This is a genomic window from Streptomyces sp. CA-106110, from assembly GCF_050936285.1.
GTDB lineage: Bacteria > Actinomycetota > Actinomycetes > Streptomycetales > Streptomycetaceae > Streptomyces.
This window is the reverse complement of the sequence record NZ_JBNJNB010000001.1, coordinates 2,509,531-2,623,453: the sequence shown is the minus strand read 5'-3', so window position 1 is coordinate 2,623,453 and position 113,923 is coordinate 2,509,531. Positions and strand designations below refer to the sequence as shown.

Annotated in this window: 96 protein-coding genes and 20 pseudogenes (2 of these 116 running past the window's edge); 57 read left to right on the top strand and 59 right to left on the bottom strand. The window is 68.1% G+C overall.

The window, feature by feature from the left end; all coding sequences use genetic code 11:
* Positions 1-114, bottom strand: the start of a protein-coding gene (locus ACQEXA_RS12120; protein ID WP_432934920.1) for a cytochrome P450. 1,059 nt of this gene lie to the left of the window's left edge; the window shows 114 of its 1,173 coding nt (coding positions 1-114); its start codon is at positions 112-114; its stop codon lies off the left edge, out of view.
* Between the two features lie 243 nt (positions 115-357).
* Here ACQEXA_RS12120 and ACQEXA_RS12115 point away from each other — a divergent pair, with 243 nt between their 5' ends.
* From ACQEXA_RS12115 to ACQEXA_RS12090, 6 genes are read left to right on the top strand one after another with little or no spacing between them, the layout of a single operon-like run.
* Positions 358-1,332: a phosphotriesterase gene (locus ACQEXA_RS12115; RefSeq protein ID WP_432934921.1), complete on the top strand. Its 975-nt coding sequence runs from the start codon at positions 358-360 to the stop codon at positions 1,330-1,332.
* 50 nt (positions 1,333-1,382) lie between these two features.
* A complete protein-coding gene (locus ACQEXA_RS12110) occupies positions 1,383-2,336 on the top strand; it encodes a phosphotriesterase family protein (RefSeq protein ID WP_432934922.1) in 954 nt (317 codons plus the stop codon).
* 12 nt (positions 2,337-2,348) lie between these two features.
* Positions 2,349-3,467 (top strand): FAD-dependent oxidoreductase, encoded by a 1,119-nt coding sequence (locus ACQEXA_RS12105; RefSeq protein ID WP_433129761.1) that lies wholly within the window; start codon positions 2,349-2,351, stop codon positions 3,465-3,467.
* Between the two features lie 4 nt (positions 3,468-3,471).
* A complete protein-coding gene (locus tag ACQEXA_RS12100) occupies positions 3,472-4,395 on the top strand; it encodes an alpha/beta hydrolase (protein WP_432934924.1) in 924 nt (307 codons plus the stop codon).
* 36 nt (positions 4,396-4,431) lie between these two features.
* Positions 4,432-5,373 (top strand): MBL fold metallo-hydrolase, encoded by a 942-nt coding sequence (locus ACQEXA_RS12095; RefSeq protein ID WP_432934925.1) that lies wholly within the window; start codon positions 4,432-4,434, stop codon positions 5,371-5,373.
* A 17-nt stretch (positions 5,374-5,390) separates the two neighbouring features.
* Entirely contained in the window at positions 5,391-7,172 is a 1,782-nt protein-coding gene (locus tag ACQEXA_RS12090; protein WP_432934926.1) for a CocE/NonD family hydrolase, read from the top strand.
* A gap of 336 nt (positions 7,173-7,508) precedes the next feature.
* Here ACQEXA_RS12090 and ACQEXA_RS12085 read toward each other — a convergent pair whose 3' ends face one another.
* The 4 genes from ACQEXA_RS12085 to ACQEXA_RS12070 form a co-directional block, all read right to left on the bottom strand.
* A complete protein-coding gene (locus tag ACQEXA_RS12085; protein WP_433134527.1) occupies positions 7,509-7,880 on the bottom strand; it encodes a hypothetical protein in 372 nt (123 codons plus the stop codon).
* A 697-nt stretch (positions 7,881-8,577) separates the two neighbouring features.
* Positions 8,578-9,873 (bottom strand): ISAs1 family transposase, encoded by a 1,296-nt coding sequence (locus ACQEXA_RS12080; protein ID WP_433129759.1) that lies wholly within the window; start codon positions 9,871-9,873, stop codon positions 8,578-8,580.
* Positions 9,803-10,195, bottom strand: coding sequence for a DUF932 domain-containing protein (locus ACQEXA_RS12075; protein WP_433129757.1), 393 nt, complete (start codon positions 10,193-10,195; stop codon positions 9,803-9,805). Before ACQEXA_RS12075 ends, ACQEXA_RS12080 begins: the two co-directional genes overlap by 71 nt.
* Before the next feature lie 6 nt (positions 10,196-10,201).
* On the bottom strand, positions 10,202-10,393 hold the full coding sequence (locus ACQEXA_RS12070; RefSeq protein WP_433129755.1) for a hypothetical protein: 192 nt from the start codon (positions 10,391-10,393) through the stop codon (positions 10,202-10,204).
* A 553-nt stretch (positions 10,394-10,946) separates the two neighbouring features.
* On the opposite strand from ACQEXA_RS12070, the gene ACQEXA_RS12065 reads away from it, so the two are divergent.
* Complete coding sequence (locus ACQEXA_RS12065) at positions 10,947-11,966, top strand: 1-phosphofructokinase family hexose kinase (protein ID WP_433129753.1); 1,020 nt, start codon at positions 10,947-10,949, stop codon at positions 11,964-11,966.
* A 205-nt stretch (positions 11,967-12,171) separates the two neighbouring features.
* Here the strand turns inward: ACQEXA_RS12065 and ACQEXA_RS12060 are convergent, their stop codons facing one another.
* Positions 12,172-13,668: an AAA family ATPase gene (locus ACQEXA_RS12060; RefSeq protein ID WP_433129751.1), complete on the bottom strand. Its 1,497-nt coding sequence runs from the start codon at positions 13,666-13,668 to the stop codon at positions 12,172-12,174.
* A 380-nt stretch (positions 13,669-14,048) separates the two neighbouring features.
* On the opposite strand from ACQEXA_RS12060, the gene ACQEXA_RS12055 reads away from it, so the two are divergent.
* The gene (locus ACQEXA_RS12055) at positions 14,049-14,441 is read left to right on the top strand and encodes a site-2 protease family protein (RefSeq protein ID WP_433129749.1); all 393 of its coding nucleotides are present in this window, start codon (positions 14,049-14,051) and stop codon (positions 14,439-14,441) included.
* Between the two features lie 2 nt (positions 14,442-14,443).
* On the top strand, positions 14,444-14,908 hold the full coding sequence (locus ACQEXA_RS12050) for a site-2 protease family protein (RefSeq protein ID WP_433129747.1): 465 nt from the start codon (positions 14,444-14,446) through the stop codon (positions 14,906-14,908).
* Positions 14,909-14,920: 12 nt separating this feature from the next.
* On the opposite strand, the gene ACQEXA_RS12045 is transcribed toward ACQEXA_RS12050, so the two are convergent.
* The gene (locus ACQEXA_RS12045) at positions 14,921-15,418 is read right to left on the bottom strand and encodes a hypothetical protein (protein WP_433129745.1); all 498 of its coding nucleotides are present in this window, start codon (positions 15,416-15,418) and stop codon (positions 14,921-14,923) included.
* Between the two features lie 399 nt (positions 15,419-15,817).
* Between ACQEXA_RS12045 and ACQEXA_RS12040 the strand changes: the two are divergent.
* The 4 genes and pseudogenes from ACQEXA_RS12040 to ACQEXA_RS12025 form a co-directional block, all read left to right on the top strand.
* Positions 15,818-17,170 (top strand): annotated as a pseudogene (locus tag ACQEXA_RS12040) (ISL3 family transposase); the annotation flags it as partial.
* 159 nt (positions 17,171-17,329) lie between these two features.
* A complete protein-coding gene (locus tag ACQEXA_RS12035) occupies positions 17,330-18,646 on the top strand; it encodes an IS701 family transposase (RefSeq protein ID WP_433131300.1) in 1,317 nt (438 codons plus the stop codon).
* Between the two features lie 116 nt (positions 18,647-18,762).
* A complete protein-coding gene (locus tag ACQEXA_RS12030) occupies positions 18,763-20,028 on the top strand; it encodes an ISL3 family transposase (protein ID WP_432920435.1) in 1,266 nt (421 codons plus the stop codon).
* A gap of 9 nt (positions 20,029-20,037) precedes the next feature.
* Positions 20,038-20,241: pseudogene (locus ACQEXA_RS12025) on the top strand (transposase); the annotation flags it as partial.
* Positions 20,242-20,397: 156 nt separating this feature from the next.
* On the opposite strand, the gene ACQEXA_RS12020 reads toward ACQEXA_RS12025, so the two are convergent.
* From ACQEXA_RS12020 to ACQEXA_RS12010, 3 genes and pseudogenes are all read right to left on the bottom strand, one after another.
* Entirely contained in the window at positions 20,398-20,604 is a 207-nt protein-coding gene (locus tag ACQEXA_RS12020; RefSeq protein ID WP_433129743.1) for a hypothetical protein, read from the bottom strand.
* A gap of 16 nt (positions 20,605-20,620) precedes the next feature.
* Positions 20,621-21,422 (bottom strand): annotated as a pseudogene (locus tag ACQEXA_RS12015) (HARBI1 family protein).
* A gap of 134 nt (positions 21,423-21,556) precedes the next feature.
* Positions 21,557-22,495: an ISAs1 family transposase gene (locus ACQEXA_RS12010; RefSeq protein ID WP_433129741.1), complete on the bottom strand. Its 939-nt coding sequence runs from the start codon at positions 22,493-22,495 to the stop codon at positions 21,557-21,559.
* Positions 22,496-22,666: 171 nt separating this feature from the next.
* On the opposite strand from ACQEXA_RS12010, the gene ACQEXA_RS12005 reads away from it, so the two are divergent.
* Positions 22,667-22,996 carry a transposase gene (locus ACQEXA_RS12005; RefSeq protein ID WP_433129739.1) on the top strand — a complete coding sequence of 110 codons (330 nt, stop codon included), beginning with the start codon at positions 22,667-22,669 and terminating at the stop codon, positions 22,994-22,996.
* A 35-nt stretch (positions 22,997-23,031) separates the two neighbouring features.
* Positions 23,032-23,247: pseudogene (locus ACQEXA_RS12000) on the top strand (zinc ribbon domain-containing protein); the annotation flags it as partial.
* Here the strand turns inward: ACQEXA_RS12000 and ACQEXA_RS11995 are convergent.
* Entirely contained in the window at positions 23,147-24,112 is a 966-nt protein-coding gene (locus ACQEXA_RS11995) for a helix-turn-helix transcriptional regulator (protein WP_433129737.1), read from the bottom strand. The pseudogene ACQEXA_RS12000 and the gene ACQEXA_RS11995 sit on opposite strands and share 101 nt — an antisense overlap.
* A 612-nt stretch (positions 24,113-24,724) precedes the next feature.
* On the opposite strand from ACQEXA_RS11995, the gene ACQEXA_RS11990 reads away from it, so the two are divergent.
* A complete protein-coding gene (locus ACQEXA_RS11990) occupies positions 24,725-25,411 on the top strand; it encodes an IS30 family transposase (protein ID WP_433129735.1) in 687 nt (228 codons plus the stop codon).
* Positions 25,412-25,605: 194 nt separating this feature from the next.
* Here the strand turns inward: ACQEXA_RS11990 and ACQEXA_RS11985 are convergent, their stop codons facing one another.
* The 4 genes from ACQEXA_RS11985 to ACQEXA_RS11970 all read right to left on the bottom strand — a co-directional run bounded on the left by ACQEXA_RS11985 (position 25,606) and on the right by ACQEXA_RS11970 (position 29,923).
* Positions 25,606-25,902 (bottom strand): transposase, encoded by a 297-nt coding sequence (locus ACQEXA_RS11985; protein WP_433129733.1) that lies wholly within the window; start codon positions 25,900-25,902, stop codon positions 25,606-25,608.
* Between the two features lie 207 nt (positions 25,903-26,109).
* A complete protein-coding gene (locus tag ACQEXA_RS11980) occupies positions 26,110-27,597 on the bottom strand; it encodes an MFS transporter (RefSeq protein WP_433134525.1) in 1,488 nt (495 codons plus the stop codon).
* 480 nt (positions 27,598-28,077) lie between these two features.
* Entirely contained in the window at positions 28,078-28,569 is a 492-nt protein-coding gene (locus ACQEXA_RS11975) for a nuclear transport factor 2 family protein (protein WP_433129732.1), read from the bottom strand.
* A 19-nt stretch (positions 28,570-28,588) separates the two neighbouring features.
* The gene (locus ACQEXA_RS11970; protein WP_433129730.1) at positions 28,589-29,923 is read right to left on the bottom strand and encodes a homogentisate 1,2-dioxygenase; all 1,335 of its coding nucleotides are present in this window, start codon (positions 29,921-29,923) and stop codon (positions 28,589-28,591) included.
* 376 nt (positions 29,924-30,299) lie between these two features.
* Here ACQEXA_RS11970 and ACQEXA_RS11965 point away from each other — a divergent pair, with 376 nt between their 5' ends.
* Positions 30,300-30,884 (top strand): TetR/AcrR family transcriptional regulator, encoded by a 585-nt coding sequence (locus tag ACQEXA_RS11965; protein WP_433129728.1) that lies wholly within the window; start codon positions 30,300-30,302, stop codon positions 30,882-30,884.
* A gap of 122 nt (positions 30,885-31,006) precedes the next feature.
* Here the strand turns inward: ACQEXA_RS11965 and ACQEXA_RS11960 are convergent, their stop codons facing one another.
* Positions 31,007-31,204, bottom strand: coding sequence for a hypothetical protein (locus ACQEXA_RS11960; RefSeq protein WP_433134831.1), 198 nt, complete (start codon positions 31,202-31,204; stop codon positions 31,007-31,009).
* A gap of 340 nt (positions 31,205-31,544) precedes the next feature.
* Positions 31,545-31,695 (bottom strand): annotated as a pseudogene (locus ACQEXA_RS11955) (transposase); the annotation flags it as partial.
* A 141-nt stretch (positions 31,696-31,836) separates the two neighbouring features.
* Between ACQEXA_RS11955 and ACQEXA_RS11950 the strand changes: the two are divergent.
* Together ACQEXA_RS11950 and ACQEXA_RS11945 are read left to right on the top strand one after the other, a co-directional pair.
* Entirely contained in the window at positions 31,837-33,177 is a 1,341-nt protein-coding gene (locus ACQEXA_RS11950; protein WP_433129726.1) for an IS701 family transposase, read from the top strand.
* A 114-nt stretch (positions 33,178-33,291) separates the two neighbouring features.
* Positions 33,292-34,566: an IS701 family transposase gene (locus tag ACQEXA_RS11945; RefSeq protein WP_432921162.1), complete on the top strand. Its 1,275-nt coding sequence runs from the start codon at positions 33,292-33,294 to the stop codon at positions 34,564-34,566.
* Positions 34,567-34,839: 273 nt separating this feature from the next.
* Here ACQEXA_RS11945 and ACQEXA_RS11940 read toward each other — a convergent pair whose 3' ends face one another.
* Positions 34,840-34,992: a DUF5372 family protein gene (locus tag ACQEXA_RS11940; protein ID WP_433129724.1), complete on the bottom strand. Its 153-nt coding sequence runs from the start codon at positions 34,990-34,992 to the stop codon at positions 34,840-34,842.
* On the opposite strand from ACQEXA_RS11940, the pseudogene ACQEXA_RS11935 reads away from it, so the two are divergent.
* Positions 34,986-35,195 (top strand): annotated as a pseudogene (locus ACQEXA_RS11935) (integrase core domain-containing protein); the annotation flags it as partial. The gene ACQEXA_RS11940 and the pseudogene ACQEXA_RS11935 overlap by 7 nt on opposite strands.
* A 372-nt stretch (positions 35,196-35,567) precedes the next feature.
* Here ACQEXA_RS11935 and ACQEXA_RS11930 read toward each other — a convergent pair.
* The 4 genes from ACQEXA_RS11930 to ACQEXA_RS11915 all read right to left on the bottom strand — a co-directional run bounded on the left by ACQEXA_RS11930 (position 35,568) and on the right by ACQEXA_RS11915 (position 40,190).
* A complete protein-coding gene (locus tag ACQEXA_RS11930) occupies positions 35,568-37,484 on the bottom strand; it encodes a multicopper oxidase family protein (RefSeq protein WP_433129722.1) in 1,917 nt (638 codons plus the stop codon).
* A gap of 1,318 nt (positions 37,485-38,802) precedes the next feature.
* A complete protein-coding gene (locus tag ACQEXA_RS11925) occupies positions 38,803-39,300 on the bottom strand; it encodes a transposase (RefSeq protein WP_433129720.1) in 498 nt (165 codons plus the stop codon).
* A 2-nt stretch (positions 39,301-39,302) separates the two neighbouring features.
* On the bottom strand, positions 39,303-39,833 hold the full coding sequence (locus tag ACQEXA_RS11920) for a transposase (RefSeq protein ID WP_433129718.1): 531 nt from the start codon (positions 39,831-39,833) through the stop codon (positions 39,303-39,305).
* A 3-nt stretch (positions 39,834-39,836) separates the two neighbouring features.
* Positions 39,837-40,190 carry a hypothetical protein gene (locus tag ACQEXA_RS11915; protein WP_433129716.1) on the bottom strand — a complete coding sequence of 118 codons (354 nt, stop codon included), beginning with the start codon at positions 40,188-40,190 and terminating at the stop codon, positions 39,837-39,839.
* Between the two features lie 94 nt (positions 40,191-40,284).
* Between ACQEXA_RS11915 and ACQEXA_RS11910 the strand changes: the two genes are divergently transcribed.
* Both ACQEXA_RS11910 and ACQEXA_RS11905 read left to right on the top strand, forming a co-directional pair.
* Positions 40,285-40,983 (top strand): transposase family protein, encoded by a 699-nt coding sequence (locus ACQEXA_RS11910; protein WP_433129714.1) that lies wholly within the window; start codon positions 40,285-40,287, stop codon positions 40,981-40,983.
* A 35-nt stretch (positions 40,984-41,018) separates the two neighbouring features.
* A complete protein-coding gene (locus ACQEXA_RS11905; protein WP_433129712.1) occupies positions 41,019-42,335 on the top strand; it encodes an IS701 family transposase in 1,317 nt (438 codons plus the stop codon).
* Positions 42,336-42,369: 34 nt separating this feature from the next.
* Here ACQEXA_RS11905 and ACQEXA_RS11900 read toward each other — a convergent pair.
* Together ACQEXA_RS11900 and ACQEXA_RS11895 are read right to left on the bottom strand one after the other, a co-directional pair.
* Positions 42,370-43,640 (bottom strand): annotated as a pseudogene (locus tag ACQEXA_RS11900) (ISL3 family transposase).
* An 82-nt stretch (positions 43,641-43,722) separates the two neighbouring features.
* Positions 43,723-44,928: an IS4 family transposase gene (locus tag ACQEXA_RS11895; RefSeq protein WP_433129710.1), complete on the bottom strand. Its 1,206-nt coding sequence runs from the start codon at positions 44,926-44,928 to the stop codon at positions 43,723-43,725.
* Positions 44,929-45,149: 221 nt separating this feature from the next.
* Between ACQEXA_RS11895 and ACQEXA_RS11890 the strand changes: the two genes are divergently transcribed.
* The gene (locus ACQEXA_RS11890) at positions 45,150-45,344 is read left to right on the top strand and encodes a hypothetical protein (protein WP_433129709.1); all 195 of its coding nucleotides are present in this window, start codon (positions 45,150-45,152) and stop codon (positions 45,342-45,344) included.
* Between the two features lie 181 nt (positions 45,345-45,525).
* Complete coding sequence (locus tag ACQEXA_RS11885; protein ID WP_433129707.1) at positions 45,526-46,017, top strand: nuclear transport factor 2 family protein; 492 nt, start codon at positions 45,526-45,528, stop codon at positions 46,015-46,017.
* A 217-nt stretch (positions 46,018-46,234) separates the two neighbouring features.
* On the opposite strand, the pseudogene ACQEXA_RS11880 reads toward ACQEXA_RS11885, so the two are convergent.
* A pseudogene (locus ACQEXA_RS11880) lies at positions 46,235-46,525 on the bottom strand (relaxase/mobilization nuclease domain-containing protein); the annotation flags it as partial.
* A 394-nt stretch (positions 46,526-46,919) separates the two neighbouring features.
* Between ACQEXA_RS11880 and ACQEXA_RS11875 the strand changes: the two are divergent.
* Together ACQEXA_RS11875 and ACQEXA_RS11870 are read left to right on the top strand one after the other, a co-directional pair.
* Positions 46,920-47,957, top strand: coding sequence for an IS630 family transposase (locus ACQEXA_RS11875; protein WP_433129705.1), 1,038 nt, complete (start codon positions 46,920-46,922; stop codon positions 47,955-47,957).
* Positions 47,958-48,083: 126 nt separating this feature from the next.
* On the top strand, positions 48,084-48,542 hold the full coding sequence (locus ACQEXA_RS11870) for a hypothetical protein (RefSeq protein WP_433129703.1): 459 nt from the start codon (positions 48,084-48,086) through the stop codon (positions 48,540-48,542).
* On the opposite strand, the pseudogene ACQEXA_RS11865 reads toward ACQEXA_RS11870, so the two are convergent.
* Positions 48,482-48,958: pseudogene (locus ACQEXA_RS11865) on the bottom strand (transposase); the annotation flags it as partial. The gene ACQEXA_RS11870 and the pseudogene ACQEXA_RS11865 overlap by 61 nt on opposite strands.
* 47 nt (positions 48,959-49,005) lie before the next feature.
* Here ACQEXA_RS11865 and ACQEXA_RS11860 point away from each other — a divergent pair.
* A pseudogene (locus ACQEXA_RS11860) lies at positions 49,006-49,653 on the top strand (ISAzo13 family transposase); the annotation flags it as partial.
* Here the strand turns inward: ACQEXA_RS11860 and ACQEXA_RS11855 are convergent.
* Complete coding sequence (locus tag ACQEXA_RS11855) at positions 49,565-49,921, bottom strand: helix-turn-helix domain-containing protein (RefSeq protein WP_433134523.1); 357 nt, start codon at positions 49,919-49,921, stop codon at positions 49,565-49,567. The pseudogene ACQEXA_RS11860 and the gene ACQEXA_RS11855 sit on opposite strands and share 89 nt — an antisense overlap.
* Positions 49,922-50,168: 247 nt before the next feature.
* On the opposite strand from ACQEXA_RS11855, the gene ACQEXA_RS11850 reads away from it, so the two are divergent.
* A complete protein-coding gene (locus ACQEXA_RS11850) occupies positions 50,169-51,482 on the top strand; it encodes an IS701 family transposase (RefSeq protein ID WP_433129701.1) in 1,314 nt (437 codons plus the stop codon).
* Positions 51,483-51,547: 65 nt separating this feature from the next.
* Here the strand turns inward: ACQEXA_RS11850 and ACQEXA_RS11845 are convergent, their stop codons facing one another.
* From ACQEXA_RS11845 to ACQEXA_RS11825, 5 genes are all read right to left on the bottom strand, one after another.
* Positions 51,548-52,099: an IS630 family transposase gene (locus ACQEXA_RS11845; protein WP_433134521.1), complete on the bottom strand. Its 552-nt coding sequence runs from the start codon at positions 52,097-52,099 to the stop codon at positions 51,548-51,550.
* Positions 52,072-52,680 carry a helix-turn-helix domain-containing protein gene (locus ACQEXA_RS11840; protein ID WP_432924880.1) on the bottom strand — a complete coding sequence of 203 codons (609 nt, stop codon included), beginning with the start codon at positions 52,678-52,680 and terminating at the stop codon, positions 52,072-52,074. Before ACQEXA_RS11840 ends, ACQEXA_RS11845 begins: the two co-directional genes overlap by 28 nt.
* Before the next feature lie 90 nt (positions 52,681-52,770).
* Entirely contained in the window at positions 52,771-53,553 is a 783-nt protein-coding gene (locus ACQEXA_RS11835; protein ID WP_433129699.1) for an IS630 family transposase, read from the bottom strand.
* On the bottom strand, positions 53,442-53,912 hold the full coding sequence (locus ACQEXA_RS11830; protein WP_433128436.1) for a helix-turn-helix domain-containing protein: 471 nt from the start codon (positions 53,910-53,912) through the stop codon (positions 53,442-53,444). Before ACQEXA_RS11830 ends, ACQEXA_RS11835 begins: the two co-directional genes overlap by 112 nt.
* A 254-nt stretch (positions 53,913-54,166) precedes the next feature.
* Positions 54,167-55,366, bottom strand: coding sequence for an IS701 family transposase (locus ACQEXA_RS11825; RefSeq protein WP_433129697.1), 1,200 nt, complete (start codon positions 55,364-55,366; stop codon positions 54,167-54,169).
* Positions 55,367-55,714: 348 nt separating this feature from the next.
* Between ACQEXA_RS11825 and ACQEXA_RS11820 the strand changes: the two genes are divergently transcribed.
* The 4 genes from ACQEXA_RS11820 to ACQEXA_RS11805 all read left to right on the top strand — a co-directional run bounded on the left by ACQEXA_RS11820 (position 55,715) and on the right by ACQEXA_RS11805 (position 59,009).
* Positions 55,715-55,906, top strand: a complete 192-nt coding sequence (locus tag ACQEXA_RS11820; protein WP_433129695.1) for a hypothetical protein — start codon at positions 55,715-55,717, stop codon at positions 55,904-55,906.
* Between the two features lie 61 nt (positions 55,907-55,967).
* Positions 55,968-57,164 carry an MFS transporter gene (locus tag ACQEXA_RS11815; protein ID WP_433129694.1) on the top strand — a complete coding sequence of 399 codons (1,197 nt, stop codon included), beginning with the start codon at positions 55,968-55,970 and terminating at the stop codon, positions 57,162-57,164.
* 287 nt (positions 57,165-57,451) lie between these two features.
* Positions 57,452-57,919, top strand: coding sequence for a hypothetical protein (locus ACQEXA_RS11810; protein WP_433129692.1), 468 nt, complete (start codon positions 57,452-57,454; stop codon positions 57,917-57,919).
* Between the two features lie 85 nt (positions 57,920-58,004).
* The gene (locus tag ACQEXA_RS11805; RefSeq protein WP_433129690.1) at positions 58,005-59,009 is read left to right on the top strand and encodes an IS110 family transposase; all 1,005 of its coding nucleotides are present in this window, start codon (positions 58,005-58,007) and stop codon (positions 59,007-59,009) included.
* Between the two features lie 804 nt (positions 59,010-59,813).
* Here the strand turns inward: ACQEXA_RS11805 and ACQEXA_RS11800 are convergent.
* Both ACQEXA_RS11800 and ACQEXA_RS11795 read right to left on the bottom strand, forming a co-directional pair.
* Positions 59,814-60,284, bottom strand: a complete 471-nt coding sequence (locus ACQEXA_RS11800; protein WP_432934532.1) for a VOC family protein — start codon at positions 60,282-60,284, stop codon at positions 59,814-59,816.
* A 156-nt stretch (positions 60,285-60,440) separates the two neighbouring features.
* A complete protein-coding gene (locus ACQEXA_RS11795) occupies positions 60,441-61,151 on the bottom strand; it encodes an SDR family NAD(P)-dependent oxidoreductase (protein WP_432934530.1) in 711 nt (236 codons plus the stop codon).
* A 627-nt stretch (positions 61,152-61,778) separates the two neighbouring features.
* On the opposite strand from ACQEXA_RS11795, the pseudogene ACQEXA_RS11790 reads away from it, so the two are divergent.
* Positions 61,779-61,976 (top strand): annotated as a pseudogene (locus ACQEXA_RS11790) (transposase); the annotation flags it as partial.
* A gap of 37 nt (positions 61,977-62,013) precedes the next feature.
* Here ACQEXA_RS11790 and ACQEXA_RS11785 read toward each other — a convergent pair.
* From ACQEXA_RS11785 to ACQEXA_RS11765, 5 genes and pseudogenes are all read right to left on the bottom strand, one after another.
* On the bottom strand, positions 62,014-62,850 hold the full coding sequence (locus ACQEXA_RS11785; protein ID WP_432934528.1) for an alpha/beta fold hydrolase: 837 nt from the start codon (positions 62,848-62,850) through the stop codon (positions 62,014-62,016).
* 8 nt (positions 62,851-62,858) lie between these two features.
* Positions 62,859-62,948: pseudogene (locus ACQEXA_RS11780) on the bottom strand (twin-arginine translocase subunit TatC); the annotation flags it as partial.
* Positions 62,921-63,211, bottom strand: coding sequence for a Sec-independent protein translocase subunit TatA (gene tatA, locus ACQEXA_RS11775; protein WP_432934527.1), 291 nt, complete (start codon positions 63,209-63,211; stop codon positions 62,921-62,923). The pseudogene ACQEXA_RS11780 and the gene tatA, both read right to left, overlap by 28 nt.
* 224 nt (positions 63,212-63,435) lie before the next feature.
* Positions 63,436-64,929, bottom strand: coding sequence for a PepSY-associated TM helix domain-containing protein (locus tag ACQEXA_RS11770; protein ID WP_433129688.1), 1,494 nt, complete (start codon positions 64,927-64,929; stop codon positions 63,436-63,438).
* A 551-nt stretch (positions 64,930-65,480) separates the two neighbouring features.
* Positions 65,481-67,418, bottom strand: a complete 1,938-nt coding sequence (locus ACQEXA_RS11765) for a multicopper oxidase family protein (RefSeq protein WP_433129686.1) — start codon at positions 67,416-67,418, stop codon at positions 65,481-65,483.
* Positions 67,419-68,595: 1,177 nt separating this feature from the next.
* On the opposite strand from ACQEXA_RS11765, the gene ACQEXA_RS11760 reads away from it, so the two are divergent.
* The 4 genes and pseudogenes from ACQEXA_RS11760 to ACQEXA_RS11745 form a co-directional block, all read left to right on the top strand.
* Positions 68,596-69,456 (top strand): helix-turn-helix transcriptional regulator, encoded by an 861-nt coding sequence (locus ACQEXA_RS11760; protein ID WP_433129684.1) that lies wholly within the window; start codon positions 68,596-68,598, stop codon positions 69,454-69,456.
* Between the two features lie 84 nt (positions 69,457-69,540).
* Positions 69,541-70,836 (top strand): ISAs1 family transposase, encoded by a 1,296-nt coding sequence (locus ACQEXA_RS11755; RefSeq protein WP_433129682.1) that lies wholly within the window; start codon positions 69,541-69,543, stop codon positions 70,834-70,836.
* Positions 70,837-71,082: 246 nt separating this feature from the next.
* Entirely contained in the window at positions 71,083-73,509 is a 2,427-nt protein-coding gene (locus ACQEXA_RS11750) for a hypothetical protein (protein WP_433129680.1), read from the top strand.
* Between the two features lie 336 nt (positions 73,510-73,845).
* Positions 73,846-73,938: pseudogene (locus ACQEXA_RS11745) on the top strand (IS5/IS1182 family transposase); the annotation flags it as partial.
* Positions 73,939-73,948: 10 nt separating this feature from the next.
* On the opposite strand, the gene ACQEXA_RS11740 reads toward ACQEXA_RS11745, so the two are convergent.
* The 7 genes and pseudogenes from ACQEXA_RS11740 to ACQEXA_RS11710 all read right to left on the bottom strand — a co-directional run bounded on the left by ACQEXA_RS11740 (position 73,949) and on the right by ACQEXA_RS11710 (position 81,224).
* A complete protein-coding gene (locus tag ACQEXA_RS11740) occupies positions 73,949-74,755 on the bottom strand; it encodes an alpha/beta hydrolase family protein (protein WP_433129678.1) in 807 nt (268 codons plus the stop codon).
* A gap of 120 nt (positions 74,756-74,875) precedes the next feature.
* Positions 74,876-76,420, bottom strand: a complete 1,545-nt coding sequence (locus ACQEXA_RS11735; protein ID WP_432934930.1) for an FMN-binding glutamate synthase family protein — start codon at positions 76,418-76,420, stop codon at positions 74,876-74,878.
* Between the two features lie 181 nt (positions 76,421-76,601).
* Positions 76,602-77,029, bottom strand: a pseudogene (locus ACQEXA_RS11730) (pyridoxamine 5'-phosphate oxidase family protein).
* A gap of 147 nt (positions 77,030-77,176) precedes the next feature.
* Positions 77,177-77,447: pseudogene (locus ACQEXA_RS11725) on the bottom strand (integrase); the annotation flags it as partial.
* Positions 77,448-77,795: 348 nt separating this feature from the next.
* The gene (locus ACQEXA_RS11720) at positions 77,796-79,124 is read right to left on the bottom strand and encodes an MFS transporter (protein ID WP_432934931.1); all 1,329 of its coding nucleotides are present in this window, start codon (positions 79,122-79,124) and stop codon (positions 77,796-77,798) included.
* Positions 79,125-79,194: 70 nt separating this feature from the next.
* On the bottom strand, positions 79,195-79,962 hold the full coding sequence (locus ACQEXA_RS11715) for an enoyl-CoA hydratase/isomerase family protein (protein ID WP_432934932.1): 768 nt from the start codon (positions 79,960-79,962) through the stop codon (positions 79,195-79,197).
* Complete coding sequence (locus tag ACQEXA_RS11710; protein WP_433129676.1) at positions 79,959-81,224, bottom strand: CaiB/BaiF CoA transferase family protein; 1,266 nt, start codon at positions 81,222-81,224, stop codon at positions 79,959-79,961. The genes ACQEXA_RS11715 and ACQEXA_RS11710 overlap by 4 nt, the downstream gene beginning before the upstream one ends.
* Before the next feature lie 164 nt (positions 81,225-81,388).
* On the opposite strand from ACQEXA_RS11710, the gene ACQEXA_RS11705 reads away from it, so the two are divergent.
* The 3 genes and pseudogenes from ACQEXA_RS11705 to ACQEXA_RS11695 all read left to right on the top strand — a co-directional run.
* Positions 81,389-82,096, top strand: a complete 708-nt coding sequence (locus tag ACQEXA_RS11705; RefSeq protein ID WP_359393059.1) for a FadR/GntR family transcriptional regulator — start codon at positions 81,389-81,391, stop codon at positions 82,094-82,096.
* Between the two features lie 656 nt (positions 82,097-82,752).
* Complete coding sequence (locus ACQEXA_RS11700; RefSeq protein ID WP_432934934.1) at positions 82,753-84,108, top strand: MFS transporter; 1,356 nt, start codon at positions 82,753-82,755, stop codon at positions 84,106-84,108.
* Between the two features lie 69 nt (positions 84,109-84,177).
* Positions 84,178-84,366, top strand: a pseudogene (locus ACQEXA_RS11695) (DNA-directed RNA polymerase subunit alpha); the annotation flags it as partial.
* A gap of 353 nt (positions 84,367-84,719) precedes the next feature.
* Here ACQEXA_RS11695 and ACQEXA_RS11690 read toward each other — a convergent pair.
* Positions 84,720-85,472, bottom strand: a complete 753-nt coding sequence (locus ACQEXA_RS11690; RefSeq protein ID WP_432934935.1) for a helix-turn-helix transcriptional regulator — start codon at positions 85,470-85,472, stop codon at positions 84,720-84,722.
* 120 nt (positions 85,473-85,592) lie between these two features.
* Between ACQEXA_RS11690 and ACQEXA_RS11685 the strand changes: the two genes are divergently transcribed.
* From ACQEXA_RS11685 to ACQEXA_RS11670, 4 genes are all read left to right on the top strand, one after another.
* Complete coding sequence (locus ACQEXA_RS11685) at positions 85,593-86,138, top strand: DUF2231 domain-containing protein (protein WP_432934936.1); 546 nt, start codon at positions 85,593-85,595, stop codon at positions 86,136-86,138.
* 75 nt (positions 86,139-86,213) lie between these two features.
* Entirely contained in the window at positions 86,214-86,663 is a 450-nt protein-coding gene (locus tag ACQEXA_RS11680) for a hypothetical protein (RefSeq protein ID WP_432934937.1), read from the top strand.
* A gap of 1 nt (position 86,664) precedes the next feature.
* Positions 86,665-87,321, top strand: coding sequence for a GTP cyclohydrolase I FolE (gene folE / locus ACQEXA_RS11675; protein WP_432934938.1), 657 nt, complete (start codon positions 86,665-86,667; stop codon positions 87,319-87,321).
* Between the two features lie 48 nt (positions 87,322-87,369).
* The gene (locus ACQEXA_RS11670) at positions 87,370-87,726 is read left to right on the top strand and encodes an ArsC/Spx/MgsR family protein (RefSeq protein ID WP_432934939.1); all 357 of its coding nucleotides are present in this window, start codon (positions 87,370-87,372) and stop codon (positions 87,724-87,726) included.
* A gap of 298 nt (positions 87,727-88,024) precedes the next feature.
* On the opposite strand, the pseudogene ACQEXA_RS11665 reads toward ACQEXA_RS11670, so the two are convergent.
* A pseudogene (locus ACQEXA_RS11665) lies at positions 88,025-88,352 on the bottom strand (transposase); the annotation flags it as partial.
* Positions 88,353-88,689: 337 nt separating this feature from the next.
* On the opposite strand from ACQEXA_RS11665, the gene tnpC reads away from it, so the two are divergent.
* Both tnpC and ACQEXA_RS11655 read left to right on the top strand, forming a co-directional pair.
* Positions 88,690-90,138 carry an IS66 family transposase gene (tnpC, locus tag ACQEXA_RS11660; RefSeq protein WP_432920114.1) on the top strand — a complete coding sequence of 483 codons (1,449 nt, stop codon included), beginning with the start codon at positions 88,690-88,692 and terminating at the stop codon, positions 90,136-90,138.
* 56 nt (positions 90,139-90,194) lie between these two features.
* Positions 90,195-91,415 (top strand): RNA-guided endonuclease InsQ/TnpB family protein, encoded by a 1,221-nt coding sequence (locus tag ACQEXA_RS11655; protein WP_433129674.1) that lies wholly within the window; start codon positions 90,195-90,197, stop codon positions 91,413-91,415.
* 81 nt (positions 91,416-91,496) lie between these two features.
* On the opposite strand, the gene ACQEXA_RS11650 is transcribed toward ACQEXA_RS11655, so the two are convergent.
* A complete protein-coding gene (locus ACQEXA_RS11650; protein WP_432934941.1) occupies positions 91,497-92,633 on the bottom strand; it encodes a hypothetical protein in 1,137 nt (378 codons plus the stop codon).
* Positions 92,634-93,544: 911 nt separating this feature from the next.
* Between ACQEXA_RS11650 and ACQEXA_RS11645 the strand changes: the two genes are divergently transcribed.
* From ACQEXA_RS11645 to ACQEXA_RS11635, 3 genes are all read left to right on the top strand, one after another.
* On the top strand, positions 93,545-93,703 hold the full coding sequence (locus ACQEXA_RS11645) for a hypothetical protein (protein WP_432934942.1): 159 nt from the start codon (positions 93,545-93,547) through the stop codon (positions 93,701-93,703).
* Between the two features lie 390 nt (positions 93,704-94,093).
* Positions 94,094-94,813, top strand: coding sequence for a CBS domain-containing protein (locus ACQEXA_RS11640; RefSeq protein WP_433129672.1), 720 nt, complete (start codon positions 94,094-94,096; stop codon positions 94,811-94,813).
* 204 nt (positions 94,814-95,017) lie between these two features.
* Positions 95,018-95,203 carry a hypothetical protein gene (locus ACQEXA_RS11635; protein ID WP_433129670.1) on the top strand — a complete coding sequence of 62 codons (186 nt, stop codon included), beginning with the start codon at positions 95,018-95,020 and terminating at the stop codon, positions 95,201-95,203.
* A gap of 46 nt (positions 95,204-95,249) precedes the next feature.
* Here the strand turns inward: ACQEXA_RS11635 and ACQEXA_RS11630 are convergent, their stop codons facing one another.
* Positions 95,250-95,489 carry a GntR family transcriptional regulator gene (locus ACQEXA_RS11630; protein ID WP_433129669.1) on the bottom strand — a complete coding sequence of 80 codons (240 nt, stop codon included), beginning with the start codon at positions 95,487-95,489 and terminating at the stop codon, positions 95,250-95,252.
* 423 nt (positions 95,490-95,912) lie between these two features.
* Here ACQEXA_RS11630 and ACQEXA_RS11625 point away from each other — a divergent pair, with 423 nt between their 5' ends.
* Positions 95,913-96,260 (top strand): hypothetical protein, encoded by a 348-nt coding sequence (locus tag ACQEXA_RS11625; RefSeq protein ID WP_433129667.1) that lies wholly within the window; start codon positions 95,913-95,915, stop codon positions 96,258-96,260.
* Positions 96,261-98,372: 2,112 nt separating this feature from the next.
* Here the strand turns inward: ACQEXA_RS11625 and ACQEXA_RS11620 are convergent.
* Positions 98,373-100,079, bottom strand: a complete 1,707-nt coding sequence (locus ACQEXA_RS11620) for an MFS transporter (protein WP_433129665.1) — start codon at positions 100,077-100,079, stop codon at positions 98,373-98,375.
* Between the two features lie 434 nt (positions 100,080-100,513).
* Between ACQEXA_RS11620 and ACQEXA_RS11615 the strand changes: the two genes are divergently transcribed.
* Positions 100,514-101,752: a ThuA domain-containing protein gene (locus ACQEXA_RS11615; protein WP_433129663.1), complete on the top strand. Its 1,239-nt coding sequence runs from the start codon at positions 100,514-100,516 to the stop codon at positions 101,750-101,752.
* Between the two features lie 272 nt (positions 101,753-102,024).
* Here the strand turns inward: ACQEXA_RS11615 and ACQEXA_RS11610 are convergent, their stop codons facing one another.
* Together ACQEXA_RS11610 and ACQEXA_RS11605 are read right to left on the bottom strand one after the other, a co-directional pair.
* Positions 102,025-102,714, bottom strand: coding sequence for a CPBP family intramembrane glutamic endopeptidase (locus ACQEXA_RS11610; protein ID WP_432934947.1), 690 nt, complete (start codon positions 102,712-102,714; stop codon positions 102,025-102,027).
* A 169-nt stretch (positions 102,715-102,883) separates the two neighbouring features.
* Positions 102,884-103,011, bottom strand: a pseudogene (locus tag ACQEXA_RS11605) (integrase); the annotation flags it as partial.
* A gap of 133 nt (positions 103,012-103,144) precedes the next feature.
* Between ACQEXA_RS11605 and ACQEXA_RS11600 the strand changes: the two are divergent.
* Complete coding sequence (locus ACQEXA_RS11600; protein ID WP_433129661.1) at positions 103,145-103,861, top strand: hypothetical protein; 717 nt, start codon at positions 103,145-103,147, stop codon at positions 103,859-103,861.
* Between the two features lie 92 nt (positions 103,862-103,953).
* On the opposite strand, the gene ACQEXA_RS11595 is transcribed toward ACQEXA_RS11600, so the two are convergent.
* Positions 103,954-105,441, bottom strand: a complete 1,488-nt coding sequence (locus ACQEXA_RS11595; RefSeq protein WP_432934949.1) for a long-chain-fatty-acid--CoA ligase — start codon at positions 105,439-105,441, stop codon at positions 103,954-103,956.
* A 213-nt stretch (positions 105,442-105,654) separates the two neighbouring features.
* Between ACQEXA_RS11595 and ACQEXA_RS11590 the strand changes: the two genes are divergently transcribed.
* From ACQEXA_RS11590 to ACQEXA_RS11580, 3 genes and pseudogenes are all read left to right on the top strand, one after another.
* Positions 105,655-106,857: an IS110 family transposase gene (locus ACQEXA_RS11590; RefSeq protein ID WP_433129659.1), complete on the top strand. Its 1,203-nt coding sequence runs from the start codon at positions 105,655-105,657 to the stop codon at positions 106,855-106,857.
* Positions 106,858-107,062: 205 nt separating this feature from the next.
* Complete coding sequence (locus ACQEXA_RS11585; protein WP_432934951.1) at positions 107,063-108,274, top strand: PucR family transcriptional regulator; 1,212 nt, start codon at positions 107,063-107,065, stop codon at positions 108,272-108,274.
* A gap of 348 nt (positions 108,275-108,622) precedes the next feature.
* Positions 108,623-109,027: pseudogene (locus ACQEXA_RS11580) on the top strand (ricin-type beta-trefoil lectin domain protein); the annotation flags it as partial.
* A 210-nt stretch (positions 109,028-109,237) separates the two neighbouring features.
* Here ACQEXA_RS11580 and ACQEXA_RS11575 read toward each other — a convergent pair.
* Positions 109,238-110,260, bottom strand: a complete 1,023-nt coding sequence (locus ACQEXA_RS11575; protein ID WP_360998604.1) for an LLM class flavin-dependent oxidoreductase — start codon at positions 110,258-110,260, stop codon at positions 109,238-109,240.
* A gap of 204 nt (positions 110,261-110,464) precedes the next feature.
* Between ACQEXA_RS11575 and ACQEXA_RS11570 the strand changes: the two genes are divergently transcribed.
* Positions 110,465-110,644: a hypothetical protein gene (locus tag ACQEXA_RS11570; RefSeq protein WP_432934952.1), complete on the top strand. Its 180-nt coding sequence runs from the start codon at positions 110,465-110,467 to the stop codon at positions 110,642-110,644.
* Positions 110,645-110,805: 161 nt separating this feature from the next.
* On the opposite strand, the gene ACQEXA_RS11565 is transcribed toward ACQEXA_RS11570, so the two are convergent.
* From ACQEXA_RS11565 to ACQEXA_RS11550, 4 genes and pseudogenes are all read right to left on the bottom strand, one after another.
* Positions 110,806-112,005 (bottom strand): acyl-CoA dehydrogenase family protein, encoded by a 1,200-nt coding sequence (locus ACQEXA_RS11565; RefSeq protein WP_433129657.1) that lies wholly within the window; start codon positions 112,003-112,005, stop codon positions 110,806-110,808.
* Positions 112,006-112,085: 80 nt separating this feature from the next.
* Positions 112,086-112,334 carry a hypothetical protein gene (locus ACQEXA_RS11560; RefSeq protein ID WP_432934954.1) on the bottom strand — a complete coding sequence of 83 codons (249 nt, stop codon included), beginning with the start codon at positions 112,332-112,334 and terminating at the stop codon, positions 112,086-112,088.
* A gap of 132 nt (positions 112,335-112,466) precedes the next feature.
* Positions 112,467-112,840 (bottom strand): annotated as a pseudogene (locus ACQEXA_RS11555) (cupin domain-containing protein).
* 274 nt (positions 112,841-113,114) lie between these two features.
* Complete coding sequence (locus ACQEXA_RS11550; protein ID WP_432934955.1) at positions 113,115-113,684, bottom strand: TetR/AcrR family transcriptional regulator; 570 nt, start codon at positions 113,682-113,684, stop codon at positions 113,115-113,117.
* A gap of 94 nt (positions 113,685-113,778) precedes the next feature.
* Between ACQEXA_RS11550 and ACQEXA_RS11545 the strand changes: the two genes are divergently transcribed.
* Positions 113,779-113,923: the start of an extracellular solute-binding protein gene (locus ACQEXA_RS11545; RefSeq protein WP_433129655.1), read on the top strand. 1,226 nt of this gene lie beyond the right edge of the window; 145 of the gene's 1,371 nt are visible here — the first part of the coding sequence; it begins with the start codon at positions 113,779-113,781; its stop codon lies beyond the right edge, outside the window.

The following is a 113,923-nucleotide window of genomic DNA, read 5'->3' as shown; positions in this document are numbered from 1 at the left end:
CTTCGGCAGGTGGACGACGGGGCCCTGTTCCCGCAGCTCGGCGTGGACAGGGCAGGGGTCCAGGACGACCTCGTCGGCGAAGAGGTCGACTTCGGAGGTGGGCGGAGTGCTCATGTCCTCAGTGAAAGTGGTCGACCTTACATCCATCAAGTGAATGATTTACATGGCGTTACATGCACGACATTCATGTGTCACGGGCAGCATGCGCCCGTGCTCTGATTTTCCGACCTGGCGCAACCCTCCGTGCGTTTCTTTTTCGTGGTGTTCGTTTCATTGACGTCATGTAAAGCGAATGGTTAACGTGACGGCAGCCACAGGGTGCACGGTCGCACCCCACACCGGACACGTGAGGCAGTCATGAGCGTGAACAGCAACACCGTGAACACCGTCCTGGGCCCGGTGCCGGCTGAGGAATTGGGTGTCGTCTCGGTCCACGAGGCCCTGCTGTCGGTGCTCCCCGGTGCGGAGCACGCCTTCGACATCACCCTCGACCGGGCCGAGATCTTCGAGACGCTGGCCGCGAAGCTGAGGGACTTCCGCGCTCATGGCGGCGGCACGATCGTCGACAGCACCGGCATGTTCCACGGACGGGACGTCCGGCTGTACGAAAGCCTGTCCCGGACGACCGGTGTGCACATCGTCGCCTCGACCGGCCAGGGCCCCGAGGAACTCCTCGGCGGGTACTTCCTCACGCCGCAGACCAACCCGCCGACGCCGTGGCCGGCTGACAAGTTCGCCGACCTCTTCACCAAGGAGATCGCCGAGGGCATGGTGGTCCCGCGCGTGGAGCGCCGCGGCCCCGCCGGTCTGGTGGCCACCGCCGCGACGCGGACCGGCATGACCGCGACCGATGAGAGCCTGTTCCGCGGCGCGGCGCGCACCGCCCTCGCCACCGGCGTCGCGGTCTCCGTCCGGTACGGCGCCGACGCCGTACACGACCTCGACACCGTTCTCGACGAGAAGCTGCCGGCCGACCGGGTCGTCGTAGGCGGGCTGGACCGCAAGGACGCCGTCGCCGCCGGCGCGCCCGCGAAGGTCGCAGGCCGCGGCGCGCACGTCGCGCTCGACCACGTCGGCACCGAGGACGCCGAGCACCTCACGGACGCCGAGCGCGCCGCTCTGGTCGCCGACCTCGTGAGGGCCGGTCTCACCGACCGGATCCTGCTCTCCGCCGGCGCGACCGGGGTGGCCATGGGGCACCCCGCCAACGACCTGCCGTACAGCCACGTCCTGACCGCCTTCGTGCCGCTGCTGAAGGCGCAGGGCCTCAGCGACGACGACGTGCGGCGGATGCTCGTGGCCAACCCGCGCGACCTGCTCGCCGTGCGCTGAGCGCGCCGGCCCGAACGACCGTCAAGTCCTCTTCTCAAAAGGTGAGTGTTGTGTCGAGAGTGAACACAGTCCTGGGGCCGGTCCCCGCCGAGGAGCTGGGTCTCGTGGCGATCCACGAGCACATCGGGTACGGCATGCCCGGCTCCGAGCTGGACACGAAGTGGTGGAAGACGCCCGAGCAGCGCTACGAGGAGACCGTCCCGAAGCTGCGGAGGTTCCACGCGCTCGGCGGCGGCACCTTCGTCGACGCGACCGGCATCTGCAACGGCCGTGACGTCGACTACTACAAGTCCCTGTCCGCGAAGACCGGCGTCCACATCGTCGCCTGCACCGGCTTCGTTGGCGGCGACACCGCTCTGCCGCACTTCGCCCGCGCCGACGTCGACTACCTCACCCGGCAGTTCGTCCACGAGATCACCGTCGGCATCGGCACCACCGGCAGTCCGGCCGGCGTCATCAAGGTCGGCGTGAGCCGCGGCGGCCGTATGACGGACCTGGACAAGCGCATCTACCGAGCCGCGGCCCGCGCCTCGCTCACCACCGGCGTGCCGATCCTCACCCACCTCGCGATCGACGCCGAGAACGCGATAGCGATCTTCAACGAGGAAAGCCTTCCCCTCGACCGCGTGCTGTTCGGGCATGTCGACGACGGCGTGAACGCCGACAGGACGCGCGACGTCTGGATCGCGGAGCAGGGCGGCCGCATCGGTTTCGACACCTTCGGCTATGAGACCGAGCTGCCGGACCCGCCGTTCTGGGCCCGCCCCCGCAAGGAGCGGCTGGACCACTTCCTGCGGTTCATCGGCGACGGCCGGCTGGGGCAGGTCCTCGCCTCCGCCGACGCCAACTGCAGCCCGCTGGGCTGGCCGGGAGTCAAGGGACACACCGTCAACTACATCTTCGACGACCTCATCCCGGACCTCCGTGCCGTCGGCCTGGACGAGGCCGCCATCACGACGATCTTCGTCGACAACCCTGCCGACTTCCTGACCATCCAGAAGTAAGAGAGAACCACCATGCAGTCCTCGAACCTGAAGAACCTGAAGATCGCGGTCGTCGGAGCGGGATACGGCGGCGCGGCGGCGGCCAAGGCCCTGAGCCTGCTCGGCGCGGACGTGAACGTCTACGAGCAGGCGAACCAGATCCGCGAGGTCGGCGCCGGCATCGGTCTGCGCCCCGCCACCATCGACCGGTTCCGCCAGTGGGGCATCTTCGACGCGATCGCCGAGGTCAGCTCGCCCAGCGAGTACTTCGAGATCCTCACCGCCACCGGTGAACCGATCATGAAGGAGGCGTGGCCGGCCGCCGGGGACCAGACCCACACGCATCTGATCCACCGCGGCGACTTCATCGACGCCCTGCTCGGCGTGCTGCCCGAGGGCATGGTGCACCTCGGTCACAAACTGCAGACCGTCGAGGACAAGGGCGACAGCGCGGTCCTCACCTTCGCGGACGGCAAGACGGTCGAGGCGGACCTCGTCGTCGGCGCCGACGGCATCAAGTCGGTCGTGCGCCACCAGCTGTTCAGTGACAAGAGCCCGGTGTTCTCCGGCGAGCACGCCTACCGCGCCGTGATTTCGGTGGACGACGCCCACGGCATGGTCGTCGACGACAACCTCCGGATGTACATCGGCAAGGGCACGAAGATCTACCTGCTGCCGCTGAGGCACCGGGGCCAGGTGTCGTTCGACATCACCGCCCTGTGCCCGGACAGCACCTGGACACCCCAGGTCACCAAGGACGACCTGCTGAGGACGGTCGAAGGCTTCGACGAACGCCTTGTGAAGATCACGCGCGACCTCGACATGGACACCGTGAACATCCGCGCCGTCTACGACATCGACCCGGTCGACACCTGGCACTCCGGCTCCGTCGTCCTCGTCGGCGACGCCGCCCACTCGATGCTGCACCACCAGGGCCAGGGCGCGAACTCGGCCATCGAGGACGCCGGGGGACTCGCCGATGCCCTGCGCGAGGCCGACTCCCTGAAGGAGGCACTGGCGCTGTACCAGGCCACCCGCAAGCCCATGACCGACAAACTGCAGGCCATCTCGCGCCAGGGCTGGACCGAAGACGAGATCAACGACGTCTTCCCCGGCCAGAAGCCCGCGGCGGCCGCCGCGCCGAAGGAGTGACGTCATGCCGCTGCATCCCGAGATCGCCAAGTTCGTCTCCGGCCTGCCCACCCCGCCCGAGGGCCCGCTCGACCCGGTCGCACTGCGCGCCGCCGACGAGGCGCGTGTCGCTCCCGTGGAGGAACGCCTGCCGCTGCACTCGGTCGAGGACGTGACGGCACGGACCGCCTCCGGCGAGGTGCCGGTGCGGATCTACACGCCGGCGGAGGCCGACCGTCACGGTCTGCTGGTGTACTTCCACGGCGGCGCCTTCTTCCTCGGCAGTCTGGAGACGCACGACCACGTCGCGCGCTCGCTGGCCAAGGAGACCGGGCTCAAGGTCGTCTCCGTCGGCTACCGCCTGGCGCCCGAGGCTGCCTTCCCCGCCGGACTCGACGACTGCCACGCGGTCGTACGGTGGGTTGCCGAGGAGGGGGAGAACCTGGGCTGGGACGGTACGACCCTCGCCGTCGCCGGCGACAGCTCTGGCGGCAACTTCGCCGCTGCGGTCGCGGCCAGGGCACACGACGAGGGCTTCGACCGGATCACCCACCAGATCCTCTACTACCCCTCGCTCGACCTGGACTTCGACGTCGACCGCTACCCCTCGCTGCGGAAGAACGCCGTCGGCTACGGCCTGGAGACGGCGGGCCTGAAACCCTTCAACGCCTTCTACCTCGACAGCGGCGCCGACCCGGCGGACCCGCTCGTCTCGCCGATCAGGCGGACCGTCCTCGGCGGGCTGCCGCCCGCTCTCGTCGTCACCGCCGAGTTCGACCCGATGCGCGACGAGGGGGAGCTCTACGGCCGAAGGCTGCAGGAGGCCGGGGTCGGGGCGACGGTGCGCCGCTACGAGGGCGCGAACCACGGATTCGTCCAGCACTTCTCCTGGATCCCCGAGTACCACGAGGTCTTCGCCGCGACCCGCGACTTCCTCAGCCGCCACTGACCGGGCGGCCTAAGCACGAGTTCAGAAAAGAGGACCATGACGCACGCAGTCACCGTCCATCCCTTGGTCTCGCCGTGGGGCCGCTTCGGTCTGTACAGCTTCTTCATCGACGCACCCGAACCGGCGATCGTCGACACCGGGATAGCGTCCTCGCCCGCCGAGGGGATGGCTTCGGCACTGGAGGCGATCGGGCGCCGCATCGAGGACGTGCGCTGGATCCTGCTGACGCATGGTCACATCGACCACGTAGGCGGGGCGTACGCCCTGTGGGAGCTCACCGGCCGACGTGCACAGGTGGTCATCCACGAGGCCGACGCACCGATGCTCCGCTCGCGGCGGGCCCATGTGGAGGAGTACCGCGCGGGACGCGGCCGGTACCTGGGTGATCCGGACGGGGAGGCGAAGGTGGCGGCGGCCGCGGACGCCGTCATTTCCGGCGAGATGGAACCCACCTTGCTCGTCGAGGGAGGCGAGACCCTGTCCCTGGGCGGTGACGTCACGGTGTCGGTGCACGCGATCCCGGGCCACACGCCCGGATCGGTCGCCTATGTCGTCGACGGTCAGCGGTCGGTGTTCACCGGCGACGCCGTGCAGGTCCACGGTGCCGCCAACGGCTTCCCCGGCTACACCGACCCGGCCGCCTACCGCGCCGGCCTGGAACACCTGCGCGACGAGGTCCGTCCGCGGCACCTGTACCTCGGGCACCCGTACCGCCGCGCCGATGGCACGCCGTACGGCGTCGAGCTCGACGAGGCGCAGGCCCGGGAGGCCATCACCCAGAGCCTCGTCGCCGAGCGTCGCGTCGCCGCGGCCGCCTGCGCCTGCCTGGAGGCCGGGCTGCGGGAGACGGACTCGCCGTACTCCCCCTTCACCCCCGTCGCCGACGCACTCGGCTACAGCGGCGACCCGACGCTCGAGCCGTCGCCGTTCTTCACCTCGCTGCACGGCTACCGCGCGCAGCACCACCAGACCGTGTAGTACAGGAGCTTCTCACCATGACCGACCTTCATACGATCCAGGCGGGCGGGCAGACCATCGCCGTCCGCAAGGACCTGCGGGTGCCGACGCGGGACGGCGTCCAACTCGCCGTGGACGCCTACCACGGCGTGGACGACACGCCGCGGCCGGCCCTGATCGCGATGAGCGCCTACGGCAAGGAGCTGCAGGCCCTCGCCCTCACCACACCGCCGCAGCGTCGGCCCAGCCCGATGTGGGACGGCTGCATCGAGGCCGGTGACATCGCCCGTGTCGTCCGCGGGGGCTACGTCCACGTCATCGGTGACATGCGCGGCACCGGCGACTCCGGCGGCGTCATGATCGGCAACTACAACTTCGGCGGGGTGTCGCAGGGGCAGGACCTCTACGACCTGATCGAGTGGGTCGCCGCGCAGCCGTGGTGCGACGGCAACGTCGGCATGATCGGCATCTCGTACTTCGGCTCGATGCAGGTGCTCGCCGCCGCCGAGCGTCCGCCGCACCTGAAGGCGATCTTCGTCAGTGGGGGGCACTACGACTTCTACGAGACGACATACCACGGCGGGATCATGTGGTTCATGCCGCGTGCCGCCCGCGAGGGCCGAGGCGGTGACTCTGGCATCGCGCACACCAACGTCAAGTCCCGCATGCAGGAGGTCCACAGTCCCGAGGAGCTGAGGAAGCTCGTCGACGAGCGGCTGAACGACCCGGACGTGGCGGCCTGGCCGAACCTGGTCCACGTGCTCAAATACTCCAAGAACCGCGAGTTCTGGTTCGACATCGTGATGAACCCCCTCGACGGCGACTGGTACGAGGAACGCAACCCGATCAACCTGGCCCGGAACATCGACATCCCGGTCTACCTCCAGATCGACCAGGGCCGCGGCTGGACCCTGGACGGCCACATCGAGCTCTTCGACGTGCTCAAGGGTCCCAAGAAGCTGGACATCGGCGCCTACCCGCCGATGCAGTCGCGCCCCTGGGTCGAAGAACACGACAAGATGTTCCGCTGGTACGAGTACTGGCTCAAGGGAATCGACAACGGGATCATGGACGAGCCGGCCGTGAGCGTCTTCGTGGAGGGTTCCCGCGAGGTGGTCACCGCGGCGCAGTGGCCGCCGAAGGAGACCGAGTACAAGTCGCTCTACCTGCGCCCGCGGCACAAGCTCTCCTTCGAGCCCGAGCTCATGGGCCCCGAGTACGCCTCGCCCGACGGCTTTTACCAGGCGCCGCTCACCGTCACCGACAAGGTGCAGTTGCTGAACTGGCGCACCGAGCGGTTCGAGGAGCCCACCGAACTGATCGGCAGCGGTGCGGCGCACCTGTTCGCGGAGATCGACCAGGACGACACCAACTTCATCCTGCGGCTGTGGGACGAGGCCCCCGGCGGCGCTCGGCAGCTGATCACCACCGGCTACCTCAAGGCGTCCCACCGAGAGCTCGACGAGAAGCGCACCACCGAGGGCAACCCGTACCACCCGCACACCCGGGCGGTGCCGGTGGAGCCCGGGAAGATCGAGGAGTACGTGCTGCGGCTGTACCCGTTCGCGGCCACCTTCCAGCCGGGGCACCGCCTGGTGGTGGAACTGTCGAACGACGAGCCGCTGGCCGACGCGCACAACGCGCTGCTGCCGCCGGACGCCTTCCACCTGCCGGTGGGCCGCCCCGTCACCCACAAGATCTACCGCGACGCCGCGCACCCCTCCCGGCTGGTGCTGCCGTTCACGACGACCCCGGCGCCCGACACGACGCGATCGGGCTCCGCGCGCACCGAAGACGGAGACCGGCGCAGCGGCTCCTGACGAGGCCGACGCCGCCCGGGGGACCGCCGTACCCCGGGCGGCCTCACCTCTACGTCCGCGTAGCGTCCGGATCCTCGCGCTGCGCGTCGTCCCGGCCGCCGACCGGGCAGCGGTCGCCCCTGCCGGATTCCGGCGGGCGGCCGATCTGGTCCGTGGGGACCGGCCGTAGTGTTCGTCGCGGCAGCCGAATCATCGCCGCTCGTCTGTCACTACGTGATCAGCCGGCGGTATTCCGTTCGGCCGGCCCTGGGCCCGACCACCGAGCGTCGGCGCCGCGTTCGCCGAGTACGGCCGCATCGACAAGACCGTGCACCTCTGGTTGCCCTTGACGATCGGTCAGGCCGCCGCTGTGGTCGAGGGCGGCGAGCAGGTGGATCTTGCGGCCTGCGGTCCTGGCGGCGTCGTGCAGGCTCTTCCCGTCGACCGCCAGGCCGCGCCGCTTGCACTCGCAGCGGCTGCGGCGGTCCGCGAGCCGGCGGCCGACCGCTCGGTCCAGGGCGTCGCCGTCGATCCGGCCGGCAGCCTGCGAACCGTTGTCTCCGCAGGGAAGAACCGTTTCGGGAATAGCGGATCGGGGTGCACGCCGACGTGCTCCAAGATGTGCAGCGGAGCGTCGGCGATCCATACGCCGATCGCCAGCAGCGAGGTCGCCCCCGCCAGCACCGCGCAGGCGGCCAGAGTCAGCCCGCCGACAAGACCGTGACGCACTCCGCGCGGATTGCGGGGGTCGGGCACCTCGGCAAGCTGCTCAAGCAGGTCCGGACTTTCCCCGGTACTACCTCGGGAGGCTCACGAAGTCGGCCGAGGGCAGGCGGGATCGGCGATGCTGCTTCAGCAGGCACGGTCTTCCAGGCAGGTCACGGGGGCGTCGAGAACTCAATGATCCTGGAAGCCCGTGTCTGTCACCTTCCCAGAGCTTCGTCAGCCGGCATGACGTCACGAACCGGACACCACTCGACTTCGTCGAAGCCCTGCCCGGCCGGCCAGCGGGGACAGCGCGAAACGGAAGCGAGTAAACCGTTTTCATCCTGCGCTGTAGAGGTGAAAAGAGGTTCAGTGACTGCTCTTCTCCATCAGGAAGTCTTTACCGCTTGGTGGAACTTCACGCCTTCCACGTGATCGTTGGGCCGGGCTACTCTCTCTTGGTTTTTCATTGCATCGGGGTGACCAGGAGTCAAAAAGCAGGCGCTTCTTGCCTTTTCCGTCCCCGGGTGTCGCTCTGCAACGCTTGTTCACTCTGTACTGGAGGACACGGGTGGCTCAGCGCCCGCTCATACGTGGCTCGATCGCCGTGGCTGCCGCATGCGCCATGGCCTCGGGGTTCGCTTGCTTCGCGGCGCCCGCGGCTCTCGCGGGCACGGTGACAGAGGCAGGGCCCCGGCGTTTGCCTCGGATGTCTGGTTGATCATGTGATGCCGTAGAGGGCGAGGACGCGGTGGCGTTCGGTGTGGGCTCGGCGTCCGGCGGCGGTGTTGACGTACCCGGCGAGTTTGAGTGCACTGCGGATCAGGTCGCGGACGGCGGCGAGCACGGCTGGCGTATTGCGGGTCCTGACCTGGGACTTGTCCTCACTGAAGACGACATCACGCACCCAGTGGACGGTGTTCTCCACGGTCCAGTGCCCGCGAGCCCAGGCGGCGATCTCGGCGGCAGATGCCTGCTCGGCGGGCAGATCGGTGATGGCGTAGACGGTCTCGCTGGACCACTTCTTCGCTCCGTAGAGGCGGCGTCTGCGCTGGATGCGCAGGACTTGACGGGCGTTGGGGAAGAGCAGGCCGTCGACGGTGACGACCTGTACGTGGCGCTGCTCGTGGCGGCCGTGGCCGCGGGTGTCGTCACGGTGGATCACGGGGACCTCTTTCCAGGGCAGCCGGTGGAGTTGGCGGGCCTGACCGCGCTGGTTGTTCTTGATCGTGAGGAGGTAGTGGGCGCCGCGTTCGTGCAGGTAGGCGGCGTGGGCGTGCTGGGCGTGGAGAGCGTCGGCGGTGATGACCGCGCCGGCGAGGTCCACGTCGTCGATCTGGTCGAGCAGGGGTGCGAACTCGGGGATTTCGTTCGTCTTCGCGCCGATCTCGCGGGAGGCCAGGGTGATGCCGTCGCCGTGGCGGACCGCGGAGAGCACGAAGACCCGGCTGCCGTCAGGGCGCCTGGCACCGCGCAGGCATTTGCCGTCCACCGCGATCGCCCGGCGCCTTTGACGCACCGGATCGGTCTGGGCGGCAGCCTGGTGGGCCCGGCGCTGTTCGCGTTCCGGGCCGCCGTCCGGCATCAGCAGCGCGGGATGCGCGCGCTCGTCGGAGAGCAGGGACGTCAGGTAGGCGAACCCGGCCGCGCTGAGCTCGGCCGGATCAAGGCGCCCCAGCACGCTGCGCAGGGTCTTCTCGCTCGGCACCCGGTAACGGCCCAGGAGCGGGTGGTAGGGCAGGCCGAAGGCGGCCAGTTCCTCGGGGGCCGCACGCCGGCACCACTCCGCTGCCGCAGTGATCGAGTCGTGGCCCGCGGGCGTCATCGCGCAGACCGCCAGGGCCAGCAGGGAGGAGAGTCGGTAACGCACACCGCTGGCTCCGCGCGGATCGGTGAGTGACTCGAACTCCGCGACCAGGCTGCCGACTTGATCCCGGGCGGCACCCTCACGCAGATCTTGCAGGCGGGGTGCGGGGCAGACAGGAGCAGGGATGGGGGATGATGGTGGGACGAACACGGCACCTTCGTGGATCTTGAAGCATAGAGAACTCCATGATCCACAGGGGCCGTGTTCGCCTGCTTCCGGGGCCCGCCGTCGACGTCAACCGACCCAAGGTCGGACGAGCCGGGCAAACGCCGGGGCCCTGCCTGCCGTCGTGGCCGTTGGACGCCGCGATATACAGGTCCACCCGGTCCATTCCCCCGATCGCGAGAGACTCCGGCATTTTCATCGTGAGGAACACCTGACGGCCGTTCTTGAGCGATCCGGCCGTCTCGAAGTGCGCCCCGCTGTCGTCGGCCAATAGGTTCAGGAACTCGGCGTGTTCCTCGTTCTGCACCGGGTGTTAGTCGCTGCCCACCACCCCGAGCGTCTCCGTCGCGCCGGTCTTCGGGTGGGTGCGCACGCTCGCGAAGTGCCTGCGCGGGACCTCCACCCGTGTGGCGCCGTCCTCGGTGAGCTCGGTGGCGGCCAGAGGTGGCAGACGCACCTTCCAGTCGGCCAGGGACGCGATGCGCATGGCATCCTCGGCGGTCATCGCTCCTTCGGTGACGGTCCCCAGACCGTGCCAGGCGCTCTCCTGAGCGGATGCGAAAGCGGCGGTGTGTGAGGTGCCGTGTAGAGGCCAGTAGCTTCATGTCATTCCTGTGCCACCACCAGGGAACGGTGGATTTCCCCTGCCCCGATCGCGTCCGCTGTGCTCGCGCAGCAGGATGAGAGAAACAGCCCGGCCCCGCGAGGAGGGTGGAGATGGCTGGCGGACGTCTCCGCAAGCGCGCACTGGTGGCCTTCGTTTCCGGACCTGTTCAAGGGCTTCCCCCTCGATTTCCACCTCTCTCCGTGATCCGGGGCGAGACGTTCACCGGGGACGGGGCGCTGATTGTTCACGCCGAGCGAACCGAGGAGAAGGAGGACAAGCAGTGCTCCGAACTCCGCGGCGGCTCCTTGGCCCCAGCGTCCAGCCGCCCGCTGAGGCCAAGGAAGCGCCACCACCGCCGCCTACGAGTGGGGCGTCCTGATCCTGAAGGCCCGCTGGCCGAGGTCGAGAAGCAGGCGCGGAAGATCACCATCACGGCAGCCCGGTCACAGCAATGAGCGCCGCTGAAGTGTGGGGTGCGTCTGCGACGGAGAGCGGCGGTAGGACTTCGCAGCCGCAGACCACTCCGTTGATCCTCACGCTGACGCTGAACCCCACCGTCGACATCTGCTGCGAGGTCGACCATCTGGAGGACATCGGCAAGACCCGCGCCCAGGTCCGGTTCGTGGCCGCCGGCGGCGGCGGGATCAACGTTGCCCGGGGCGTGGGGCGGCTCGGCGGACGGGCGACCGCCCTCCACACCGCCGGCCGCGAAACCGGCCAGCGCCTGAACCGGCTACTGGACGAGGAAGGCATTGAGCACCTGGCCCTGGGTATCGCGGGTGAGACGCGCGAAGCGTTCGTGCTGTTCGAGACTGAGTCACGCCGTAGCTATCACATCGTGCCGCCCGGCCCGCGGATCGAGGACCACGAGGCAGGGCGCTGCCTGGACGCGCTGGACCGGGCACTCGGGACTCACCAGTACGTCGTGGCCAGCGGCAGTCTGCCCGGCGGCGTGCCTGACGACTTCTACGCGGCTGTCGCCCGCCAGGTCAGGGCGGCCGGGTCCCGACTGGTCCTGGACACTTCGGGGCCTGCGTTGCGTGAGTCGCTGCAGGAGGGCGTCTTCCTGTTGAGGTGCAACCGCAGCGAGGCCGCCTGGCTAGTCGGCAGACCCGTGCGGGGCTTTGACGACGCCCGCGCTGTCAACGCGCACCTGCTCGCGGCAGGAGTCGAAGTCGCCATCACGACCCTCGGCGAACTCGGCGCTCTGTGCTCGACTGGTCGCAGCCACACCGAACTGCGGGCGCCTGTGCTGCCCGGGGAGCCGCTCAGCGACGCTGGGGCCGGGGACAGTATGGTGGCCGCACTCGCCGTGCGATTGGTTGCAGGCGACGATCCGGTCGACGCCTGTGCGCTCGGGGTGGCTGTGGCTGCCGCGTCGGTGCTCACCCCGGGCACTGAGCCGTTCGATCGGGACCTGGCGGAGTCCCTCTACGCTGCGGTGCGGATCAAACGTCAGGCCGACTCATAACCGCTGTCGTCGATTCTGACCGCGACGTCCTGTTCTCCGTCTGACGATAGTCGTCGATGTCTACCTATCCATGTGTGCCGCTGGCGCGCGAGCGCGTCGGCGACTTACTGCGTGAGGCGCTGGACGCCGACGGAGCGCCTGCCACTACGATGCCGAGTTTCACCCTCAGCAGTCATCGCGGCCACTGAGCCGTCGCGCCGAAGGACTACTGACCCCGGTACAGCTGGTCGAGACCGATGAGCTCCACATCGCCGTCGGCCTCGGCCGAGCGGAGCCCGGGAGTGAAGCCGACGCCGCTGTAGCAGGCCGGCCGGGTGTGGGCGACGTCCTCGCCACGGGCGGCGAGGAGGGCGAGGAGGCGACGGAGGTGTTCCAGATGGTGCAGGTCCATGACCTCGTCCCAACGTGCCACTCCCACCGACAGCAATGTCTTGGTACGGTCGTCGGACCGGCCGCGTACGACCACTTCCGCGTCCAGGTCGGCATGGCGCGCCGGGTCGGGAAGTGAGCCGTGGGCGGCCGTCTCGGGGCGCGCACCGAAGATGGCCGGCTCGGCGAAGTTCATGACCCAGTCACGGCAGACCTGTGCGAAATGGGGGCGTGCCACGGCGGAGTCGAAGACGGGACGCACGCGCCGCCAGATCTCGACGGCGTCCTGTTGCTCCAGCGTCGATCGGTAGGGCCAGACCACCGCGTGTTCGAAGGCCAGTAGCGGCTCCGTCATATGCAGCCGGATCACGTTCGGCCGGAAGGCATCGGGCCCGCTGCACAACAGATCGTTTGCCTGCAGCAGCGCGAGACAATGTGAGGCGTCGGTGAGCGAAGTACCGAGACATTCGGCGATCTCGCCCTGTGTCGAGCAGCCCGAGGCGACGGCGGCGAGCACGGAGTGGCACAGCGCACGGTCCCAGTGGTCCGTCTCCTCCTGCAGCAGGTGATGGGCCTCCAGGAACAGGGGGGTGAGAGGGCTGAGGACGGTCCTGCAAACCCAGGCGTCGAAGTCGTCCATGCTGCTGGGGGCGTCGTCTCCGGCATAGCGTCGGTAGGCGAGGGTCCCGCCCACGACGGCGTGAACCAGCAGGGCGAGGGCGGGATCGTCGATGCCCCAGTACCGTGCGGTTTGCCGGAAGTCCAGCGGGCGAAGGGTCAGTTCCAGATCGGCCAGCTCGTGCAGCGGTGAGGCCGCGCAGAACAGCCGGTGCATGACCGGCAGAGCACTGCCGCTCAGCAGCAGGCGCGCACGGTTGTCCCGCCCCGGTTCGCGCAGACGTCGGTAAGCGCTGTGGATGATGGAGGGCAGTGCTGGACTCTGCGGTACGAGGTCGGGGAACTCATCGACGACGATGGGAACTGGCCGTTCGTCGCCCAGTGCGAGCAGGGCGTCGACAGCGTCCTCCCAGCTCAGCCAGTGGTTTGGTGGCGATGCTCCCGTGTGCCTGGTCAGCTCGTCGCGGAGTCGACGCAGGGACTCGCCCTGAGTCGCCGGCTGCGCCCCGAAGTAGAAGCCGCCCAGGGAGTCGGTGAGTGCCTTCAGGAGGTACGTCTTGCCCTGCCGTAGCCGCCCTGACACGACAGCGAGGCTGGCTCCGGCACGGGTGTCGCAGGCGAAGGCGTGGAGCGCGTCCCATTCGGCGGCGCGGTCGAAGACCGTCTCCGGACTCGCGGTGCGATGGGCGTCGGACGGCCACACGGCTACTCCCATCGCCAGGCAGTGTTCCTGCCACCAGTACAACGTCGAATGCCTCGCGCCGCGACCAGGCGGCCACGCGCGGCCCCGAGCCCCGCAAGTGCTCGGCTCGCCGCAACCTGGCCACGGACGCGCGGCGCGGTGTTGTCAGGACTCGGATGAGGACCGACTGCGGCTGACCGGTGTGAGCGGGCCTGTTGCGCTGCTCTCGGTCGGTCATCCGAGGCGGCGTACAACGGTTGCCTCGTTTCGTGTGGGCGTAGGCGTCCGATGCCGGGCTCCTCGTATGTTCGGCCGGACGCGATGTATTGCCTGACTTGTAGCGCTGCGAGCGATTCATCACGCTCCAGCAATGGGAATACTTCGCCGTTGGGGCATGTCTGCTAGGAGGCGCTGTGCGGGCGACGCTCGTCCTGGGGAGGATTGCCGGGGTCCGGGTGGGTGTGCACTGGAGCGTTCTGCTCATCTTCGGCGTCATCGCCTTCGGGCTCTCGGAGGGCCGCCTTTCCAAGGCGTATCCAGGCCATCCATGGATCGTTTACTGGGCGGTCGGGGTGTCCACCGCCGTGGTCTTCTTCGCCTCTCTCCTCGTGCATGAACTGGCGCACGCCGTCGTGGCGCGGCGGAATGGGATCGACGTGGACGACATCGTCCTCTGGCTGCTGGGCGGTGCGGCCAGACTCAAGTCGGAGGCACCGAACCCGGCGGCCGAGTTGCGGATCGCGGGTGTCGGACCGCTGGTCAGCCTCGCCCTGGGGGAGTGTTTGCGCTGGCCGCGTGGATTCTGAGCGTGGTGTCCGTCCCAGGACTGGCCCTGGAGGCCGTGGCGTGGCTGTCGGCGATCAACATCCTGCTGGCCGTCTTCAACGCCATTCCCGCAGCTCCGCTTGACGGCGGTGGGCTGCTGCGCGCCTTTCTGTGGTGGCGTACGGGGAACCGGCTGCGCGCGACTGCGGGTGCGAGCGCTACGGGCCGGATCTTCGGCTGGTTCCTGGTGGTACTGGGCCTGGTGCTGGTCCTGCGGGGTGCCGCCTTCAGCGGTTTGTGGCTGACCGTGATCGGCTGGTTCCTCGTCGCGGCCGCCACGGCTGAAGCACGGCAGGCGCAGCTGCGTGAGCTACTTGCAGGGGTTCCGGTGCGGCACGCGATGACTCCGGATCCCGTCACGGCCCCCGTCGGCTTGACGGTCGTGGACCTCCTGACCCGTCCGCCCTACCGCTTCCGGCATTCGGCGTTGGGTGCAGCTCTTTCGTAGTGACCTGCTCGGTCAAGCGGTGAGGGCGTATCCGTCCTGGTGGCGGGCCTGCCGAGTGCGGAGATGTTCTTGTTCGATGTGGTGCAGCCAGTATTCCTCGAAGTCTCCGTTGATGATCACGGCGCGGAGCAGGAGGAGGGCTTCGGCACCCTCGACGCTCCACCGGGATCCGGTGATGTCGAAGCGGTCCGCGATCAAGCGGCGGCACGCGCCCTCCACCACCCCGGTCGCGATCGGCCAGCCCTGCTCCAGGGCCTGCGCGTAGCCCAGGTAGGGCTCCTTGTTCGCGAGGTAGCGCACGCACTCCTCGACGCCCCCGCGCCGCTCGGTCGTCAGCCCCAGGTCGTCGGCCTGCCGCGCGATGCGGGCGGCCGCCTCGGCGGAACGGCCGTGCAGGCTGGCAGTACCCAGGCAGGTTGTTGCGCTGGCTGGCGTGCTGGTTATGCCAGTGAGCCCACCAGCCGCCAGAGCAGCGGCCGCCAGGGTTGCGAGGATCCGACGTGCTGACATACGCGTTCCCCTCTCGATTCGTCTCCGGCGCTCCCGTTCCCCGCCGGCACTTCGAAGAACAGGCGGCATTATGTCGTGGACACGATCGATTGGATAGGAGTCCAGATTCAGCCGCTGTCGACGGGTCGGCTCTCGGAAGTCGGCGCGACCTCCGGCGCTGCGCTTGCCGCAGGTGCAAGGCGCTGACCATGGGTTTCTCGTCCCTCCAGCTCGACCTTCGACGTTTTCGCTGATCGTCGTGTGGGTCGCTCGGGCGGGTGATGCAGCACCGACCTCGGGCCTCCCTGACCCGCTACTTGTGATTCCGGGGTTCGTAGTTGATGCGAGGGGTCTGTACGGTCAACGGCCCTGTCTCACATTCGGTGGTGACGGAGAGTCGTGAGGGTCGTTGACCTTCGCGTGAAGGATGTCAACAAGCTTGTGCAGACGGTGTTTTCGGGTCTGTCCCCGCTGGTCATCGAGGATGTGGTCGACGAGGGTGGGCGGATCGTGGTGCGGGCGCGGACTCCGCAGGAGGCCGCGGTCTGTCCGGTGTGTGGGGCATCGTCGGGGCGGGTGCACGGCTATCAGCTGCGGACGGTGGCCGACGTGCCGGTCGATGACCGCCGGGTGGTGGTCCGGGTGCGGGTGCGGCGTCTAGTGTGTCCCACGCGGGGCTGCTGCCACACCTTCCGCGAGCAGGTGCCCGGGGTGCTGGAGCGTTACCAGCGACGCACCGCTCGTCTGACGAGGCAGGTCAAGGCCGTGGTCAAAGAGTTAGCGGGCCGGGCGGGATCGCGCTTGCTGGCGCTACTCGCGGTGTGCCTGTCGCGTCACACGGCCCTGCGCACCCTGCTGCGCATCCCGTTGTCCACCGGGCGGGTGCCCCGCGTGATCGGTGTCGATGACTTCGCTCTGCGCCGGCGGCACCGCTATGCCACCGTGGTGATCGACGCCGAGACACATGAGCGGATCGATGTGCTGCCGGACCGCACCGCCGACACCCTGGAAGCGTGGCTGCGCGAGCATCCGGGCGTCGAGGTCGTGTGCCGCGACGGCTCGGCGACCTATGCCGAGGCCATCCGTCGCGCCCTGCCCGACGCGGTCCAGGTCACGGACCGGTGGCATCTGTGGCACAACCTGTGTGAAGCCGCCCTCAGCGAGGTGAAGGCGCACAGCAGCTGCTGGGCCACCGTGCTGGACGCGCCTCTCTACGACGGGCCGCGTGCCCAGACCACCCTCGAGCGCTGGCACCAGGTCCACGGCCTGCTCGACCAGGGCGTGGGCCTGCTCGAGTGCGCCCGCCGCCTGCAACTGGCCCTGAACACCGTCAAACGCTATGCCCGAGCCGACCGGCCTGAGCGGATGCTCCGCGTCCCCAAGTACCGCGCCGGCCTCGTCGACCCCTACCGCGAGCACCTGCGCAAACGCCGGGCCGAAGACCCGGCCGTCCCCGTCAAGCACCTCTTCGAAGAGATCAAAGCCCTCGGTTTCACGGGCTGCCTCAACCTCCTGCACAAGTACATCAACCAGGGCCGCGCGGACGCCGACCGCAGCCACATCTCCCCGCGCAGGCTCGCCCGGATGCTTCTCACCAGGCCCGACAACCTCAAGGCCGAGCATCACGACCTCCTGGCCGAGCTCACCGCCGCCTGCTCCGAGATGACGCAACTGGCCGCTGGCATCAGGAACTTCGCCCGGCTCCTGACGCCTTGTGCAGGAAATACCGACGGGCTCTCGCGCTGGATCACCCAGGTCCGCGCAGCCGATTTACGGCTCTCCTGCCGCATCTCGACTTTCGCAGTTTGCTTGGTCGGTAGTGACGACTGGGGCGGCGATCGGTTCTCTTGCGGCGGGTGTCGCCGTCGGCCGGGACGCGAGGAAGCATCGACGGTAGAAGAAGTTCCGCTCCCGGAGAGGAGGGATTCGTCGATGCTTCCGCCTTCGACTGTACTGCCGTCCCTGGCCGGGCTACTGGAGGTCTTCCGGCCCTGCTTCCGGGCGCCGACTTACCGGGTGTTCGCCGCCCTGGTCGTGGGGATGATCGCGCAGACCGGCCGCCGCACCGTGTGCGGCATGCTCCTGGGCGCCGGGCTGGGCGGGGTGTGGCACCACGCCCGCGCCCACCGCTTCTTCTCCACCGCCCGCTGGTCGGCCGACCGGGTCGGCCTCGCGCTGGCCCAGCTGATCGTCGACCTGCTCGTGCCACCTGCCGCGGCCCTGGAAGTGGCGGTGGACGAGACGTTCTTCCGCCGCCGCGGCAAGAAGATCTTCGGCGTGCTGTGGGGACACGACGGCTCGGTCAACGCCCCCCAACCCCTACAGGTGGGCTGGGGACACTGCTGGGTGATCGCCGGCCTGGTGGCGCACCTGCCCGGCTTCCCGCGCCCAATCTGCCTGCCGGTGCTCTTGCGCCTGTGGGGCGGCAAGGGCACCGCCAGCCGGGTCCAGCTCGCCCGCACCCTGGTAGAACTGCTGGCCCGCGCCTTTCCCGACCGCGACCTCCACGTCGTCGCCGACGGCGCCTATGCCACCCACGTGCTGCGCGGCCTGCCGGACCGGATCACCTGGACCACCCGGGCCGCCGGTCGGTCCGTCTTCTACCGCCTGCCGCCCGCGCCGACCGGCAGGCGCGGACGCCCCCGGCTCAAGGGCGACCGGCTGGGCACCAGCGCCGACCTCGCGGCCCGGGCCCGCTTCCGCCCCTGCCGCACCACCTGCTACGGACACACCGCCACTGTGCGGGTGGCCGAGACCCTCTGCCTGTGGTACGGCGTCTTCGGCCCCCGCGCCGCACGGGTGCTGACCGTGCGCGACCCCGCCGCCCGGGGCAAGGACCTGACCCTGGTCACCACCGACCTCGCCAGCACGGCCGCCGCCCTGGTCTCCCGCTACGCGGGACGCTGGTCCATCGAGGTCGCCGTCTTCGACGGCAAGCAGTTCGTCGGTGCGGGGCAGGCCCGCAACCGCACCCGGGCCGCCGTCGAGCGCACCGTGCCGTTCGCCGTGATCTGCACCAGCCTGATCCCGCTGTGGTACAGCCAGTTCGGCGACCGGACCGCCGACGTGGCCGACCATCGGCGCGCGGCCCCCTGGTACACCACCAAGAAGGACCCCTCGTTCGAGGACATGCTCGCCGCGCTCCGACGTGCCGTCATTGCCGCCCGATTTAACCCTCTTCGAGCCGAAGCCCCAACAGCCACCGAAATCCTGCAAGTCCAGCACGCCTGGGCCTCCGCCGCTGCCTGACTGCGAAAGTCGAGCCGCATGTGTGGGTGCCCTGACCTGCCCTGATAGGGGAAACACGCCGTCTCCTGCAAGGCTTGAGGTCTCGAGGCTCAAGTTGGATCAAGCAGGAAAACGGCGTGTCCCTCTTCAGGATATGGAAGCGGACGCTGACGGCCGAACACACGGTGGTCGAGGGCGTCCGGATCGACGAGAACGAACAGTGTGTGATCGTGTCGGTACGGCCCGATGCGCGCCGTCGGCAGCGGTGCGGCCGGTGCCGGCGTCCGGCGCCCTGGTACGACGCGGGGCGGGGACGGCGGCGGTGGCGGGACCTCGACCATGGGGTGCTGCGTGTCTTCCTGGAGGCCCAGGCGCCGCGGGTGACCTGCCGGGAGCACGGGACGACCGTCGCCGCGGTGCCCTGGGCTCGTCACGGCGCCGGGCATACCCATGCCTTCGACCAGCAGGCGGCTTGGATGGCTGCCGAGTGTTCCAAAAGCGCGGCCGCGCAGTTGATGCGTACGTCCTGGCGGACCATCGGTGCGATCGTCGAGCGGTACGTCGCCGACCGCGACCGGTTTGTCGACCGCCTGTCGGGGCTGCGGCGGATCGGCATCGACGAGATCAGCCACCGCCGCGGGCAGAAGTACATGACGATCGTCGTGGACCACGACACCGCGAGGGTGGTGTGGATGGCCGACGGGCACGGCAAGGACGTCCTGCACCGGTTCTTCGACCAACTCGGCGTCGACCGCACCGCCCGCTTGACGCACATCAGCGCCGACGGCGCCGCCTGGATCGCCGATGTCCTGGAACACCGGGCCACGCAGGCCGTGCGCGTCATGGACCCCTTCCACGTTATTACCTGGGCCACCGACGCCCTGGATACCGAACGCCGCTCGAGCTGGAACCGCGCCCGCCGCCAGGCCCAGGACCCCGAGCGGGCCCGGGCGCTGAAGGACTCCCGCTTCGCCCTGTGGAAGAACGAAGCCGACCTCACCGACCGGCAGGCCGCGAAACTCGCCTGGATCGCTGCCACCGATCCACGCCTGCACCGCGCCTGGCGCCTGAAGGAGGCCCTGCGGGCAGTGTTCTCCCTGGCCAAGTCCCGCCCCACCGCGGCCCTGCGGGCACTGGACCGGTGGATCGGCTGGGCCCGCCGCTGCCGCATCGACGTCTTCGTCGACCTCCAGCGCCGTATCCGCCGCCATTACCAGGCGATCCGCGCCGCGCTGACCACCGGTATGAGCAACGGCCTGATCGAGTCCACCAACACCAAGACCCGCCTGATCATCCGCAGAGGCTTCGGCTTCCACTCCGCCGACGCCATCATCGCCCTGGTCATGCTCACCCTCGCCGGCCCCCGCCCCCAACTCCCCGGACGCCAACCCGCCTCAGCATGACCCACACATCAAGCAGGAGAGCCCGATTTACCCCATCTACACGCCTTCACCCGGGGCCTGGACCGAGATCTCGACGCCGTCATCGCCGGGCTCACACTTCCGTACAGCAACGGCCCCACCGAGGGCGTCAACACCAAGACCAAGCGGATCGCGCGTCAGATGCACGGACGAGCAGGCTTCCCCCTTCTTCGCCACCGCATCCTCCTCGGATAGCAACACCCCCTGTCACCACCGAATACGAGACAGGGCCGTTCACTGGACAGACCCTGAGCTGACGCTGCGTTTTTCAGCCTTTTCGCGTATGCCGGACATATCTGCCCCGGAGGCCAGGGCGGTTTCAAAGTCTTACCGGTGGCGCGTCCGTGCTGGTCAGCAGAGTCCGAGGAGAGCCAGGGGTCGGGTGAACGGCTCGTAGGACATCTCGCGGAGTCCGGCGGCGATGTTGTGGTGGCCGGCGGCACGGAGGCCGTTGATCGCGAAGCTGCGCAAGGTGGCCATGTTCTCGGGGCCGTGCTCGGTGTGGACCTTGGAGGAGTCCTCGCGGAAGGCAGTGAACCTTTCCCGGTAAGCGATCATGCCTGTGTGTGATCGTTCAGATGGTGCGGTCGTATTCAAGTTGGAGCAGGACGAGGGCTGCGGCGGCGATCTGGGTGATGCGGCTGGGATCGAGGCTGACTCGCCGCAGGGCTTTGAAGGTGGTCTTGAGCAGGGCGTTCGCGCGTTCGCACATCCCGTGGATGCCTCGGATGACCTTGTTGAAGGTCTGCTGGGCTTCGGTGAGTTCACCGCCCACGGGCTTCTTGACCGGGTGACGGAAGCCGTCTCCGGTGTTCTCGTAGCCGAGGTCGACCAAGGGTGAGGGTGCCCAGTTGGTCGGCGAGCCGGTTCAGCGCATCGAGCAGCCCGTGGTGGCGGGCGCAGGTGGTGTCATGCTCGCGGCCGGGCCGCACCGGCGAGACCCAGATCGGCCAGCCGTCAGGGGCGGAGATGACCTGCACGTTGCCGCCGTGATGCTTGTGCTTCCCGGACCACCAGAGGTCTGCCCCGTTGGACCCCGGGGCCGCGACGCGGTCGGTGCGGATGACCGTGCCGTCCAGATTGAGATGGGTCAGGCCGGCCGCCTTCGCCCGTTCCAGGGCGGTGGCCAGGTCTGGTGCCCCGGCCGCCAGGACCGTCAGCCCTTCGTGCAGGTATCGGTAGGCGGTGGAGGTGGACAGGGCATTGTCGCGGGCGAGTTGGGCCAGGCAGGTGCCGTCGATGAACCAGCGCAGGATCAGGACGGCCTGCTTGAAGCAGCCCAGGGCGCGGCGCCCGCGCCGGGTGCCGACTTCGGCTCGATGGCTTCGCAGGAGCTGGGCCAGGTGCTCGGCGGTGGAGCGCCGGACATCGAGCACGGCGGTGTATGTGACACTGGTCGGCACGTGAGGCCCCTCGGTCGGATCTTTCTGTCTCAAGATCGTTCCTACCAGGGGCCTTACGCCTGACCGGAGTTGGGAGTGCACCACGAGACACCCGGAGGCGATCACACTCAGCGACCGCCGGTTACCGAGAAAGGCTCAGTGTCTCTCACGAAGTGGAGCCGGTTTTCAATCACCCACTGCGAGCGAATGATCTTCGCGAGCCGCTGTGGGGAGGCTTCCTGGCTTGTCAGGTCGGTGATGACGTAGACCGTCTCGCGGCTGCGTCTGCCGGTCTTCAGGCAGGTGCGGTGGCGTACGACCCGGGCGACCTGCGCGGCGTGCGGGAAGTCGAGGTCATCGACGGTCAGGACCTGCACCACGCGGGTTTCCTTGCGGCCGTGCCCCTCAGTACGGTCGTAGAACTTCGCGGTAACCTCCTTCCAGGGCAGCATGTGCAGCCGCTCGTAGAGACCGGGCTGGTTCTTCTTCACGGACAGCGCGTAGTGCGCCTTCTTGTCCTCGACGAGGAAGCGGGCGTGGCCGCGCTGGGCATGCAGGGCATCGGCCGTCACAGTCACCCCGGTCAAGTCGAACGGGGCCAACAGGCTGGCAAAGCAGGTGATTTCATTCGTCTTGTCCGGCACGCGCAGCTGCGTGACGGTCAGCCCGCCACCGGTCATGGCGGCAAGCAGATGTGCAGCCGGGGTGTCGCCGTGGCGGGAGCCGCGGGCGCTCTTGCCGTCCACGGCCAGGGTGTCGGCACCGGACGGGTCACATCCCAGCAGGTCGGCAAGGCCACCGGGGCAGACTCGGTTGACGATCCGACGGATTGCCGCGGTGCTCGGCGCGATGCACACCGCGAAGACGGACACCCTCCGGGCGCCGAGCCGCGCCAGGGTGTCCTGCGGAGCGTTTCGCGCCCAATGCCCGATCGCGGCGAAGGACCGGGCCCCGCACATGACCGCGGAGCAGGCCATCAGCAGTACGCTCACGAACGGGTGACGCCTTCCGCGCCGGTCACGTGGATCGGGCAAGGTCGCCAGCCGGGACGGCAGATCGCCGATCACGCGGTGCTGACGCGAGGGCGGCTTGACCAGACACACGGTGGCAGACTGACGACACATCGAAGCTCCGGGCGATACAGGCGACTTGGTAGGTCACCGGCATCAACCGGAGCTTCGTTGCACGTGTGGCGGCCCACCACCACATCGTCATGATGCCGTGACCAGCACAGATCCTTGATCGAAAAGACTTTGAAACCGCCCTGGGGGGAGGACCGGCAGGGATCTAACCGACACACCAAACAGCAGCCGTCGAACCGGTGGCGGCGCGCCAACCAGAGACGCAACCGGATCCACTACCGCACGGCGAACCTGCGCTGGGACGCGATACACAAGCTGACCACCGAGCTGACACGCGAGGACGGCACGGTCGTGGTGGAAGACCTCAACGTCGCCGGGATGCTCAAGAATCGACGTCTGGCTCGCGTGGTGGCCGACGCCGGGTTCGGCGAGATCCGCCGGCATCTCGCCTACAAAACCTCTGGACAGGTGGCCCGCTCGACGTAGCCGACCGCTGGCTTCCCAGCAGCAAGTCGTGCTGCGGATGCCAGGCAGTGAAACCCAAGCTGCCGCTTCGGGTGCGTGTGTACGTGTGCGAACACTGCGGGCTCGTCCTCGGCCGGGACGAAAACGCAGCACGCAACCTCGCAGCGCTTGTCAAGCGGCACCTCCGGTCCGCCACCGCTTGGCTCTGGCCGCCAGCGCAGTCAGCTCCTCGAGGCGATTCCTCGATCGGCTACCCGGTTCGGCGCTGCTGAGCACAAGACGCCGTCCCGTACCATCAGGAAGGAACAGGCTTTCCTCCGACAGGACCATATGCCCAACCAGTGGATGATCGTACTGGCGAATGGCTGGTCCAAATTCAGAAACCTCGTGTTGGTCCCACATTCTCCTGAAATCTGCACTGGTGATATGGAGTTCCTTGATGACCTCGGTCAGTGAAGAATCATCCGGGTACTTACTGGAAGTCATCCGGATCTCTGAAGTCATCTTGCGCGCATCCGCATCCCAATCCGGCAGCAGGTTCCGCGTTGCAGGGTTGAGAAAGAGCATCCTTGCCGCGTTCGGCCGCTGTCCTGGTCGCAGTCCGTGCAGCGCGGCTCCGAGCGAGTTGAAGCCCAGCAGATCCATCCTGTGGTTGAGAAGAAATGCCGCGCGGTCTGTCATGCTTTGAATCAGAGCGAGAATCGATGGCCTGACGGCCTCGGATTCCGAGTTCGGGAGCTCGATCGGCCGAGGACGAGCCAGCCGCAGCAGGTATATGCGCTCAGCCCGGTCCAGTTGTAGGGCACGAGCAATTGATTCGATGACCGCGTCCGACATCCGATGGTCTTTGCCCTGTTCGATACGGGCGTAGTAGTTGGTGCTCAGACCTGCAAGCTCTGCGACCTCCTCGCGGCGTAGGCCTGCTACGCGGCGGGGTGAACCGTATGTGCGGATCCCTGCCCGTTCGGGTGTCATCGCCGCCCGGCGAGCCCGCAGAAACGCCCCAAGCTCCTCGCCGCTCCACGTGGACGCGCCCACTCTGTCTGCTCCAGTCATCCGCTTGCTCATCGCGAAGTACACCCGCCCGACCCCCTCCAGCACCGCCGCGGCGCTCTCGGGTCGGGTCAGGTCGCCCATGACGACCTCGTGCCGAGCGCACGCAACTCGGCCGCGCGATCGTCGTCACGGCTGACCATGCGCGCACTGGCACGTCCTGCGCGTGCAGTTCCGTGAGGACCGTTCGGCCAACCCCAGCGGCACCGGCGATGAGAACGAGGTTGTTGGCACCCGTCGGACGATCAGCGCGGGCGCCGATGTGGCCAGCCGTATCTGTCGCCCGGTCCGGGACACAGCCCTCTTGTGGACCGTGTGCACGGACGCCTCAGCCATTATGAGGAGATGCTCTTATCTGGGGTGCGGCAAGCCGGTCAACCATGGCCAACCGGGGACGCCAAGGACCCTCCAGGCACCCATGGGCAAACGCTGGCACCCTCAAGTGATCAACGCACCACTCACGGACGATCATGTGGTCGTGGAGGCACCGGTGCGTGACTACGGGTTTTCGCCGGCTCAGCATCGGTCGAAGCTGCATCTGACCGGCAGCGAGCGCGGGGAGGTATCCCGCGGTATCGCGGCAGGTGAGTCGGCCCGGCGTTTGGCCAAGTGACTGGGCAGATCAGCGTCGACCGTCTCCCGGGAGATCGCCCGCAAGCAGGCCAAGCTCGCCCAACGACCGCATTGCGGGCGCTGGTGGAGGCGAAACTGGCCCTGTGCTGGGCGCCTGAGCAGATCGCGGGCTGGCTGCGACGGCAGTTCCCCAGCGACGTCTCCGTGCAGGTCTCGCACGAGGCGATCTACCTCTCGCTCTTCGACCCGCGCCGCCGCCAGGCGATCGACCGCAGCCTCACCCAGCGGCTGCGGACTGCTCGGCCCATGCGCAGCCCGAAGGTCGCCCGCCGACCCACCGGGCGGGACGTGATCCGCGGCATGGTGTCCATCAGCGCCCGTCCCGCTGAGGTCGAGGACCGCAAGATCCCCGGTCACTGGGAGGGAGACCTCGTCATGGGCACCCGGCCCTCAGCGGTCGCCACCCTCGTCGAGCGCACCAGCCGATACACCGCCATCGTCGCGTTGCCCGACAACATCAAGGCCGAGCAGGTCACACCGCACCTCATCCGCAGCCTCCTCGGCATCCCGCCACAGTCACGGCGGACGCTCACCCGGGACCGGGGCCGCGAGATGGCCGAGCACCAAGCCATCACCGCGGAGACGGGTATGCCCATCTATCTCTGCAAGCCGCGAAGCCCGTGGCCGCGCGGCACCAACGAGAACACCAACCGACTGTTGCGGCAGCACCTGCCCAAGGGCGCGGACCTCCGCACCTTCAGCCAGGCCGAACTGGACGCCATCGCCTACGAACTCAACCAAGACCCATGACTACCGAACTCCGGCACAGGTCTACGCTGATCTCCTGAACAGCGGTGATGCACTGACCGCGTGAGCCCGCCCGCCCTTCCTGACGGAGGGTCGCTAGCCTCGGGCTTTCGCGCGCCCCCGGCAGGAGGTGCGGTGCGGAATGCTGTGCACGGTCTTCTGGTCGCTGACCACCCCGACGAGCCCCGCCGCGTCCGCTACAGCTGCCTCACCCAGAGGACCATGCAGCGTTTGAGCACATCAAGCTCCATGGCCAGCTCCTTGTTGTCCTTCTTCAACTGGGCGTTCTCCCGCCGCAGCCGCGCGATCTCCTCGCACTCACCCGCCGCCCCGGCCCCGCCGGCCTTGCGGACCTGCGACACCCAACTCGCCAGCGTGGTCTCGTTAATCCCGAGATCCTTCGCGACCTGCGCGATCGGCTTGCCGGTCTCGGCAACGATCCGCACAGCCCCCTCACGGAACTCCGCATCGAACTTCCGCCTCTTGCCTGCCATGACCCTCAACTTCCCCTGTAATCACGGTCTCTGCGCTACGAGGGGAAGGTCAACGCCGTTACTCCCCTCCTTCGTCGACCAGCTACTCGCATACGGGCGAGACCCGGGCGGGATCCCCAAGGTCTCCGCTGCCGGCAGCACGGGATGCGCGGCCCTGGCTTCCCGAGTCCTCAGCATCAGCATCCTCATCAGCAGCTCACCTCACATTCAGTGCGTTGCGTCGTGCGCTTCGGTAGCCTCTGTCGGTTGCGTCGTCGACGGCTCGTCCTTCTCATGGGTCACGGCCTTGACGAGGTTCGTGGCCTGCTGGGAGGGAATGAATGCCGCCAGTACCAGGCCACCGAACAGCGCACCTATGGCAATGCCGAATGAGATGCGGAAACCACTGATGGTGGGTACCACCACCGCACCGGCCCGTTCCGAGGTGTGAGCCAGCACCACGCCCATGATGGCGCTGGACATCGATGTACCGACGGACCGCGTTAGGGTGTTCATCCCGGTGGCCGCGCCGGTCTGCGTCGGATCGACTGCCTTGACGATCAGCGCCGGAAGGGAGGAGTATGCGAAACCGATGCCGGCGCCGACAACCACCGAGATGACAACGGTCTGCCAGACAGCACTCATCAGGCCGATGCCCGCGCCGTAGCCGATCCCCATGACGATCATTCCGATGACCAGTGCGACCTTAGGCCCGTACTTCGCCAGGATCCAGGCGTAGACGGGGGTGACCAGGATCATCATGATGCCGATCGGTGCCACGCATAGGCCGGCGACAACCATCGACTGGTCGAGGCCGTACCCGGCGGAGGCGGGCGTTTGGAGCAGCTGTGGCAGGACGAGCGTGACCACGTAGAAGGCCACCCCCAGCATGAACGCCGCGAGGTTGGTGAGCAGTACTTCGCGGCGGGCCGTGGTTTGTAGATCGACCAGCGGTGTGGCGACCTTGAGCTCCGCTACGCCCCAGAGAAGGAGGATGACGGCCGCCAGGGTGAAGAGGCCCAAGGTGGTGGTCGAACCCCAACCCCAGAGGCTGCCCTTGGTGATCGCCAGCAGCAGGGCTACCAGTCCGCCGCTGAGTCCGAGCGCGCCTCGCCAGTCGAACGTACCCGCGGCACGTACCGGCGACTCAGCCACGAGGAAGAAGGTGAGCGCCATCGACAGCACGCCGATGGCGGCCGAGCCGAAGAACAGGAAGTGCCAGTCGGCGTTCTGAGCGACCAGCGCTGCAGCAGGCAGTCCGAGTGCGCTGCCCACACCGATGGAAGAACTCATCAGTGCCATCGCCGAGCCGAGCTTCTCGCGCGGCAACTTGTCCCGCAGGATACCGATGCCCAGCGGAATCGCGCTCGTGCCGAAGCCCTGGAGAGCCCTGCCCGTGATCATGACGATCAGGCTGTCGGTGAATGCGCAGACCAGCGACCCGACGACCATGACCGCAAGGCTTGTGAGCAGTATCCGCCGCTTGCCGAACAGGTCGCCGAGGCGCCCCATAATTGGCGTGGAGACGGCGCTGGCGAGGAGTGTCGAGGTCAGGAGCCAGGTGGCGTTGGTCGGCGTCGTGTGCAGTAGCGCTGGAAGATCGGTCAGAACCGGAATGAGCAGCGTCTGCATGACGGCGACAGAGATGCCTGTGATGGCGAGGCTGGAAACGATCGTTCCGGTGCGGCGTTCTCGGAGGACCGGGCGAGTCCCTATGTATCGATGCTTCGGTATATGTCGATGATTCGGTCTCGTCGGCATTCTCGTGACCTCCAGACAGGAAAGACTGCGGGCACTGGCGTGCCCGTGTCGTGGCTACGGTGAGGTCCCTGGGCACGCGCAGTTCAGGCGAAGGCGATATACGTGGAGGGCAAGCTGAGAGGCTCCACAGATCTGCTCCGGCGAACGGTAGGGCAGTACGAACGGCAAGGCGCCGAGCCCAGCGACTGCGCCGTTGACTTGCTTACCTCGCCGCCTAAAGGCGAGCGTGCACGCAGCCAACTCCGGTACCCCTGCGCAGGTCGCCGCCGTTCATCCCGCCATCAACGACGTATGGATGGACGGCGGCAACCGTCACACCTTCAGAGAGCATGGCCCGTTATGGGCGCCTGAGCCCTTTGGTGCGCTCTTCAGGCACGTGTCCGCGGTTCGCGGAGCGGACTTCTCCCGCCCCAGGACGGGCAGACCGGTTGATGGTTACCGGTCTGCGGTCGGTATGACGAGCGGCAGGCTGTGCAGGACGTCGAAGCGGGTGAGTTTCCACACTCCGTCAATCCTGCGCAGGATGGCGTCGTAGAAGCCGATCATGGTCGGCGCGACGCTGCCGTGCACCCCGGCATGACCCTTCGACCAGCCACCCTCTGGCTCCGGCTCGGCGACCGTGGACATCACGATCCACTGCGCGTTCATGGTTGCCTGATCGCCGGCGACCTCTATGACATGGTCGGTGGTCAGGTGGTGCAAGTACGCCCGCTCCGGGAGCGGGTGCCAGCCCTCGACAAATTCCTTGATCGCCTCCGGGCCGACGATCGGCTTTCCGGAGGACTGGTACTTCTCCGTGCCGGACCGGCCGAAGAACTGGAAAACCCCGTCCTCGGCGAACAGCGCGGCCAGGGCCTCCGGGTCTCGCTCGTCAGTGGCACGGACGTACCGGGAGAGGACGTCTTGAATCTCGTGCTTGTCGTTCATCAATGTCTCCTTTGAGCGGTTAGCGTGCGAAGCGGCGCTCGTAGCCCTGCCAGAGCGTGTCGAAGTCCTGGCGCCGCCGCGGTGAGTCAAGAGCCTGGCGGGTGAGCCGGAGCGGGTCCCGCGACTCGTAGACGACCATGAGGCCCCAGTTGAGCCGCTGGGGACCGGGCGGCATGTTGGTCGCCGCGTCGTCCATCTCCGGGACTACGCCGTGCGGCGTCATCATGTTCTGAAGGGAGCTGGCGCCCGGCTCGCCGTACATGCTCGTCGGCCCGGACTCCGGGACCTTGATCACACCGTAGAACTCGGTACTGATGTTGCGGTGGTAGTACTGCGGGCGGAAGGTGTCCTCCGCCACGTCCCAGCGCCCGGTGGGGGCGAGGAAGTCGAGGTTGGGCACGCCGGGGGTGTCGGTCGGCGAGGTGAGGATCGTGTAGATCGAAGGGTCGGTGTGGTCGCGGGTGAGGGTCCCGACGTTCTGGAAGGAATACAGGTCGTAAACGTAGGGCACGTGGTTGCCGTGCCAGGCCACGACGTCCAGCGGCGAGTGGTCGTAGATCGAGCTCCACAGCTCTCCGCTGTACTTGACGACCACCTCCACCGGTCGCTCGACGTCCTCGTAGGCGGCGACCGGGGCGCGGAAGTGCTGCGGGTTCGCCATACCGTTGGCGCCGAGCGGGCCGAGTTCGGGGATGATGACCGGACGGCCGAAGTTCTCGGCGACATAGCCGCGGGCGACCGCGTCCAGCAACTCCACCCGGAACCGCACACCACGCGGGATCAGCGCAAGATCTCCAGGCTTGACATGCAGCAGCCCGAACTCGGTGCGCAGCAGAAGTTCACCCTCTTGGGGGGTGATCAACAGCTCGCCGTCGGAGTCACTGAACACCTTGTCCGTCATGGAGGTGTCAGCGGCATAAAGGTGCACGGCCATGCCGGTGCGTGCGGTCGGGTCGCCGTTGCCGCCGAGGGTCCACATGCCTGAGACGAAATCGGTCCCAGGCGCCGGGTCAGGCAACGGGCTCCAGTAGGAGCGATTCATTTCAATCTCGGCATCGGCGATGCCGCGAAAGGTTCCCCCGTCGATCCGACTGAAGGCACGATGCTGTGCCGACGGCCGGATGCGGTACATCCACGAGTGGCGGTTGTTGGCCCGCGGTTCGGTGAAGGCGCTGCCGCTGATCTGCTCGGTGTAGAGCCCCATTGGCGGACGCTGCGGCGCGTTGTTGCCGACAGGCAAGGCGCCAGGCAGTGCCTCGCTGGAGTGAAGGTTTCCGAAGCCGTGTATGTACCTCAGTGCTTCGGCGGTCTTGCGCGCCTTGCTTTTTTCTTTCTGATCCGTTCGGATGCTCATCCAAATCCTCGCACTGGAAATAAAGGGCGACTTACTCACGGCTTGCTTCGTCAGGCATGCCGTCGGCCTGACAGGGCAAACAGCTCACCCCCTGGCCTCGCAGGAGGCAGAAGACGCCCATTGCTCTGGGTAATTCTACGACTGTGGAATTTACAGGGAGACTATGCTACATCCATGACTGAACGCAACGTCTCTCTGGTTAATTCCACGACTGTGGAATGGAGACTACACTGCGCCCATGACTGAACGCAACGTCTCTCTAAATAATTCTACGACTGTGGAACTGGTTGGATACTATACTGCTCCCATGGCTGAACGCAACGCCTCCCTGAGTAATTCCACGACTGTGGAACTGGTTGGAGACTATACTGCTCCCATGACTGAACGCAACGCCTCGGCCGGCGGAGGGCGCCGCACCACGGCCGAAACCCAAGACCGCATTCGCAACGCTGCAGTCGACGCCTTCATGGAGCGCGGTTACGACGGTGTGGGTCTGCGTGAGATCGCCAAGAGGGCCGGCGTCGACCCGCGGCTCGTCGGCCACTACTTCGGCTCCAAGGAGGGCCTGTTCGCGGAGGCCCTCGAACTCACCATGGAGATGCCATCCGTAGGCCGCAAGGAGTCGGCTGCAGCGTTCCTGGCTCAGCTTCGGTCCGAGCGAAGCATGGCGGGCCTGCTCATGACAATTCGCTCAACGTCGAACCCGCAGGCTGTAGAAATCATGAGGGAAATGATCGAGCACAGGTTCCAACATGGCCTGGCCGACCAACTCCTGGGTGAACAGCGTCACGAGCGGGCTGCGTTGATCCTCGCCATAGGCATCGGTATCCTCGTCATGCGGGAAGTCATTGGCGTCGCTGCTCTCAACGGTGATGTGACAGGCCTCACGCCCTATCTCGAGGCCGTCTTCGAGGCCGTTGAAGACGGGCCAGCCGTCGATCGACCCGAGGCAACCACATAGTGGATTTGCGCCGGTTTGGTGCACGCTGACGTCTTGCCTGGCGCACGGGTGGTGATGGAGGCATCCACGCTTCGGGACCGGGATCAGGGCTTCGGCGTAGTCGCATGACGTCCGGTTCGTGGTCATCCGAGGCCGAGGAGTGCGAGGGGGCGGCGAGGGTCGCGGGCGTTGCGGCGGAGGCCGGCCGCGATGTTCTTCACTCCGGCCGCGCGGAGGGCTCCGATGGCGAGGTTGCGCCAGGTGGCCATCGCGCGGGGTGCGTTGCCGGTCCGCAGCTGGGAGGCGTCCTCGGCGAAGGTGGTATCACGGACATGGTGCACCGAGCGCGGTGATGACGGCCGCGGCGTGGACATCCTTGTGGGTGTCCACGCCGAGCAAGATTTCCTCCTCGGCGTCGGCCGGGACGTGACATGGGGCCGTGGGCTGCGTGATGCTGGGCAAGGTCGCCTGTCTCCTGATCGCCTCGGGTGCTGGTGACCGTCGCCGGGCCGGGGCGGTCAAGACTGTGACGGTGCCTGTCGCGAAGGCCGCTATCGGGACACGTCCCCTGCCCGGCGGCAGCGAGTGCCGCCCCAGGCAGCGGCCGACAGATCAACGCCAAGGCAACAACGCCAGTCGTAGCTCGGGGCTCGCCGCGGCCGCGAGCGCGGCCAGCGTGTTCGTCGGCCTGGCGCACCCAGTTGCGCAGCGTCTCGCCGGTCACCCCGACATCCGCCGCGACCGCCGCATACGTGCGCTTCCCGTCCACCGCCCGGTACAACGCGACGGCATCGTTCCTGAACTCCTCCGGATACGAAGACCTACGTCCCACCAGGACACCCTTCCTCGGATCTGCAAGATCCATTGTCAGATACGGCAGCTGTAGTTCTTGATCGGTAGGTTGTCGATGCTGGTCAGTGCGGTGGTGGGGTGCCTGCGAGCATGGGTACGGCCACCGTGATCATGAACGTTTGTGACGACGTATCAGGAGCAGGTGGCCGTGGAGGCCACGATAGCCGAGCAGGCATGGATGACGGCGCTGGGGGCGGTGACCGAAGAGATCGCGGACTGTTTCGGGCGCCGTGAACCCCGAGCCCTGGCACGGGAGATGTGCGAGGCGATGCTGATGGAGCTGGACACCCGCAACTGCTGGACCCTTGCCGAGGCCCTCGGGCACGGCGGTCCGCATCGGCTGCAGCACTTCCTGTCCCGCGCTTCGGTCGATCACGATCTGGCCCGGGACCGGATCGCGGCCTGGACGGCGGGTGAACTCGCCGACCCGGACGCGGTGTTGATCGTGGATGAGACCGGTGACGAGAAGTCCTCCACGGACTGCGTCGGTGCGGCCCACCAGTACTCCGGTGCGCTCGGCGGCCTCGGCCTGTGCCAGGTCGCGGTCCACCTCACCTACGCGAGCCGCACCGGGCACGCCCCGATCGACCGGGCCCTCTACCTCGGCAGGGAGTGGGTCGCCGACGAGGAACGCCGCCTGCTCACCCACGTCCCGGACGACATCGAGTTCGCCACCAAGCCCCAGCAGGCCGCCGTCATGCTGCAGCGTGCCCGCGACCTGGGCATACAGGCACGGTGGCTTGCCGGCGACGAGGTCTACGGCGGCCGTGAGCTGCGACAGGCCGCCCGCGCACTCGCCTTCGACTACGCCCTGGCCGTCCGCACCGATCACCGTGTGGACACCGCCGTCGGCCGCCTGACCGTCACCGACCTCGCGGCCCGGGTCCCGAAGAAGAGCTGGATGCGCCTGCGCACCGGCCACGGCCTGAAGGGCGACCGCCACTACGACTGGGCCGTGCTCGGCATCCGCCCCGACGACACCCCCGACGGACACCGGCCCGGGCACGCCGCCGTCCTGGTGCGCCGTCACCGCTACACCCGTGAACTCTCCTTCTACCGCTGCCATTCCGCCGCCCCGGTCACTCTGGCCGATCTTGTGGACGTGGTGTGCCGCAGGTGGCGCGTCGAGGAGGACTTCCAGATGGCCAAGGGCGTCTGCGGCCTCGACCAGGGCCAGACCACCTGCTGGAACTCCTGGATGCGCTGGACCTTGATCAGCATGCTCGCCGCCGCCGTCCTGGCCGTCGCCCGCGCCCGCACCACCACGGCCACCACGAGCAGCGAGCTCGTCCCGCCCAGCGGCCGCGAACTCCTCCGACTCCTGCGGATCACAGTCCTGCCCCGCCCCCGACGCGAACGCGACCACCTCCTGCACTGGTCAGCCTGGCGTCGCCACCACCAACACCAAGCCGCCCAAGCCCACCGCAGATGGAACAACATCACTGCCACAGCAACGACTTGACCAGCACCGATGCATCACCGATCAAGAACTACAGCTGCCGTGTCAGACCCTTCAGCTGTAGATCATGGTCGGGGTCGTAGTTCGTCGATCTCGTAGGGCGGGTAACTGGCGTGTATGCAGGTCGAGTTGCTGGACGTTGTGGGCGCGGTGTCGGACCGGGAGTGGGCGGAGGAGTGGGCCGGGCAGTTGGATGACCTGCTGTTGGAGGTCGGCCGGTTCTTCCCCCGGGTGGACGTGCGGTGTCGGGCTGCGGCGTGTGTGCGGGGCTTGTTGGGGCCGGTCTCGCGGAAGAACGGCTGGCAGTTGGCGGAGTACGCCGGCGACGGTGCGCCGTGGAATCAGCAGCATCTGCTGGACCGTGCGCGTTGGGACGTGGAGGGGATACGGGACTTTACGCGGCGTCACGTGGTCGCGGCGCTGGCGGATGATGGGGAGGGCGCGGGGCCGGGCGGGGCGGGAGTGCTGGTGGTGGACGAGACCGGGTTCGCCAAGCGCGGCACGGCTTCGGCGGGGGTGGCCAGGCAGTATTCCGGGGCGCTGGGGGGTGTCTTCCCCTGCCAGGTCGGGGTGATGGCCGCGTGGGCGACCGGAGCCGGTCAGGCGTTGATCGACCGGGAGTTGTACCTGCCGAAGGAGTGGACAGGCGACCCGGCGCGCTGCCGGGCCGCGCACGTGCCCGAGGACCGCGCTTTCATGACCAAGCCGCGGCTGGCCGAGGCGATGATCGAGCGGGCGCTGCCCGACCTGCCCCAGGGCGAAGGAGCAGTGTGGGTAGCGGCGGACGAGGTCTACGGGCGAGAAAAGGCCTTCCGCTCCTTCCTCGAGGAACATCACTTGCCCTACGTGGTAGCGGTCCAGGCGAACACGCCGGTACTGGCACGCCCGGGATGGAGGCATGCGGGACGGCTGGTGGAGCGCGTCGCCCAGGAGGAGGACTGGGTTCAGCTACCAGCCGGGCCCTCCCAGCTGGACACCCGCGTCTGGCAGTGGTGGGCACGCCGGATCATCGACCCGGGCGAGCCGGTCGGCGACGAGGCCTGGGCACGATGGATCATCGCGCGCCGCCGCCCCGAGGAACCAGCCAAGCGCGACTACTACCTGGGCTGGGGACCACCCGGGACAGCGATGGAAGACCTGGTGCTGGTCCCGGGAGCACGCTGGCGGGTGGAAGAAGCGATCAAGCTGGCGAAATCCGCCTGCGGACTGGCCGACTACGAGGTCCGCTCCTACCACGGCTGGTACCGGCACATCACCCTCGCCCAGCTCGCCGCCGCCTTCCTGGCCGGCTGCGACGCCCAAGCCGCCCGGGAACAGGGCCCACTGGCCTCCACCCGCTTCGGCCAAGACCAGCCCACACTGACCGGCGACCAGAGAGGGGGACCACGATGACCCCACCGGCACCCCGGCCCCCGTCCGCTTCACGGCCTTCGAGATCCAACGCCTGATCATCCTGCTCGCCCCGCAACCCGACCGGGCCGAGCGTATCCGGCACGGCCTGGCCTGGTCCGCCTACCGCCGCCTGCACCAGACCGTCGCCCGCGCCTGCCACCGCCGCACCCGCGCACGACGACGCATGGATCGGTCCGCATCTCACGCGACGTCAGAAGTACCACAAGGACCATGATCTACAACTGAAGGGTCAGAGTGTCCACACCACCGGGGTCACCTCACCAACACCATGTCCCCGCGCCACGAGTTCAACCGCTCAAGGAACTCGAAATCCTCACCGGACCGGGGATGGAACGGATGGACCAGCCGGACACGTCCATCGTCATCGCGGGGAACGAGCGCATTCGACGGCGATTGCCAATGCATTCGCCGAGTCGTTCTTCCAGGGTCTCAAGCGCGAGTTGCTCCACGGAAGGCGCTGGACCTCGAAGGCACAGACTCGACTGGAACTGTTCCGCCGGCTGTCGTACTACAACCGGCGCCGTCGGCATTCCGCGCTCGGCTACCTCACACCAGCCGAGTTCGAACAGCAACTGACCACATCACATACGCTGTCACTCGTCGCATGAAACCCGGTGTCCACTCCCGGGGATCAGCCTCAGTGCAGAGCCCGCGGTATCGGGCGCGTCCCCGTCTGCCGCTTTGTCGGCCTCCCCGCACTCGCCGGTGCCCGGTGCACCTCGGTTCGTATCAGGCGCTGGGCCCGGTGGTTTGGACCCACACGCGTGGATCCGAACCACCGGGGCCTGACCCGGAGATGGGCGTCCCGTTCAGCCGCAGATCTTCGACCGGATGCCCCCTGAGCGCGTCGGCTTGTGGTTCACCCATCAGGTGGAACCGGTCGCCAAGCCCTGCGTCCATGGCCGCGGCTGGTTCACCAGCCGCCGAGTACGATCGAGGGTTAGCGCGCAGCCTTCAACGGCGAGGAGCCCATGACCCGGTTACATCGAGTTGTCATCACCGCGGCTCAGCGCCAGCAGGCCCATGTGGATGTCGTGTACGGCCGGCGGCATGACCACGAACGGCCGCATCATGCCCTCGTCCTCGTGGTCGAGGAGGTGGCAGTGGTACATGACCCTACCGGTCTGCTCGGCGATCTTTCCTCCAATCGTGACCATTGTGTTCGCGTTGACGGTGATGGTGTCCTTCCAGCCGGACTCCTCAGGGGCAACGGGCACCCGATCCCCGACGGTGATGGGGGACGTGGTGGTCCCGCCGTTGAAGTCGAATCCGCTGACGTCGAGGCTACGCCGGTCCACCACCTGGAAGTCCAGCAGGTGTATGTGAATCGGGTGGTAGATCGGCACGTTGGGTGGTGCGATGCTGATGAGGTTCCACTTCTCCCACGTGTTGCTGGATGCGAAGAAGTTGGTGGCATCCTCGAAGATCGAGGCCACACGACGGATGGTCTTCGTCCCACTAGATAGGGTGATCTTGACGACGCCCTCGCCGGATGCGCTGGCGGAGACTTCCTTCATCTCCCAGATCACCGGCATGCCGGCCTTGTCGAGGGTGAGCACGACGAACCGCTCTTCACCCCCGGCAACGTCGTCGAGGGTGACGTTCTTGAAGTTGGGAGCCAGCGCTGCCGGAACGGTGTAGGCCTTGTTCCCCTCCCGCGCGACGCGGAACTGCATGATCTGGGGGTAGGGGATGAGGGCCGCGGGCATGGCGTCGCCGGGGGTGATGCCCGGAACGGTGTTGACGAGCTTGAGCTTCTTGCCCGGGAAGGCAGCGAAGTCGATCACAACGTCGGCGCGCTCCGCGGGGGAGAGCGACAGCGCCTCGTCGATGGTCTGAGGAGCGCCGAGCAGGCCCAGGTCGGTGGCGACGACCTTCATGGCCCCCTTCACCACCTTGCCGGTCTCCTCGTCCACCACAACCATCCGGTAGACGCGGGTAGCCGACCGGTTCAGCAGACGGAAACGGTAAGCACGGGCCTCCACGTTCAGGTAAGGCCACACCACACCGTTCACCATGGTGAACGGCCCGAGGGACGCGAACGACGGCGGGATCTTCCCCGGCTCCGGCTTCGTGACATAAACCTTCTTGTGAAGGATCTGCCCGGTCAGTCGCCCCTGGTCGTCGGATGCGAAGTTGGCGTCCTGGATCGTCAGCGGGATCTCGTAGGCACCGCTGGGCAGACCGAGCCCGGTCTCCACGTCGTCGCGAATGATGTAGTTGCCCAGCAGACCGGCTGCCACATTCACTGCGGTGACCGACATGGCGTGGTCATGGTAGAAGAGGTGCGTTGCGGCCATGTCGTTGCCGTATTCGGACAATTGCGCGTCGCCGGGCGTGACCGCGAGGTCCGCCCCGCCGTCGTGCAGGCCGTGGTCGTGGCCGCCGTGCAGGTGGACCGCAGTCCAGGCAGTGAGCTTGTCGATCTCGGGGCGCGGGAGCGTATCCGCGGATCCCGGCTGGTTGTAGGGCAGCAGGCCAGGCCCGGGGCCGTCGGGGGCCGCCCACACGGCCTTGACGGGGGTGGTGCCCTTCAGCTTGTTCTTCCAAGCGATGCGGGTCGTCTGCCCCTTCTGCACCTCGATTGTCGGCCCGGGGAAGTAGCCCGCGTAGGTCCACAGAGGGGTCGCCGGCATCTGGGAGTGCAGACGGATCCGGGATTGGACCAGGCTGACCTCCGTGACCCCGACCCCGGGGGTCAGCGTCGGGGGGATGCGCAGCTCGTCCTTGAACGGTGTCAGCTCAGTGAACTGCGGCGAGCTGACACCGTCGAGCGTCAGGTTGGCGCCGCCAGTCAACGTCTGGCCGTCCGTCGCGCTGGCCTCCGCGCTTCCGCCGGTCAGACCGTAGACGCCCGTGCCGGCCACGGCGGCACCGACAGCGGTGCCGCCGGCCATGCCAAGGAAAGTACGTCGAGAGTGCTTCATGTTGGATTATTCCCGTATTGAACGTTGTTGTTGTGTGTGAGCACCCGGGCATCGTTGCTTTGTACAACGATGCTCCAGAGAACTGAGTGATGTGTCCGGGCGCCTGTCCCCGTGAGGTCGCCGGAGCGTGCCCGAGTCGCCTGTCAGTCATGCGCTGTGGCGCAACACGGGGGCACAGCAGTTGACACTTCGTTTATCGGGCGGCCCGCTGCTAGTCAGCTCGGTCGGCAGCGCCTGGGTCGGCTTCGCCACCAGGGCCGAGACCCACGCCACCCTGAACCGACTGTGCGCACCCGGTCTGAGTACCCATGGGCGGCGATTGCAGAGCTCGATGGATTTCCGAGCTGCGGCAGGGGTCGCTCACGTTACGACTGCCGTTGACCGCACAGACACCTGGAATGCGACTTGCCGCGCCCGGCCGCCGCCGGACGATTCTCGCCCCCAAGCTGTTCGGTTTCAGCGATCGCCGAAGATGTTGCCGGCAGACCGCCAGGCAGCAGCCCCACAAGAGGCAGGACGGCGTGTTTCACAACTCGGTTCCTTTCCTTGTGGCCCTCCGGCCGTATTGCCGGAGGGCAAGGAGGCCGGATCGCAGTGCACATGGAGTCGCCGGCTGACGGGGAGACCCGCTCGGGTCGGTCGCTGCGGACGTCCCCGTTAACGCCCACGCGGCTACCCTGTTGCCGACTTGAGGTTGGCACCGCTGGCCCAAAGCCCAGCACGCGATTCCCCCCGGATCTGCACTGAGGTGGCTAGCCACAATGCCAGTGATTTAACACGCACTTTGATGCTCTGACGTGCGAAAATGCTGTCTGCACGGGTCTTCGATGGTCGTTAAGTCACTAGGATTTAGGCTAGCCAGGAAACGTAGAGCCGACCTCTCACTGTCATACACAGGAACATAAGAGGCGACCGATATGGGCAAGTTGGTGTTTCGGGATGTCCTTGTGACTGCTGGTGCCGGCGGCTGCCGCACGACTTCCCGCCCTACAAGACGGTCTACGACTGATCCGCCAAGGGGAAGCGGGCAGCACGACCCAGCAGCTCTACGACTTGTTACGGGAAAAGACGCGCCGTGCGCACGGCCGTAGCCCCGATCCCGCGTTCATCCACTGGCCTCGATTCTTCCAAGGACTGCCGACGACGTCGTAAGCGGCTGGCTGCCCGATATGTCCCGTGCCGTGTCGGGACTGGCCGTCGCATGACGCTGCGGGGGCGTCGGGTTCCACGGGCCCGAGGGTGGTGCAGTGCTCTCCTCTCCGGTGTCGTTGGGGTGGTGGTCGGCCGGTCAGGTGAGGGCCGGAAGCTGGGTTGCCCGCTGCCAGGCGGTGGTGAACGCCGCTGCCCAGGGCCAGGCGCGGTCGAGGTGGAGGGTGCGCCTGCGGGCGTGGGCGGTGAGCCTGGCGGGCAGGTGGTAGAGCTTCGTGCGGATCGTCTCCGGCTCCGCGGCGGCGAGGGCGGGCTCGTCGTGCAGGAGGAGGAGCCGGGTCCATGCGTCGAGGTCGGCGGCGATCGTGGCGGCCAGCACCCAGGCGGCATTCAGCTGCCAGGACTTCGAGGGCAGCAGCCCGAGGCCGGCCCGCTTGATCGCTTTGACGCGGTCCTCTACCTCGGCGTCATCACGGTAGAGGGCGTCCACGAACCACACTTGCCCGGAGCCCGGCACCCCGGAAAGTCCCTGGTGGGCGGGGATGTTCGTGGCGATGACCTGGTAGCGCCAGCCGGTGCACTTCTCGAAGACGGTCAGCTTCTTCGCATCCCGCCGCGAAGGCTTGACCCGGCGCACGATCAGCCGCATCCCCGCGGCCAGCCGGTCAGGTCACGGACCCCGGTCAGCTCGGCGACCTGGTAGGAGATCCATTCACCGTCGGGTCCCTTGATCTCGTGGACCTCGCCGTCCTGCCGCTGCGCGCAGGTCCACACGTTCTCGGGCAGCAGCGCGATGGCCTGCTCGCCCGTCTCGTTGATGGCCCAGCCGGTCACCCAGCGCACCCGGCGCCAGCTGGTGGTCAGCGCCTGGAGGTGGTCGAGGACGTCGTGGCTGAAGGCCGCGCCGTCGATCCGGATCAGCAGCTTCGACCACAGCGGCAGAGGGAGTTGCCGCAGCGCGGCAGCCAGGACCGTCTTGTGGTCGGCGACGTCGTTGGGCGGCGCGTTGCCGGGCCGCAGCAGCATGGCGACGCACTCACGGGTGTTGGCCACCCACGCCCCCAGCGGCATGTGGCCGAAGCTGCCCTTGAAGGTGCCCGCCGCGCCTTCCTTCCGGCTGGTGCAGGTGACAATGGTCGCGTCGAGGTCGAGGACGTACCAGCCGGTCAACTCTCAACTGCACACCCAGATCCAGGGGAAGCCGCCGGGTCGGAGGGCGAGCAGCATCCACATCACACGGCGTATCGCGGCGCGGGCGCGTTCCACCCGGGCCGCGACCGGGGTGTCGATCGCCGCCAGGGCGCGGCGCAGGGTACTGTCCGAGACCGGCCGCGGGAACACCGGACGCCAGTGGTACTGGAGTTGCTCGGCCTCCAGGACGTTCGTCGCGCCGAGCACGATCGCGCAGGCCAGCTGGACCAGCGCCATGCCCCGATCCCGCCGGCACGGTCCGGTGCCCTTCGGTAACGCCGCACTCAGCGCGGTGGCCAGGCCGACGCGCTCGGCGACCTTCCGCAACAGCACCACGCCCAGGGCTGATGCGCTCTCACTCGGCGAGATGAGCTGATCGCGTGTGCATGCACCGAGGCGGCCGGACTGCAGACGGTGAACGCGACCCCCGATGATCAAGGTTCTCGAAGCCTTTGATCACGAACAGGGGTCGCGTTCGCGTGTCATCCTCCCTGATCGACGTCATGCAGCGCCACTGCGGGCACGCCGACCTGCCCTGCCCGCCCGAGCAGCTCACCTCACTTCGCGAGATCCTGGACGGCTCCCCGATCCAAGGCGGGTCAGGGGCCGCCGCTACCGGCTGGGCTCCCTGCTCGCCCTGTGCCTGCTCGCAGTCCTCGGCGGTGCCACCACACTGGCCGGCATCGCCCGGTTCGCCGTCGACGCCACCCCTGAAACACGGACACGCATCGGCCTTACGCGTCTCCCGCGCGCCACCACCGTGGGCCGCCTGCTGTCCCGCATCGACGGCGACGCCTTCGATGACGCCGTGGGTGCCTGGCTCGCCCGGTACTCCCGTGACCCGGTCGAGGACGAGACGCCCACGCTGGTGGGACTGGCCGTCGACGGCAAGGCCGTCCGCGGCAGCCGTCGTGACGGCCAGACGGCCGTCCACCTCCTGGCTGCGGTCCTGCACGAGAGCCAGGCCGTGATCTCCCAGCGGCAGATCGCCACGAAGAGCAAATCCGGCCCTCCTGTCGGATCTCGTCTTTCGCAGTTTGCTTGGTCGGTAGTGACGACTGGGGCGGCGATCGGTTCTCTTGCGGCGGGTGTCGCCGTCGGCCGGGACGCGAGGAAGCATCGACGGTAGAAGAAGTTCCGCTCCCGGAGAGGAGTGACCCGTCGATGCTTCCGTTTCCGACTGTACCGCCGTCCCTGGACTGGCTGCTGGGCGTCTTGCGGCCCTGTTTCCGGGCGCCGACTTACCGAGCGTTCACCGCACTGGTCGTGGGGATGATCGCGCAGACCGGCCGCCACACCGTGTGCGGCATGCTGCTGGGCGCCGGTCTGGGCGGGGTGTGGCACCACGCCCGCGCCCACCGCTTCTTCTCCACCGCCCGCTGGTCGGCCGACCGGGTCGGCCTGGCCCTGGCCCGCCTGATCGCTGACCTGCTCCTGCCGTCGGATGCGGCACTGGAGGTGGCGGTGGACGAGACCTTCTTCCGCCGCCGCGGCAAGAAGGTCTTCGGCGTGCTGTGGGGATACGACGGCTCGGTCAACGCCCCCAAGCCCCTTCAGGTCGGCTGGGGCCACTGCTGGGTGATCGCCGGCCTGGTGGTGCACCTGCCCGGCTGCCCGCGCCCAATCTGCCTGCCGGTGCTCTTGCGCCTGTGGGCCGGCAAGGGCACCGTCACCCGGGTCCAGCTCGCCCGCACCCTGGTGGAACTGCTCGCCCGTGCCTTCCCCGACCGCACCCTGCACGTCGTCGCCGACGGCGCCTACGCCACGCACGTGCTGCGCGGACTGCCCGACCGGATCACCTTCACCACCCGGGCCGCCCACCGGTCGGTCTTCTACGGTCTGCCGCCCGCGCCGACCGGCAGGCGCGGACGCCCCCGGCTCAAGGGCGACCGGCTGGGCACCAGCGCCGACCTCGCCGCCCGCACCCGCTTCCGCCCCTGCCGCACCACCTGCTACGGGCACGCCGTCACAGTGCGGGTGGCCGAGACCGTCTGCCTGTGGTACGGCGTCTTCGGGCCCCGCCCCGTGCGGGTGCTGACCGTGCGTAACCCTGCCGTGCGGGGCAAGGAGCTGACCGTGGTCACCACCGACCTGGCCTCATCAGTTGCGGCCCTGGTCTCCCGCTACGCCAGGCGCTGGTCCATCGAGGTCGCCGTCTTTGACGCCAAGCAGGTCGTCGGCGCCGGGCAGGCCCGCAACCGCACCCGGGCCGCGGTCGAACGCACCGTGCCATTCGCCATGATTTGCACCAGCCTGATCCCGTTGTGGTACAGCCAGTTCGGCGACCCGGCCGCGGACGTGGCCGCCTACCGCAGCACCGCACCCTGGTACACCACCAAGCGGGAACCCTCCTTCGAGGACATGGCCCTCGCACTGCGACGCACCGTCATCGCCGCCCGATTTAACCCCCTGCGGGCCCAACCCCCAACAGCCGCCGAAATCCTGGAAGTCCAGCGGGCATGGGCCTCCGCTGCCGCCTGAACTGCGAAAGACGAGTCGGATCCGTGGGTAGCGGTTATGGGGTTTGACGGCCTGGTAGGTGGGGGCGGTGTCCGCCGAGGCTGAGCATGGCGAGGGCGATGAGGGCGTCGGGGTCCTTGAAGCCGAACGCCATACGGGTGATCAGCCGGATCTTGGTGTTCATACTCTCGACCAGACCGTTGCTCATGGAGTGCTCGGCGGCAGCGGTGATGGCGTCCCAGTGCCTGACGACGGCGCGTTGCAGCTTCACGAATGGCTCCAGGCGGCAACGCCGGGCCCAGGTCACCCAGTCCCGTAACGCTTCGCCGATGTCCGCGCCCTGCTTGAGGGCGACCCTCAGGCCCTCCTTGAGCAGGTAAGCGCGGTGCAGGACGGGGTGGCCCTGGCGATGAAGGCGAGTTGGGCACGCTGGCCGGAGGTGAGATCCTCGGGGTTCTTCCACAGCGCGAAGCGGGCCTTCTTCAGCGACTTCGACCCGCGCGTGGCCCGTCCCTTGCCACCGCGCTCGGCATTCCACACCGCGCGGCGGACCTCGTCCAGGGCATCGGTGGCCCACTGCACGACGTGGAAGGGGTCCATCACCCGCACCGCGTTCGCACACCGCTCGGCCACGACCGTGGAGATCCACTCGGCGGCGTCCGCGGTCACGTGCGTGATCTTCGCTGCCCGCTTCTCGCCCAGCAGGTCGAAGAAGGCCCGCAGGGTGTCCGCGTCCCTGCCCGCAGCTGCCCACACCAGGCGGCCGGTGTCGTGATCGACCACGATGGTCAGGTACTTGTGGCGCTTCTTGTAGGAGATCTCATCGATCCCGATCCGGCGCAGCCCGGCCAGCAGGTCCACCCACTCCTCGACATCCGTCCATACCCGGGCACAGATACTGCCGACCGTGCGCCAGCCGATCCGCATCAGCTCGGTGACCGTGGTCTTCGAGCAGTGCGTGGCCAGCCACGCCACCGTGTCGTCGAACGCCAGGGTGTGCCCGGCGCCGCGTCTGGCCCAGGGCACCGCGGCCACCGTCACGCCATGCTCTGGGCAAAACACCCGCGGCGCCTCCGCCTCGATCACCGCCCGCAGGGTGCCCACATCCAGCGCCCGCCAGCGCCGACGGCCCTCACCGCTGTCATACCCGGCGCACCGGCGCTCGCAGACCCCGCACCGCTGACGGCGGCCCCTGGCCGGACGGGCGTGCACCACGATCAGCACGTCGCCGTCGTCTGCGTCGGGGTCGCACTCCTCGACCTCCACCGACTCGATCACGGTCCTTTCGACACCGAGCAGCCGAGTCCGTATCCTTGAAGATCGCACGCCGTATCCAGGTTCTTCCGTTTCGTACCTTTAGCAGTCGAAACGTATCCCGGGTACGGCGTGTTGCTTGCATCGCCCCTGGTCAGCGACCCACGGAAGCGACAGGGGAGCCGGAAAAGGCCGTCCGTACGGAGCTTTTGACGACATCCAGGACGGGCGGGAAGCTGATGCGGGCCGGGTCGATACCGGCGGTCACGGCGGCTCTTGTGATCAGGGTGCGCAGGGCCTGGTAGACGCACAGCAGGGCCCACAGTTCCTGGCGTACGCCCTCGGGTTTGCCTGACCGCAGGACGCCGCCGCTTTGCCGTAGGTCGATCTTGACCAGCTTGAACAGGACCTCCACCGACCACCGTTCGGCGTAGGTGCGGGCCAGTTCGAGCGCCGGGGCCGTCTCGGGGTCCAGCAGAGTGGTGACCAGGCAGAACACCTCACTGACGCCGTCGTCGTCGGCCACGCTGTACTCGATGACCCTCACCGTGACGCGCTCGGTGCGCCTGGTGCCGCGCAGTTCGGACAGGTACGTGCCATCAGCCAGGCGCCTCTTCACGGGCAGGGCGAAGGAGGCCGAAACGCGCCACAGCAGTTCGGCACCCGTCGCGGCGGCGGCCGTGTACAGGTCGTAGGAGGGAAAGCCCCGGTCGGCCAGCAGCAGCATGCCCGGCGTCAGCCGGTCCAGCAGGCGTTCGAACAGGACCCGTTCACCGACCTCGACGGAGTCGAAGGCCGCCCCGGCCAGGGCCAGGGTGCCGCACTCGGCCAGAGCGACCAGGCGGGCCTGCGGGCGGCTGCCTCCGGCCGGCACACCGAAAGCGGCCTCGTTGTGCCGACCCGAGGGCAGGTCGAAGACCGTGCCGTCCACCGCCATCAGCCGCAGGCCCCGCCAGAACGAATCCGGCATCCGCTCATCGGCCACCGGCGCGGCGACCTCCTCGAACAGGTACCGCAGCGGCGCCTCGCCGAGCCGGTAGCGCGCCAGGGAGATCGCCCCGTCGCTGGGCACCCGGTAACCGTCCCAGGTGGCATCACCCGCGCGGGCATGAGCCCGCGCCCGCTCGGCCAGCGAGCCGGGCAGCTTGACGGTGAACACGACGTTCGCTTCGGGGACATCGACGCGGCCTGCAGCCATGGCCTGCTCCACATACCGGCGTGCCTGACGCACCGACACCTCGTACCGGCCGGCCAGCACACGCGCGGCGGCAAGGGCGGACACTCCCGCCGCGACCAGGTCAGCGGCGGCATTGACCCGCCGGGCGTACTCGATGCCGTCGACACGCTCCCCGCGCACCATGTCATGAATGTACTACCCGTCACGACGTGGCCTACTCTTCGTGCGCGGCAGCTTCTCCAACCGCCGGTAGCTGAGCGTCACTTCGAAGCAGAAGTTGCCCATTGCGTTGGGGGCGTGGCAACGCCGCCTTGTGGTGCTCCGCTGAGCGTGTCGTTCCACTGCCAGTCCTCCAAATACCCGGCCTTGAGCAATATGCCCTGCGCTCGGGAATCGAGGGCACCATGTCCCAGGCATCCCGCCGCTGCGACGCCCACCACGCGCGCTACAAGGGGATTGCCAAAACCCACCTGCAACACGTACTCACCGCGATGGCCCTCAACCTCGTCCGCATCGACGCATGGCTCACCGGAACCCCGCTCGGCGGCAGCTGGACCTCACGCCTCGACACCCTCCGCCTCTCACTCGCGTCACCGTGAAAAGACCAGCAGAGTCACCTCAAGGGTCACCTCAATACTTGCCCCGTCAAGCTGTTACCCTCAATGAGGTCCTTGGTAAGCCCACCCACCAGGCACTCACCATGGCGGCGCCAGGGCTTCGACGCGCTCTGGCAGGGCTACGAGCGCCGCTTCGCGCGCTGATCACTCCATGGAGACATTGATGAACGACAGGTACGAGATTCAGGACGTCCTCTCCCGGTACGTCCGCGCCAATGACGAGCGGGACCACGCGGCCCTGGCCGCGCTGTTCGCCGAGGACGGGGTGTTCCGGTTCTTCGGCCGATCCGGCACGGGGAAGTACCAGCTCTCCGGGGAGGCGATCACCGGCGCGGGGGAGATCAAGGCATTTGCTGAGGGATGGCCGCCGCTCGCGGAGCGGCTGTACCTGCACCACATGACCACCGACCATGTCATCGAGGTCGACGGCGACCAGGCGACCATGAACGCGCAGTTCGTGGTGATGTCGACGGTCGCTGATGCGGAGCCTGAGGGTGGCTGGCCGAAGGGCCTTCTAGGGGTGCAGGGCAGCATCACGCCGATCATGATCGGCTTGTATGATTCAGACCTTCGCAGCATTGACGGGGTGTGGAAACTCACCCGACTCGACGTCCTGCATAGCCTGCCGCACAGCCTGCCGACCGTAAATCGGTAACGACCTTGAGGCGAGAGCGGTGGTGACGGTTGACCCGTGACGCCAGAAAGGCCGCACGGGGTTGGGCAAGTTGTGACGCTTACCTGGGTCCGTGCGGCCTGTGAGGTGACCCCTGAGGTGTAGACGCTCTGATGGCGGATCTTCATGGTCCGGGAGGATGGTTCACACGGCAGGGCGGATGTACAACCCGGAATTCCGGTCGTCCGCCTCCGTACCTCGGGTCGCCGGTTCGTTCGGCTTTGAAGCGTTCGGCGCTGGTGGGCGTCTTGGCTCCGGTACCGTCACCGGGTTTGAGCGTGCGCAAGCCCATCTCCTGTTCGATGCGGCGGTATTCGGCCTGGGCCTTCTTGTAGTCGTAGTTCATCCTGTGGCGACGCAGGTCGCCTCGGACCATGGTGGCGAGGATGTGGATGTGGTCGTCCCCGTGGCGTACGGAGACCCAGCGGCATTCGTCCGGGTCTCCTTCGGGGGCGAGGCCGACGGCTTGGACCAAGCGGCGGGCGACCGAGGTAGGGCGTTGTCCCAAGGTCGGGTAGTTAGCGTATTTGCGCTGGTGGCAAGGGTTTTGAGGGGGGCCTCGGGCTGGCGTAGGTCGCAGGTTGGGTCTTGGTGATGAGTCCTTGTGTGGCCCATCTGTCGAGTTGCCGGTACATCGAGCCGAGGTGGCGGGCGAGGTCGCGGGTGTGCCAGTGGCGGTCCGAACTCGGCATCTCGCTGGAACCCGCCCGGTCGGAGGCGCTGCGGGCGAAGCTGAACCGGCTAAGCGGATGACCTGAAGTTCTGCGCGGAATCCGGGGCGGCGGCGTCGGCCGGGCGCGATGGCCTCGATGACACGGGGACCTCGCCGGGTGTTGTATCGAGGTTGAACAAACTATGACAAAACCGGCGAGGTCAAGGCCAGTATGCGTCCGGCATCCGTGTTCGCCAACCCTCCCGGCGTGGCGGACCAGCACCTGTACCACCTGCTGCACCACCGCTGGCGGGAGGCCGCCCGCGTCGTGATGGTGCTGCTGTCCGCCGCCGGCCTGACCGCAGGAGAGATCGGCGAGCTGCTCGGCTACCACCCGGCCACGGTGCGCCGCTGGATCCACCGCTACCACGCCGACGGCGCCCCGGGCCTGGCCGACCGCCCCCGCCCAGGACGCCCCCGGCTCGGCGGGCCGAGGTTGAGCGAGCGCATCCGCCGCCTGCTGACCCGCCCCGGGCCGTGGACCGTCCGCCGGATCCACCACCGCCTGGGCCGGCCGAAGATCAGCCCGCGCACCGTTTACCGGCGCACGCGCGAGCAGGCGGCCTGGCGGCGGCCCCGCCTGACGGCCAAGGGCGACCCGAACCGGCGGCGCGTCCTGGCCGCCCTGCGCCGGCAACTGCGGGCCCTGCCCCGTGGGTCGGTGGTCTGGGCCGAGGACGAGACCCACCTGCACCTGCTGCCGCACATCCGGGCGAGCTGGATCCTGCGCGGGACGCGGCAGCAAGTGGCCACCCCGGGAAAGAACCGGCAGACCACCGTCTTCGGTGCCCTGGAGGTGGCCACCGGCGCCTGGGTCTACACCCTCGACCGCCGCCGCAGTGCCGCCACCTTCGTCGCCCTCCTCCAACTGCTGCTGGCCGCCTACCCCGACACCCCGGCCGTCGCGGTGCTCTGCGACAACGACAGCATCCACCACGCGAAGGCGGTGACCGCCTACCTGGCCGACCAGCCCCGCCTGCGCCTGCTGTTCGGCGCCCGCTACAGCCCGCACGACAACCCGGTCGAGCGCATCTGGGCCGCGCTGAAGGCGTTCCTCGCCAACACCGCCGTCACCTGGCCGAGCCGCCTGCGCCAGGTCCACGCCTTCTTCCGACAACGCTCACCCACCCAGATGCTGACCACCGCCGCACCCTGGGCCTCACCCTGGCTGCCGAGGGATTACGCGCAGAACTTCAGGTCATCCGCTTAGCTGAGCGGGGCTGGCTGCGCAAGCTGGCCGACGGAAAGTTCACCACCACGCTGTGAGCTTCCCGCCTCTGGCATGCTCGTGCCTTCGGGCCGTAACGGCAGTGCCCCCGGCGGCAGTTGATGATGCATGTCGAACAACAGCAGCCCCGCCAGGGACACCGAGACAGTTGTCTACCAGTCCAGCCTCACGCTGTCCACGGCCACTCTGACCTTGATCGGCGACCTGCTGCGCGGCCACCTGAAGAAGATCGGCTCCCGGTGGCGCAAGCTCCCACCCGGACAGATCGCCACGATCGTCCTCGCCGTTCTCCGCCACGACCAGCGGCTTGCCGACATGGCCGGCGGCAACCGCATCTCCGCCACGACGGTGCGCCGCTGGGTCTTGGAGGCGATCGAACTGCTCGCCGCACGGGCCCCACGGCTGGACCGGGCGCTGAAGAAAGTCACCCGAAAGGGCGGCCACGTCGTCCTGATCGACGGCACCCTGATCGATGGTGTCCCGCTGGTTGGTGCAGCCGATCTTGGTCAGGGCGTGTTGGTGGTGTTCGGTAGCGCGGGGGCGCTGTCGGGGAGCTCGGCGGGGTAGAGCTGGTCCATGCTTCCCTCGGGCAGGTAGCGGCGGGGGAAGGCGATCCATTCGTCGTGCAGTTCGAACAAGACGGCGGTGACCAGTCGCAGGAGCGCGTCGTCGTTGGGGAAGACCTGGACGACGTCGACGCGGCGCTTGACCTCGCGGTTGACCCGCTCCAGTGGATTGGTGGACTGAATCTTCTTCCAGTGGCGTTCGGGGAAGACCGCGAACGCGGTCAGGTCCTCCTTCGCTTCCAGGAGCATCGCCTTGACCTTGGGGAACTGGCCGCCGAGCATGTCGGCGACGGTGTCGAGCTGGGCACGGACCGTCTCGCCGGTCGGCTGGGCGAAGATCGTGCGGATCGTCGCGGCGACCATCTCGGCCGACTCCTTGCTGATCACGCCGAAGACATTGCGCAGGAAGTGGAGCCGTAGAGAAACAAGGTGTCGCTTCTGCCTGCTGGTGTCGTTGATCTGGTATGGCGTTTTCGGAGGGGGTGCACGGCCAACTTGCCGTGCGATTTGAGGTGTTGCTGCCGCATCTGAACGAGCGGCAGCGACGGCTGATGCTGGCGACGGAGGCCCGGCTGCTCGGCCATGGCGGCATCCGAGCTGTGGCTCGTGCTGCCAGGGTGAGCGAGACGACGGTCCGCCGGGGCGTTGTCGAACTGGAAGCTGGTGAACTGCCGCTTCCCGAAGGACGGGTACGCAGGTCGGGCGGGGGACGCAGACGCGCCGAGGAAGTCGACTCCGGGGTGCTGCCCGCGCTGATGGCGATGGTCGAGCCGGATGAGCGAGGCGATCCGATGTCCCCGCTTCGCTGGACGACGAAGTCGCTGCGCATCCTGGCCCAGGAGCTGACCCGTCAGGGCCACCCCGTCTCGGCGATGACGGTGGGCCGACTACTGAAGGAGAACGGGTTCAGCCTGCAAGCCCAGGCCAAAACGCTGGAGGGCAAGCAGCATCCGGACCGGGACGCCCAGTTCCACTACATCAACGAGCAGGTCAAACAGCACCAGGCCGACGGCGAGCCGGTGATCAGCGTGGACACGAAGAAGAAGGAGGTGCTCGGCCAGCTACCGAACGTCGGCCGCCAGTGGCGACCGAAGGGCGACCCGGTCCAGGTGACTCGTCGAAGGCCCACAGCTCTCCGACGGGCTCCCACCTCAGCCGCCCCGGCGGAACGGTCTTGACCAGGGAGATAATTCTCGACCGCTCTTCTTCGGTGATCCGTCGTTTACGGCCCTGCCCACCCAGATCCTCCAGTCCTGGCAGGCCCGAGCGGTTGAAGCGGTGCAGCCAGCAGCGGACCGTTTTCTGGCTGCAGCCCAGCTCCGAGGCGATCGCCGGTACGCGTAGTCCCGACCAGCTCATCTCAATCATCCGGGCCCGCATCACCACGTCCCGTGGAGCCTTCCGCGCCCGGGACGACCGGTGAACGATCCTGCGTTCGTCCTCACCACGCCCCGGCCGAGCTCGTAAGACCATCGCCCAGCACCCGCCCCCGAACACCCGAACCACCCCGGCACCAGGACATACACCCAGAGAAAGAGGAACCCAGCATTAGCGCTGGTTGGTCAGGTCGGGGGAGGCGGACGTACGCTTGAGGTGTCCGGCTGGGCCATTCCGGTGGGGGTGCCCTATGGCCACTTCGCGCAAGCCGACCGCGCCGACGGCGGAGGCGATCGACCGGTTCTGCGGCCACTTCGATGACCTGTTCTGCCGCTTGGCCGAGCGCACCGCCCTGCGGCACTACCTCATCGGCCTGCTGCTGCCCCGTGAGCGCAACAAGACCCTGACCGAGCTGGCCGCGCTGGTCCCCGGGGCCGACCGCCAGCGGCTGCACCACTTCCTGCACGACGCCCCCTGGGATCCCGACGCCCTGGGCGCGCGCCGACTGGAGCTGTGGCGGCAGCACCCGGGCCTGGGGCCGCACACCAACGGGGTGCTCATCATCGATGAGACCGGGGACCCCAAGCGGGGACGAGGCATCGTGCTGGCCGCCCAGCAGTACCTCGGCAAGCTCGGCCACACCGCCAACGGCGTCGTCTCCGTCACCAGCCACTGGGCCGACGGCACCCGCCACGTGCCGCTGGGGGTGCGGCCCTACCGGCCGGCCGCCCGGCTGCCGAAGGGCAAGGCCGATCCGGCCTTCGCCACCAAGCCGGAGCTGGCCTGGCAGCTGATCGAGCAGGCCCGGGGGGCCGGCGTGCCCTTCCGGGCGGTGGTCGCCGACTGCGTCTACGGCGAAAACCCGAAGCTCGAGGGACGCTTGAGGGCCGCCAGGATCCGCTATGTGCTGGCCCTGCGGCCCAGCCACGGCACCTGGCAGTTCGTGGACGACCCCGCTCATCCACCGGCGTTCACCCCCGCCGAGGCCGCCGCCCGCCTGCCGCTGGAGGACTGGCAACGCCTGGTGCTCACCGACAGCCACCACAGGCCGCTGGTGCGCTACGTCGCCGAGCTGGAACTGGGCACCGCCTATGGCCCCACCCGCGGGGTGCGCCTGATCGCCGCGAGTGCCGACCCGACGGTTCTCACGGCCGATTCGACCTGGTTCATGGCCACCAACCTCTCGGTGACCGAGGCCGATGCGCTCGAGGTCTACCGGATCTACCGGCTGCGGGACTGGATCGAGCACTACTACAAGCCGGTCAAGCACGAGCTGGGCTGGGCGGACTTCCAGGTCCGCTCCGAGGAGGCCATCGTGCGGCACTGGCAGCTGGTGATGCTGGCCTTCACCTTCAGCCTGCTGACCGCGGCCTCTCCTGACGGTGAGACAGGGAACGCCGACAGCACGGACAGCGGGCCGCTGGGGGAAAAATCCGCGACGGATCATCTGACAGGACACACTGCGGCAGGTCCGCAGCTGGCTGTGCCCCTGGGCCCGCCTGCAGCTGTACTGGCACCGCTGGTCCACCGCTCCGCCCCCGCCGGAACTGGCGGCGCTGCTTGAGCATGTGGGCCACTCTCGCCCGCTGGCCGCCCCAACCTGACCAACCAGCGCTAGTGCTGCGTTCCTCAAAGCAGGTAGACGAACTTCCGGCGCAGTCGGCGGTGCGGTGGCGGTGGTCGTCCCCAAACCCACGGGCGGGCACGGGTGTTGAGTTGGGCGGTGGCCACCCTCACGGCGTAGGCGATCTCGCCGGGGTCGGCGAAGGTCTGCCCGGCCAGCGCGGCCTTGCGCAGCAGCCGCCACCAGCCCTCGGCCAGGTTCAGCCAGCACGCGCCGACGGGGATGAAGACCTGATGGACCCTCGGGTGCTTCCGCAGCCACCTGCGGACGGGGCCGCTGGTGTGGCTGGAGAGGTTGTCGGCGATCACGTAGAGCCGGCCGCGCGGGTTGGCCCGGGCGATCTCCTGCAGTAGCCGGAGCCAGCCGGCGGTATTGCGGGACGGCGCGCAGAGGGTCACCTCCTGGCCGTCCGCCGGTCGCAGGGCCCCGTACACCCGGGTCTTCTCTCGCCCGCGGGAGTATTCCAGCGGCGCCTTGATCCGGTGCCCGCCGGGAGACCAGCCTGGGGCGGGGGCGAAGGTCCGCGGGATCACCGGGCCGAGCTCGTCCGCGCAGATCGCCGTGGAGCGCGGCGGCGGGTCGGTGTACAGCCCGACGACCCGCGCCCTTTTGGGGCGAACTCCGCATCGGTGCTGTGCGCCCAGGACCGCGGGTGCCGCCAGTGCACCCCCTCTGCCCGCAGGATCCGGCGCACCTGGCTGCGGTGGACGTCGATGCCCCGCTCGCGGGCGACTTCGGTGAGCGCATCCAGCGTCCACTCGCCCGGCCCGGCCTCGTCGGCAGCCTTCAGGACGCCGCCGGGACCGGGCACCGGGCGCCCGGGCGGGTCACTTTCGGCCAGAGCGATGATCACCGAGCGCTCGGCCTCGGTCAGCCGGCGGGGGCGTCCGGGGACCGGCCGGTCGCCGAGCCCGTCGATGCCCTCGGCGTTGAACCGGTGCAGCCGCTCCCGCACGGTCTTGGGATGGCAACCCAGTTCGGCGGCGATGGCGGTGACCTGCTTCCCGGCCCAGCTGAGGCTGATCATGCGGGCTCGCAGGATCCAATCAGCGGGGGCATGACGAGCGCCGGCCAGCTTGCGGATCTTGCGCTCCTCGTCCGGATCACGCGCCGGACGCGCGTACAGAGGCGGATACATGGCACAGTCCTTCACCACGCATCATGCGCCCCCTGACGCCCAGCGGTCCACACCCACTTTGAGGAACGCAGCACTAGTAGGCTGTCGCGGCTAATGCTTGGGGTAGAGGTGGCGCAGTTTGATGCGTGCATCGTGGGTGGTGAACTGCCAGTCCACCTGGCGTTGGTCGGTGTTGGTGGCGTTCTGCCACGCTGTGAGTTCGGTGTTGAGGATGTCGAGGTCGCCGATCCGGCGGTCGAGGCATTGTCGGGTCAGCGCGGAGAGTTCGATCTCGGCAATGTTGAGCCATGACCCGTGTTTGGGCGTGTGGTGGATCTCGAGGCGCTGGGCCAGGGCGAAGGCCTCTTGTGGTTCGAATGCCTCGTACAGCGAGGCGATGTTGTGGGTGTTGAGGTTGTCCATCACCAGCACTACGGCGTCGGCGTCGGGGTAATCCACGCTCAGTAACTGCTTGACCTGGCTGGCCCAGTCGATCCGGGTCCGTTGGGGCAGTGCCCGGGCTCGGCGCCAGCCGCGCAGGGGCTCGGCCCACACGAAGATGGAGCACGTGCCGCAGCGGATGTACTCGCTGTCCTGGCAGGCGTCGTGACCGGGGCGGGCCGGGAGCGGGTCGCGCGCGTGATCGAGGAGCTGGTAGGGCTTCTCGTCCATGCACACCACCGGACGTGCCGGGTCGTAGGGCCGGGCATAGACGGCTAGTACGTCTTCCATCCGGGCCGCGAACTCCGCGTTCGCTCGTGGCGGGATGGTCCAGCACTTCCTCAGATGAGGACGCAGTTCCGTTTTTTTAGGATCCTCCCGATGGTGGAGTGGTCCAGATCGGGGATGTCCTCGGCCAGTGCGACGTACTTCTCCAGCAGCCGCAGCGACCACCGGGCATAGCCCCGGGGCGGCTGTGAGCAGGCCATCGCGATCAGCCGGGCTTCGACCTCACCGGTCACCGGCGAGGGCACCGGCGGGAGGTCGCGTTTCTTCCGTGTGATTGTGGCGTGAACATCGCTGCCGGTCTCGGCGAAACGCTTGGCGACCAGCCGCAACGTCTCACCGGAAACGCCGAGCCTGGCCGCGATCACCTCCTTGGAATCAACCTCACCCACCGAGGTGTCCAGCGCAAGCAGCACCCGCGCGCGCATGATCATTGAGGCGCCACGAACACCAGTCGTGGTCACCCGGATCAGCTCCTCGCGATCCTGCGCGGTCAACGTGACCGGCCGCTTCTTCTGCGAACCCATGACAACAGTCCTGCCTGGCAGAAGAGACGGAATCTGCCAGACACCAACCTCCCACCAGATACGCCATCATTAAGCAGCGACACGCTACTAGCGCTGGTTGGTCAGGTTGGGGCGGCCAGCGGGCGAGAGTGGCCCACATGCTCAAGCAGCGCCGCCAGTTCCGGCGGGGGCGGAGCGGTGGACCAGCGGTGCCAGTACAGCTGCAGGCGGGCCCAGGGGCACAGCCAGCTGCGGACCTGCCGCAGTGTGTCCTGTCAGATGATCCGTCGCGGATTTTTCCCCAGCGGCCCGCTGTCCGTGCTGTCGGCGTTCCCTGTCTCACCGTCAGGAGAGGCCGCGGTCAGCAGGCTGAAGGTGAAGGCCAGCATCACCAGCTGCCAGTGCCGCACGATGGCCTCCTCGGAGCGGACCTGGAAGTCCGCCCAGCCCAGCTCGTGCTTGACCGGCTTGTAGTAGTGCTCGATCCAGTCCCGCAGCCGGTAGATCCGGTAGACCTCGAGCGCATCGGCCTCGGTCACCGAGAGGTTGGTGGCCATGAACCAGGTCGAATCGGCCGTGAGAACCGTCGGGTCGGCACTCGCGGCGATCAGGCGCACCCCGCGGGTGGGGCCATAGGCGGTGCCCAGTTCCAGCTCGGCGACGTAGCGCACCAGCGGCCTGTGGTGGCTGTCGGTGAGCACCAGGCGTTGCCAGTCCTCCAGCGGCAGGCGGGCGGCGGCCTCGGCGGGGGTGAACGCCGGTGGATGAGCGGGGTCGTCCACGAACTGCCAGGTGCCGTGGCTGGGCCGCAGGGCCAGCACATAGCGGATCCTGGCGGCCCTCAAGCGTCCCTCGAGCTTCGGGTTTTCGCCGTAGACGCAGTCGGCGACCACCGCCCGGAAGGGCACGCCGGCCCCCCGGGCCTGCTCGATCAGCTGCCAGGCCAGCTCCGGCTTGGTGGCGAAGGCCGGATCGGCCTTGCCCTTCGGCAGCCGGGCGGCCGGCCGGTAGGGCCGCACCCCCAGCGGCACGTGGCGGGTGCCGTCGGCCCAGTGGCTGGTGACGGAGACGACGCCGTTGGCGGTGTGGCCGAGCTTGCCGAGGTACTGCTGGGCGGCCAGCACGATGCCTCGTCCCCGCTTGGGGTCCCCGGTCTCATCGATGATGAGCACCCCGTTGGTGTGCGGCCCCAGGCCCGGGTGCTGCCGCCACAGCTCCAGTCGGCGCGCGCCCAGGGCGTCGGGATCCCAGGGGGCGTCGTGCAGGAAGTGGTGCAGCCGCTGGCGGTCGGCCCCGGGGACCAGCGCGGCCAGCTCGGTCAGGGTCTTGTTGCGCTCACGGGGCAGCAGCAGGCCGATGAGGTAGTGCCGCAGGGCGGTGCGCTCGGCCAAGCGGCAGAACAGGTCATCGAAGTGGCCGCAGAACCGGTCGATCGCCTCCGCCGTCGGCGCGGTCGGCTTGCGCGAAGTGGCCATAGGGCACCCCCACCGGAATGGCCCAGCCGGACACCTCAAGCGTACGTCCGCCTCCCCCGACCTGACCAACCAGCGATTAGGTAGCGATGCGCGGCTCGTTTGCCGGGAGCTGCCGGGGCTTTGGTCATGGTGATGGCCGTGGCGGTCGAGGCATCCGTACCGACTACCTGGTGGGCGTCGTCGAGGACGTCGTGCGGCTCGATGTCAGGCGTCGAAGCGCCATCGCTTGCTTTGATCGCCGATTCTATAGTAGACTGGTCATCTACTAGCCGGGACGCCAAGAACGGCGCGACGCCGTGGCGGCCCGGTACGGACGCACTCGCGAGCAGCAGATCGCTCGGGAGAAGCATGCGGCGTCCGAGGCGCGCCGAGGGACTCGACTTCCGGCGCGGGGGACGTGTGCACGGCAACACCTTCGATCTTCACCGCCTCCTGCACTTCGCCAGGGCCCGCGGTCTCCAGGCTGAGCTGCAGCCCGTCGAGCTCTTCGCGCGGGCACTGGAGCAAACGTGGGAGAACCCGCCGGCGGGCCGGCTCTGAGGCTCGTATCTGCCATTTTTTGTAACCGATTCCATTACATCCGCTTGGAGATCCTTCCGACGTGTACCGATCACTACTCGTCTTGACCGCCTCGCTGTTCGCCATCGGCACCGACAGCTTCGTCATCGCCGGCATCCTGCCGGACGCGGCACACTCGTTCGACGTCGGCGTCAGCACCGCGGGATGGCTGATCACCGCCTATTCCTTTGCCTACGCGATCCTCGGCCCGGTCATGGCAGCGGTCACCACGCACTGGCCGCGCCGCATGCTGTTCCTCGCTGGGCTCGGCGTCTTCGTCGTGGGCAACCTCCTGACGGCCCTCGCCCCCGCCTTCGGCGTGGCCCTGGTCGCGCGGGCGGTCGCCGGGCTCGGCGGCGCCATGGTCAGTCCCACCGCCATCGCGGCGGCCGCCGCGATCGCACCGCCGGAGCGCCGGGGACGCGCCATCGCTACCGTCCTGGCAGGCCTCAGCGCGGCGACCGCGCTCGGCTCTCCCATCGGCACGGCGATCGGCAGCCTCTCCGGCGACTGGCGTGCCACCATGCTGTTTGTCTCCGCCCTCGGCGTGCTCGCCGCCGCGGGAATCGTCCTGCTGCTGCCCAAGATCCCCAATCCGCCGCTGGTTCCGCTGCGTGCCCGCCTGGCTCCGCTTGGCGACCGCCGCATCGGCGTGACCCTGCTGACGACCCTGCTCGCCTTCACCGGCCTGTTCACCGCTTACTCCTACATTGCCAAAGGCCTGGACCGCGCCACCGACGGCAGCGGCACCACCCTGGCAGTCCTGCTGTTCATCTGGGGCGTGGCCGCCACCGTCGGAACGCTCGGCTCGGGCGCTCTGGTCGACCGGATCGGCGCCCGCCGCATCATCAACACCGCGATCGTCGTGATCGCCCTCGACTTCGCACTGCTGCCCTGGTCCAGCGCGCACCTGGCTACGACCGTCGTGGCGCTGATCCTGTGGGGCGTCTGCGCTTGGGGACTCGTCACGCCGCAGACGCACCGTCTGATCGGTGCCATGCCGGCGGCGGCTCCCATGCTCACCGGCCTCAACAATGCGTCGCTCCATGTCGGCGTCTCCATTGCGCCGCTGCTCGGGCAGGTCGGAATAGCGTGGTTCGGCGTACACCGGCTCGGCCTCGTGGGCGCCGTGCCGATCGTACTCAGCCTCATCGCAGCGGAGACGGCACAAGTCCTCATCCACCGCCACCGAGCGCCCGAAACAGCCACAGCGCAGGCAGAGCCGCTGCCCACCAAGTAACGCACAGCCGCCAAGGCCACGCGGCGGAAGGGCATTGAGTAATCCGATCCCCGGACGGCGACTCCCCGAAGATCCTGCTGGCCAACGTCGCGGAGGGGCGCCACGTCCGGACGGGCGGAGACGGGCAGGTGCCGGACCCGGGCTGACCGATGCCTGCCCGGCGCCCCCAACTCACAGCACGGGGAGCTGAGCTCCGGACGACGTGCGCCGCCGGGGTCACTTGACATGAGGTCAGGCGAGGCCCGCTCACTCACCCATGCATCCAACACACCTGAAGGAAGACGCTTGTGTTCGAGATACTTGGACTCGACCCTGTGGCCGAGTCCGTTTATCGAGTCATGCTGCTGCACAACCAGGATGGAATCGCAGCCATCGCGCAGCGTCTGGACATCAGCCCCGATCAGGTACGTGCAGCGTTGGACACTTTGAGCTCCCTGGCTCTTGTGAGGAAGTCGATCGGTGCTGATGACACCCTCCACGTAGTGAGTCCCCAAGTGGGTCTGCAGGCTCTCCTCACCCAGCAGCAGACAGAACTGGCAGGGCAACAGCAGCGCGTCGAGGCATCTCGTGCGGCCATTGCTCAGCTGGTATCCGAGTACGCTTCGCTGCGCGCCAGCTCCAGGCAGGAAGAAATCGAAAGTCTAGAAGGCACCGATCAGGTTCGCGACCGATTGCACCAAATTACCGATGAGGTCAAAGAGGAGATAGTCACCTTCGCGCCCGGTACGACAGCCGCACTTCGTTACTTGACCTGATCCTATGAGGGCCGGGCCCCCTTCCCTGCTCAGCCCGGCGATACCTATCGTCCGGGTATGTACGAGCTCAGGAGGGAGGCCCTCAATGTCTGTCTACGTCGGTATCGACGTGCACCGCAAGCGGTCGCAGATCGCGGTGGTCGAGGACGGCGGCGCGGTGCGGGTGAACCGGAACGTGCCCAACGGGGTGGAGCCGGTGCTTTCGGTGATCGGTGATCTTCCGATCGGGGCGCCGGTCGCCTTCGAGGCCGCCTACGGCTGGGGATGGCTGGTGGAGCTGCTGGAGGACTACGGATTCGAGCCGCATCTGGTGCATCCGCTGCGGTGCAAGGCGATCGCCTCCGCGCGACTGAAGAACGACAAGGTGGACGCGGCCACCCTGGCCCAGTTGCCGCGCGCAGATCTGCTACCGCAAGCGTGGATCGCCCCGCTGGACGTGCGGCAGCAGCGGGTCCTGGTGCGGCACCGCTGCCAGCTGGTGCGGCTGCGCACCCTGCTGCGCAACCGCGTCCACGCCGTCCTGGCGGATCACGGCTGCGACCGGCCCGGTGGCTACTCCACCACTCCGGGCCGGGCCTGGCTGCAGGCCCTGGATCTGCCGGATGCCTCGCGCCGCGTGGTCGACGATCTTCTGGTCCTGATGGACGCCCTCAAGGAGCCGATCGACGCCTTGGACGCACAGCTGCTCGCACAGGCGCGGGGCGACCCCAGGGTCAAGGCGCTCACCCAGCTGCCGGGGGTGGGCACGCTCACCGCCCTGGTCATGGTCGCCGAGATCGGCGACGTCACCCGCTTCCCGTCCGCGCGCAAGCTCACCGCCTGGGCCGGGCTGACGCCTACCGTCCGGGGATCGGATCTCACCGTCAGGCACGGGCACATCTCCAAGCAAGGCTCGGACTGGCTGCGGTGGATCTTGTGCGAGGCCACCCAGACCGCGAAGCGGTCGCCGGACTTCTCCGTCGCCTACCAGCGCCTCGCTCATCGCCGGGGCAAGAAGATCGCCACCACCGCGGTGGCCCGCCGCCTGCTGGCTCGCGCCTACCACGTCCTGCGCGAGGTTGGATCCACCCAGCTTCAGAGGCGCCGATGACTCCAGCAGACGACAATCGCCGCAGACGGTCGCAGACCCCGGGTGAGCTCGCCTTTCCGCATGAGACGGCCCAACGGCCGCGCTCGATGACCTGATTGAGCAGCCCGGATCCCCGCATCACGATCATGGCGCCGAGCGCCGGCCCGGTGCCGAATGGGTGCCTGTGAGACCACTCCGCCGGTCAGGACCCGCCGGGGATGTCAACGACCGTACCTGTGAATATCCGTGACGCTTCCTCGCCCTCATTCTCGACCGCCGCTCGTCGGCCTCCAGCTCGTTCGTCCTCGCCCCGATCATCCCTCGCGGGGCTCCAGGAGCTCCAACTGGACCCCTCCCACGCGGCGGGCTCACAGACGAACACGAAGAAGCCCAACAAGGAAAACGCCCCTGCTTCGACCAGGAAGCCGCAGGCGAGAGCCATCTACGCCCCTTGACAGGCCCGGCCCTCATGGGTGCGGTAAGGGCTGGAACCTGGCTGGTTCTCGTGGACTTTTGGGAACACAGCGGGAACACCGGCGCCGGCCTCCCGTCATGGCGAGCGTTGTTCCACGCAAGAACAAGGTCGGGGAGATCACCAGTTACCAGGTGACGTGGCGAGACGGTGGCTCGACGACCGGCGACTGGCAGACGGAGCGTTCGATGCCATCGCCTGCCATGCCGGTTGCGAGCAGTGCCGTCGTCGGCGTGCGTTCGGTGCCGGGATGTGGCCGTACGGCTCCGCGGAGGCTGCAGTCAAGGGCGTGAACGGCTGGCCGCCGTTGAGTTCCGCCGCGGCCGCCGCATCACCGGGAACCTTGCATGATGTCAGCGGCCGGGGAGCCGCTCGGTGATCTCCTGGAGCACCCAGCCGTTGCCGTCCGGGTCGCTGAAGGTGCAGAAGGAGCCGTAGGAGGCGCGCTCGGGCTGCGGGCCGGCGAGCCGCTGCTGGTCCTCGAGGTGGTGGGTGACCTCTCCGGCCTCGTGGCCGTGGTAGAAGAAGCTGGCGTCGTGGAAGATCTCACTCACCTCGATGCCGCGGTCGACGAGCTTCGCGCGGGCCTCCTCGATGTCGGAGACGACAAGGTACAGGCCTTGAGCCGAGCCTGGCGCGGCGGAGGTGATCCCGTTGCCGAAGATGATCGAGCACTCGGAGCCGGGCGGCGTGAACTGCACGCCGCGCCAGTCCTCGTTGGCGGTCTTGTCGAGGTCCAGGCGGAATCCGACCTTCTCGTAGAAGGCCTTGGCCCGGTCGACGTCGGAGACGGGCAGCACGATGACTTCGAGTTTCAGATCCATGGGAATGTCCTTACCTTCTTGTCGAGTGGACCGGTCGTCTGCTCGGATGGCAGGCGTCCGGCTGTTCGGTCTGCCGAGCGCTGGGGTGTTTTTGTTGCGGTCCGAACAGGACGTGCTCGGGCAGATCGGAGGGCGGCCGAAAGGCGCATCTGCGGCTCAGTGGCCGGCGCTCTGGCCGCCGTCCACGTGGAGGATCTCGCCGGTGACGAACGGGGCGTTCTCCAGGTAGAGCACTGCGTCGACCACGTCGCTGACCTCGCCCATACGGCCGACCGGGTGCAGGGCGGCGAGCACGTCCCAATACCCCTCGGTCATGGGGGTCTTGATGGTGCCAAGAGCGACGGCGTTGCTGCGGATGCCGCGGGTGGCGTACTCGATGGCCAGTGCCTTGGTCGCGGACTGCAGGCCGCCCTTGGTCAGCGAGGCCAGCACGGAGGGCACCGCCGAGCTGGCGTGGTCGACCAGGCTGGTGGTGATCTGGACAACGTGGCCGCCACCCTGGCGGATCATCTGCTCGATCGCGAGCTGGCTGATGCGGAAGAAACCGCTCAGGTTGACGCCGGTAACCGCGTCGTAGTCCTCCAGCGTGTACTCGGTGAACGGCTTGCCGACGAAGATGCCGGCGTTGTTGACCAGGGTTTCGATGCGGCCGAAGCGTTCCAGACCGGCTGCGATGACGCGCTCGGCGGTCGCCGGGTCGGAGATGTCGCCCTGGACGGTGAGGACGTCGGAGTCCTGGGAGGGAGCGATGTCGCGCGAGGTCGCGACGACGGCGTAGCCGAGCTTGCGGTAGGCCTCGACCAGTCCGGCACCGATACCCTGCGACGCACCGGTGATGACCGCGACCTTCGGAACAGAGGAGCTCATGGTTGTCCTTCCAGCGGGGAAACCAGCCGCCAGTCGACCGGTCACATATAGAAAGTAGACGACCGGTCGACATATTCCGAACCCCGGCAGCGCGCCACACAGAATCTCCCCGACCTGTGGTGAATGGCTTGCCCTGGTAGAAGGGAAAGCCATTCGCACCCGCCGACACCTCGGCCGCCCCTCGGTCGGGGAAAGTGCGGACAGGCCGTGTTGGAGTTGCTCGGCATCGCGCCTCCCCGGTCGGATCGGGTGACGACGGCTTGTCCTGCTACCGCGGTCGCGCGCCGCCTGCCCCTTCGCCGCCGGGACAGTCCCCTGGCCGGTGCATGCGGCAGTCCCTCCGGGGCGATGCCGCACCCCGTGCCGGTGACCTTGAAGACCCCCTGGTCCTCGTCGATCGGGTGGAGAGCACCTCACTGCCTTGTACGGGATCCGACCGCGCGGGCGGTTCAGCATGCCCCGAAATTATTCGGCGGCCGCGTCCAAGCCGTGCGGGTCAGCCCCACAGCCCCCTTCGTGCGACCCTCCGAAAGGGGCAGCCCGTGGCGGGCGAGGTCCCAGGCACGCGTTCCGGATCGCCTTGTTGTCCTGGTGGCCGGACACGCCAGCCGACGGATCTGATCGGCCGTGGCCACCTTCAGCACACCGAGCGCCGCCAGGGCGCAGCCGCGCACCGCGCTCATCTCCGCCGAGGCCGGCGCCCTCTGCAACGCAGAACACGGCCAGGTCAGCGCGGAGAGAGTCAACCACTGCAACGGCTACCGCTCGCGCGAGTGGGACACCCGGACGGGCACCATCGAGCTCGCCGCGTATCCAGTACGACGACCCCACGTCCGGTGACCGGGCCCCCCTGCCCTGTGCATCAGGCGCTGGGAACGCCGGCCCAGAAGTCGATCAGCGCTTCCGCCGTCTCGGCGGGCATCTGCAGATTGGGCGAGTGCCCCGCGCCCGCCAGCACCGTGCGACGGGCGCCCAGTCGCGTGGCCATGTCCTCCAGCAGTTCCGTCGTCCAGGTGTCGTCCTGGTCGCCGTACAGGACGTGCTTGGGCACTGCGGTGCGTGCGAGTTCCGCCGTCCGGTCAGGTTCGGACAGCAGTTGCCGTCCCACCACACGCAGGTGCGAGGGGTGGGTGCGCAGCCAGCGCGCGCGGAGGCGTTCTGTGTCGCCCGGCGACGCGTTCACGGGCCGGAGCTTGCGCATCGCCTCCCACACCTGGGCCATCGTCATGGTGTCGAGTGCTCCGAGGAGCAGCTTCAGTTGAAGCTGCCGCTCCTCGCCGACCTGGGCCGGGCCCGAGGACAGCAGGGTGAGGGACAGGAAGGGGCCCGGGTCCGTCAACACCGCCGCTCGCGCGAGGAGGCCGCCCATCGAGTGCCCCAGCAGATGCACCGGCCCGCCGAGAGCCTCGGCCTGCGCCAGAACATCCGCGGCCAGGGCGTCTTGCCGGTACGCGTCCTCCTCGTCGGGGCCGGTCGTCCCGTCCTGGCCTCGGGCGTCGACCGCGACCGCGCGGTAGCCGGCATCGACGACGTGGGGCAGGAGGGGAAGGAACTCGTCCTTGCTCCCGGTGTATCCCGGGAGCAGCAGAACGGTGCCGCGAGGGCCGTTCCTGGGAGTCGCCGCCAGCCCGGCGAATGTGCCGCGCCGGGTGCTCACCTCAAAGGGGCGGACATGCTGCGGCAGGGAAGAGTGAGTCATGGGGTGAGGAGCCTGCTGATCGGGTCGGTGCTGGGGGTGGCGACGGCGGCGTATACGGCAATAACCGTGATCACGCCGCGCCACCAGCCGATGTCTCGACACCGGGGTGGGTGTCTGCCTCAGCGGCTTCGGGGGCCGCGTGCCGGGCGTCGACCGCGGACTGCAGGGCCAGCTCGGCAGCGTGCACGCCGGTGTGGGGTACGTCCGCGTCGTCCTTACGCATGGCCTTCGTCTCGCTCTTGAGGATCCGCAGCGACTGACCGAAGGAGCGGGCCATCTCGGGAAGGCGCTTGGCGCCGAACAGGATTAGGACGACGACGAGGAGGATGAGGAGCTCTGGTGCTCCGAGCTTGTTGAACATGGGCGTTTCCTTTCTGAGGGACTGAGGCACGAGAGCGGTGACTCCTGTGCGGTCGGCCTGGCTGCCGGCAAACGCGGGATCCGTGCTCTGAGTGCCGGTCGATGCGTCGACGTGCCGGGCCGGCGGCGCGCAGAGGGAACCGGCCGCACAACGGTGTAAGGCCCCTGTGCTGCCGGCCGGGATCGCTGCTGCGACGACATGAGGTGGCGTTCGGCCTTGCTGTGTCAGGAGGCTCGGGCCCTGCGGACCAACCCGGCCGTGACGTCGACGACGAGGAATCCCAAGAGGGTGATCCCCAGAACGGGAAGTGCCCAGCAGAGTGCGGCGACGGCCGGGACACCAAGGACCAGCACCGGCAGGGGCAGCCGTCGCCAGGTGCCGCGTGCCGGGGCTTTGCCGAGCGGCGCGGTGCGGTTCTCGCGTGTGGGGCGGCGCTGCCACCACATCCGGTAGCCCCAGCCGATGACGAGGACCAGGCCGAGCGCGATCACCGCCAGCACGATCTGGTTGACGATCCCGAACAGCAGGCCCTTGTGGCCCTGCACACCGAGTTTGCTGAGCTTCGCCAGGACCGGGTAGTCCGCCCACCGGCTCTCGGAGGTGACCTCGCCCTTCACGGCGTCGACGGCGACCTGGTCGTAGTGCACGGGCCACCTGTCGTCGTCCTGGGCGACGGTCCAGGCGGTCGTCGCGTCGGCGGGCGGCGTCAGCTCCACCATGCCGCCGAGCCCGGCGTTCCGCGCCACCGCGAGGACCGTGTCGAAGTCGGCCGGGTCCGCCGACCCTGTGGCCTGGCCGGCGCTGTGCCCCGCATGTCCCTGGTGTCCTTCCCCGGTCGGCGCCTGCGCGCCGGGCAGGGCGGTGTCGAGTTCCGGCGCGTGGCCCTCGGCCGCGTCGAGCAGCTGCCCGAACCGGTCACCCGCGTAGTGCGACCAGGTCAGGCCGGTCGCGCTGAGGAAGAGCAGACCGAGGGCGATCCACACACCCGTGGCGGCGTGCCGACTGCGCGTACGTCGCACGCGGCGCGCGGAGCGGTCGGGCAGCAGGACGCCGCGCGCGGATCTCGCACGCTGTCCGCGGGCGCGCCCGAGCCAGAGCACGAGTCCGCCGGTGACGAGCACCCAGAGCCAGCTCGCGGCGACCTCGGAGTACAGGCGGCCGGTCTCGCCGAAATGGAGATTGCGGTGGAGGTCGTCCAGCCATGTGGTGAGGGGCGTGGAGCCCCACGAGGTGGTCAGCTCGCCCTTCACCTCGGCGGTGTAGGGGTTGACGAACACCGTGCGTTGCTTGTCGCCCAGCTCCGGGACGGAGAGCACCACCCGCGTGGTGTCCTGCGGTCCGGGCGGGGTGATCACCGAGGCGAGCGTGCCTTCCGGGTGGGTGGCCCGGGCGGCGGCGATCTGCTCCGCGAGCGGGCGCGGTTCATCGCCCGGTTCCTCCACGCGCAGCCGGTCGCCGTAGACGAGTTGGTCGAGTTGCGGGGTGAAAGTGTAGGCCAGGCCGGTCAGCGCGGCCACGAGCAGGAAGGGGGCGACGAATACCCCGGCGTAGAAGTGCAGGCGGACGAGGAGTGCCCGTACGCCCTCCCATGAACGGGCCGGCTGTGCGGGTCCGATTCCCGCGGCGGGCGGCGGCGAGGCAGGGCCAGCGGCCCCTGCCGCGGCCACGCCGGCCCCACCGAGGTCGTTCTGCGGTGTGTGTTCTTGTGTCGAAGACATGTGGGATTCCCAATCGGCACCCACGCTCGAGCAGTGGGTGCGAAGAAGCCGGCGAGTTGGTCGCCGGAGGGGTGGAACGGTGTGACACGGCGGCAGTCGGAGCCCAGGGTCAGCTGAACTTCCGGTGGGGCAATCCTCACTTCGTCGGGGGCGTGGTCCGGGTTCCGCCCAGGGCGGCGTGCGGCCGTCGGACTTCGCCGGCCTCTCGCGACCTCGCGGTCGCACAGGTGGTTCGGTTCGTGTCAGTGCTGAGCCCCGGTGGCTCGGACCCACACACGTGGATCCGAGCCACGGGGCCCGACGCGGAAGGGACTTCCCGTCCCGCTTCGGATGGTCGACCGAATGAGCGCTGAGCGCGTCGGCTTGCAGTCACCCACCGGGTGGGACCGGTCGCCAGGCCCTGCCTCACCCCGGGGTCATCTCGGTACCGTGCCGTGAGGCCGACTCCCCGAATCCATGGCTCGGCATCCATGGCTCGGCCGGTTCACCGGCCACCGAGCAGGATCGACGATGAGCGCGCGGTCCGCACGGACGAGGAGCCCATGACCGGGTTACATCGTGTGCTCGCCGTGCATCCCCATCAGGCTGCTGTGGATCTCGTGCACGGCCGGCGGCATGACCACGAAGGGACGCATCATGCCCTCGTCCTCGTGGTCGAAGAGGTGGCAGTGGTACATGGCCCGGCCGGTCTGCTCAACGATCTTTCCGCCAAGCGTGACCATCGTGTTCGCGTTGACGGTGATGGTGTCCTTCCAGCCGGACTCCTCAGGGGCAACCGGCAGCGCATCGCCGATGGTGATGGGCGCCGTGGTGCCTCCCGCGGCGAAGTCCATGCCGCTGACGTCGATCGCACGCCGGTCCACCACCTGGAAGTCCATCAGGTGTATGTGGAACGGGTGGTAGATCGGTACATCGGGCGGTGCGACGCTGAGGACGTTCCACTTCTCCCAGGTGCTGGACACCGAGAAGAAGGTGGTCGGGTCCTCGAAGACCGAGGCCACACGGCGCAGGGTCTTCGTGCCACCAGGCAGGGCGATCTGCACGACACCCTCGCCGGATGCCTCCCCGGAGACCTCCTTCATCTCCCAGATCACCGGCATGCCCTTTTCAAGAGTGAGCACGACGAACCGCTCGACGGCGTCCTCGGGAACGTCGGCGGGGGTGAGCTTCTTGAAGCTGCCGGACAGCTTGGCCGGAACGATGTAGGTCTCGTTCCGCTTGGTCCCGACGCGGAACTGCATGACCTCGGGGAAGGGAATGAGGAAGTCCGGCAGGGCAGCTCCGGGGGTCTGGCCCGGAATGGTGTTGACCAGCTTGAGCTTCTTGCCCGGGAAGGCAGCGAAGTCGATCACAATGTCGGCACGTTCCGCGGGGGAGAGCGACAGCGCCTCGTCGACGGTCTGGGGAGCGCCGAGCAGACCCAGGTCGGTGCCGACGACCTTCATGGCGCCCCGCACCACCTTGCCGGTCTCCTCGTCCACCACGGCCATGCGGTAGATGCGGGTCGGCGAGATGTTCATCAGGCGGAACCGGTAGGCACGGGCCTCCACGTTCACATACGGCCACACCACACCGTTCACCATGGTGAACGGGGCAAGGCTCGCAAAAGACGGCGGGATCATCCCCGGCTCAGGCTTGGCCAGGGAGATCTTCTTGTTGAGGATCTGCCCGGTCAGCCGCCCTTGGTCATCGGTGTCGAAGTTGACGTCCTGGATCGCCAGCGGGATCTCGTAGGTGCTGCTGGGCAGGCCGAGCTGATCCTCCACCTCGTCGCGGATGATGTAGTGGCCCATCAGTCCGGCTTGCACATTCAACGCGGTGACCGCCATGGCGTGGTCATGGTAAAACAGGTGCGCGGCGGCCTGGTCGTTGCCGTATTCGGCCAACTGCGCGCTTCCAGGCGTGACCGCGAGGTCCGCACCGCCGTCGTGCAAGGCGTGGTTGTGGCCGCCGTGCAGGTGGACCGTGGTCCAGGCAGTCAGCTTGTTGACCTCGGGGCGCGCGGTCGCACCATTGGCTCCCGGGCTGTTGTAGGGCAGCAGGCCGGGCCCGGGGCCTTCCGGGTCCACGAACACGGCCTTGAGGGGGATGGTGCTCGTCAGCTTGTTCTTCCAGGCGATGCGAGCCCGCTGCCCCCTCCGCACGTCGATGGTCGGACCCGGGAAGTTGCCCATGTAGGTCCACAGGCGGGTGGCCGGCATCTGGGAGTGCAGACGGATCTGGGACTCCACCAGGTCGATTCTCGTGATCGCTTCGTCGCCGGGGCGCAGCGTCGGAGGGATGCGCAGCGGGTCCTTGAACGGAGTCAGTTTCGTGAACTCCGGGGAGCTCACGCCGTCGAGCGGCTTGCTGCCGCCGTCAAGCGTCTCGCTGGCTTGTGCGCTCCCCTGGAACAGGCCGGTCGCGCTGTAGAGGCCCGCGCCGGCCACGGTGGCAGCGACCGCGGTGCCGCTCGCCATGCCGAGGAACGTCCGTCGATTATGCTTCATGTTGGTTGGTTTCCTGTACTGAATGGTGTTGTTGTGGGTGCCTGTTTGGGCACCGTTGAAGGGAACTGCAGCCCGATGTCCCAGCGACTTCAGCAATGTGACGCGGCGTACGGTCGTCCGAAGTCGCCGTGTTCTCGAGATGGCTGTCAGCCTTGAGCTACGGCGCGACACGAGCTCAGGCAGTTTTCTGCCTCAGGAAGAAAATCCCGGCCTCGCCTGAATGAGGCGCCCCCCGACGCCTTGCGTTACACCCTGTGCAAGCGATACTTGGTCCCCGTACAGGCACCCCCGGCCCTGTGACTGTCTTTCCCCCAGAGTGCTTGTGGCCCCTGCGGCGGTGCCGATGTCAGTCGCATCGGTGCTCACCATGTCGCCGCCTCAGGCCCGCCGGCGCCTTACTCCCGGTCGCCCTCGATGTCGAACCCGTGGTCCAAGCCGCCCCGCCGATGCCGAACGGCAACTGATACGGCCGGAAAACCGCCCGAGAGGTCCGACAATTTCCCCTCCCCTCCGAAGTCTTCATGAGTCGCACGCAATCTCAACGTTCCGCAGGACCGTTTCGGGAGAGAGGGCGACGAGCCCGTACGTGAGCTCGAAGCGGGTTTCGTGTCGAGCGCGCAACAGAGCGACGACGATCTTCCGGAAGGTCTCCGGAGAACCGACGTGATGAGAATCGTATGCATCGCAACGACGACAGCCGGAGCACCCTTGTCACCAAATACTTGCTCAAATCGCCATGTTCCACCCCAATAGAGGCCTTGCCGCGCTGTGGGTACCCACGCCGTGGGTACCCACAGCGCAAAGAAAAGAGCGACTCGTGGCGTTGGGGGACAGCAGGTCGTCGGCCTTCGGCCAGCACTCCGACCAGCCAGAACTTCCCCGCCTGGAGAACCGCCCGCCAGGCGGCCACATGCACGCCCGCCCAGGCCGGTCCCGGATTCAGGGCTCCAAGCCCGCCGAATGACTCGGACAGCGGGTTCAAGGGCTCGAAGCGTGGCTTCTGAGGGCGGTCACCTGTCCCGCATGTTTCATCACAGGGCCGTCAGGCTGCGCTCGAAGGCTGCCGAGGTGCTCCCAGGGCCTTCCCTGTGGGGTCTTCCCGCCCTGGCCAGGCTTGGGGGCAGGGGCGGCCCGCGCTACTCTTGTCCTCATCCACTTACGAGCATATGCTCTCAATATGGGCAAAAGGCGGAACACCGAGCTCGGAGACTTTCTCCGCGCCCGACGGGCAGCACTCTCACCCGCGGATGCCGGGATCGCTACCTGCGGTTCGCCCCGCCGAGTACCGGGTCTGCGGCGCGAGGAGGTCGCGTGGCTCGCCGGGATGAGCGTGAACTACTACGCCCGCATCGAGCAGGGGGAGGACCACCACTTGTCCGGTGCGGTGATGGAGGCGATCGCAGGCGCGCTGCGCCTGAACGAGATCGAGCGGCTCCATCTGCTGCGCTTGGCATGGCCCCCACCCATCGGGCAACTTCAGGCCGGGCCCGAAGAGGTGCGGGACTCGGTCATCGCCCTGGTCGAGAGCACCACCCAGCAGGGGGTGTGCATCGTAGGGAGGCGCACAGACCTGCTCGGCGGCAACCGACTGGGATTCGCACTGTTCGGCCTGAACGCGGACCAGCGGCCGAACCTGGCAAGGCAAACGTTCCTCGAATCAGCGATGCGTGACCTGATCGTGGACTGGAATGACTGGGCGCGCAATATGGTCGGCTATCTGCGGGCGACCTCGACGGAGTACCCCGGTGATCTGCAAATGGTCGAGCTGATCAGCGAACTGAAGGCCAGGAGCCGGGAATTCATGGAATTCTGGGATACCCAACCGGTGGCCGAGTGGACGCACCAGGTCCGGGAGTTCAATCACCCACTCGTCGGACACCTCACTCTCAACAAGGAGGTCGTGCGACTTCCCGGTCCCTCCGGCCAACGCATCATCTTCTACGGCGCCACCCCCGGCTCCGAAACCGCCGAGCGGCTCAGACTGCTGGACTCCAGGGCCCCGGCGTTTGCCCGGCTCGTCCGATCTTGGGTCGGTTGACGTCGGCGGCGGGCCCCGGGAGCAGGCGAACACGGCCCCTGTGGATCATGGAGTTCTCTATGCTTCAAGATCCACGAAGGTGCCGTGTTCGTCCCACCATCATCCCCCATCCCTGCTCCTGTCTGCCCCGCACCCCGCCTGCAAGATCTGCGTGAGGGTGCCGCCCGGGATCAAGTCGGCAGCCTGGTCGCGGAGTTCGAGTCACTCACCGATCCGCGCGGAGCCAGCGGTGTGCGTTACCGGCTCTCCTCCCTGCTGGCCCTGGTGGTCTGCGCGATGACGCCCGCGGGCCACGACTCGATCACTGCGGCAGCGGAGTGGTGCCGGCGTGCGGCCCCCGAGGAACTGGCCGCCTTCGGCCTGCCCTACCACCCGCTCCTGGGCCGTTACCGGGTGCCGAGCGAGAAGACCCTGCGCAGCGTGCTGGGGCGCCTTGATCCGGCCGAGCTCAGCGCGGCCGGGTTCGCCTACCTGACGTCCCTGCTCTCCGACGAGCGCGCGCATCCCGCGCTGCTGATGCCGGACGGCGGCCCGGAACGCGAACAGCGCCGGGCCCACCAGGCTGCCGCCCAGACCGATCCGGTGCGTCAAAGGCGCCGGGCGATCGCGGTGGACGGCAAATGCCTGCGCGGTGCCAGGCGCCCTGACGGCAGCCGGGTCTTCGTGCTCTCCGCGGTCCGCCACGGCGACGGCATCACCCTGGCCTCCCGCGAGATCGGCGCGAAGACGAACGAAATCCCCGAGTTCGCACCCCTGCTCGACCAGATCGACGACGTGGGCCTCGCCGGCGCGGTCATCACCGCCGACGCTCTCCACGCCCAGCACGCCCACGCCGCCTACCTGCACGAACGCGGCGCCCACTACCTCCTCACGATCAAGAACAACCAGCGCGGTCAGGCCCGCCAACTCCACCGGCTGCCCTGGAAAGAGGTCCCCGTGATCCACCGTGACGACACCCGCGGCCACGGCCGCCACGAGCAGCGCCACGTACAGGTCGTCACCGTCGACGGCCTGCTCTTCCCCAACGCCCGTCAAGTCCTGCGCATCCAGCGCAGACGCCGCCTCTACGGAGCGAAGAAGTGGTCCAGCGAGACCGTCTACGCCATCACCGATCTGCCCGCCGAGCAGGCATCTGCCGCCGAGATCGCCGCCTGGGCTCGCGGGCACTGGACCGTGGAGAACACCGTCCACTGGGTGCGTGATGTCGTCTTCAGTGAGGACAAGTCCCAGGTCAGGACCCGCAATACGCCAGCCGTGCTCGCCGCCGTCCGCGACCTGATCCGCAGTGCACTCAAACTCGCCGGGTACGTCAACACCGCCGCCGGACGCCGAGCCCACACCGAACGCCACCGCGTCCTCGCCCTCTACGGCATCACATGATCAACCAGACATCCGAGGCAAACGCCGGGGCCCTGGTGACAGAGGTGGTCATTCCCGCAGCCATGGACTACAACCCGCCACAGGACCTGCTTTAAGTTCGCGGGATCGGGTGGGTTCCTGCACCGGCCGTCGGGGAAGTCCACCGACGTCTGGACATCGTATTCGGGAGGTCCCGACATTTCCGTGCCCGGGACTCATTACTCGTTTCCCGGGGGATCGGGAGCGGGTTCGGACATCGTGGCCACTGTGATCAACCCCCGCGTCGGTGTTCAGCTTCAGGACATGGACGCGGGTACGACGAACACGATGACCTTTCCCACCGGCCAGATCTACGTGGGTACTTTCGGGTCACATGTCCTCACTTCCTCCAAGGCCGCGGACGGTACCGTTTCCCTGCACGTCCTCAGCATGGCGAGCGGGCCGCTGACGGACACCCCTGTCACCGGCCTGACGGACGCGTCTGTGATGGCAGGTGACGCGAACGCCGTGCTGATGAAGTACTACGACTCCACCAGCTGGAGGCTCGGCCTGGTGGACCTGGCGAGCGGTCAGGTCCACCAGGTGTTCGGCTCCGTGCCCCGTGATGCCGACGGGGTGCTGACAGACAAGTACGTCGGGTGGTATCTGGCAGGCCAAACGAGTCTTCATCTGCTGTCACGATCCGACGTCACCGGGTCCGAGACCACCGTCCAGATTCCCCTGACCACCAGCCCCGCATCCAAGACGAGGCTCATGGATGTGCGTCAACTCGCCATCGTCGGCGACAGGCTGCTGATCACCTACGAATGGGGCAGCTACCCGGGCCCGACCGACGAGAAGCTGGGCGGCGCCCTGTACGAGATGCCGCTCACCGGTGGAACCCCGACCCTGGTCATCGACCATGTGCGGACGGACACGCTCGTTCCCGGAGCCAATGGCGCTCTCGCGCTGGGCGGTTCTTCGGAGACCGACTGGGGCGTCCGCCGGGTGACATCGGTCCCGGATGGAGCGCCGACGCAGACCGTTGTGTACCCCGATCCAGCCGGTGCCGCATCCATCGGTGGAATATCCCTGGCGGGCGGCCAACTCGCCACGATCGAAAACGGCGGGGACCCGGGCGGGGACGTGTTCACGAGGACGATCGAGCTCGGAGGCTCGCCGGCGTACGGGGCGCACACGGCTCTCGGGACAGCCCACCAGCCGAGCGACTGCGCCTCGGCCGATTACTGCAATCCGCAGATTGGTACCGGTGACGGCCGCATCGCGCAGCTGGTGGGCGGGGACCAGGTGGCGGTCCAGGGCAGCACTACGTTCTCCGAGGTGACTCCCGGCACGACGGGTGGCACGCTCGTCGACTCTGACGGCCGGTATGTCGTCTACGACAGCAGCTCTACCGGGGAGCAGTACATCGGTGACACCACGTTGAGCAGCACCTCGAAGGTGCTGTTCACGCGCGCGGTCACTGCGGCGGCCCTGTCGGAGTCCACTCTGTGGGTCGCGAATCCCACCGCCGGATCGATCAGCGCCATCGAACTGACGAGCCGGAAGACGACACGTACCGTCGACACCGGTGCTCCATGCGTCCCCAGTGAGCTGCAGGCCGCCGCCGGCCGGTGGATCTACTGGTCGTGCGGTTCCTCCGGCCCGGCGGGCGTCTACGACCTGACGAAGCACACCGAGGTCTCCGTCCCGTCCTCAGGGCCCGCGCAACTCGGCGACGGCTACGTCGTCGAGCACGACAGGACCGCCGGGAAACTGGAGTTGACCGACGTCCACACCGGCAAGGCCGTCACCAGCGAACTGGCCGATCTACCGGCCGGTCACCTCGCCGACGACCGGCGTGAGACGTGGGCGGTGGACAGGTACAGCGGTGGCGGGATCGCCTACCTCGACGCGCAGGACGACATCCACATCGTCGACCCGCACATCCCCGCCTCCACAGCGTCCGGACACCTCATGCTGCCGGGCCAGCGCCTGAATCCGGGACAGAGCATCACGAGCAGCAGCATGCGTCTGGTCATGCAGACCGACGGCAACCTGGTGGCTTACCTCAAGTCTGGTGGCAGCAGGCCGCCGGCGGTGTGGTCCAGCGGCACCTCCGGCCATACCGGCGCTTACGCGGTCATGCAGAACGACGGCAACCTGGTGGTCTACAGCCAAAGCGGCGGCGCGGCGACCGGCGGTGCGCTGTGGTCCACACACACCTACGGCCACCCCGGTGCGTACGCCGACCTCCAGGACGACGGGAACCTCGTCGTCTACCGCCAGGCCGGCACTTCCTCGACCGACACGCTGTGGGCCAGCGGTACATACGCGCACTCGCAGACCATCCGCCCCGGCCAGACGTTGCAGGCCGCCTGGTGGACGCAGGGGCAGCGCACCTTCCTGGTGATGCAGAACAACGGCAATCTCATCATGTATCGCAAACGGGACAGCGCGGCCATCTGGTCCACCAGGACCTCCGGGCACCCCGGTGCCTACGCGGTCATGCAGCGTGACGGAAACCTCGTCGTCTACCGCAAGGGCGGCGGCCCCAGCGCGGGCGGAGCACTCTGGAGCACCCGCACCTACGGCCATACCGGTGCCTACGCGGTCATGCAGAACGACGGCAACCTGGTGGTCTACAAGAGCGGCGGCGGCCCGACGGCCGGCGGCGCGCTCTGGGCCACCAACACCTACCGCAGCGCGTCCTGACCCTCGGCTCTCCTCGGTGCCACCAGCCCGGCCCGGCCGATGAAGCGACCCGGCCGGGCTGCGCACGCTCAGCCTTCGGGCGGTGGGCATCCACAAGCCTCGCAAGCGTGCGATCCGCCCCGTCGATCGCGGCCTGCACCCGCGAACCGCTCCAACGCCGGCGCGACGAGCGGACACCTACGCCTCACCGGGCGCCCCGTCGGTCCTACCCGCCGCACCCACTTCGCCGACCTCCACCTCGACCCCAGGCTCCGCGGGAAGACACGCACACGCCATCCGTGAATCGGGCGACAGAGTCCTACAGCACCCACGCCTGGCATGGCGCCTTCTACCGTCTTCGACTGTGACGACACGATCATCACCGTGCGCAGCCTGATCCGGCACGCATGGACGACTCACCTCCGGGACGAACACCCGACCGCCGACCCTGACCACACGCCTATCCGCGCGGTCCCTCCATCATCGGAGGGGTCTTTCCTCCGGGCCGGGGCCTGTGGATGTACTGGTCGGCCCAGGCGCTGACGATGTGGGCGGCTCGCTGCGCTTGTCCTCGTGCGGTCAGGAGATGATCTGCTCCTTCGAGCGAGACGAAGCTTCGCGGGTGTCGTGCCTCGAGGAAGATCTCCGCGGCATTGGCGATGTCGACGGTGTTGTCGGTAGGCGAATGCAGGACGAGTAGCGGAACGTGCAACTCGCGTATCCGGTCACGCAGGTGAGCATGACGGACGTCGTCGACGAAGGCACGTTTGAGGACCAGGGTCCTCCCGCCGACGAACCACTCGTGCGACCCTTCACTGAGAACGCGATCCACGACCGCGTCGTACTGTCCCTCGACGTGGCTGGGGTCGACAGGTGCCCCGATCGTGGCGACCGCGCGGACGCCGGTTGCCTCGGCCGCTGCGGCGATGGCGGCGGCGCCTCCCCAGGAGTGCCCGACCAGGAGGTCTGCTGGAGTTCCTCGCTCCGTCATCAGAGTTGCCGCACGGACCGTGTCCTGGACCTTGATGGTGAAGGAACCGTCCCCCCAGTCGCCGTCGGAGTCTCCGATCCCGAGGTTGTCGTAGCGCAGCATCCCGATCCCCTCGCGTGCCAGCTGCTTGCAGACGCGCGAGGCGGCCGGTGAGTTCTTGCCGAGTGTGAATCCGTGGACGAAGATTCCCCAGCCCCGGATCTCGCCTTCGGGCAGGTCGATCGACCCGGCCAGTTCGGGGCCGACGACGCTCTTGAATCTCACTTCTTCAGTCATGTTGTGATCACCCGGCATGGACTGTTCGTGGGGTAGGGACGTGAGGGCGACACGGGGTGGTGCCAGGCGCGCGCTCCGAGCAGGAGAGCTGCGAGTGTGGTGCCGGTCGCTGTCGGCGCGTCAGAGGGCCGGCTTGTGGACGGCGGTCCGCTGGGTGGTGAGCAGCGTGGTGATCTCATCGGCGAGGTGCGGGCCGAGTTCGCCCCAGCCGTCCTTGTAGCCGTAGACGCCGGCCAGGGTGCGGGCCTCGTAGTCGCCGTTCATGATCTCGATGTCGGCGGCTGTGATGAGTCCCGGGTGGGCGACGCCGATGGCCGACGAGACCTTGAGCAGCTCCTTGCGCAGGGTGCGCAGGTAGACAGCGGCCCGGGTGGCCTTCGAGGTCGGGTCGATGCCGCGGGCCAGCCATGGATTCTGGGTGGCGATGCCGGTGGGGCACTTGTCGGTGTGGCACTTCTGCGACTGGATGCAGCCGATCGACAGCATCGCCTCACGGGCCACGTTGATCATGTCGGCACCCAGAGCGAAGGCGACCGCGGCGTTCTCGGGCAGGCCGAGCTTGCCGGAGCCGATGAAGGTCAGCTCATCGGTCAGCCCCAGCTCGGCGAAGGCGCCGTAGACCCGGGAGAAGCCCATCCGGAACGGCAGGGACACCGAGTCGGTGAAGATCAGCGGCGCCGCTCCGGTGCCGCCCTCGCCGCCGTCGACGGTCACGAAGTCGACACCACGGTCACCGCGCGCCATCAGCGTGGCCAGCTCCTGCCAGAAGGCCATCTCTCCCACCGCGCTCTTGACCCCGACCGGCAGACCGGTCTCGGTGGCGAGCAGCTCGACGAAGTCGAGCATCGAGTCGACGTCGCCGAACGCGGTGTGCCGCGACGGGGAGGCGCAGTCCTTGCCGACCGGGATGCCGCGGATCTCGGCGATCTCCGGGGTCACCTTCGCGCCCGGCAGCAACCCGCCCAGCCCTGGCTTGGCGCCCTGGGAGAGCTTGATCTCTATCGCCTTGACCGGGGCGCCGGCTACCACATCCTTGAGCTTGTCAAGGTTGAAGCTGCCGTCCTCGTTGCGGCAACCGAAGTACGCCGTCCCGATCTGAAGGACGAGGTCGCCGCCGTTGCGGTGGTACGGCGAGAGGCCGCCCTCGCCCGTGTTGTGCATCGTGCCCGCCAGCGCCGCCCCTTTGTTGAGCGCCGTGATCGCCGCGCCGGAGAGGGATCCGAAGCTCATCGCCGAGATGTTCACCACGCTCGCCGGCCGGAACGCCTTGGCGCGCCCGCGCGGGCCGCCCAGCACCTTGGCCGAGGGCAGCGGGGCCTGCGGGTCGTGGGCGTCGGGCAGAGTGTCGGCGAACGTGCGCTGCTTGAGGTAGGCGTGCCCCTGCACGTGCTCGACGTCGACGTCGGTTCCGAACCCGAAGTAGTTGTTCTCCTCCTTCGCCGACGCATAGATCCAGGTGCGCTGGTCACGACTGAACGGGCGCTCCTCCTCGTTGGAGGTCACGACGTACTGCCGCAGCTCCGGTCCGATCGTCTCCAACAGGTATCGGGCGTGCCCGATGACCGGGAAGTTCCGGAGCAGTGCGTGCTTCTTCTGGATGAGGTCGCGGGCGGCCAACAGCGCCAATGCTGTTGCGGTGGCCGCGCCGATGCTCCGGACGCGCATAAACGTTCCTCTCCTCGAAGCTCGACTCCATCGCCATGCGGTGGACGTCGTCGTGTCGTGTTGGGCATTGGGTGGCGGGTACGACCAAGTGGGCGTCAGCGTCCATCGAAGAATGCGAAACGCCAAGGCCTGTGCCCATGCTGCTGCCGGAGTCCCCCACTGCGCCTATATGCGCGAACTCTTAGGCTGCGGCGCTCGCGGCCTCGGGCTTGGGCACATCGACAAGGCCCATAACTCGGTCGATTGTGATCTCTATGACCACGCGCTCCGGGTCCGGGATCGGCGTTCGCTCGTATCGCGTCACAGCGTCGCCCACTGTGGTTGCGTCCGTGCGCACTTCGGTCGTGCCCTCCAGAGTCGCCCAGCGTCCTCCGGCCACTTGGCATACGGCGACGCGCGCCTTCCCGGGAGCGCTGCGTGGACGTCGGAGACTTTTCTGCTGGATTGGCGAGTGGCAATCCGAGCGATGCCGGCGTCGGCGTTCAAGGTGACCCCGACGGGTACGACATGTGGGCGGCAGTCTGGTCGAAGTGTGGTCAGAGTTCACGGGTGGTACTCACTCCAGAACTCCAGGCAGCCAGTTCCTTTGCGAAGTATCTCGGTGTGCATGACCGAAAGCCTAATCACGAACGATGTCCCTACTGTCCGAAAGTGGCCATGGCCACACCCATATCATTCGCGTGCGGTCAGGGATTTGGCTCCATTCCGTAATCGTCGGTAAACGAAGCGTGATGGACCTCGTTGTCCGGTGCTCGGCTGCCGGCGGCAGACGTTCCGCGTGGAGTTCATTCGCGGCACCCAGATGTCCGTGATGACAACCTTGAACCCGGCGTCCACGAGCACGGCATCGATTGCGGCGTGAACCTTGAGTCGCGGTCACGGATGAGGAAGCCGGCCCTGTTGCCCGCGTCCTCCAGGTCCATGAGGAGATTGCTTCCAAGCTGTACCACCCACGCGCGGTGGGGTGTGCGGTGATGCCCAGGATCCGGATGCGCCGGGTGGAGTGCTCAATGACCACGAAGACATACCCTCCGCCGTCCACGAGGCGATGCGCGCTACGCCCGAGCACCCGCCGCTCAAGCGCAGCACAGCGTTCCCGACCTCGAACTCGCCAGCCCTGCGGTGTGAGACTGTTCATCTCAGCGGGCCGAGCTGAGAAGCGAGTGAAGGGTGGGGCATCGTGTTCCCGATGTCCCCACCCCTCGTGCCATGCAATCAGCCCTTGGGTATGCGCTGTCACTTCGCCGTCGGGTCAGCTCTCACACCATTGCGCTGACAAGGTGAGCAGCGACGGCAGCACGGCACCCGCGTGCTCTCGTCGTGGCCTGGGCGGGACCCCCACCAGCGATCTGGTCCCGCCCAAGACCGCGACGGATCAGTCGGGAAGGGGTGCGCCGCGCGTTTCCGGGGCCAGCCGCACGACACCGATGCCAATGGCGAAGACGACCGCGGTGAGACTGAGCGGGACGGTGAGTGAGCCGGTCGCGTGGATGCCATAGCCGATGAGGAACGTTCCTCCGGCGGCGACCCACCGGGAGAAGGTAGTGGTGAACGCGAAGGCGGTGGCCCGCATCCGGGTGGGGTACTGCTCGGGCAGCCAGATGGTGAACACCGCGAAGCTGGCACCACCGAGGCCGAGGACGGGCAGGAACGCGAAGGTCAGGCCGATGGAGTGCAGGGGGTAGGCCAGGCCATACGCGCCGACAATGCCCACGATCATCAGTGCGAAGAGCGTGGCCAGCGCGCCGCGGCGGCCGGCACGTGCGGCGAGGCGGGGTACCACGAAGCAGCCGAGGATGGTGAAGACGGCCACCGTCATCGAGGACAGGCTGGCCAGGCGCACGGTGGTGTCGTGGTCGTAACCGGCCTGTGCGCTCAGGGTGTTCATGGCGGCGGGAACGTAGGTGGAGCCGGCCCACAGACCGATGACACAGACCACCAGGAGCAGCAGGTTGCCGACGGTGCGGCTGCGGTACTCGCCGGAGAGCACCTCCTTGACAGGCTGCCAGAAGGACTGCTGAACGAGTTTGGCGGAGCGGTCCTGCCAGCGCGGGGGCTCGGGGGTGGTTCGGCGGATGAGGAAGACGGCGAATGCGGGGATGCCGCCGACGAAGAACATGCCGCGCCAGCCGAGTTCGGATCCGAACAGGAGGTAGACGATGGAGATCGCCAGTACGCCGAAATAGGCGGCCGAGTGCATCAGGCCGCCGAATCGTTCCCGGACACGTTCGGGTATGACCTCGGCGAGCAGGGTGCCGGCCATGGCCCACTCACCGCCGATCCCGATGGCGGCCAGGAAGCGGAAGGCGTTCCACTCCCAGAGGTCGGTGGAGATGCCGGCCAGGGCGGTGAAGACCCCGTACATGAGGATGGAGGCCATCATGGCGGGCTTACGGCCGAACCGGTCGGCGATGGGTCCCCAGATGAAGGCGAAGCCCCAGCCGAGGAGGAAGACGGCGGCGCTGATCTGTCCGTACCAGCCGATGTTCTCAGGGTCGGCGGATATGCCTCCCGTGGGCAGCAGTACGGACAGGGCGGGGACGAGGACAAGCCCGGGGATCGTCCAGCTGAAGCCGTCCATGGCCCAGCCGCTGAAGGAGCCCCAGAAGGCATGGCGCTGGGCCTTGGTGAGGCGTTCGGCAGTGGTGTCCGGAATGCGTGTGACCGCTGGGGGTCTCGTGGCTGATTGCTCGTTGACCGTCACAGGGACCTCGTTTCGGCTCGGATGGTGAGGGTGTGGGGACGGGGGTCGGTGATCTGCGGTCCGTCGCAGGTCAGCCGGCGTGGGTGACGTGGGAGAGGAACGAGCTGAGCCCGGCTTGCATGCTGGCGTAGTCGGCGGCCGGCCCTGCTGATGCCTTGCGCAGCCGGTCCCTGACGGGCTCCAGGAGGGTGTCGATGGAGCGTTTCGCCGCTCGGATCGCCGCCAGGGGGTGGGCAGTGATCGAGGCGACGAGGGTGGTGATCGTGTCGTCCAGTTCGACTTCGGGCACACAAGCGGTGGCCAGCCCGAGTCGTAGGGCTTCGGGGCCGTCGACGAGACGTCCGGTGAACAGCAGGTCGCGGGCCGTAGCGGGGCCCGTGAGGAGGGCGATGCGGGCGGCGAAGGCGGGCGGTACGAGGATGCCCCAGCGGGCGATGGGCATGCCGAGCTGCGCGTTGTCGGCGACGATCCGCAGATCGCAGGCGCAGGCGAGCTGGCAGCCCGCGCCGGCGGCGGTGCCATGGATGCCGGCGATGACGGGGACCGGTAGGCGTTCGACGGCGGTCAGCGCGTTCTCCATTGAGGCGAAACTGGCGTCGATGTCGGCGGGGTCGGCCGAGAGCCATTCGCGCATGTCGGAGCCGGCACTGAAGAAGGTGGAACCGGCGCCGGACAGGATCACGGCGCGCAGGGTGCGGTCGTCGGCCAGGTCCTCGAACAGCGCGGCCAGCGCATCCCAGTCGCGGGTGGCCAGCGCGTTGCCCCGGCGGCCGGTGCCGACCCGTACGGTGGCGATGTCGCGGTCGCGCCGGAGGCGGACCGCGCCCGAGCCGCTCATCGCACGGCTCCCGCGGCGCGCAGCTGGGCGATCTCGTCGGGACTGTAACCGGTCTCGGCGAGCACGTCGTCGGTGTGCTGGCCGTGCAGTGGGGGCGCCGTGCGGATGCGGGCCGGTGTGGCGCTGAGCTTCAGCGGGGAGCCGACCACGGACAGCCGGCCTGCCGTCGGGTGCTGCAGAACGGAGACCATCTCACGTGCCACTGACTGCGGGCTCGTGAGGGCCTGTTCGACGGTGCTGATCGGTGCGCAGGGCACTCCGGCGGCCTCCAGTGCTTCGGTCCACTCAGCGGTGCTGCGGCGGGCGAGGGCCGTCTCCAACAGAGGAATGAGCTGTTCGCGGTGGCGGACCCGGTCGGGATTGGTGGCGAAGCGTGGATCACCGGCGAGGTCTGGGGCGCCCAACACTTCGGCGAAGCGCTGCCACAGTTTGTCGTTTCCGGCGGCGACCATCAGGTGGCCGTCGGCGGAGGCCAGTGCCTGGTAGGGGACGATCGTGGGGTGGGCCGAGCCGTGGGGACGGGGGGTGTGGCCAGTGGCGAAGTAGCCGCCGGCCACATAGGTGAGCCAGGCCAGTTGCCCGTCGAGCAGTGAGACGTCGACGTGCTGGCCGCGCCCCTCGGTTCCGCGTGCGAGCAGGGCGGCGAGGATGCCGATGGTGGCCCACATGCCGGCGCCGATGTCGGCGGAGGCGATGCCGGGGCGCAGCGGCGGCCCGCAGGGTTCGCCGGTGATGCTCATCATGCCGCTCTGCGCCTGGGCGATGGCGTCGTATCCGGGCCGTGAGGCCCAGGGGCCGGTCTGGCCGTAGCCGGATATGGAGGCGTAGACCAGGCGCGGATTGCGTGCGGACAGTTCCCGGTAGCCGAGCCCGAGGCGGTCGGCGGTGCCGGGGCGGAAGTTCTCCACGAGTACGTCGGCGCGATCTGCGAGGCGCAGCACGAACTCGCGGCCCTGATCCGTCTTGAGGTCGACGGACACACCGCGCTTGTTGCGGTTGGCGGCCAGGAAGTAGGCGGCCTCGGCGCCCTGGAACGGCGGGCCCCACTGGCGGGTGTCGTCGCCGTCCTTCGTGTCCTCGACCTTGACGACGTCGGCGCCGAGGTCGGCGAGGACCATGGTGGCGAAGGGGCCGGACAGGATCCGTGAGAGATCCAGGACGCGGATTCCGGTCAGGGGGCCGGGAGCGGTGGGCGTCGTGGCGGAACCAGGTGTGCTGGGGGGCTTCTGCGGCGGGGACCCGGGTGTTTCGGTCGATGTCATGCCGGACTGGGTGCCTTTCTGGGGAGGGCGTGGTCTCGGCAGTTCTAAATTGGATGGACCACTGGACCACTGGACCGGTGAGCTAGAGTGTTCAGTCGGGGCTGAACAGCTGTCAAGGGGCAGCTCTGAGGTTCGGGGGCCCCCATCCGGGAAGGGACGCGCCTGTGACTGAGTCGCTGCGCCCGCTGGCACGGCCCCGCCTCTACGAGCAGGTGGTCGCCAGACTGCGGGAGTACGTGGAGCGCGAACACCTGCACGCGGGGGACAATCTGCCCCCGGAGCGTGAGCTCGCGGACCGGCTGGGCGTCAGCCGCACTTCGGTCCGGCAGGCCATCGTCGCCCTTGAGGTGCAGGGCCTGGTCGCGGTGCGACACGGTGGCGGCACGTACCTGCTGCGTGACCGGCTTGACGCCGAACCGCTGGAGGCGATGATCGACCGGCGGCGCCGGCTGCCGGACGTCCTGGACGCCCGGGACGCTCTGGAGACGAAACTTGCCGCGCTCGCGGCCGTACGCCGCACTGACGAGGATCTTCAGGAGATCGATGCGGCCCTGATGGCCATGGCCGAGGCCATCGACCGCGGCGAACTCGGCATCTCCGAGGACAAGCGCTTCCATGCCGCTGTCACCGCGGCCGCCCACAGTCCGCTGCTCGGCGCCTTCATGGCGGAGATCGCGTTGCCCATCGCCGAGAGCCGCGCCGAGTCACTGCGTCAGCCCGGCCGCCCGGCGCTGTCGCTGGACCAGCACCGCGGCATTGCCGAGGCCGTACGTGCGGGCGACCAGGAAGCTGCCGCGCACGCGATGCACCACCATGTGGTGACCGTCGGCCACGTCAAATTGCTGGACTGGCAGGCAGAGGCCACGGATTGAGCCGAGGAGGCCCAAGCCCCAAGAGATGACGCGGCGGTCGTGATGAGCAGCGCTTGCGCGATTCACCAGCCGATGCGTGCTTGACCCGGCCACGGGCCTGTGGCGGCAGGTACGCGCCACCCGAAGGACCACCCTCGGCAGAGCCTTCAGGTCAGCAACTGGTGTGGTTGTGTGCGGCGTTCCACGCCGCCGGCCACTCCCTCGATGCGTCCACCATGCTCATACCGATCTCCCAGGTGGTGGCCGAGCGGCCAGCGCGGTGGGCCGCTCGGTGTCGAGGGAGGTGTGACCAGATGCCTGGTCAGGGCGAGGGCGTGGATCGGGCGCTGGGAGAGGCGCTCGGCGCAGTAAGCCGAAGCAGGAAACCTGGTTCCCCTGGTTCACTCCACACCGCGACGGTGACATCGAAGAGCCCGGCGCGTGCTCAGGATGGATCCTCCCGCCTGGCCAAGACAGGCACCCAAGTCACCCAGCTTGCGGGCTGCCCGTCCATGTAGTCGCGGGGCGTGTGCTTATGCAGCCGCGGCTGGCCGGTTGGTGAAGTACCGCCGCCGCCCAAGGCCGCGCACCCTCTTGACATGCTCGCAGTCGGGTAGCACGCTCACCGCGATTCGTTCATTGGTTCAGTGGTTCAACCAATTGCTCCGGGAGTCGTCATGCCCGCACCTGAGTCCTCCGCCAGCCGTGAAGCGACGTACAGACACCGCCGCCGCGCCGTGGTCGCCAGCACGGTGGGCACCGCGATCGAGTGGTACGACTTCTTCCTCTACGGCACCGCCGCCGCTCTGGTCTTCCCCCATGTGTTCTTCCCCGGGGCGGACGCGTACACGGGGGTCATCGCCTCGTTCGGCACGCAGTTCGTCGGCTTCGCGGCCCGTCCGCTGGGAGCCGCGATCTTCGGGCACGTCGGAGACCGGATCGGTCGCAAGTCCACACTCGTGACCACCCTCGTCCTGATGGGGGTCAGCACCTTCCTCATCGGCGTGCTGCCGGGCTACGCCTCCATTGGCCTTGCCGCACCCGTACTGCTGGTCCTGTTGCGGATCGCCCAGGGCATCGGCGTAGGCGGTGAGTGGGGTGGCTCGGTCCTGATGTCGATGGAATGGGGTGACGAGCGCCGCCGCGGGCTGATGGCGAGTTGGCCGCAACTCGGCGTGCCGCTCGGTCTTCTCGCCTCGACCGGCATGGTCAAGATGACGAACGCCGTGTCCGGCGGCGGCTTCGACAGCTGGGGCTGGCGGATACCCTTCCTCGCCAGCGTCGTACTGATCGGCATCGGGCTCTACGTGCGGCTGCGCGTGCTGGAGAGTCCGGCCTTCACCGACCTCAAGCAGGAGCGCGTGGTGGTGCGCCAGCCGGTCTGGAGCGTGCTGCGGCACCAGCCGCGCACGGTCCTGACCTCCGCCTTCGTCCGGATGTCGGAGCAGGCACCCTTCTACCTCTTCATCACCTTCGTGCTCACCTACGGCACCCAGAAGCTCAGTCTTTCCAAAGGCGACCTGCTGAACGACACGCTCATTGCGGCAGCCGTTGGGCTGATCACCGTCCCCCTCTTCGGCCACCTCTCCGACCGTTTCGGGCGGCGCCTGGTCTACGGCATCGGCATCTTGTGTACCGGGCTGTATGCGTTCCCGTACTTCGGCTTGCTCAACACGGGCAGCTCCGGTCTCGTCCTCCTCGCGATCGTGCTTTCCCTGGTCTTCCACGACATTCAGTACGGGCCCCAGGCCGCATTGATCGCCGAGGGATTCGGGACGAACGTCCGCTACAGCGGCGCCGGGATCGGGTATCAGCTCGCCTCGGTGATAGCGGGCGGACCGGCGCCGCTCATCGCGGCGGCGATCCTCGAGCACACCGGCTCCAGCACGGGAATCAGCTGGTACATCGTCGGCTGCTGCGCCGTCGCCGTGATCGCGCTGCTGCTCATGCCACGCCAGGTGCCGTTGGTCACGGCCTCACATGAGACGGTTCCGTCGCGTACCACCGCCGCGCCGTCGCCGGGAGAGCACTGACCTGACCAAGGCGGCACGGGTTTTGACCCTGCGCTTGCCGAAAACCTCATCCGCACAGTTCAGGCGGCTCTACCGCAGCTGGTCGTCTCCTCGGAGCACGACGAGCCGGTCGTGATGTACCTGCGCAAGCAGGGCCCGGGTCTGGTCAGCGCCGCCGACATCGCGCCCCCGGCCGGTGTCGAGGTGCACAACCCTGACCTCGTCATCGCCACGCTCAACGGCAAGGGCAAGCTCGGCCGAGAGTGTGCGGGATCCAGGCCGTCCTCGTCCAGGCCGAGCTGAGTAGTCGCACGAGCACAAGGACTGATGGTGTCGTATCGGTGTGGGGGAGCGTCGTCCCAGGTCAAGACCTATGCAGCCATTCTGGAGCGGTACGGGTGATCGGATGCGCTACCGGTTCCCTCGGGCGGTTCAGGATGCGCTTGGTCAACCTGGCAATACTCCGGTTGGAACGCCAGAACGGGCGTTTCCCCGAGCTCGGACAGGTGGGAGCAACCAGTGATGGGTGAGCCCCGTGCAGCCTCACAGAGGGTGCCCCTCACCCGACTCTTCCGCTGGGGCGGTGTTGTGCATCCGGGCGGTGGCCCCCGGGGCAGGCGGCCGGCGTCGCGTCAGTGGTCCTGGGGCATCTGGTCATCACGATCGGGGTCGCTCGGGCCCAGCCGCACACAGCATTCCCCGGGCTCGGGGGCCAGGGTGGCCTGAACCCCGTTGACCTCAAGGCCATTCAGGTAGCCGGACAGGAACGCCTGGTTCATGCCGCACACGAGGTCGGGGGCCTTTGCGGCCAGTGGGTGGAAGGGGCAGTTGCGCAGCCGGAGCCGGGTCGGGGTTTCCCGTACGGGTTCGTAGCCGTACTCCTCCAGCAGGTGCTCACAGGCGGTCAGTCCGCGCTCGGGGCCCAAGCGGCCCGGGCGGGTTTCATCCCGTGCGGCCTCGCCCATCTGCCGGCCGCGCTGCTCGGCGGTCCGTACGGCTGCCTGCGCGGCGTTTTCGTCGGCGCCCTCGGTCAGGACGGCGTCCAGGAGGAACTCCGCCAGGAGTTCGTGGCGCCGGTCGGGGATGTTCACGGTGATCTGGGTGTCGGAGGGCTCGTACACCTTCGGCCGCCTGCCGACCTTCCGAATCCCCCCGGGCGTCTCGTAGCGGGCGCGCAGCAGGCCGGCGTCGACGAGCTTGTCGAGGTGGAAGGCGGCCAGCTTGCGGGAAATGCCGACGCTTGCGGCGGCCTCGTCGCGGGTCACGGCCCGGCGCGCACGCCGGATGAAGACGAACATGCGCCGCCGCGAGTCCTCGCTCAGGACGCTGACGGCATCGATGGCGGTGCTGGCCGAGTCGGCCGGCGGAGTCGAGTCAGAAGCCACCAGACCACGATAACTCCCACCCACGTAGACCTAAAAGTTCTTTTGGCTGTCTGAACAGCACACCTTGACGCACCTACCTAATAAGACCAAGATACGTTGGCGAAACTATGGGAGGTCGCGATGGTCAATGAGTCACAGCTTCAGGCGAAGCGCCCGGTCAGCGCCTCGCTCGCCGGCCCGTACGGCCACCCCTTCCACCCGATCCTGGTGACCGTGCCGATCGGCGCCTGGGTGACCAGCCTGGTGTTCGACATCGCTTCTCACGTCGTCAACCGTCCGGGCTTCCTGACCCAGGGCTCGGAGTGGCTGATCGCCGTAGGCGTGATCGGGGCCCTGCTGGCGGCCATGGTCGGATTCCTCGACCTGTTCGCGATTTCGCCCGGCACCCCGGCCTTTCGCACCGCCCTGGTCCACATGACGCTGAACGTGCTGGTGACCGCCGCCTACGCCGTCAACTTCCTCTGGCGCTACAGCACCTACACCAGCGGCGGGAGTGTCGGCCTCGGACGGCTCGTCATGTCCGCACTCAGCATGGCGGCCCTGGGCGTCTCGGGATTTCTGGGCGGCAAGCTCGCATACCGCTACGGCGTACGGGTCGCCGACGAGAGCACCCAGGCCGAGGGCTACACACCTGACCGAAAGCGAAACGCCCGCTCTGCCATGTGATCCGGCCCGCCCACCCTCCACGGCCGCCGGTGCCGTCCGGCTGCCTTCGACATCGTCATCACTTGGGAGTTCCCCATGGACATCGCCGCACTGATCACCTGGGTGGTCACCGCCCTCGGCGGCTTCTACATGCTCGGCACCTGGATCCAACGCGGCGGCATCCGGCAGCAGCAAACCGGCACCAGCCGCCTGCCCGCACCGGCCGTCTTCGGGCACTTCGCCCTCGCCGCGATCGGACTGGTGGTCTGGATCATCTATGTCGTGGCCGACAAGAGCGCCCTGGCCTGGACCGCGTTCGGTCTGCTCCTGCCGGTCGCCCTGCTGGGATTCGTGATGCTGGCCCGCTGGATCCCCGTCTACCGCAACCGCACCGCGGCGCAGGCCGACACCGCGGCTCAGGGAACCGAAAGGACCGTCCCTGCCGAACGGCACTTCCCGCTCGCGGTGGTGGTCGCACATGGCCTGCTCGCGGTGGTCACCCTGGTCTTGGTCCTGCTCACTGCCCTGGGAATCGGCGGCAGCTGACATGACCGAGCGCCCGCACCGCACCGCCGCCCGAATAGACCTGCACAACGAGGAACCAACGGCACCCGCACGGGCCGCCCTGCGGGTCGTCCATCAGCCCGCCGGTATCGACCTGGCCGCCGCGGAAGAAGCGGCCGGCCAGTTCCTCACCGCGCTCGGCATCTCCACCGACTCCCAAAGCCTGCGCGGCACACCGGGCCGGATGGCCCGCGCGTATGCCGAACTGTTCAGCCCGCGTGACTTCGACCTAACCACCTTTCCCAACGACGAGGGCTACGACGAACTCGTCCTTGCCCGCCGCATACCCGTCCGGTCGGTGTGTGAGCACCATCTGCTGCCGTTCGTCGGTACCGCCCACGTCGGCTATCTGCCCGGCGCCCGCATCCTGGGCCTGTCCAAGCTGGCTCGCGTCGTCGAGCACTTCGCCTGCCGACCCCAGGTCCAGGAACGCCTGACCAAGCAGGTCGCCGACTGGCTGCAGACCCACCTGGAGCCCAAGGGCGTCGGCGTGGTGATCGAGGCCGAGCACTCCTGCATGACCCTGCGCGGCGTCCAGGCCACCGGCTCCAGCACCATGACCTCCACCCTGCTCGGCCGGCTGCGCTCCGACTCCCGCTCCCGCAGCGAATTCCTCGCCCTGACCGGCGCCACCTCCTGACCGGCAACGCCGCGCACAGCCCGGCCTGACCTCGGAAGACCACAGCGCATGGAAATCTGGATCAACCCAGCCTGCTCCAAGTGCAGTTCCGCACTGTCCCTGCTGGACGCAGAGGGCACCCAATACACAGTGCGGCGCTACCTGGAACAGCCACCGACCACAGAGGAACTCGAGCAGGTACTGGACCGGCTGCACCTGGAGCCCTGGGACATCACCCGGATGGGAGAACCAGCCGCGGCCGACCTGGGCATGGACACCTGGACGCGGGACGCGGCGCACCGCGACCGCTGGATCACAGCCCTGGCCACCCAGCCCATCCTCATCCAACGCCCGATCATCACCGCGGACGACGGGACAGCGGTCGTGGGCCGATCACCTGACGCCGTACGGTCAGTCCTGCGCTGACCCAGCACGATACGGACACACGATCCAACCCACCTTCGCTGACCTGAGCCTGGAACCGGTGTCAGTGCTGCCGAAGCCGCAGGTCGCGTGATCGCTACGGTGCTCTGCCCAGCGATCGCAAACATCCGCCATCTACGGAGAACAGTCACAGCACACACGATCGGCCGCCGCAGGCGCCCGTCAACCACGGCAGGGCGCCGACGTCTGGTGCAGCAGGCTGCTCCCGGGTAGCGGGTGGTGGCTGGTTGCGGGCCTGGTGTGGGCGGTGTTCGTTGTAGTGGTAGACCGTCCGCAGCAGCGTGGCCACCACACTGATGAGCTCCTGCTCGGCCCTGCGGCGGCGCTCCAGCAGCCAGTGCGGGAAGTAACTCCCGCTCCGCAGCTTGGGGATGGCCAGCTCGACCGTTCCCGCCCTCCTGTCCCACCTCGCGCGGGCGGTAGCCGTTGCGGTGGTTGACTCCCTCCTCGCTGACCTGCCCCTATTCGGCGTTGCAGAGGGCGTCGGCCTCCGGAGACATGAGCGCGTCGGCGAACGTTTTGACCATCGCGCGCAGCAGATCGGGACTCGCTGCGACGAGGTTGTCTTCCGCGAGGACATGCAGCGGCACACTGTCTGGCGCGGTCATGGCGCTGATCTCCTTCGTGACTCGACATCTCGAAGATCAGCCGGTGGCCGTTCATCTATGCGGGCATCAGCCAGAAGCCGGAGCAAACCCCCGGATCGGGTCGAACCGGTACACCACTTCACCGGGTTCCTCCGAGGATGCCCCGGCCTTTAGGCCGGGGAGGAATCGGACTCCTGCGGAGCAGGACAGGAAATAGGGGTTTCGCCTCCAGGGCGAAAGACCGTCCACCCGCGACGAGGTGAGCGAGCCCGTGGCGATCAAGAGGTCTCGTAACTGGTTTGGTGGTCCTGGCGCACTGAGTTGATCTTGGCGTCCAACTCGTTGATCATTGGATCTCGTGTCCGACACCCCGCCGCTGCCGAGCTACGCGGAACTGATTGCACTCGTTGGCGAGTTGAGGGCCGAGCTGACGGCCGCCCGGGCCGAGATCGCTGAGCTGCGCGCGGAGAACGGTGAGCTGAAGCGGCGTCTGGGGATGAACTCGAAGAACTCCTCCAAGCCGCCGTCCAGCGACGGGCTGGCGAGGCCGACGTCGCTACGTAAGCCCTCGGGCCGAGGCCCGGGCAAGCCCCGCGGCGGCGCCGGGGGCGCGCTGATGCAGGTCGACGAGCCCGACGCGATCGAGGTCCATTCCCCGACCGCCTGCCTGGGCTGCGCGGGTGACCTGACCGGGGCCGAGGTAGTCTCCATCGAGCGGCGGCAGGTCTTCGACCTGCCCGAGATCCGCCTGCGGGTGACCGAGCACCGCATCGAACACCGCCGCTGCGCCTGCGGGCAGGTCAACGCTGCCGCCACCCCTTCCGACGCCCCCGCCGCCCCGGCCCAGTACGGGCCGCGGCTGAAGAGCCTGGCGGTCTACCTGCTCACTCGCCAGCACCTGCCCTATGAGCGGTGCGCCGAACTGCTGGCCGACTGCCTGGACGCGGATGTGGCCACCGCGACTCTGCTCGGGTGGGCCGGGCAGGCCGCCGAGGCAGTCGCCCCGCACACCGAGGCCGTGCGGCAGCAACTCATCGAGTGCGAGGTGGTCGGCTTCGACGAGACCGGCACCCGGATCGCGGGGCGCACCTGCTGGGTACACACCGCCTGCACCCGCTCGCTGACGCTCTACCAGGTCCACACGAAGCGCGGCGTGAAGGCGTTCGAAGCCATGGGCGTCCTACCGCACTTCACCGGCATCGCGGTCCACGACGGCTGGAAGCCCTACAAGACGTACACCGACGCGGTCCACGCCCTATGCAATGCCCACCACCTGCGCGAACTGGCCTCCGTCGTGGACAACGCGCCTGCCGGCCACCCCGAGGACTGGGCCGAAGAGCTGGCCGCGCTGCTGGTGGACACCTGGGACGAGATCAAGAACATCCAGACCGCGCACCCTCACGCCACCGGCTTCACCGTCGACGCCCTCGAACGCCTCACCGCCCGCTACGAGGAGATCATCGCCGCCGGACGGACCCTGCACCCGCCCCGCGCCCCCGGCGAACCACGCCGCAAACGGGACAAGGCCGCGAACCTGCTCGACCGCCTCGACACCGAAAGCCACCAGGTGCTCCGGTTCGCCTTCGACTGGCGGGTGCCCTTCGACAACAACACCAGCGAGCAGGCCATCCGGATGGCCAAGATCCAGCAGAAGATCTCCGGCGGCTGGCGCACGGCACCCGGAGCCGAGCGCTTCTTCGCCGTGCGCGGCTACCTATCTACCGCCGCCAAGCAGGGCCGCAACCTGCTCGACACCATCACCCGACTCTTCGACGGCCGAGGCGCCTGGATCCCCACCCCAGCCTGACCACCAAACCAGTCACGAGGTCTCAAGTGTCAGTCCTCCCGGGTAGGTTCGGATGCATGACGACAGACGCGACCACGGAGGGGGCCGGGCATGCCCGGTACTCCTTCCGTGTGCGCCTGTCGGCTACCGCGCGGCGCGCACTTGAAGCGGAGTGGGACCGCTGCCGGTGGCTCTGGAATGAATGTGTGGCCAAGTCGAAGCAGGTCCACCAGCGAGCCAAGGAGTCCGGAGAGAAGCTGACGTGTGGTCCGGCGCAGTTGGACAAGATGCTGACCGAGGCCCGCAGGGTGACGCCGTGGCTGGCCGAGGGTGCGTCGGTGCCGCAGCAGCAGGTGATTGGGGACTTCGCCAAGTCGCGGGCGAAGGCGTTGAAGGACATCAAGGACGGGCTTCCGCAGCACCGCCGGGCCGGGATGCCCCGCTGGAAGAAGAAGCGGGAGGCCAGGCCGAGCCTCAACTACACGAAGCGGGGTTTCCGCCTCAAGGACGGTCGTCTGCACCTTGCGGGCCAGATCGTGGTGAGCGTGGTGTGGTCGCGGGCTCTTCCGGCCGACCCGTCGAGTGTGCGCGTGTACCAGGACACGCTCGGGCACTGGTATGTGTCCTTCGTTGCCCCCGCGCAGAGCGAACCGCTTGCCCTCACGGGGCGCGTGCTTGGTGTGGACTGGGGTGTGAAGGAGACGGCCACCACCACGGATGACGCCTACGATCTCCCGCATGGCGAGCACGGCAAGCGGGCCGCGCAGGGGCTCGCCCGCTACCAGCGGATGATGGCCCGGTGCCGGCGTCCGAAGGGCCGGCCCGCATCCAAGGGCTACCGGAAGGCGCAGGCACAGGCCGCGAAGCTGCACAAGAAGATCGCGGGGCAGCGGGAGGACACCGGCCGCAAGTGGGCCAAGTCCGTGATGCGTGATCATGACGGGGTGGCGGTGGAGGACTTTCGCCCGAAGTTCCTCGCGAAAACCACGATGGCCCGCAAGGCGGCCGATGCCGCCATCGCCGCCACCAAACGCGCTCTGGTCGAGATGGGGCGCAAGCACGCACGGGACGTCCGCCTCGTGCACCCGGCGCACACCACAATGGACTGCGCGCAGTGCGGAGCGAGAACCAAGCACGCACTACCTCTCTCGATGAGAACCTATGCCTGCACCGCGTGCGGAGCCGTCTCGCCCAGGGACAAGAACTCCGCCCGCGTGATGCTGGTCCGGGCAGGTTGGAACCCGGACGGTGCCGAGGGCGTAAGACCTCCTGAGCCGCCGGCTCAGGTGGCGGCCTGAGCCGTGAATCCCCACGCAGCCCTGGAGGGTGGAGAATCCCCTCCCTTCAGGGAGGGGAGCCTTCAATGGACGCAACCGCCGTCACCGCCGCGGCCTGCGGCGACGGACTTTTCGAGCGGCACAGGATGACGGGTCGGCGTAGCGCAGCAGTACGCCCACACGCTCGCGCAGACGCAGCTGCTCTTCGGGCACCAGGACCAGTTCGGCCCTCGTGCTCACGAGGGCGCGGGTCAGGGCCGCTTCGGCCCGTTCCTCGCGGACGTCCCGTACGCCGTAGGAGCACAGTTCCTGTTCGGTGAAGGCGAGTTGACGGGGGTCCGGACCGACCCACAAGCGCAGCCCGGACTCGGGATGGTCGTTGAGGAATAGTGCTCTGACCTGGCCGCGCTGCAGGGCCGATATGGCGGCGGAGATGCCTTCGGCCGAGGCCCCGTCGCGCGCCTGCTGTGCGAGGAAAGCATCCAGCAGGGTCCGGTCATGCGCCGTCATGCGACCGCCGAAGAGGCTTTCGAGCCCGTGTTCCATGAGTGCCCGCCCCGGCGTCGACTCGCCCACGCCTTCCACCGCGGTGACCTGCCCGCGCAGGGAGGCGGGAAGCCGGCGGATGAGGATGCCGCGGGCCCAGATGTCTCCCGCGACGACCACTTCTTCGGCGCCGATACGCCGTGCGTGGCCCTCCAGCTCTCGGCCGATCACTTCAGAGGCGTGCAGCCAGTCGGCAACGGGGACGTCCTCGTGCAGGCGGTGCGCCGGCGTGACCTTGGTCAGGGGCCATGTGCCGACCTCTGCGTCGACACGCACGGTCCCGGTAGCGTCCGTTGAGTGACGGCCGCTGTAGTGGACGTGGATCGCCAGGTACGGGAGTCCGGGTGCGTGCTGGATGATCAGCGGCATGGTGTCCGGCAGCGTGCCGAAGTGCGCTGCGTTCCGCGCGGGCGGGATGGGCAGCTCGTCCAGCAGTGCCAGTCGGCCATGCGCTGTGAACACGGCCTGCCCGTGAGTGCCGGGGACATCGGTGTCGCAGCCCACCATGCGCGCCACCGCGGTGATGGAGCCCTGGTCCGCTCCCTCGGACATCAGGGCGTCTCGCAGATGCCGCCACCGCAGTGCTATGGCGGCGTCGGGATCCTCGATGGCGCTGTCGCGAGACGTGTCCAGATACACCGACGCGAAGGGACCGGACTGCTTGTACAGGGGTTCGAGAAAGGAAAGTCTCATGGCCGCTCCCCAGCACGCTGTCGACCCCTTCGGGACGGAACGACCGAAGCGCCATGATGCGTAGGGGCGTCGCGGCCGGCGGGCCGCCAGCAGCCGACACGATCTCACTCTCGTTGGGGGTCTCGTTCGGAACTGGTCTCGGCTTGCATCCGGACACCGGGGCTGCCGCACCTCCCGCAGCGAGATCGGCGGGTGGTGGTCTGCGTATGCCGGACCGGGCTTGATGCCTCTCGGCAGAGGACGTCGCGGGACGACTCTGCGGCGACCCGTGCGTGCCGGTATGCGCGCAACGTGGCGGCGAACCGCGCTGGCGGAATGGCCTCGATCGACGGCTAAGGGGCAGAAGCGTCCGCGGTTTCCGCTGCGGACGAGGGCCGCGTGACGCGCCGGACCGGGAGCACCAGGACTCGGGGATCTCGATGCCGTCTCGCTTGACGCCGGACAGTTCTGCCTCGATCACGTACGCGTCATCGATCTCCCTCATGTCCGCCGCGGTTCGCCCAGCCCAGTGCCGTCGGCACGGCTGCGGCGGTTTCCAGGAGCCGGTTCATCCGCTCGCCGAGTTCGTCGAACTCGGCGGTGACCGGTTCACCGAGTCCAAGGGCATGGGACGGTCATCGCGATTCATCTCCGGGAACAGTGATATTCAGGTCACTTTCCATGGTGCACGTCCCCGCGCAACCGGGCGACTCCTTCACCAGTCGTCCCGTTGACGCTGCCCTTTGTTGCCGCCCGCTCATGCGCCAGCGAGGGGCGGCCACGAGGGCGACGGCACGCGCGGCCTGCCAGATCGTCCGCGCCCGTGGGGGCCACACGGATCGTGCTCGCCGTCCCTATGGCACTCCATGACCGGACCGAGCGGCTTGGCGAGGACGCCGACGAGCCGCTTGATCCAGGTACTTCATCTTCCCGTGGTTGCCGAGGAGCGCCTCATCGGTGTGATCTCCTTCGGCGACCTGTTCTGGCAGCTGACGCAGGAACTGGCGGACCTGGCGGCGGTGGTCGACGCTGCCCGGAAGATCCCCGAGACCTTTCACGGTACGAAGCGGGCGCCGTTGCTCGACGGCTGACACGGCTGTAGTTCAAGACATCCCTCAGCGCCGTGACGCACCTGGATCCGCACCACAAACCTGTACACAGACAAAAGGAGGACCACCCGCTCCTTGAGGGGTCCCAATTGCGTGGTGCACGGTTTCTCTCCGCTGCCCTCGCGATTGTTGCCGGAGCCGGGTCCGTCGGCTGCAGCAGGCCACGGGACAGTGCACCTGGTGGAGTACCGCAATGGCTGACCCGGCCGAGTGCGGCGCCCATGGGGCAAGCGAGCCCACGATCGCTCACCACCGTGCCGAGCGGGCGAGGCGGCCCCTGCAACGACCGGACCGGATGCAAGAGGAGCACAGTGGAGGTGGGGGCGAGGCAGCGTCCACCGCGCGACGCGCAGGTTGGAAGGAGACGCGACCATGACCACCCAGCACAGCACTGTCAGCGAAGTGATGACCCGCGATGTTGTCACCGTCCGCCCGGACACCTCGTTCAAGGAGATCACGTCCGTCCTGTCCAGCCACGGGATCAGCGCGGTGCCCGTGGCCGACGAGCATGGTGCGCCGTTGGGACTGGTGTCCGAAGCCGATCTACTCCGCAAGCAGGCCGAACAGCCCGACGAGTACGGTGGGCAGGCAGCACCGCCTGGGTGGCCGCATGAGAAGGCCAAGGCACGCGCGGAGAACGCCGCCGGGCTGATGACCACTCCCGTGGCCACCGCCCACACCGATTGGACGGTCGCCGAGGCGGCCCGTGCGATGGACCGCCAGCACGTCAAGCGACTGGTGGTCGTGGACGAGACAGACCACATCGTCGGCATCGTCAGCCGCCCGGATCTGCTGCGCGTCTTCCTGCGCCCCGACGAGGAGATCCGCGAGGAGATACGCGACGAAGTCCTCACAGCGATATTGCGGCTGACCGGACAGGAGGTGCAGGTCCAGGTTCACGATGGCGTCGTCACGCTGCGTGGCGAGGTCGAGAACCGCAGCACCGCCCAGATCGCCGAACGGCTCGCCAAGGGCGTGGACGGCGTGGTCACCGTCAGGCCGATGATCGACTACGCCATCGACGACAGGGCCGCAGAGGACCAACCACAGTCAGGCGTCGAGCGCATCGACCCCCGTCGCGGCGACGTGTAGCGCCTCCCGCGGGCCCCTGGATGCCTCGTGCGCGATGCGTCCGCGTTCTGGAGGACAACCGGCGCGCCGGGTTCCCATGCCCGGCGTGCGTCAGCAGTGCCTCGAGAGGTTCGTCATGGTGAAGGCGGTCGATGAACTCGGCGAGCAGCGGGGCCATGGACGGGATCAGGATGTCTGCGGCCGCGCAGGGCGCAGACCAGGCGGGTGAAGTTGAGCGGGGGCAGGCTGCTGGCGCGTACGAGCTGGTGGAACCAGTCCTCGCTGACGCCTGTCGCAGCGAGGCGTCGGCGTAGGCACGGCTGGCGCTCATTGACTGGGCGGTGCGCCGGGAACGCCGTCATCATCGAGGACGACTACGACGCGGAGTTCCGCTACGACCGGGATCCGTAGGCCATACACCTTTGCAGCTAGGTGAGGCGTAGCCACTGACCAGCGGCTACGCCTCAGCGGGTGGCAGCGGATCGGCCACATAGGAACCCTTGGCAGGCAGGGTCTCGACCAGCCCCCGTTCCCGCAGCTCACGAACGGCACGGCGCACGGTCCCAGCGCTGACGCTGTAGGTATCCGCTAGCTCCCGCTCGTTTTCCAGTCGACCGCCCGGCGGAATCTCCCCAGCGCGGATACGGCGCTCAAGGTCATTTGCTACGCGTTGCCATTCGTAGATCACAGATCCCATGGTCTGTGCACACTGCGCGCCCCACACTTTGACTAGCACGCTGTGCACAGTGTGCACATTGTGCGTAGGATGGACTCCCGCAAGCGAAAAACGCCCCGGCAGGAAGCGGCTACTTCCGTACCGGGGCTCACCGAGAAACGGAGTCTCGGCTATGCGAAACCTTATCGCCGCGCTTATCGCGTGGCTCGTGCCGTCCAGCGGCAAGCACCGGGCGGCAACTGTGCCGGCAGCGCCAGCTCGAACCCTTCCCGCTCCGCGCAGCCAGCGTCCGGCGGTAGTCATCGAGGCGAATCACCTTCCGCTAGTGCGCCCGTACGTCGTGGCTCATGAGCGAGAGCGGCAGATTCAGCGAGAACGGCGCACTGCGGCAGTACTCGCGACGTTCGGCATTGACTATCCGTACGGGCCCCAGGGGCGTGCGGCATGAACCACCTTCGACGCCTCCCGTTCAACGGGCCGGAAGGCAAGCCAGCGTTCGTTCCAGCCAACAACCCGGACGGCGCGCTCTCACGGTTCGCCGACGCTATCGAGGCTCACCAACTGGCCGTAGGCCAAACGATTTTGGCGCTGGTGCGCCCGATGCTCGATGTCGCGCTGACAGCGGATGAGGCGCGCTACATGCTGCGGCGTACGGCGGAATGCCTCAGCGACGCGCTAGGCGTGGCGGAGTCGCGCGGCCAGCGGCTAGGGCTGTCTGACGAACCTATTTCCGGCGCTGTCGCTGAGGTACTGAGCAAAGCACTGAAACAGGGGATGTCTGACGCACAGTGAGACGGCGCAAGCGGGTAGCGCGCAGCAGTACATGACCCAACCGTCCCTCAAACACACGAAGCCTCGTATGCGCCCTGCGAGATTCGTAGACGTCAACGGGGCTTCGTCGCTTCCTGGGAGCCGGGCTGTGCAGGCCGCATTCTCTCCGAACAACTTCGTCCCCGACGGGCTCGTTACCGACCATGCGGGCCCGACAACGGTCGCGATGGGGACATATGGGCCGCGGTCGGCCCGCCCACGGATCCGGCCGCGCCCGGACGCCGCCCGACTCAACACAGCCGGAGAGATGCCTGGCTGGTGCGAGCATGCGTGGTCGGCCCCATGAGCCCGACCACGGCAGCGCAGGGGGCATGTTGCCGAATGGTGAGCGCTGGACGGGGCTGGTGGCCGTCGGCTTGGCCGGAGCTGCGGTCTGAGTTAGGTCACCCTGGGGGACACAGGCCGTGGTTGGGGCTGTGGTCGGGCCGAGCACAGTTCCAACCAAGCCGCGGAGGCGACTGATCACCACAGCGGCCGGAGGGCGTGGCAATGATGGCGGTGAGCCCGGGATCCGCCCACAGGGAGGGCAGTTCACGACGCGGGCTCTGCGCAGCGCTCCGGCGTCAGTCTTGGAGCTGATTGCGCACGATCTCCCGACTGCGCAGTCCTGGCCGATGTTCGCTCGCCTGTATGCGCAATCGCGCGCACATGGCCGATTGCGCAGACCCTGGGTCTGTTGCGCAGCCGTCTGCGTGAGCATTCGTTCTTTCGCTGCGCAGCGGCAGGGTGCGCGGCTGCTCGTGGAGCGGGCCGGATCCGCTTGGTCGGAGCCGGCCATGAACCCAACCACGGCGTTCCAGTGCGCACAATTGGGACGTCACCGTTGGTCGGGGGTATGGCCGGCGGTCTGGTCGCGAGCGGCGGGTGAGCTGCCGACCTCGGCGCCGAGCACGCTTCCTCGCGCCTCATCACCGCCGCCGTAAGCCAGCTTCACCGTTCTTGCCACCCGTACCAACTCATACAGACGAAGGCGCGATGCGCGGCCACGACACGGGGGTTTTGTTGTGAGGTGATGGCGGAGGACCAGTTCACCCAGATCCCTGACGACCTCTACCCGGACTGTGCGCTCCCACCTCACCTTCCGCGCCTACGGAAACCTCCGGCTCATCACCATCGGCCGCGACGGCTGGCGCGAGGTGACGCCGAGCCGGCCCGGCTGGGGCCGGATGCCACGGATGCGGTCAGCTTCGTTCAAAAGGGAGGTGAAGGGCGCTACGTGTTCCGGGCGTGCGAGGCGGCCGGGAGGCATGCTCGGCCCGGCCGGCTGCGCACTTCATCATGGTCATGCTTGAGTGCTGCGAGGGTGATGCCACCCTCGCAGCAGCTGCGCGCACCCGAAAGAATGACGTCGCAGTTCCGGCCCGGCGGCTTGGCGGCGCAGTTTTGGTAGAGGTCGCTTGGGATCTGTGGCGCTGACTCATGCGTTGACTGGCGCGGAATCTGTTGCACCATCTCCTGACCACGGCCGTTGAAGGGCCTTCGAATACTGCAGGGCAGATGGCGAATTGGCCATGGTCGGGGAGCTGACATCCCCTCTGCTGCCGCTGCTCCCTGCCCGAATGATGAATGAAGAGAGAAGGTGGGGGCGGGCGTCGTCGGTGCGGCGGCATCGGGGATCGGGCCGGGCTTTTTTGGGTTGCGCGTCGGCCGGGCCTCCGCGCTGCGGCGCTGACGTGCCGGGGGGCTGGCCGGTCCGGATCGGCCTGTTGACGGCGTGCCGGCTCAACAGAACCGGACGATCTTTTGGAGACCCCGGCCACGGCAGCCCGCCGCTGCGACGACGAACTGGCTCCCTGACGCCGACGAGCCCGACACCGCCCCGATCCCGGTCTGTGTACTCCCGGCATGGGCCATCGACAAGGTCTGCACCGACTTCGTCAGACGCCCCGAGCACCTGCCCGTGTCGCTGCTGAAGAGCCGCCACGATCGAGGAATCGGGCAGGTCACCGGACCCTCACCCGCGGCCGGGCGAGCCGAGCGCGGGCCTGCGGACCGCGCTCGGGATCGGCACGCTCCTCAGGCCGTGCTCCCAGTCGTGCTACCCGCCGGCAGGCCGCGTGCCGACGGGTAGGATCAGACGCGTTCCGCCGCGAGCGCGGCCAACTCGCGGTCCACCGCCTGCTGGTGCAGCTCGGCGTCCTCACGGGCCCGCTTGGGGCTCCAGCGCCCGGTCATCAGGAAGACGAACGGCAGAAACAGCACTTGGCCGCCGACGCAGATCCACCACCAGGTCCGCCACTGGCCCGGCCCGTGGTGCGCGGCCTTTTGCACCGTGGTCCCGTACTTCTTCAGCAGGTCGAGCTGTGGCTGCGCTTTCTGCACGGTGGCCAGGTCCGCGGCGCCGACCTCCTGCTGCGCCCGCGCGGCGACGTCCGGAGGCACCTTGCCCGGGGCGTACGAGCCGAGTTCGGCGAAGGTCTGCGGATGGGCGCCGACGATCGCGAGCGCGGGGGCGGCCTGCTTCTGCGCCGCGGCGACCTCGGTGCCGTGGTCGACGAGCGGCGTGACCGAGGTGACCAGCACCGGGATGAACGCCGCGGAGACCGCGACGACCACGCGGATCGTCCACCCCCACACCGCGAGGCCGGTGGCGGTGGCGGCCGGGTTGTGCTTCTCGACGGTCTCGGTGAAGCTCGCCATCCACGGCGCGTAGGCGATGCCGCTGAACACGCCGATGGCCACGAACAGCCAGGCGAAGGTGTAGTAGTCGGTGGCCGGGTGGGCGGCGCGGGTTGCGAACACGGCCGTGGCGATGATCGAGCCGAGCGCGCCGATGATCATGAACGGCTTGCGGACCCTGATCCGGTCGGAGAGCAGGCCCACCACGACCAGCGCGATCGCGTTGGGGGCCCAGTACCAGTTGGCGACGGCGTTCGCCCGCTGCTCGCTGTAGCCGTAGGTGGTGGCGAAGAAGACCACGAAGTTGCCGACCGCGGCGAAGTACAGCAGTAGGTAGATGGAGATGGCCACGGCTGAGCCGGTGACGTCCAGCCGCAGCATCTGCCGCCATTCCCCCCGGCGGGCCAGCGCCGGGTCGATGCCCTTGGCGCGCGCCTCGATGAGCGCCCGGTCCCGCAGGGTGACCATGATCTGGTCGCGCAGGGCGGGTGACAGCTCGCGCAGCGCAAAGAGCGCGAACACGAACACCACGAAGCCGGAGAGCGCGGAGTAGCGCAGTTCGTCCTGCCAACTGGAGGTGTCCAGGGTGCTGCTGGTGACAACGGTGACGACCAGGCTGCCGACGACCGGGCCCATCGTCCAGGCGCCCATCGCCGTGGCCCGGCCCAACTGCGGCGAGAAGTCCCTGATCAGTGCGGGCGTGGCCACCAGCACCACGCCCTCGACAAAGCTGACCAGTGCGAACAGCACCAGGTACGTCGCCTTGCCGTCGGCGTTGGGCAGCCCGAAGTACACCAGCAGCGAGGCGGCGAGCAGTCCGTAGACGACCATGTTGGCGCGGCCCCACCGGTCGGCGAGCCCGGCGGCGAGCGAGGCGAAGGCGCCGACGGCGTTGCCGATCACCGACACCCACACGAAGTAGCGGTAGGTCATACCGAAGTGGGTGATGATCGACGTCGCGACCGCGTACTGAATGTAGAGCATGTAGTAGAGCACCACGGTGGTGACGACAACGATCGTCAGATACGCCAGCCGGCGCCCGGTGGCCGGATACGCGGTCAGGTCCCGGCGCAGCAGCCGGGCGAGTGTGCTACGGGCACCGGCGGCCGGGGCTGAGGGCCCCGGTCTGCCGTCGTCGAGTGACGTCGGAGTGGCGGACATACGGCTCCTCCAAACGTTGCAGGAATACCGGTGGGGTCGCCTCGGAACAACCAGAACTCGTACGGCGGGGTCCGAGTTGGGCCGAGGGTAGTACCGACCGGTCGGCATGCCTAGGGGGTGCGCGGCGCGCGTTCCCCGCCCCGAAATCCGGCCTCCCCGCCCCTTGATCCCCTTCGTGAGCCAGGGCGCATCCTTGACGCCCCGCCCGCCACGCTGCCGTAGGAGTCGCAACGGAACCCCGGCAACTCGCCCCTGAAGGCGACGATGTCGTCGTCCTCCCAGCCCGAGGATGTACGGCGCGGCTTCTAGCCGGGCGGATGGGTCTAAACCACCTGGCTCTTGGTCTGGACCATTGACATGTGCATGAGCTGGACGTATGGAAGGCAGTGGATGGCGCAAGTTCCCATTCCTTCGCGTACGAGGAAGGGCTCCACATGTTCGGACCTTGCACCCGCGGATGGCCCCGGACCCTTACGCGGCTGTTCGCACTGTTCGCTGTGCTGCTCGGCTTGCAGGCCGGCTCGGTACACGCCGCCCAGGCGGCGCCTGCCTTCAAGGTGATCGCCTTCTACGACGGAACCTATGACGCGGCGCACATCAGCTTCGTCCACGAGGCCAACTCCTGGTTCCCGCAGGCTGCCGCGCAGTACGGCTTTTCGTACACCTCGACCAACGACTGGAACCAGCTGAACACCGCCAACCTGGCCAACTACCAGGTGGTGATGTTCCTCGACAACTACCCCCACACCGCCGCGCAGCAGTCCGCGTTTCAGACGTACATGAACAACGGTGGCGGCTTCCTGGGTTTCCACGTCTCGGCCTTCAACACCGACAGCAGCGACTGGCCCTGGTACCACAACACCTTCCTCGGCACGGGCACCTTCCAGACCAACACCTGGGGGCCGACCTCCGAGGCGCTGAGGATCGACGACTCCACTCACCCGGCGACGGCGGGCCTGCCGGCCACCATCAGCTCCTCGGTCAGCGAGTGGTACAGCTGGCAGTACGACCTGCGGCAGAACCCGGCCATCGACATCCTCGCGTCGATGGACCCCTCCACGTTTCCGGTCGGCACGGACCCCAACCAGTCGTGGTACAGCGGCTACTACCCGATCGTCTGGTCCAACCGCAACTACAAGATGATCTACGCCAACTTCGGCCACAACGCCATGGACTACTCCACCAACACCACCCTGTCCTCCACCTTCGCCAGCGCGCAGCAGAACCAGCTGCTCATACAGGGCCTGCGTTGGCTGGGCGGACAGTCAGGCCCGATCACTCCGCCGCGCCCCACCGGTCCGATCCACGGATACGGCGGCAAGTGCGTGGACATCGCGGGTGCCAACAACGCCAACGGCACTGCGGTGCAGCTGTACGACTGCAACGGCACGTCTGCGCAGAACTGGACGGTAGCCGGCGATGGCAGCCTGCAGGCACTCGGCAAGTGCATGGACGTCACCTCGGGAGGCACCGCGAACGGCACCAAGGTGCAGCTGTACGACTGCAACGGCACCGGCGCGCAGAAGTGGCAACCGGGTACGGCCGGCGCGCTGGTGAATCCGCAGTCCGGGAAGTGTCTGGACGCCACGGGCCCCAGCTCCGCCAACGGCACACGATTGCAGATCTGGTCGTGCACCGGCGCGGCCAATCAGAGCTGGACACTGCCTTCCTGACCGTCTGAGGGGCACACTGCCTGCTCCGTCGTGGACACGCAGCGGGCCGGCGCAGTTTGAACGACGGGGCGCCTACGAGAGGCAACGGCCGTCGGCTCACCTGCGTCAGCCCGTTGTCGGCGTTCCTTGGACTCCCCACGCCGTGTCACTTCGACGGCCATTCAAGAAGCCACGGCGCAGGGAGCCATCTGCCGGCAGCAGTCGCTGACGAGGAGTCGGAAAGGACGGTGGCCCGCTGGCCCAGGCGCGGCGTGGCCCCTGGCAGGCTTCCGTTACTGCCTGCGGGCGGCCGCCCAAGCCGAGGCGTAGCCGAAGCTGTTGAGGGCGCAGTGTACTACCATGGGCGCGATCAGGCTGCCGGACCGGCGGCGCAGTTCGCACAAGAGCACGCCAGCGATGCCCGTGCCGACGACGGCGGCGGCGACGGACCGGATGACGCCGGCAGTCCCGGCACCGAAGACGCCTTCGGCCGCCGTGTTGGCCTTGGTGAGTCCCCGCGACGGGGGCACATGCCAGAAACCGAACAGAGTGGACGAGACCGCCGTGGCCCACACGGGGCCACGAAGCCGGATGATCAGGGCCCACAGGACGCCGCGGAAGCCCACCTCCTCCAGCAGCACCGTGCCGAACGGCACGCGCACCAGAACCCGGAACAACTGCTTCGCGGCAGAAAGGCCGACGGCGCGCTTGTCCTTGAAGGCCTCGTGGGTGAACGGCATGTGCCACGCGAGGAGGTAGACGGCGAGGACGGCCCCGGCCAGGACGAGGCCCCAGTCCAGCCCACGCTGCACCGAGACCGGACCGAGCCCCAGCTCCTCCCAGCTCACACCGGACCGGCGTGCGATCGTCACGAGCAGCGCGGCCGCGGTGACGCACACCGGGACGTACCAGTCGTCGGCCAGCACAGTGGTCAGCGTGCTCGCAGCCGCGAGCACGCTGACCGCGAGGAGCAGCGAATGCATGGTCTCTTCAGCATCCCTGACGCACGGAGATCCGGCAGGTCACGGCGCGCCGAGTAGACGGGCGCACCAGTACGGTTGGCCCGCGATGGACCAGTGCGGGCCGGGCTGGTGGTGACGAGCGCGACGATTCTCCCAGACGAATGAGTGCCGTCGCGAATGTACGGTCCGTGGTGGGGTGTGCGGTGGTGCCCAGGATTCGGATGCACCTCGTCGAATGCTCGATGACGGCAAAGATGTACAGCTCGCTTCGCTCAGGGTCTCGCACAGGTCGCAGGCGAGCGGGGCCCCGGCCTGGCTGTTTCTTGCCGCGGATCGCATGGGAGCATATGCTCCTAATGGGCGATGGTCCGATCGCGCGTCAGCCTTGCAGCCGGGCGCGTGGGTCTACCGGCCCCGCCCGCGCCCCCCACAGATCAAGGAGTCATCTGCCATGACCGATCTCGTCACGACGGCCCTCGAGGCGCACGGCGGCCTGGACCGCTACCACCGGTTGAGCTCGGCGACCGCGCATATCCGCGTCGGGGGTTCGCTGTGGCGACTGAAGGGACGGGAGGGGATCTTGGATCATGCGGCCGTACGGATCGACCTGCACCGGCAGCACGCGAGTCACTCACCCTTCACCGCGCCCGACCTGCGGACCTCCCTCACCCCGCAGAGGGTGGCCGTGGAGACGGTCACCGGCGAGGTGAAGGCCGAGCGGCTCGATCCCCGTGCGTCGTTCCCGGACGACGTGCGCGCCCCTTGGGACGATCTTCACGTCGCCTACTTCGCCGGGTACGCCATGTGGACCTACCTCACATCCCCTTTCACCTTCACCTCTCCCGGATTCGAGACCGCGGAACTGCCTTCGGTCACCGAAGAGGGACAGACGTGGAGGCCCCTGAAGGTCACCTTCCCGGACCACATCGCCACGCACTGCCGTGAGCAGGTCTTCTACTTCGACTCGAACGGGCTGCTGCGCCGGCACGACTACACTCCCGAGGTCATCAACGCCGGGCCTGCCGCGCACTACCCCTCCGAGTACCGGGAGTTCGACGGCATCATGATCCCGACCCGGCGCCGCGTCTACCGGCGTACCGAGGACGGAACGGTGGCCCGGGACGTGGAACTCGTCACCATCGACGTCGAAAGTGTCCTGTTCGTCTGACACGCGAGACCGTCGACCCGTGCACGAGTTCCGCCAAGAGTGCGTACGGCAACGCTGCACGTCAGCGACCTGGCGCGGGCGCTCCCGGAATGTCACCGCGGAAGCCGGATCTCCCGCTTGAGGATTTTTCCGGTGGGGCCTTTGGGCAGGGCGGGGAGGAGCCAGACGTTGCGGGGGTACTTGTAGGGGGCGACGCGTTCCTTCACGAAGGCCCGCACGTCTTCGGCCGTGACCTGAGCATCCGGGGTGAGGACGACGGCTGCGGAGACCTCCTCGCCGAGGGATGCGTGCGGGACGCCGACGACGGCTGCCTCGACGACGTTCGGGTGCTCGTAGAGCACCTCCTCGATCTCCCGCGGGTAGACGTTGTACCCGCCTCGGATGATCAGGTCCTTCTTGCGGTCGACGACGAAGAAGTAGCCGTCGGCGTCCTGGCGGGCCAGGTCTCCGGTACGGAACCATCCGTCCGGGATCGCCTCGGCCGTCGCGTCGGGCCGGTTCCAGTAGCCCGCCATGACGTTGTGGCCCCGAATGGCGATCTCACCGACTGCACCGACCGGGACGTCCTGGCCGGCGACGTCCACCAGGCGCACCTCGACACCGTCGATCGGGGTGCCGATCGAGCCGGGCTTGCGGGTGCGGTCGAGGTGGTTGAACGTGACCACCGGTGAGGTCTCCGACAGTCCGTAGCCCTCGGCCACCGCACAGCCGAAGCGCTTCTCGAAGGCGTGCAGCACCTCCGTCGGCAGCGCAGCCCCGCCGGAGACGCACACCCGCAGGTCACCGGCCTCGGGGGCGGTGGCGGACGGGGGCTGGTGCAGCAGCGCGTTGTACATCGTCGGCACGCCCTGGAAGACGGTCACCCGCAAGGCGTCGAGCAGCGCCAGTACCTCGGCCGGGTCGAAGCGGGGCACGAGGACCAGGCAGGCGCCCTGGCGGACCGCCGCGTTCATGCCGCAGGTCTGGCCGAAGGCGTGGAAGAGCGGAAGGCAGCCCATCACCACGTCCTGCGGCCCCACGTGGATCACCCGCTCGGCCACGACCTCGGTGTTCAGACCGAGGTTGTGGTGGGTCAGCGCGGCGCCCTTCGGCCTGCCGGTGGTGCCGGAGGTGTAGAGGATCACGGCGAGGTCGTCGTCACCGCGCTGTGTCTCCGCGCCGACCGGCTCGTGGTCCTCTGCCTGCGACAGGATCGGGTCGACGGGGATCACAACGGTTCCCGTGACACCGGCTGCCACCGCGGCTTCCGCGGCGGCGCCCTCGTGCACGAACAGGCGGCACGCGCCCGAGTCGACCAGGCAGTGCTCGATCTCGCGTGCCTTGAGCAGCGGGTTCATCGGCACGACGACTCCACCGGCCCGCAGGATGCCGTAGTAGAGCGCCACGAAGGCCGGCACGTTGGGCAGCATCACGCCCACCCGATCACCGACCGTCACGCCTTCCGCACGCAGCATCGCGGCGACGCGCGACGCGGCCGCGTCCAGCTCCGCGTACGTCAGCACGTCGTTCCCGAACCGGAGGGCAGGGCGATCGGGGTGACGCAGCGCTGTCTCCGACAGATTTCCCGCGATGTTCGACATGCGTCCTCCGTAAGTTGTTAGACGGCCCGGGAGAGCCGGATGTGGCTGATGTGTCCTTGCCTTCAGTGGCTTCACAGGAGTGGCCGTCCGGCTCTCCGGGGCGCCCCGGGCTGCTGATTGAGATGTGCGCGCCGCGTGCGGTCGCTGATTACGGAGATGACAGCGGGGTGTTCCTCGGGCCGACGGCATGCCGTGCGGAACGAGGAGGGGCGAGTGAGCGAGCGGAAGACTCAGGTCTGGGCCGGTATCGACGCGGGCAAGGGCCATCACTGGGCTGCCGTGGTCGACGAGACCGGTACGACCCTGTGGTCGAAGAAGATCGACAACGACGAGTCGACGATCCTGACCGCACTCGGCGACATCCTGGACCTGGCGGACGAGGTCCGCTGGGCGGTGGACATCTCGGGCACGTCCTCCGCGCTGCTGCTGGCATTGCTCGCAGCCCACGGCCAGCAGGCCGTCTACGTGCCCGGCCGCACGGTCAACCGCATGTCCGGCGCCTACCGCGGCGAGGCGAAGACGGATGCCCGCGACGCCTACGTCATCGCCGAAACCGCCCGGCACCGACGGGACTTCGCCGCCATCGACGTGCCCGCGCAGCTGGCCGCCGACCTCGCGCTGCTGACCGCCCACCGCACCGATCTCGTGGCCGACCGGGTGCGGATGATCAACCGCCTCCGCGACGTGCTGACCGGCGTCTTCCCGGCCCTGGAGCGGGCCTTCGACTACAGCAGCCATAAGGGCGCGCTGGTCCTGCTGACGGGCTACCAGACTCCGGCCAGCATCCGCCGCCGCGGCCGGACGCGGCTGACAGCCTGGCTGGCCAACCGCGGCGTGCGCGGCGCCGACGCGGTGGCCGCGACCGTGCTGGAGGCGGCCCAGGCCCAGCAGACCGCGCTGCCCGGCGAGGACGTCGCCGCGCAGATCGTCGCCGACCTGGCCATGCAGATCCTCGCCGTGGACGACCGGCTCAAGCGCGTAGACCGGCAGATCAGCGAGACGTTCCGAAGCCACCCTCAGGCCGAGATCATCGAGTCCATGCCAGGCATAGGACCGATACTCGGTGCGGAGTTCGTCGTCGCCGCGGGTGACCTGACCACTTACGCGGACGCCGGCCACCTCGCCTCCGCGGCCGGGCTGGTGCCCGTCCCGCGCGACTCGGGCCGCCGTACCGGAAACCTGCACCGGCCCAAGCGTTACAGCCGTCGCCTGCGCCGGGTCTTCTACATGTCCGCGCAGACCAGCATGATGCGCGAGGGGCCGAACCGGGACTTCTACCTCAAGAAGCGCGACGAAGGGCTCAAGCACGTCCAGGCCGTCATCGCCCTGGCCCGCCGACGCGCCAGCGTCCTGTGGGCACTCCTGCGCGACAACCGGGTCTTCACCTCCGCCCCGCCGGTCACGCAAGCGGCTTGACTGCGTCATTGAGACTCCTGTTAACAGCCCGGTAACCCCCGAACGCCGGGTACAGACTGTCGCCCGTGCGGGCCGTCACCAATGGACCGGCGAACAAGAAGACCGCGGGATGTGTTGTTCTCAGGAACAACCTGACGGCGGACGTTCCCTGGAAACTGGGCGATACCTTGTCGGCCGGGACAAGCACACCCCGTACTCTGGCCTCGTGCAGCGTCGCCCGCCCGTACCCGAGATCGCTGCGATGGCACAGTCCCTGCGCCCGCGGCTGCCCGACCTCGTCGAGCGCGCCACCCGCCGTATCCGCGACGAGATCGACATCTACGGCCCCTCCGGCACTGTGCCGGAGGCAGAGCTGCGGGCATCGCTGCGGCGCAACATCGACAGCATGCTCGCCCAGTTCGCCCGCGGCAGCGAACCGGACCTCACCGAGCCCAGCGAGACTGGACGCCTGCGCGCGGTCCAGGGCGGTCCGCTGCCCGACGTCCTGCGCGCCTACCGGCTCGGGTTCGCAGAGGTGTGGACGGTCCTGACCGAGGAAGCCTCGCGTCGCCAGGTGGACCCGTCCGTTTTGGTGCGCGCGGCGACCGACGCGTGGCAGCTCGCGGACGAGTACAGCGACGCGCTGACCTCCGCCTACCGGCGAGCTGCCGCCGAACTCGTCCGCGCCCAGGAGCGCGAACGGTCCGCCCTCACGGAGGCCCTGCTCAGCGGACGGATCACCGATCGAGGGACGTTGTGGGAGGTCGCCCAGACCCTCGGCCTACCCAGGAAGGGCCCCTTCGTCGCCGTTGCCGCCGAAGCCACCGCACTCGGTCAGGAGCCGCTCGGCGACGTCGAGGCGCAGCTGGCCGCGCACGGCATCCCCTCCGCCTGGACACTGCGGCCCGACCTTCACATCGGAATCGCGTCCCTGCTCCGCCCGGACGCCGATGACCTCACCATGAACGTCCTACGGCGCCTCGCCACCTCCCGCGTGGGAGTGAGCCCGGCCTTCGCGTCGCTCGACGGCACCGGCCAGGCTCTGCGGTACGCCCGCCTCGCCATGAGCGGCCAGCCGGCCGGGACGGCCGAAGTGGTCCGCTTCCAGGACGACCCGCTCACCGTGGTCATGGCCGCGGCTCCCGAAGCCGCCGCCGACATCGCCCGCAGGGTCATGGGCCCGGTTCTGGACCTCGACAGCGACGCACGCGCCCTGCTGCTCGACACGTTCCAGTGCTGGATCGACGCCGCCGGAAACGCCACCGCGACGGCACAGGCCCTGCACTGCCACTCCAACACCGTCCGCTACAGGCTGCGCAAACTCGAAGACCTCACCGGCCGTTCGCTCCAGACTCCCGGCGACACCGCCGAGCTCGTCGCGGCGTTGCGTGCCGTCGGATTCCTTCCGGGCACCTCGACGGACTCCACCCCGCCTTGATGAACTCATCCCTCCAGTCCCGAACCGTGTGGCTCCGCGGTGGCGGTCGCATGCGTTCGCGCGTCTTGTCGTCATCCTCGTGATCCACGACCGGCAGACCCATCTGGCAAGCCCACCAACGGCACCCACGGTCGAATGGTGAAAAGGCGAACGAAAATAAGGGGATTCTGCGATTCCATTGTCCGGGTCGCCGGTTCGTCCGGGGTCGGCTCCTCGCTCCGGCGGATTTGGGTAGACGTCGGCGAGTCTCCTGGAACGGACCACCGCGAGGAGGCGAGCCCCAAGAATCTTCCGCCCGAAATCGACGCGGTGGGCACGGCCGCGGCGACGAACTGGGTCGGTGACACGAGCACGCCTCCCCCGGGGGACGCCTCCGGGCCGATCCGGTCCGGGTACGTCGGCAAGTGCGTGGACATCGCGGGCGCCGGCACCGCCAACGGCACCGCGGTCCAGTTGTACGACTGCAACGGCACCAACGCCCAGAACTGGACGGTGGGCAGCGACGGGACCCTGCGAGGGCTCGGCAAGTGCATGGACGTCACCGGAGCCGGCACCGCCAACGGCACCAAGGTCCAGCTCTACGACTGCAATGGCACCGGCTCGCAGGTCTGGCAGAAGTCCGGCAGCGCGCTGGTCAACCCGCAGTCCGGAAAGTGCCTGGACGCGACCGGACCCAGTTCGGCCAACGGGACCCGGCTGCAGATTTGGAGCTGCGCCGGCACCGTCAACCAGCAGTGGACACTGCCTTCCTGAAGCGTTGCCACGGCTCCCGGCTGCCCGAGGCGTGAACGCGGGTGGGGGCCCGCGGGTCCTGTGCTCCCGCTCGGGCAGCCGCATCACTACCGGCCGAGCCCATCGGGCCCGGCCGGGCCTCGTGTGCCCCTCGCGCCGCCTAGACGGGTCTCTGTCGGCGAAGTGGGTAGTGACGTGCCGGCCCGCACCGCGCGCAGGCCGGCAGCACACTCAGCGCCAGCCGAGCTCCGGTGCCACGTGGGTGAGGATGCTCTCCAGCACATGGGCGTTGTAGTCGACCCCGAGCTGGTTCGGGATGGTCAGCAGCAGGGTGTCCGCGGCCTGGATGGCCTCGTCTTCCTGGAGCTGCTTCACCAGCACGTCCGGCTCGGCGGCGTACGAGCGTCCAAAGATCGCCCTGGTCGTGTCGTCGATCATGCCGATCTGGTCGCGCGAGTTGCGGTCGCGGCCGAAGTAGGCCCGGTCCAGGTCGTCGGTCAGGGCAAAGATGCTGCGGCTGACCGACACGCGCGGCTCTCGCGCGTGGCCTGCCTCCTTGTACGCCTCGCGGTACGCCTCGATCTGCTTGCGCTGCTGGACGTGCAACGGTTCGCCCGTCTCGTCGTCCTTCAGCGTGGAGCTCTGCAGGTTCGTCCCCAGCTTTGCGGCCCAGACGGCGGTCGCGTTCGAGCCGGAGCCCCACCAGATCCGCTCGCGCAGTCCCTCGGAGTGCGGCTCGATGCGCAGCAGCCCCGGCGGGTTGGGGAACATCGGCCGCGGGTTCGGCTGCGCGAAGCCCTTGCCCTCGAGCACCTTGAGAAAGGCCTCGGTGTTCCGGCGGGCCATGTCACTGCCGGTCTCGCCCTCGGCGGGGGTGTAACCGAAGTATCGCCAGCCGTCGATGACCTGTTCCGGTGATCCACGGCTGATGCCGAGTTGCAGCCGGCCGCCGGAGATGAGGTCGGCAGCACCGGCGTCCTCGGCCATGTACAGCGGGTTCTCATAGCGCATGTCGATCACGCCGGTGCCGATCTCGATCTTCGAGGTCCGTGCACCGATGGCCGAGAGCAGCGGGAACGGGCTGGCCGCCTGCTGCGCGAAGTGGTGTACGCGGAAGTACGCACCGTCCACGCCGAGCTCCTCGGCTGCGACCGCCAGGTCGATGGACTGGTGCAGGAAGTCGGCGGCGGACCGGGTCTTGGAGTGCGCACTCGGCGACCAGTGGCCGAACGAGAGGAAACCTATCTTCTTCACGCACGCTCAAAGCGTCGGGCGACCACTTTTGATTCCCGACGTCGGCACGCTGTGACCAGGCCGACCGTGCGGGTACGGATACATCATCCGGCCTGGTCATGCGGCATGTGCGTACTCGTGGAGGATGCCGCCGAGGCGATCGCATCGTCGGGTTGCCCGTCGGCCGGGCCTCCGCGCTGACGCGTCGGGGTGCCGGCCGGTGCGGTGATCCGCCTGCTGACAGCGTGGCAGGCTCACTTGGAACCGGACGGTCTTCTGGAGACGCCCGGCCCCGGCACCTCGCCCGCCGACCACGCTTGCACCTTCTCCGGCGGCACAGTCGACCTGCGCGATCAGTTCGCCCTCCGCGACGATCTGATGGAACGTCTCGTGATCGATCCATAGCCGTGGTGGCACCTCGCAGGCAAAGCCCGCGGCGTATCCGGGTCGTTGCCTGCCCGCCGGCAGGGCTCCGCCCGGCCCCGGATACAGGGCCACGAAGACGAGCGCTGCGCCTTCCGTCGCCGTCCCGGCCTGCCGCGGCGGACCGGGACGGCGGCGGCCCCTCACACGAAGGCGCTCTGCCCGGTGATCGACTTGCCGACGATCAGGGTGTTCATCTCGCGTGTGCCTTCGTAGGAGTAGAGAGCCTCGGCGTCGGCGAAGAACCGTGCAATGCCGTAGTCCAGCAGGATGCCGTTGCCGCCGAAGATCTCGCGACACCAGGCGACGACTTCCCGCATCCGCGAGGTGACGAAGCTCTTGGCCAGAGAGGAGTGCTCGTCACGGAAGATGCCGGCCTCCTGCAGCCGTGCGAGTTGCACCAACATGCCCCAGGACGCGGTGATGTTGCCCAGGCTCTTGACGAGCAGGTCCTGCACCATCTGGAACTTCGCTATCGGACGGCCGAACGCCATGCGCTTCTTGGCGTAGTCCAGGGCCAGTTCATACGCGCCGGTCATGAGGCCCAGCGACTCCCAGGCGACCCCGCTGCGGGTGGCGCGCAGGATCTCTGCGACGTCCCGGAAAGAATGGACGTTCTGCAGCCGGTTCGCCTCCGGCACCCGGACATCGGTCAGAGTGATCTCGGCGTTCTCCACGATCCGCAGTGCGATCTTGCCCTCGATCTTCTCCGGGCTGAACCCCGGCGTGCCCTTCTCGACGACGAATCCCTTGACCTGGTTGTCGTCGACGTCCCGCGCCCACACCACGACGTAGTCGGCGAAGGTGGCGTTGCCGATCCACCTCTTGGCCCCGTTGAGGACCCAGGTGTCGCCCTCACGCCGGGCAGTGGTGCGCATGCCGCCGGAGACGTCGGAGCCACCCAGGGGCTCGGTGAGCGCGAACGCGCCGATCTTGTCCATGGTGGCCATCCGGGGAAGCCACCGGTCGCGCTGTTCCTGGTCCCCGCCCGAGTAGATGGAGTAGAACGCGAGTCCGTCGTGGACGCCGAAGAAGGTGGCGACCGAGGCATCCGTGCGGGCCAGCTCCATCGCCAGCATGCCTCTGAGCAGGTGGCTGACCGCCGGCTGGTGCTCGCCGTAGCTTTCGTAGGCCAGCGCGGCCAGGCCGCTTCCTTGGAACTTCTCGATCAGTTCCTCGGGGAACTCGCCTTTGGCCCAGTGGTCGTTCACCAGCGGCTTGATCTCGTCCTTCATCAGGGCGCGGGCCTTCAGGAGGATCTTGCGTTCCTCTTCCGGGAGCAGCGACTCGTAGTGGTAGAAGTCCGCGGCCAGGTGATCTTCCAGCGGGACGATAGTGCTCATTTCAATTCTCCTTCGTGCGGGCGTGCTTGGCTGTGCTGTTGCGTGCGAACTGCACGGCGAGCTGCTTGCGGTCGCGTTCTTCAGCGAGGACTGCGCACATGCAAGGGCCTGAGCCCTTCGCCACGGGCTTCGCGAGCTGTTGCCGCTGCCCGGGGCTCATCGACGGTCGGCCGAGGGTCGGTCCTGCCGGGTGGCGTGCCCAAGAACCCGGGGATCTCCTTGCGTTCGTCGACGTGGGTGCGGCCGACGGAGGAGCAGAAGTCCACCGCCGCCTGGACGGCGTCCTCACCGGTGCGTTCGCCCGGCGCAACCTCGACCAGCGGGATCACGTGGGGGGAACGCGTAGCCGATCAGGATCCGCCTCGCGTCCTGCGGCTTGGCTATGAAGTCGCCGGAATCGCCGGCGACGAGCTCAGAAGCAGCACGTGCCGCGCGGCCTTTAGGACCATCGAACTCGCGGGTCAGCCTGCGGAGGGACGCGGGGCGCGCAGGTGGGCCCGCTTCTCCAGTCCCTCCTCGTCGACAAGAGTGAGCCTCGGTTGGCCCGGCGCGCACAGCATGGTCACGACGAACTTGGTCGGCGCGTCCGACAGGGCCGTGCCGTTCTGGTGGTGGATCACGTCACCGCCCGGTCATACCGCGTCTCACCGGCCTTGATCACGTGCTCCGGCTCACCCTCGCGCTCGAACCGGATCGCGCCCTCGATCACGTAGCCGAAACACGGCCCGGAGTGGCGGTGGGGAGCAGTCCCGGGGTCACCAGGAGGCCACTCGACGAGGACGGTCATCCCCGAAGCGCCCTCGGGAATGAAGCGTGGCTTGACGTCCGCCGGCATCTTGAGTCCGAACGCCGCGGGCCTCTCCTGCTCGGCAGTCCCGTCCTCTGAGTTGCTCTCCGGCACTGTGCTGCACCTCCGTAGGACCGCCCGGAACGAATGATCTCGCGTCGCCCACCGCCTCCTGGGCCGGTGTACCGACCCCTCGTTCGGCGGTGACCGCGTTCGTCGATTCCGGGTTCACACAACTTGCTCCGCAATCAAGACAAGGCACGACCTGTATCTGTGACTCGCCCTGCGCTTTCGCAGCGCTACGCAGGCATGCGCGGCGATCTCAGCCGGACGCGGCGACTGCGCGCTCGATGAGGTGGTGAGCGGCCGCGTCGGTGCGGGTCACGTCGTGGGTCACCAAGCGGTCCTGGCACAGTCCGCGCAGGCCGGACAGGAGCATCGTGGCCCCTGCCCGCGCCTGCTCCGGCGGGTGACCCAGCCGGACGTAGGCGGCGGCGATGGGTCCGAGCATGACCTCGACGGTGTCCGCTGCGAGGTCGCCGTACTGCTCCGGGTCGGTGGCGGCCAGGCTGAGCAGTTGCAGCAGCATGCGGACCGGCCCGGCCTGCTCCCCGACGGTCATCGCTTCCCACAGGGCATGGGCGCCCTCGCGCAGCCCGGCGGTGTCGTGGACGTCGTCGAACATTGCGTGGGCGTCGGGACGGCTGGCGGCCAGCGCCTGGGCCAGCAGGTTCTCGCGGCTGCCGAAGTAGTACAGAAGCATGCGTTTGGTCGTGCCGATGGCCTCCGCGAGCGGGCTCAGCGACATCTGCGCGAGGCCGTGGTGTTCGAGGTACTGCACAACCTGCTTCAGCAGCTCGGCACGCTTTTCGGCATTGAAGGGGCGAGGCACACCTTTGACTGTACCGATCGGTACGCGTATGGTCCACCCACGGATATATGTTCCGATCGGTACGTTAACGGATTCACCCCTTCGGAGGATTGCAGTGCGTTCTAGGCTTTTCATCGGTGCGGCCATCACGGTCGCCACTGCCATGGCTGTTACGGGTTGCAGTAGCTCCTCCGGGAGCGCCTCCAAGACGATCAAGGTCGTCTACAAGCAGAATCCGAACAACGGCAACAAGGTCCAGG

Bases quoted from the DNA above. Each gene is read 5' to 3' on its own strand.
- ACQEXA_RS11760 (WP_433129684.1), top strand. From the start codon at position 68,596: ATGGGCAAAAGGCGGAACACCGAGCTCGGAGACTTTCTCCGCGCCCGA.
- ACQEXA_RS11820 (WP_433129695.1), top strand. From the start codon at position 55,715: ATGCGGCGTCCGAGGCGCGCCGAGGGACTCGACTTCCGGCGCGGGGGA.
- ACQEXA_RS12105 (WP_433129761.1), top strand. From the start codon at position 2,349: ATGCAGTCCTCGAACCTGAAGAACCTGAAGATCGCGGTCGTCGGAGCG.
- tatA (WP_432934527.1), bottom strand. From the start codon at position 63,211: ATGTTCAACAAGCTCGGAGCACCAGAGCTCCTCATCCTCCTCGTCGTC.
- ACQEXA_RS11765 (WP_433129686.1), bottom strand. From the start codon at position 67,418: ATGAAGCATAATCGACGGACGTTCCTCGGCATGGCGAGCGGCACCGCG.
- ACQEXA_RS11600 (WP_433129661.1), top strand. From the start codon at position 103,145: ATGACCGATCTCGTCACGACGGCCCTCGAGGCGCACGGCGGCCTGGAC.
- ACQEXA_RS12045 (WP_433129745.1), bottom strand. From the start codon at position 15,418: ATGTCAGCACGTCGGATCCTCGCAACCCTGGCGGCCGCTGCTCTGGCG.
- ACQEXA_RS11970 (WP_433129730.1), bottom strand. From the start codon at position 29,923: ATGAGCATCCGAACGGATCAGAAAGAAAAAAGCAAGGCGCGCAAGACC.
- ACQEXA_RS11870 (WP_433129703.1), top strand. From the start codon at position 48,084: ATGTCGAACAACAGCAGCCCCGCCAGGGACACCGAGACAGTTGTCTAC.
- ACQEXA_RS11650 (WP_432934941.1), bottom strand. From the start codon at position 92,633: ATGAGACTTTCCTTTCTCGAACCCCTGTACAAGCAGTCCGGTCCCTTC.
- ACQEXA_RS11830 (WP_433128436.1), bottom strand. From the start codon at position 53,912: ATGGGTTCGCAGAAGAAGCGGCCGGTCACGTTGACCGCGCAGGATCGC.
- ACQEXA_RS11615 (WP_433129663.1), top strand. From the start codon at position 100,514: ATGTTCGGACCTTGCACCCGCGGATGGCCCCGGACCCTTACGCGGCTG.
- ACQEXA_RS11640 (WP_433129672.1), top strand. From the start codon at position 94,094: ATGACCACCCAGCACAGCACTGTCAGCGAAGTGATGACCCGCGATGTT.
- ACQEXA_RS11710 (WP_433129676.1), bottom strand. From the start codon at position 81,224: ATGACATCGACCGAAACACCCGGGTCCCCGCCGCAGAAGCCCCCCAGC.
- ACQEXA_RS11700 (WP_432934934.1), top strand. From the start codon at position 82,753: ATGCCCGCACCTGAGTCCTCCGCCAGCCGTGAAGCGACGTACAGACAC.
- ACQEXA_RS11625 (WP_433129667.1), top strand. From the start codon at position 95,913: ATGAACCACCTTCGACGCCTCCCGTTCAACGGGCCGGAAGGCAAGCCA.
- ACQEXA_RS11670 (WP_432934939.1), top strand. From the start codon at position 87,370: ATGGAAATCTGGATCAACCCAGCCTGCTCCAAGTGCAGTTCCGCACTG.
- ACQEXA_RS11595 (WP_432934949.1), bottom strand. From the start codon at position 105,441: ATGTCGAACATCGCGGGAAATCTGTCGGAGACAGCGCTGCGTCACCCC.
- ACQEXA_RS11680 (WP_432934937.1), top strand. From the start codon at position 86,214: ATGGACATCGCCGCACTGATCACCTGGGTGGTCACCGCCCTCGGCGGC.
- ACQEXA_RS11855 (WP_433134523.1), bottom strand. From the start codon at position 49,921: ATGCGGGCCCGGATGATTGAGATGAGCTGGTCGGGACTACGCGTACCG.
- ACQEXA_RS11770 (WP_433129688.1), bottom strand. From the start codon at position 64,929: ATGTCTTCGACACAAGAACACACACCGCAGAACGACCTCGGTGGGGCC.
- ACQEXA_RS11785 (WP_432934528.1), bottom strand. From the start codon at position 62,850: ATGACTCACTCTTCCCTGCCGCAGCATGTCCGCCCCTTTGAGGTGAGC.
- ACQEXA_RS11805 (WP_433129690.1), top strand. From the start codon at position 58,005: ATGTCTGTCTACGTCGGTATCGACGTGCACCGCAAGCGGTCGCAGATC.
- ACQEXA_RS12070 (WP_433129755.1), bottom strand. From the start codon at position 10,393: ATGACCGCCGAGGATGCCATGCGCATCGCGTCCCTGGCCGACTGGAAG.
- ACQEXA_RS11890 (WP_433129709.1), top strand. From the start codon at position 45,150: ATGTCCCAGGCATCCCGCCGCTGCGACGCCCACCACGCGCGCTACAAG.
- ACQEXA_RS12060 (WP_433129751.1), bottom strand. From the start codon at position 13,668: ATGGGAGTAGCCGTGTGGCCGTCCGACGCCCATCGCACCGCGAGTCCG.
- ACQEXA_RS12115 (WP_432934921.1), top strand. From the start codon at position 358: ATGAGCGTGAACAGCAACACCGTGAACACCGTCCTGGGCCCGGTGCCG.
- ACQEXA_RS11945 (WP_432921162.1), top strand. From the start codon at position 33,292: ATGCAGGTCGAGTTGCTGGACGTTGTGGGCGCGGTGTCGGACCGGGAG.
- ACQEXA_RS12035 (WP_433131300.1), top strand. From the start codon at position 17,330: ATGCTTCCGCCTTCGACTGTACTGCCGTCCCTGGCCGGGCTACTGGAG.
- ACQEXA_RS11795 (WP_432934530.1), bottom strand. From the start codon at position 61,151: ATGAGCTCCTCTGTTCCGAAGGTCGCGGTCATCACCGGTGCGTCGCAG.
- ACQEXA_RS11995 (WP_433129737.1), bottom strand. From the start codon at position 24,112: ATGGGCGACCTGACCCGACCCGAGAGCGCCGCGGCGGTGCTGGAGGGG.
- ACQEXA_RS11930 (WP_433129722.1), bottom strand. From the start codon at position 37,484: ATGGCCGGCGGCACCGCTGTCGGTGCCGCCGTGGCCGGCACGGGCGTC.
- ACQEXA_RS11895 (WP_433129710.1), bottom strand. From the start codon at position 44,928: ATGGTGCGCGGGGAGCGTGTCGACGGCATCGAGTACGCCCGGCGGGTC.
- ACQEXA_RS11825 (WP_433129697.1), bottom strand. From the start codon at position 55,366: ATGGCCACTTCGCGCAAGCCGACCGCGCCGACGGCGGAGGCGATCGAC.
- ACQEXA_RS11620 (WP_433129665.1), bottom strand. From the start codon at position 100,079: ATGTCCGCCACTCCGACGTCACTCGACGACGGCAGACCGGGGCCCTCA.
- ACQEXA_RS11965 (WP_433129728.1), top strand. From the start codon at position 30,300: ATGACTGAACGCAACGCCTCGGCCGGCGGAGGGCGCCGCACCACGGCC.
- ACQEXA_RS11655 (WP_433129674.1), top strand. From the start codon at position 90,195: ATGACGACAGACGCGACCACGGAGGGGGCCGGGCATGCCCGGTACTCC.
- ACQEXA_RS11610 (WP_432934947.1), bottom strand. From the start codon at position 102,714: ATGCATTCGCTGCTCCTCGCGGTCAGCGTGCTCGCGGCTGCGAGCACG.
- ACQEXA_RS12090 (WP_432934926.1), top strand. From the start codon at position 5,391: ATGACCGACCTTCATACGATCCAGGCGGGCGGGCAGACCATCGCCGTC.
- ACQEXA_RS11735 (WP_432934930.1), bottom strand. From the start codon at position 76,420: ATGCGCGTCCGGAGCATCGGCGCGGCCACCGCAACAGCATTGGCGCTG.
- ACQEXA_RS11875 (WP_433129705.1), top strand. From the start codon at position 46,920: ATGCGTCCGGCATCCGTGTTCGCCAACCCTCCCGGCGTGGCGGACCAG.
- ACQEXA_RS12095 (WP_432934925.1), top strand. From the start codon at position 4,432: ATGACGCACGCAGTCACCGTCCATCCCTTGGTCTCGCCGTGGGGCCGC.
- ACQEXA_RS11910 (WP_433129714.1), top strand. From the start codon at position 40,285: ATGATCAAGGTTCTCGAAGCCTTTGATCACGAACAGGGGTCGCGTTCG.
- ACQEXA_RS11840 (WP_432924880.1), bottom strand. From the start codon at position 52,680: ATGTATCCGCCTCTGTACGCGCGTCCGGCGCGTGATCCGGACGAGGAG.
- ACQEXA_RS11740 (WP_433129678.1), bottom strand. From the start codon at position 74,755: ATGACTGAAGAAGTGAGATTCAAGAGCGTCGTCGGCCCCGAACTGGCC.
- ACQEXA_RS11975 (WP_433129732.1), bottom strand. From the start codon at position 28,569: ATGAACGACAAGCACGAGATTCAAGACGTCCTCTCCCGGTACGTCCGT.
- ACQEXA_RS11715 (WP_432934932.1), bottom strand. From the start codon at position 79,962: ATGAGCGGCTCGGGCGCGGTCCGCCTCCGGCGCGACCGCGACATCGCC.
- ACQEXA_RS11940 (WP_433129724.1), bottom strand. From the start codon at position 34,992: ATGCATTGGCAATCGCCGTCGAATGCGCTCGTTCCCCGCGATGACGAT.
- folE (WP_432934938.1), top strand. From the start codon at position 86,665: ATGACCGAGCGCCCGCACCGCACCGCCGCCCGAATAGACCTGCACAAC.
- ACQEXA_RS11905 (WP_433129712.1), top strand. From the start codon at position 41,019: ATGCTTCCGTTTCCGACTGTACCGCCGTCCCTGGACTGGCTGCTGGGC.
- ACQEXA_RS11985 (WP_433129733.1), bottom strand. From the start codon at position 25,902: ATGGCAGGCAAGAGGCGGAAGTTCGATGCGGAGTTCCGTGAGGGGGCT.
- ACQEXA_RS12065 (WP_433129753.1), top strand. From the start codon at position 10,947: ATGAGCGCCGCTGAAGTGTGGGGTGCGTCTGCGACGGAGAGCGGCGGT.
- ACQEXA_RS11800 (WP_432934532.1), bottom strand. From the start codon at position 60,284: ATGGATCTGAAACTCGAAGTCATCGTGCTGCCCGTCTCCGACGTCGAC.
- ACQEXA_RS11885 (WP_433129707.1), top strand. From the start codon at position 45,526: ATGAACGACAGGTACGAGATTCAGGACGTCCTCTCCCGGTACGTCCGC.
- ACQEXA_RS11685 (WP_432934936.1), top strand. From the start codon at position 85,593: ATGGTCAATGAGTCACAGCTTCAGGCGAAGCGCCCGGTCAGCGCCTCG.
- ACQEXA_RS11850 (WP_433129701.1), top strand. From the start codon at position 50,169: ATGGCCACTTCGCGCAAGCCGACCGCGCCGACGGCGGAGGCGATCGAC.
- ACQEXA_RS12100 (WP_432934924.1), top strand. From the start codon at position 3,472: ATGCCGCTGCATCCCGAGATCGCCAAGTTCGTCTCCGGCCTGCCCACC.
- ACQEXA_RS11565 (WP_433129657.1), bottom strand. From the start codon at position 112,005: ATGAGCACTATCGTCCCGCTGGAAGATCACCTGGCCGCGGACTTCTAC.
- ACQEXA_RS12020 (WP_433129743.1), bottom strand. From the start codon at position 20,604: ATGATCGCTTACCGGGAAAGGTTCACTGCCTTCCGCGAGGACTCCTCC.
- ACQEXA_RS11630 (WP_433129669.1), bottom strand. From the start codon at position 95,489: ATGGGATCTGTGATCTACGAATGGCAACGCGTAGCAAATGACCTTGAG.